Source organism: Tenacibaculum profundicola, assembly GCF_057220795.1.
The window spans coordinates 2836888-2952230 of sequence record NZ_CM170137.1 but is presented as its reverse complement, the minus strand read 5'-3'; the positions used below and the strand labels follow the sequence as shown (position 1 = coordinate 2952230).

94 protein-coding genes, 1 tRNA gene and 2 pseudogenes (2 of these 97 only partly in view) are annotated in these 115343 nt (G+C 33.4%); 34 read left to right on the top strand and 63 right to left on the bottom strand.

The annotated features are described in order from the left end of the window. A protein-coding gene (locus AC2TDS_RS12685; protein ID WP_484735949.1) for a coiled-coil domain-containing protein crosses the window boundary here: on the bottom strand, positions 1-475 show its 5' portion. It extends 191 nt beyond the left edge of the window; only the first 475 of its 666 coding nucleotides appear in the window; it begins with the start codon at positions 473-475; its stop codon lies off the left edge, out of view. Positions 476-544: 69 nt separating this feature from the next. Continuing rightward, positions 545-1048: a hypothetical protein gene (locus AC2TDS_RS12680; protein ID WP_484735948.1), complete on the bottom strand. Its 504-nt coding sequence runs from the start codon at positions 1046-1048 to the stop codon at positions 545-547. 236 nt (positions 1049-1284) lie between these two features. Here AC2TDS_RS12680 and AC2TDS_RS12675 point away from each other — a divergent pair, with 236 nt between their 5' ends. Continuing rightward, positions 1285-3060 carry a chloride channel protein gene (locus AC2TDS_RS12675; RefSeq protein ID WP_484735947.1) on the top strand — a complete coding sequence of 592 codons (1776 nt, stop codon included), beginning with the start codon at positions 1285-1287 and terminating at the stop codon, positions 3058-3060. 112 nt (positions 3061-3172) lie between these two features. Here the strand turns inward: AC2TDS_RS12675 and radA are convergent, their stop codons facing one another. From radA to panC, 4 genes are read right to left on the bottom strand one after another with little or no spacing between them, the layout of a single operon-like run. Further along, a complete protein-coding gene (gene radA / locus AC2TDS_RS12670; protein WP_484735946.1) occupies positions 3173-4534 on the bottom strand; it encodes a DNA repair protein RadA in 1362 nt (453 codons plus the stop codon). 35 nt (positions 4535-4569) lie between these two features. After that, positions 4570-5514, bottom strand: a complete 945-nt coding sequence (locus AC2TDS_RS12665; RefSeq protein ID WP_484735945.1) for a lysylphosphatidylglycerol synthase transmembrane domain-containing protein — start codon at positions 5512-5514, stop codon at positions 4570-4572. 2 nt (positions 5515-5516) lie between these two features. Continuing rightward, the gene (gene panD, locus AC2TDS_RS12660; protein WP_484735944.1) at positions 5517-5867 is read right to left on the bottom strand and encodes an aspartate 1-decarboxylase; all 351 of its coding nucleotides are present in this window, start codon (positions 5865-5867) and stop codon (positions 5517-5519) included. A 27-nt stretch (positions 5868-5894) separates the two neighbouring features. Further along, the gene (gene panC / locus AC2TDS_RS12655) at positions 5895-6764 is read right to left on the bottom strand and encodes a pantoate--beta-alanine ligase (protein ID WP_484735943.1); all 870 of its coding nucleotides are present in this window, start codon (positions 6762-6764) and stop codon (positions 5895-5897) included. A 96-nt stretch (positions 6765-6860) separates the two neighbouring features. On the opposite strand from panC, the gene AC2TDS_RS12650 reads away from it, so the two are divergent. The 8 genes from AC2TDS_RS12650 (at position 6861) to AC2TDS_RS12615 (ending at position 16586) form a co-directional block, all read left to right on the top strand. Further along, a complete protein-coding gene (locus AC2TDS_RS12650; protein WP_484735942.1) occupies positions 6861-7679 on the top strand; it encodes a glycogen/starch synthase in 819 nt (272 codons plus the stop codon). 2 nt (positions 7680-7681) lie between these two features. After that, positions 7682-9349: a DUF4270 family protein gene (locus AC2TDS_RS12645; protein WP_484735941.1), complete on the top strand. Its 1668-nt coding sequence runs from the start codon at positions 7682-7684 to the stop codon at positions 9347-9349. Positions 9350-9358: 9 nt separating this feature from the next. Then, positions 9359-11215 (top strand): glutamine--fructose-6-phosphate transaminase (isomerizing), encoded by a 1857-nt coding sequence (glmS, locus tag AC2TDS_RS12640; RefSeq protein WP_484735940.1) that lies wholly within the window; start codon positions 9359-9361, stop codon positions 11213-11215. A gap of 801 nt (positions 11216-12016) precedes the next feature. Beyond that, entirely contained in the window at positions 12017-12340 is a 324-nt protein-coding gene (locus AC2TDS_RS12635) for a hypothetical protein (RefSeq protein WP_484735939.1), read from the top strand. Positions 12341-12721: 381 nt separating this feature from the next. Further along, positions 12722-13921: a GTPase HflX gene (hflX, locus tag AC2TDS_RS12630; protein WP_484735938.1), complete on the top strand. Its 1200-nt coding sequence runs from the start codon at positions 12722-12724 to the stop codon at positions 13919-13921. 391 nt (positions 13922-14312) lie between these two features. Further along, entirely contained in the window at positions 14313-15050 is a 738-nt protein-coding gene (locus tag AC2TDS_RS12625; RefSeq protein WP_484735937.1) for an energy transducer TonB, read from the top strand. A 695-nt stretch (positions 15051-15745) separates the two neighbouring features. Next, positions 15746-15895 (top strand): energy transducer TonB, encoded by a 150-nt coding sequence (locus tag AC2TDS_RS12620; protein WP_484735936.1) that lies wholly within the window; start codon positions 15746-15748, stop codon positions 15893-15895. Positions 15896-15998: 103 nt separating this feature from the next. Further along, entirely contained in the window at positions 15999-16586 is a 588-nt protein-coding gene (locus AC2TDS_RS12615) for a hypothetical protein (protein WP_484735935.1), read from the top strand. A gap of 310 nt (positions 16587-16896) precedes the next feature. On the opposite strand, the gene AC2TDS_RS12610 is transcribed toward AC2TDS_RS12615, so the two are convergent. Both AC2TDS_RS12610 and aspS read right to left on the bottom strand, forming a co-directional pair. Further along, a complete protein-coding gene (locus AC2TDS_RS12610) occupies positions 16897-17781 on the bottom strand; it encodes an rRNA adenine N-6-methyltransferase family protein (protein WP_484735934.1) in 885 nt (294 codons plus the stop codon). 686 nt (positions 17782-18467) lie between these two features. After that, positions 18468-20222, bottom strand: a complete 1755-nt coding sequence (aspS, locus tag AC2TDS_RS12605) for an aspartate--tRNA ligase (RefSeq protein ID WP_484735933.1) — start codon at positions 20220-20222, stop codon at positions 18468-18470. Positions 20223-20673: 451 nt separating this feature from the next. On the opposite strand from aspS, the gene AC2TDS_RS12600 reads away from it, so the two are divergent. Beyond that, entirely contained in the window at positions 20674-22428 is a 1755-nt protein-coding gene (locus AC2TDS_RS12600; RefSeq protein WP_484735932.1) for a M28 family peptidase, read from the top strand. On the opposite strand, the gene AC2TDS_RS12595 is transcribed toward AC2TDS_RS12600, so the two are convergent. The 5 genes from AC2TDS_RS12595 to AC2TDS_RS12575 all read right to left on the bottom strand — a co-directional run bounded on the left by AC2TDS_RS12595 (position 22388) and on the right by AC2TDS_RS12575 (position 27861). Beyond that, on the bottom strand, positions 22388-23755 hold the full coding sequence (locus AC2TDS_RS12595) for an alanine/glycine:cation symporter family protein (protein ID WP_484735931.1): 1368 nt from the start codon (positions 23753-23755) through the stop codon (positions 22388-22390). The two genes, AC2TDS_RS12600 and AC2TDS_RS12595, sit on opposite strands and share 41 nt — an antisense overlap. Positions 23756-23843: 88 nt before the next feature. Beyond that, positions 23844-25133 carry an aminopeptidase P N-terminal domain-containing protein gene (locus AC2TDS_RS12590; RefSeq protein ID WP_484735930.1) on the bottom strand — a complete coding sequence of 430 codons (1290 nt, stop codon included), beginning with the start codon at positions 25131-25133 and terminating at the stop codon, positions 23844-23846. Between the two features lie 560 nt (positions 25134-25693). Further along, positions 25694-25954 carry a hypothetical protein gene (locus tag AC2TDS_RS12585; RefSeq protein ID WP_484735929.1) on the bottom strand — a complete coding sequence of 87 codons (261 nt, stop codon included), beginning with the start codon at positions 25952-25954 and terminating at the stop codon, positions 25694-25696. Positions 25955-26026: 72 nt separating this feature from the next. Continuing rightward, entirely contained in the window at positions 26027-26992 is a 966-nt protein-coding gene (locus AC2TDS_RS12580) for a succinylglutamate desuccinylase/aspartoacylase family protein (RefSeq protein ID WP_484735928.1), read from the bottom strand. After that, a complete protein-coding gene (locus AC2TDS_RS12575) occupies positions 26959-27861 on the bottom strand; it encodes a RimK family alpha-L-glutamate ligase (protein ID WP_484735927.1) in 903 nt (300 codons plus the stop codon). Before AC2TDS_RS12575 ends, AC2TDS_RS12580 begins: the two co-directional genes overlap by 34 nt. 382 nt (positions 27862-28243) lie before the next feature. On the opposite strand from AC2TDS_RS12575, the gene AC2TDS_RS12570 reads away from it, so the two are divergent. The 4 genes from AC2TDS_RS12570 (at position 28244) to AC2TDS_RS12555 (ending at position 31832) form a co-directional block, all read left to right on the top strand. Further along, positions 28244-31066 (top strand): WD40/YVTN/BNR-like repeat-containing protein, encoded by a 2823-nt coding sequence (locus AC2TDS_RS12570; RefSeq protein ID WP_484735926.1) that lies wholly within the window; start codon positions 28244-28246, stop codon positions 31064-31066. Between the two features lie 46 nt (positions 31067-31112). After that, a complete protein-coding gene (locus tag AC2TDS_RS12565; protein WP_484738950.1) occupies positions 31113-31322 on the top strand; it encodes a zinc ribbon domain-containing protein in 210 nt (69 codons plus the stop codon). Between the two features lie 23 nt (positions 31323-31345). After that, a complete protein-coding gene (gene folB / locus AC2TDS_RS12560; protein WP_484735925.1) occupies positions 31346-31708 on the top strand; it encodes a dihydroneopterin aldolase in 363 nt (120 codons plus the stop codon). Positions 31709-31761: 53 nt separating this feature from the next. Then, a tRNA-Cys gene (locus AC2TDS_RS12555) sits at positions 31762-31832 on the top strand. Positions 31833-31999: 167 nt separating this feature from the next. Here the strand turns inward: AC2TDS_RS12555 and AC2TDS_RS12550 are convergent. The 24 genes from AC2TDS_RS12550 to AC2TDS_RS12435 all read right to left on the bottom strand — a co-directional run bounded on the left by AC2TDS_RS12550 (position 32000) and on the right by AC2TDS_RS12435 (position 57436). Continuing rightward, positions 32000-33232: a S41 family peptidase gene (locus AC2TDS_RS12550; protein WP_484735924.1), complete on the bottom strand. Its 1233-nt coding sequence runs from the start codon at positions 33230-33232 to the stop codon at positions 32000-32002. A gap of 140 nt (positions 33233-33372) precedes the next feature. After that, positions 33373-34290: a reverse transcriptase domain-containing protein gene (locus tag AC2TDS_RS12545; protein WP_484735923.1), complete on the bottom strand. Its 918-nt coding sequence runs from the start codon at positions 34288-34290 to the stop codon at positions 33373-33375. A 1063-nt stretch (positions 34291-35353) separates the two neighbouring features. After that, positions 35354-36715, bottom strand: a complete 1362-nt coding sequence (locus AC2TDS_RS12540; RefSeq protein ID WP_484735922.1) for a serine hydrolase domain-containing protein — start codon at positions 36713-36715, stop codon at positions 35354-35356. 242 nt (positions 36716-36957) lie between these two features. Then, on the bottom strand, positions 36958-38169 hold the full coding sequence (locus AC2TDS_RS12535) for an alpha/beta hydrolase-fold protein (protein WP_484735921.1): 1212 nt from the start codon (positions 38167-38169) through the stop codon (positions 36958-36960). A 123-nt stretch (positions 38170-38292) separates the two neighbouring features. Further along, positions 38293-39027, bottom strand: a complete 735-nt coding sequence (locus AC2TDS_RS12530) for a LytTR family transcriptional regulator DNA-binding domain-containing protein (RefSeq protein WP_484735920.1) — start codon at positions 39025-39027, stop codon at positions 38293-38295. A 477-nt stretch (positions 39028-39504) separates the two neighbouring features. Continuing rightward, on the bottom strand, positions 39505-40002 hold the full coding sequence (locus AC2TDS_RS12525) for a hypothetical protein (protein WP_484735919.1): 498 nt from the start codon (positions 40000-40002) through the stop codon (positions 39505-39507). 183 nt (positions 40003-40185) lie between these two features. After that, positions 40186-40998, bottom strand: coding sequence for a type II secretion system protein GspG (locus tag AC2TDS_RS12520; protein WP_484735918.1), 813 nt, complete (start codon positions 40996-40998; stop codon positions 40186-40188). A gap of 196 nt (positions 40999-41194) precedes the next feature. Beyond that, complete coding sequence (locus AC2TDS_RS12515) at positions 41195-41761, bottom strand: hypothetical protein (protein ID WP_484735917.1); 567 nt, start codon at positions 41759-41761, stop codon at positions 41195-41197. Positions 41762-41938: 177 nt separating this feature from the next. Beyond that, on the bottom strand, positions 41939-42679 hold the full coding sequence (locus AC2TDS_RS12510) for an SH3 domain-containing protein (protein WP_484735916.1): 741 nt from the start codon (positions 42677-42679) through the stop codon (positions 41939-41941). A 177-nt stretch (positions 42680-42856) separates the two neighbouring features. Further along, the gene (locus AC2TDS_RS12505) at positions 42857-43816 is read right to left on the bottom strand and encodes a reverse transcriptase domain-containing protein (protein WP_484735915.1); all 960 of its coding nucleotides are present in this window, start codon (positions 43814-43816) and stop codon (positions 42857-42859) included. Continuing rightward, complete coding sequence (locus AC2TDS_RS12500; RefSeq protein WP_484735909.1) at positions 43788-44228, bottom strand: hypothetical protein; 441 nt, start codon at positions 44226-44228, stop codon at positions 43788-43790. Before AC2TDS_RS12500 ends, AC2TDS_RS12505 begins: the two co-directional genes overlap by 29 nt. A gap of 607 nt (positions 44229-44835) precedes the next feature. Further along, positions 44836-45207, bottom strand: a complete 372-nt coding sequence (locus AC2TDS_RS12495; RefSeq protein ID WP_484735914.1) for a hypothetical protein — start codon at positions 45205-45207, stop codon at positions 44836-44838. Further along, on the bottom strand, positions 45208-45486 hold the full coding sequence (locus tag AC2TDS_RS12490; RefSeq protein WP_484735913.1) for a barstar family protein: 279 nt from the start codon (positions 45484-45486) through the stop codon (positions 45208-45210). It lies immediately after the preceding gene. Between the two features lie 171 nt (positions 45487-45657). After that, positions 45658-46407 (bottom strand): reverse transcriptase domain-containing protein, encoded by a 750-nt coding sequence (locus AC2TDS_RS12485; protein WP_484735912.1) that lies wholly within the window; start codon positions 46405-46407, stop codon positions 45658-45660. Continuing rightward, the gene (locus AC2TDS_RS12480) at positions 46359-47213 is read right to left on the bottom strand and encodes an IS3 family transposase (RefSeq protein ID WP_484738915.1); all 855 of its coding nucleotides are present in this window, start codon (positions 47211-47213) and stop codon (positions 46359-46361) included. Before AC2TDS_RS12480 ends, AC2TDS_RS12485 begins: the two co-directional genes overlap by 49 nt. A 41-nt stretch (positions 47214-47254) precedes the next feature. After that, positions 47255-47566: a transposase gene (locus AC2TDS_RS12475; protein ID WP_484735911.1), complete on the bottom strand. Its 312-nt coding sequence runs from the start codon at positions 47564-47566 to the stop codon at positions 47255-47257. A gap of 24 nt (positions 47567-47590) precedes the next feature. Continuing rightward, positions 47591-47941: a reverse transcriptase domain-containing protein gene (locus AC2TDS_RS12470; RefSeq protein ID WP_484735910.1), complete on the bottom strand. Its 351-nt coding sequence runs from the start codon at positions 47939-47941 to the stop codon at positions 47591-47593. Beyond that, a complete protein-coding gene (locus tag AC2TDS_RS12465; RefSeq protein WP_484735909.1) occupies positions 47913-48353 on the bottom strand; it encodes a hypothetical protein in 441 nt (146 codons plus the stop codon). Before AC2TDS_RS12465 ends, AC2TDS_RS12470 begins: the two co-directional genes overlap by 29 nt. Positions 48354-48934: 581 nt before the next feature. Then, positions 48935-49414 carry a hypothetical protein gene (locus AC2TDS_RS12460; protein ID WP_484735908.1) on the bottom strand — a complete coding sequence of 160 codons (480 nt, stop codon included), beginning with the start codon at positions 49412-49414 and terminating at the stop codon, positions 48935-48937. Continuing rightward, a complete protein-coding gene (locus AC2TDS_RS12455) occupies positions 49411-49851 on the bottom strand; it encodes a hypothetical protein (RefSeq protein ID WP_484735907.1) in 441 nt (146 codons plus the stop codon). Before AC2TDS_RS12455 ends, AC2TDS_RS12460 begins: the two co-directional genes overlap by 4 nt. Before the next feature lie 181 nt (positions 49852-50032). Beyond that, positions 50033-51403: a group II intron reverse transcriptase/maturase gene (gene ltrA, locus AC2TDS_RS12450; protein ID WP_484735906.1), complete on the bottom strand. Its 1371-nt coding sequence runs from the start codon at positions 51401-51403 to the stop codon at positions 50033-50035. A 675-nt stretch (positions 51404-52078) separates the two neighbouring features. Then, the gene (locus AC2TDS_RS12445) at positions 52079-53398 is read right to left on the bottom strand and encodes a 5-methylcytosine restriction system specificity protein McrC (RefSeq protein WP_484735905.1); all 1320 of its coding nucleotides are present in this window, start codon (positions 53396-53398) and stop codon (positions 52079-52081) included. Then, positions 53388-55220 carry an McrB family protein gene (locus AC2TDS_RS12440; protein ID WP_484735904.1) on the bottom strand — a complete coding sequence of 611 codons (1833 nt, stop codon included), beginning with the start codon at positions 55218-55220 and terminating at the stop codon, positions 53388-53390. The genes AC2TDS_RS12445 and AC2TDS_RS12440 overlap by 11 nt, the downstream gene beginning before the upstream one ends. Positions 55221-56401: 1181 nt before the next feature. Then, entirely contained in the window at positions 56402-57436 is a 1035-nt protein-coding gene (locus tag AC2TDS_RS12435) for a TlpA family protein disulfide reductase (RefSeq protein WP_484735903.1), read from the bottom strand. A 711-nt stretch (positions 57437-58147) separates the two neighbouring features. Between AC2TDS_RS12435 and AC2TDS_RS12430 the strand changes: the two genes are divergently transcribed. The 5 genes from AC2TDS_RS12430 (at position 58148) to AC2TDS_RS12410 (ending at position 65686) form a co-directional block, all read left to right on the top strand. Further along, entirely contained in the window at positions 58148-60661 is a 2514-nt protein-coding gene (locus tag AC2TDS_RS12430) for a YHYH protein (protein WP_484735902.1), read from the top strand. A 93-nt stretch (positions 60662-60754) separates the two neighbouring features. Beyond that, positions 60755-61210 carry a DUF6702 family protein gene (locus AC2TDS_RS12425; protein ID WP_484735901.1) on the top strand — a complete coding sequence of 152 codons (456 nt, stop codon included), beginning with the start codon at positions 60755-60757 and terminating at the stop codon, positions 61208-61210. Positions 61211-61273: 63 nt separating this feature from the next. Then, the gene (locus AC2TDS_RS12420) at positions 61274-62119 is read left to right on the top strand and encodes an MBL fold metallo-hydrolase (RefSeq protein WP_484735900.1); all 846 of its coding nucleotides are present in this window, start codon (positions 61274-61276) and stop codon (positions 62117-62119) included. Between the two features lie 11 nt (positions 62120-62130). Next, positions 62131-63768: a S8 family serine peptidase gene (locus AC2TDS_RS12415; protein ID WP_484735899.1), complete on the top strand. Its 1638-nt coding sequence runs from the start codon at positions 62131-62133 to the stop codon at positions 63766-63768. A gap of 70 nt (positions 63769-63838) precedes the next feature. After that, on the top strand, positions 63839-65686 hold the full coding sequence (locus AC2TDS_RS12410) for a M1 family metallopeptidase (protein ID WP_484735898.1): 1848 nt from the start codon (positions 63839-63841) through the stop codon (positions 65684-65686). 185 nt (positions 65687-65871) lie between these two features. Here AC2TDS_RS12410 and AC2TDS_RS12405 read toward each other — a convergent pair whose 3' ends face one another. From AC2TDS_RS12405 to AC2TDS_RS12370, 8 genes and pseudogenes are all read right to left on the bottom strand, one after another. Next, entirely contained in the window at positions 65872-66354 is a 483-nt protein-coding gene (locus AC2TDS_RS12405; RefSeq protein ID WP_484735897.1) for a ferritin, read from the bottom strand. Positions 66355-66459: 105 nt separating this feature from the next. After that, positions 66460-66762, bottom strand: a complete 303-nt coding sequence (locus AC2TDS_RS12400; protein ID WP_484735896.1) for a hypothetical protein — start codon at positions 66760-66762, stop codon at positions 66460-66462. Positions 66763-67049: 287 nt separating this feature from the next. After that, a complete protein-coding gene (locus tag AC2TDS_RS12395) occupies positions 67050-68057 on the bottom strand; it encodes a TlpA family protein disulfide reductase (protein WP_484735895.1) in 1008 nt (335 codons plus the stop codon). Between the two features lie 337 nt (positions 68058-68394). Continuing rightward, positions 68395-69543, bottom strand: coding sequence for a cysteine desulfurase family protein (locus AC2TDS_RS12390; RefSeq protein ID WP_484735894.1), 1149 nt, complete (start codon positions 69541-69543; stop codon positions 68395-68397). Continuing rightward, the gene (locus tag AC2TDS_RS12385; protein WP_484735893.1) at positions 69543-70745 is read right to left on the bottom strand and encodes an MFS transporter; all 1203 of its coding nucleotides are present in this window, start codon (positions 70743-70745) and stop codon (positions 69543-69545) included. The genes AC2TDS_RS12390 and AC2TDS_RS12385 overlap by 1 nt, the downstream gene beginning before the upstream one ends. A 10-nt stretch (positions 70746-70755) precedes the next feature. Then, complete coding sequence (locus tag AC2TDS_RS12380) at positions 70756-71415, bottom strand: ArsR/SmtB family transcription factor (protein WP_484735892.1); 660 nt, start codon at positions 71413-71415, stop codon at positions 70756-70758. Positions 71416-71548: 133 nt separating this feature from the next. After that, positions 71549-71746, bottom strand: a pseudogene (locus AC2TDS_RS12375) (ATP-binding protein); the annotation flags it as partial. Between the two features lie 270 nt (positions 71747-72016). Beyond that, positions 72017-72094, bottom strand: coding sequence for a hypothetical protein (locus AC2TDS_RS12370; protein WP_484738949.1), 78 nt, complete (start codon positions 72092-72094; stop codon positions 72017-72019). Between the two features lie 160 nt (positions 72095-72254). Between AC2TDS_RS12370 and AC2TDS_RS12365 the strand changes: the two genes are divergently transcribed. The 4 genes from AC2TDS_RS12365 to AC2TDS_RS12350 are packed head-to-tail and all read left to right on the top strand — an operon-like array spanning position 72255 to position 78610. Beyond that, positions 72255-72950, top strand: coding sequence for a hypothetical protein (locus AC2TDS_RS12365; protein ID WP_484735891.1), 696 nt, complete (start codon positions 72255-72257; stop codon positions 72948-72950). Between the two features lie 4 nt (positions 72951-72954). After that, positions 72955-75702 carry a TonB-dependent receptor gene (locus tag AC2TDS_RS12360; RefSeq protein ID WP_484735890.1) on the top strand — a complete coding sequence of 916 codons (2748 nt, stop codon included), beginning with the start codon at positions 72955-72957 and terminating at the stop codon, positions 75700-75702. 3 nt (positions 75703-75705) lie between these two features. Continuing rightward, positions 75706-76926: a DUF4249 domain-containing protein gene (locus AC2TDS_RS12355; protein WP_484735889.1), complete on the top strand. Its 1221-nt coding sequence runs from the start codon at positions 75706-75708 to the stop codon at positions 76924-76926. Positions 76927-76939: 13 nt separating this feature from the next. Then, positions 76940-78610, top strand: a complete 1671-nt coding sequence (locus AC2TDS_RS12350; RefSeq protein ID WP_484735888.1) for a hypothetical protein — start codon at positions 76940-76942, stop codon at positions 78608-78610. Positions 78611-78804: 194 nt separating this feature from the next. Here the strand turns inward: AC2TDS_RS12350 and AC2TDS_RS12345 are convergent, their stop codons facing one another. The 4 genes from AC2TDS_RS12345 to relB form a co-directional block, all read right to left on the bottom strand. Further along, positions 78805-80340, bottom strand: coding sequence for a YifB family Mg chelatase-like AAA ATPase (locus AC2TDS_RS12345; protein ID WP_484735887.1), 1536 nt, complete (start codon positions 80338-80340; stop codon positions 78805-78807). A gap of 324 nt (positions 80341-80664) precedes the next feature. After that, the gene (locus AC2TDS_RS12340; RefSeq protein ID WP_484735886.1) at positions 80665-80997 is read right to left on the bottom strand and encodes a hypothetical protein; all 333 of its coding nucleotides are present in this window, start codon (positions 80995-80997) and stop codon (positions 80665-80667) included. Between the two features lie 599 nt (positions 80998-81596). Then, a complete protein-coding gene (locus AC2TDS_RS12335) occupies positions 81597-82877 on the bottom strand; it encodes a type II toxin-antitoxin system HipA family toxin (protein WP_484735885.1) in 1281 nt (426 codons plus the stop codon). A gap of 5 nt (positions 82878-82882) precedes the next feature. Beyond that, positions 82883-83227: a type II toxin-antitoxin system RelB family anti-toxin gene (relB, locus tag AC2TDS_RS12330; RefSeq protein WP_484735884.1), complete on the bottom strand. Its 345-nt coding sequence runs from the start codon at positions 83225-83227 to the stop codon at positions 82883-82885. Between the two features lie 897 nt (positions 83228-84124). Between relB and AC2TDS_RS12325 the strand changes: the two genes are divergently transcribed. Further along, a complete protein-coding gene (locus tag AC2TDS_RS12325) occupies positions 84125-86752 on the top strand; it encodes a GEVED domain-containing protein (RefSeq protein ID WP_484735883.1) in 2628 nt (875 codons plus the stop codon). 440 nt (positions 86753-87192) lie between these two features. Here the strand turns inward: AC2TDS_RS12325 and AC2TDS_RS12320 are convergent, their stop codons facing one another. From AC2TDS_RS12320 to pabB, 4 genes are all read right to left on the bottom strand, one after another. Continuing rightward, positions 87193-89166 carry a protein-disulfide reductase DsbD family protein gene (locus AC2TDS_RS12320; protein ID WP_484735882.1) on the bottom strand — a complete coding sequence of 658 codons (1974 nt, stop codon included), beginning with the start codon at positions 89164-89166 and terminating at the stop codon, positions 87193-87195. A 20-nt stretch (positions 89167-89186) separates the two neighbouring features. Further along, positions 89187-90503: a tRNA lysidine(34) synthetase TilS gene (gene tilS, locus AC2TDS_RS12315; RefSeq protein ID WP_484735881.1), complete on the bottom strand. Its 1317-nt coding sequence runs from the start codon at positions 90501-90503 to the stop codon at positions 89187-89189. Between the two features lie 9 nt (positions 90504-90512). Then, positions 90513-91334 (bottom strand): alpha/beta hydrolase, encoded by an 822-nt coding sequence (locus tag AC2TDS_RS12310; RefSeq protein WP_484735880.1) that lies wholly within the window; start codon positions 91332-91334, stop codon positions 90513-90515. Positions 91335-91468: 134 nt separating this feature from the next. Next, positions 91469-92785 carry an aminodeoxychorismate synthase component I gene (gene pabB / locus AC2TDS_RS12305; RefSeq protein ID WP_484735879.1) on the bottom strand — a complete coding sequence of 439 codons (1317 nt, stop codon included), beginning with the start codon at positions 92783-92785 and terminating at the stop codon, positions 91469-91471. A 116-nt stretch (positions 92786-92901) separates the two neighbouring features. On the opposite strand from pabB, the gene AC2TDS_RS12300 reads away from it, so the two are divergent. The 4 genes from AC2TDS_RS12300 to AC2TDS_RS12285 are packed head-to-tail and all read left to right on the top strand — an operon-like array spanning position 92902 to position 96423. Then, positions 92902-94128 carry an Nramp family divalent metal transporter gene (locus AC2TDS_RS12300; RefSeq protein ID WP_484735878.1) on the top strand — a complete coding sequence of 409 codons (1227 nt, stop codon included), beginning with the start codon at positions 92902-92904 and terminating at the stop codon, positions 94126-94128. A gap of 1 nt (position 94129) precedes the next feature. Next, positions 94130-94861 (top strand): 5-oxoprolinase subunit PxpA, encoded by a 732-nt coding sequence (pxpA, locus tag AC2TDS_RS12295; RefSeq protein WP_484735877.1) that lies wholly within the window; start codon positions 94130-94132, stop codon positions 94859-94861. Further along, positions 94854-95585: a 5-oxoprolinase subunit PxpB gene (pxpB, locus tag AC2TDS_RS12290; RefSeq protein ID WP_484735876.1), complete on the top strand. Its 732-nt coding sequence runs from the start codon at positions 94854-94856 to the stop codon at positions 95583-95585. The genes pxpA and pxpB overlap by 8 nt, the downstream gene beginning before the upstream one ends. Beyond that, positions 95578-96423 carry a 5-oxoprolinase subunit C family protein gene (locus tag AC2TDS_RS12285; protein ID WP_484735875.1) on the top strand — a complete coding sequence of 282 codons (846 nt, stop codon included), beginning with the start codon at positions 95578-95580 and terminating at the stop codon, positions 96421-96423. The genes pxpB and AC2TDS_RS12285 overlap by 8 nt, the downstream gene beginning before the upstream one ends. A gap of 47 nt (positions 96424-96470) precedes the next feature. Here the strand turns inward: AC2TDS_RS12285 and AC2TDS_RS12280 are convergent, their stop codons facing one another. Both AC2TDS_RS12280 and AC2TDS_RS12275 read right to left on the bottom strand, forming a co-directional pair. Next, positions 96471-98825, bottom strand: a complete 2355-nt coding sequence (locus AC2TDS_RS12280) for a sodium-translocating pyrophosphatase (protein ID WP_484735874.1) — start codon at positions 98823-98825, stop codon at positions 96471-96473. Between the two features lie 209 nt (positions 98826-99034). Continuing rightward, complete coding sequence (locus AC2TDS_RS12275) at positions 99035-99880, bottom strand: helix-turn-helix domain-containing protein (RefSeq protein WP_484735873.1); 846 nt, start codon at positions 99878-99880, stop codon at positions 99035-99037. A 758-nt stretch (positions 99881-100638) separates the two neighbouring features. On the opposite strand from AC2TDS_RS12275, the gene AC2TDS_RS12270 reads away from it, so the two are divergent. Beyond that, entirely contained in the window at positions 100639-102327 is a 1689-nt protein-coding gene (locus AC2TDS_RS12270) for a glutamine--tRNA ligase/YqeY domain fusion protein (protein WP_484735872.1), read from the top strand. 478 nt (positions 102328-102805) lie between these two features. On the opposite strand, the gene AC2TDS_RS12265 is transcribed toward AC2TDS_RS12270, so the two are convergent. Together AC2TDS_RS12265 and AC2TDS_RS12260 are read right to left on the bottom strand one after the other, a co-directional pair. Then, positions 102806-104401, bottom strand: coding sequence for an Ig-like domain-containing domain (locus AC2TDS_RS12265; RefSeq protein ID WP_484735871.1), 1596 nt, complete (start codon positions 104399-104401; stop codon positions 102806-102808). A 53-nt stretch (positions 104402-104454) separates the two neighbouring features. Beyond that, a complete protein-coding gene (locus tag AC2TDS_RS12260; RefSeq protein WP_484735870.1) occupies positions 104455-105147 on the bottom strand; it encodes a ComF family protein in 693 nt (230 codons plus the stop codon). A gap of 52 nt (positions 105148-105199) precedes the next feature. On the opposite strand from AC2TDS_RS12260, the gene AC2TDS_RS12255 reads away from it, so the two are divergent. From AC2TDS_RS12255 to AC2TDS_RS12245, 3 genes are read left to right on the top strand one after another with little or no spacing between them, the layout of a single operon-like run. After that, on the top strand, positions 105200-105760 hold the full coding sequence (locus AC2TDS_RS12255; RefSeq protein WP_484735869.1) for a class I SAM-dependent methyltransferase: 561 nt from the start codon (positions 105200-105202) through the stop codon (positions 105758-105760). A gap of 50 nt (positions 105761-105810) precedes the next feature. Next, positions 105811-106692, top strand: a complete 882-nt coding sequence (locus AC2TDS_RS12250) for a DUF8428 domain-containing protein (RefSeq protein ID WP_484735868.1) — start codon at positions 105811-105813, stop codon at positions 106690-106692. Positions 106693-106713: 21 nt separating this feature from the next. Continuing rightward, a complete protein-coding gene (locus tag AC2TDS_RS12245) occupies positions 106714-107592 on the top strand; it encodes a DUF8428 domain-containing protein (RefSeq protein ID WP_484735867.1) in 879 nt (292 codons plus the stop codon). A 26-nt stretch (positions 107593-107618) separates the two neighbouring features. On the opposite strand, the gene AC2TDS_RS12240 is transcribed toward AC2TDS_RS12245, so the two are convergent. Continuing rightward, a complete protein-coding gene (locus AC2TDS_RS12240; RefSeq protein WP_484735866.1) occupies positions 107619-110165 on the bottom strand; it encodes a DUF3857 domain-containing protein in 2547 nt (848 codons plus the stop codon). 74 nt (positions 110166-110239) lie between these two features. Between AC2TDS_RS12240 and AC2TDS_RS12235 the strand changes: the two genes are divergently transcribed. Further along, complete coding sequence (locus AC2TDS_RS12235; RefSeq protein ID WP_484735865.1) at positions 110240-111781, top strand: glycine--tRNA ligase; 1542 nt, start codon at positions 110240-110242, stop codon at positions 111779-111781. Between the two features lie 79 nt (positions 111782-111860). Here AC2TDS_RS12235 and AC2TDS_RS12230 read toward each other — a convergent pair whose 3' ends face one another. Beyond that, positions 111861-112865, bottom strand: a complete 1005-nt coding sequence (locus AC2TDS_RS12230) for an SAM-dependent methyltransferase (RefSeq protein ID WP_484735864.1) — start codon at positions 112863-112865, stop codon at positions 111861-111863. A 350-nt stretch (positions 112866-113215) separates the two neighbouring features. On the opposite strand from AC2TDS_RS12230, the gene AC2TDS_RS12225 reads away from it, so the two are divergent. After that, positions 113216-113806, top strand: coding sequence for a hypothetical protein (locus AC2TDS_RS12225; protein WP_484735863.1), 591 nt, complete (start codon positions 113216-113218; stop codon positions 113804-113806). A 221-nt stretch (positions 113807-114027) separates the two neighbouring features. On the opposite strand, the gene AC2TDS_RS12220 is transcribed toward AC2TDS_RS12225, so the two are convergent. From AC2TDS_RS12220 to AC2TDS_RS12205, 4 genes and pseudogenes are all read right to left on the bottom strand, one after another. Continuing rightward, positions 114028-114447 (bottom strand): hypothetical protein, encoded by a 420-nt coding sequence (locus AC2TDS_RS12220; RefSeq protein WP_484735862.1) that lies wholly within the window; start codon positions 114445-114447, stop codon positions 114028-114030. Between the two features lie 187 nt (positions 114448-114634). After that, positions 114635-114706 (bottom strand): annotated as a pseudogene (locus tag AC2TDS_RS12215) (DUF1508 domain-containing protein); the annotation flags it as partial. 10 nt (positions 114707-114716) lie between these two features. Beyond that, positions 114717-115109: a hypothetical protein gene (locus tag AC2TDS_RS12210; RefSeq protein ID WP_484735861.1), complete on the bottom strand. Its 393-nt coding sequence runs from the start codon at positions 115107-115109 to the stop codon at positions 114717-114719. Positions 115110-115118: 9 nt separating this feature from the next. Further along, positions 115119-115343, bottom strand: partial view of a hypothetical protein gene (locus AC2TDS_RS12205; protein WP_484735860.1) — the 3' portion only. It continues 177 nt past the right edge of the window; only the last 225 of its 402 coding nucleotides appear in the window; its start codon lies beyond the right edge, outside the window — the gene reads right to left on this strand; the stop codon is at positions 115119-115121.

Sequence of the window (115343 nt, the reverse complement as noted above, 5' to 3'; positions counted from 1 at the left end):
TTTCTTTAATGATCGCTTCAAACTGAACAATTTCTTTCTCTTTATTTCCAACCTTTGACGTTAATTGCCCTTCAAAAGCCTTGGTAAATGTGTTGTTCTCTTTGTCTAATACATCTATATAATGTTTGGTCGAGTCAACTAATTTGTCAAGTGTTACACCCATTGTAGATGCGGTAGCAAATGTTGATCGGTACTTAGTAGCCTCGTCCATAGGCATTTTTTCTAAGGCTTTCAAGGCTCTTTTAAACTCCAAATAATCAAAGCCGTCCAAGTTGTTTTTTTCAATAGCCTGTAATAATTTATCAATAATTGCATTATCAATGGCTCCTCCTTTAATAATCGGTTTTTTCAAAGAAACTTTTTGAGGTGCTTCTGTTGCTTTTTTTTCAGTAGATTTTTGCTTTTTCTCTGTAGGCTCTTTCTTTTCATCAGACGAATCATCAACAATAAATAGTGATTTTAGGTTTTTTAACATAATAAATATTCGTGTTTCAACAAATTTAAAAAAAATAACGGATTGTAAGGCTCTTTTAGTTCCTAGTTACTACTTAACAAACTTATTCCATCCAATTTTCAGTAAAAAAAGCAGTACGATAAAAATACCGAGCAAATAAACTACACTTCCAATAAAGAATATGCCTATAAATATTTTCTGAATAAAATAGGTTACGATCAATGCGATTACAACCATCATAAACAAACCCGACAATCGATCAAAACCTGGTATTTGTTTTAATGAAATTGTTTTTTTTATAAGTAGCAACAATACAATCATTGCAAGTATAGGCACGTAATACGTAATTATCTGTAGGCTCATTAAGTTTTGTCTTAAAAAGAAAAAATTATAAACAACTAGTATTACCGCCAATAATCCAGGAATCACAATTCCATAAATCAAAACAGTATATATATACGTAACAGGACTTTTAAAATTTGCGTTATTTACAAGTAACAATCCGGACAAAGTAATTACAAGTAAAACGATATAATAATTAAGAATATGGCTTGAATTATTACTAAGTAGGTTTATAATGTCTTGTACTGTCATTTTAATTAATTTACGGTTGCATCACAAATGTATAAGAATAATACCGTTTACAACTGAAACGTTGCTTCACGACTGTTTTTTGTGCTCGTAAATAAACCACAACAAACATTCAACAAATCATTCGGTATTATATATGTATACATTTGATATAATTTGTTACTTTTAATTTATATAAAAATAGGTGTTTTACTTTCTATTCACTGTAAAAATGCTTCTTTTTTTAACTAAATAGCAGCATGCTCAGCACAAAAAAATTATTTAAAAGATTGCTTATTTGGCGATACAAAACTATATCAGAACGTAAATTTGTATATGTACTCAGTATTTTGGTCGGGTTTTTAGCAGGTATTGGCACCTTAATTTTAAAAAATTTAACCTACTTTTTTCAAAATATATTAGAAGGAAAATTTATCAAAGATATTCATCATTCGTTATACTTTATTTTCCCTCTTATTGGATTGTTTTTGGTGTATTACCTAAAAAAGAAGTTTATAAAAAAAGAGATTGGCCATGGTATCTCTACCACTTTGCACGCTATCTCTAGAAGAAGTGGCATCATTGAACGGTATAAAATGTATGCTTCTCTAATCACTGCTCCTATTACTGTTGGTTTTGGTGGTTCTGCTGGACTACAAGGGCCAGCGGTTAGCACCGGAGCGGCTTTAGGATCGGGGGTTGCACAGCTATTCCACATGAACACAAAGACGAGGATGTTGCTTATTGGTTGTGCTACTGCTGGAGCTATGTCGTCAATGTTTAAAGCCCCCGTAGCTGCGATTATTTTTGCTATAGAAATCTTTAGTTTAGACCTCGCTTTTGCTTCCTTAATCCCATTGCTATTGGCGTCTGTTTCTGCGGTAGTAACTTCGTATTTTTTCTTGGGAAAAGATGTTTTACTAGGGTTTGAACTACAAGATCCTTTTTTAATCAAAGATCTTTTTTTTTATGTTTTATTAGGTATTGGAACAGGCTTTGCTTCCGTATATTTTTCAAAAATGTACTTCAAAATCACTCGTTTTTTCAACCTATTTAAAAACCCATTCCATCGTTTAGTATTAGGAGCAATTGCCATAGGTATCCTGCTGTATCTGATTCCACCTTTGTATGGAGAAGGTTATGTTATTATTAACAACTTATTAGAAGGGAATGCCATTAAAGCACTTGATGATATTCCGTATTCCGTTAATTTCAACAACGTATGGATGATTATCTTTTTTTTATTGTTAATAACACTTTTTAAAGCTATTGCCATGACAACGACTTTTGCTGCTGGTGGAGTAGGTGGTATTTTTATTCCTACCATGGTTATGGGAAGTGCTTTAGGAAATGTATTTGCTAAAGTTATTAATGAATTAGGCGGGCAGGTCTCTGAAAGTAATTTTACCCTAGTTGGAATGAGCGGACTGATGGCTGGAGTACTTCATGCGCCCTTAACAGCCATCTTCTTGATAGCAGAAATTACTGGGGGTTATGACTTGTTTGTTCCCTTAATGTTGGTTGTTGCCATTTCTTTTGCTCTTACAAAATATTTTATTTCCAATTCAATTTATACTATTGAACTGGCTAAAAAAGGAGAATTGATTACCCATGATAAAGACAAAAATGTGATTATGATGATGCGGGTTGATAAGCTTGTCGAAACAAATTTCAAAATTATTCATCCAGAAATGACTTTGGGTGAAATGTTACAAAAGGCAGTTGCAAAATCGTCTAGAAATATATTTCCTGTAGTCGATAACAAAAATCGTTTTTTAGGGATCGTTTTACTGGATGATATCCGACCCTTTATGTTTGATCAAGAAATGTATGATAAACTTACCATTCAGGTTTTGATGAAAAGCGCTCCTGCAATTATATTTCATGATGATACTACAGAAAAAGTAATGCAAAAGTTTAAAGATAGCGGTGCTTGGAATTTACCTGTTATTAAAAACAAAAAATACATGGGTTTCATCTCGAAATCTAAGCTGCTCTCTGCTTACAGAAATAAATTAATAGAACTCACCGTATAATCTGATAATTGATAACTGACAACTGACAACTGATAACTGATAATTGATAACTGATAACTGATAATTGATAACTGATAACTGATAACTGATAACTGATAACTGATAACTGAATTTAAGCAAACAATGTAGCAAATGCTTCTTCTATTTTAGTAACCAAAATCAATTGTATTGTACGGTTTTTTGAAGTGATCTTATTATACTTGGAAGTCACAAAGGTTTTATACCCTAATTTTTCCGCCTCTAGAATACGCTGGTCGATTTTTGATACTGGGCGAATCTCTCCTGCCAAGCCAACCTCAGCCGCAAAACAAACATCTGGACTAATAGCAAGATCTTGATTGGATGATAAAATGGCAGCAACTACCGCTAAATCGATGGCTGTATCATCAACTTGGATACCACCTGTAATATTTAAAAACACATCTTTCGCACCTAGTTTAAATCCGGCTCTTTTCTCCAGTACAGCCAGAATCATATGTAACCGTTTTAAATTATATCCAGTTGTAGTTCTTTGAGGGGTCCCATACACAGCTGTGCTTACCAATGCCTGAATTTCAATCATTAAAGGGCGAATTCCTTCTAAAGTAGAAGCAATGGCTGTTCCACTTAAATCAGCATCTTTTTTAGATATCAGTATCTCTGATGGATTTGAAACCTCTCGCAAGCCATCAGATAACATTTCGTAAATTCCTAATTCTGCAGTAGATCCGAATCTGTTTTTTTGTGAGCGTAAAATCCGATAGGTATGATTTCGATCTCCTTCAAACTGTAACACCACATCAACCATATGCTCTAAAATTTTAGGACCAGCAATATGCCCCTCTTTATTAATATGCCCTATAAGTAATACAGGGGTGGCTGTTTCTTTTGCAAATTTAATAAGTTCAGCAGAAGTTTCGCGAATTTGAGAAATACTACCTGGAGATGCTTCAATAGTATCGGTATGGAGGGTTTGAATAGAATCAATAACTAATACGTCGGGCTGCGTTTCTTCAATGTTTCTAAAAATTTGCTGCGTATTCGTTTCAGTTAAAATCAAACAATTAGATTTTCCTGCATCCAAACGTTCTGCGCGCATTTTTATTTGTGATTGGCTTTCTTCACCAGATACATACAATACTTTTTGAGAAATTTGCAACGCTATTTGTAAAAGTAAGGTTGATTTTCCAATACCTGGTTCGCCTCCTAGCAAAACAACCGCTCCTTTAACAATGCCTCCTCCTAAAACGGTATCAAACTCATGATTTTTAGTAATGATACGTTCTTCAGGATTTAATTGAATTTCTTCTATTCGCAATGGCTTAGAAACCTGTTTTTCTCTATTCACAGGGGTTTTCCAACTCCTTTTTTCTTCTTTTTGAAGAACTTCTTCAACAACGGTATTCCATTGCTTACAAGTAGTACATTGCCCCACCCATTGCGCGTGCTGGGTGCCACAATTTTGACAGAAAAAAGTAGTTTTGATTTTAGCCATTATAAGCGTAAGATTTGCTTACAAAGAAAAGAAAACTATTTGTTTTTATTATATACTGGGAGTAACAAAAAAGCCAATCCGCCAAAAACAATAATCATTACCGTTTGAGCGGTCCACATAATCCATCCAAAAGCATTGGCTGGTTCGTCTGCAATTCCAAACAAGGCAAATGCACTGGCAACCGCAATCGGATAAAGGCCAATACCACCATTGGTAGCCGCAATACTAAAACCACCAGCAATAAAGCCAATTAATACAGCCCCAAAAGGAACGTTTAAATTTTCTATTGCCGGAACCGTAGCCCAAAACATTGCCACATACATAACCCAAATAAAAACTGTATGAAATATGAACGGCCATTTATGTTTCATTTTAAAAATACTCATGGCGCCTTCAATAAGTCCAGAAACAAAATTCTTTATTTTTAACCCAACTCCAGAAGTAGCTTTTTTCACATACCTAGAAAAACCAACAAACCCAACTAATGCAACAGCAATGAATACCATTGTTTTGAAAGGTGAAAAATTTCGAATAAGTAGTTCATATATAAAATCAAATTGTACAAACAACGTGACACAAATAATGAGTAACATCATTAATAAGTCCGCAATTCTTTCTGCTACAATCGTTCCAAAACCTTTTTCAAACGGTATATCTTCATAGTTTGTCATTACCGCAGCTCTAGAAACTTCTCCTGCTCTAGGAATTGCATAATTTACCAAGTATGCAATTAACACTGCCATTACACTATTACCAAAATCAGGTTTATATCCCATTGGCTCAAGCAAGAATTTCCATCTATATGCTCTTGACAAATGACTTAAAATACCAAAAAACAAACCGAGACTAATCCACCAATAGTTTGCATTTTTAAAATATTGTAATAAAACTTCAACCGAAATTTTCGATAATGAGTACCCTACCAAAACAACCCCCAAAGCGAGTGGCAATAGTATTTTTAGTGTCTTTTTTAAATTCAAAACTATGTAAGGGTGTTATTAGCTTCGTTAGGGAAAACTAATTTCGGCTTGAAATTTCTCGCTTCTTCTACATCCATGAATGCATACACAATTAAAATTAACACATCGCCTTTTTGAACTCTACGAGCTGCCGCTCCATTCAATGTAATCTCTCCGCTCCCTCTAGGCCCAGGAATAGCGTAAGTTTCTAAGCGTTCTCCATTATTATTATTTACAATTTGAACACGTTCCCCCTCAATGATACCAGCAGCATCCATTAGATCTTCATCAATGGTTATACTTCCGATATAATTCAAATCAGCACCAGTAACTTTTACACGGTGGATTTTAGACTTTACTACTTGAACTAACATAGTACAAAAATAAATGTTTTTTAATGATTATTGATTCGTTTTCTGAGGAATTTGTTTTAACCCTATATTATCTATCAAACGGATATCACCTGCAAAGACCGCTACAAATGCGCGGTATTTTCTATTTGGCTCAATGGTTTTAGGGGTTTTCAGAGTTTCTTCATCGGCAATAGTAAAATATTCCAGTTCAAGCAAGGCTTGTTTTTTAAATTGCTTTTGAACCCATTGCGTTACCTCTTTTGTGTCTTTTTTACCAAATTTCTTTTTTACCTTCTTTAAAACTTCATAAATAAAGGGAGCTGCTTCTCTATGTTCTTTAGTTAATCGAGTATTCCTCGAGCTCATTGCCAAACCATCCTTTTCTCTATAAATAGGTCTACCTTTTACAATTATAGGGAGATGATACTTTTCTACCATTTTTTTTATGATCTGTAATTGTTGAAAATCTTTCTTACCAAAATAAGCCACTGTAGGCTCTACAATTTCAAAAAGTGTTTTTACAATAGTCCCAACACCATCAAAATGCCCTTCTCTAAATGCACCTTCCATTTGGTATTCCAAACCATCAAAATCGAACTTTTCAGCAACTACAGCATCCTCATAAACATCTTCAACTAAAGGAACAAACAACACATCACAAGCAACTTTCTCGAGTAATTTTCTATCTTGTTCTAAGGTTTTGGGGTACTTTATTAAATCTTCTTTCTTATCAAATTGTGTGGGATTTACAAAAATACTCACCACTGTAACATCATTTTTTTTCTTAGATTTCTTGATTAGAGATAAATGACCTTCATGTAATGCTCCCATGGTAGGAACAAATCCAATCGATTTTTTTTCCTCCTTTAAACGAAATAGAAATGTTTTTAATTCAGATTTTCTATTAAATATATTCATTGGCTATTGATTGAAAAACGTGCAAAATTAGCAATTTAACACCATTTTAGCATAAAAATTCGTATTTTTGCATCCTCATATAAAGAGTTCGATTTAATGAAGGATAAGAGAATACTATATGTTTCGTCTGAGGTAACACCTTATTTACCGGAAACAGAATTATCGTCAACTGCATTCAACGTTGCAAAACAAGCACATTCTAAAGGGGTTCAAACCCGTATTTTCATGCCTCGTTTTGGGGTTATAAATGAACGAAGACATCAGCTTCACGAAGTGATTCGGTTATCGGGTATGAACTTAATAATTAACGACATGGACATGCCGTTAATCATTAAAGTTGCATCTATTCCTAAAGAAAGAATGCAGGTTTATTTCATAGACAATGATGAATACTTCAAGCGTAAAGCCGTGTATTCAGATGAAGATGATAAATTATTTGATGACAATGATGAGCGCATGATTTTCTTTGCCAAGGGAGTTATTGAAACAGTCAAAAAATTAAATTGGGCACCTGATATCATTCATGTTCATGGTTGGATGGCTTCTTTGTTACCGTTATATTTAAGAGAATTTTATAAAGAAGAACCATTATTTACCGAAAGTAAGATTGTAACTTCGCTTTATGATAATGGTTTTGAAGGAGAATTGAATACTGAATTAGCTAACAAGGTTCGCTTTGACAAAGTAAACACCGAGCAAGCTGCTGTTTTTGAAACACCTAACCATATCAATATTCTAAAAAGTGCTGTTAAAAATTCAGACGCTATTGTAAAAGGTAGTGAAGTATTACCAGAAGAGCTTGAAGATTTTATCTCTAAAAGCGATACTAAAGTTTTGGAGTTTCAGTCTGAAGAAAATTTAACAGAAGCTTATTTAGAGTTTTATAAAGAGAATGTTTTAGAATTAAGCGAATAAAAATGATAAAAAATATTGGTATTTTAGGTGCAAGCTTACTTTGTTTAGCTTTCCTAACCTCGTGTGAAGAAGATTTTAGTGATATTGCTACAAACATTGTTAAAAACACCAAATTTGACACGAATGAAGTTGATTTAGAAATAGAAATTACTCCGATTGATATAGACAGTGGTGTTAGAGCGGATAATTTAGGTGCTTCTATTTTTGAATACTGGCTAGGGGTTTACAGTAGTCAAAACTATAAAACAATTGAAGCCTCAATTGTAAGTCAAGTAGGCCTGTTAACCAATCTCAAAACAATTGACCTTGATAGCACAACAGATAAAGGAGATATTGACTCTACGTATATTTTAGACAAAGTAGCTTTAAGGCTCCCTTATACCGTTACTAAATTAGATAATGACAGTGATGGAAAACCGCAATTTAGGTTGGATTCCGTACTTGGTAACCCAGAAATGGCCACCAATTTAGAAATATGGAGAAATGGGACATTCTTGAACACTTTAGACCCTAGTGATCCAACCAAACAAAATTCCTTTTTTTCAGACCAAGTATATTTAGAAGAAGAACTTCTAAATGAGGACCCTAGTTTTAGTTTTATCCCCAGTGCAGTAGATACAATGATTACCATAACTAGACACCATACTAATGGTAGCACTTTTGAAAGTGAGGAAAAACTAAGCACAGTAGGTCCATTTATAAACATCCCTCTGAAAACAGACAGAATGAAAACATTGTTCTGGGATATGTTTGACGGTACTGAATTTTCCTCTCCTGAAGAATTAAACAAACACTTTAGAGGACTCATTATAAAAGCTAAAGGGAGTAACGGAGCCATGGTTCCATTAAGTATTAGCACATCTGCTAGTTTAGACTTTTATTATACCATTACTCGTTCTGAGCGATTAGAAGATAATGCAGCCTTGACACACAAAGATACAATTCCTACAAAATATTCTTTCCCATTAAACGGTGTTAAAAATAGTATCTATAAAATGTCTGCTGCTAGTACTCCCCCACCTACTGGTAATTTTGTAGTACAAGGAACCGCTGGTTCCATGGCCGAGATAAAGATTTTAGGTGTTAACTTAACAAAGATAGAACTAAGTAACCCTGAACACCCTATCTTAAAATATAAAGATAAGGACACTTCACCGCAGGATGGCTATTTAGACTTACAAGAGTTATCTACAATTAAAGATGAGGCCAATGAAGAATATGGTTTACTAATTAACGATGCCATCTTGTCTTTTTATATAAACCAAACAGTTAATACTGACGAAAATCTTTTACCTCAAAAACTATTTATATATACCAATGAAGAAGACAGTGAAGCAAACCTAGTTCCTGTTCAAGTGTCAGATGCTTATAAGGAGACAAATGCTTTTGGTGGTAATTTAGTTGTAACAGATGAGGCCCCAGAAAAATATATATTTCGATTAACTGATCATCTATCAGACTTAATAGATAGAACTACTACTAATTTTTCTCCACTAATCTTGAAAGTATACAACAATCCAACCGATAATCCGTTTAGAACCAGTTTCTTAGAAACCAGTGTGCTTTCTTATAATTGGAATCCAAGAGGAGTTAACTTATTAGATCATAATGAAACGGCTAACGGAACAAAAAAAGCAATTATAAAATTACATTATTCAGAAAAAAAATAAAGAATTGATATGTGTGGAATAACAGGCTACATTGGTTATCGCGATGCCTATCCTATTATTATTAACGGTTTAAAGCGATTAGAGTACAGAGGTTATGACAGTGCAGGTATTATGATGTATGACGGCGAACAAATGCGCTTATCTAAAACGAAAGGTAAGGTAAGTGATTTAGAAGCCATTACTAATGAGGATGCCAACAGACGAGCTGGAAAAATAGGTATTGGACATACCAGATGGGCTACTCACGGGGTTCCTAACAATATAAATTCGCACCCTCACTTTTCACAATCTGGCAACCTTGTAATCGTTCACAACGGAATTATTGAAAATTATGACACCTTAAAGAAAGAGTTAACTTCTCGTGGTTATAGTTTTCAAAGTGATACCGATACTGAGATACTCATCAATTTAATAGAGGAAGTTAAAAAAAATGAAAATTGTAAGTTAGGCAAAGCAGTGCAACTAGCTCTAACAAGTGTTATAGGAGCCTATGCCATCGCTGTTTTTGATAAAACCAAGCCAAACGAATTAGTTATTGCAAAATTAGGTAGTCCAATAGCCATTGGTGTAGGAAAAGATAACGAAGAATTTTTCGTTGCCTCTGATGCTTCTCCCTTCATCGAGTATACTAAAAATGCTATTTATCTTGAAGACGGCGAGCTCGCAATTATTAAAAGAGATAAGGGAATTAAATTACGTAAAATTGTTAACGACAAAGAAGTTGATCCCATTATTCAAGAATTACAATTAAACCTTGAGCAAATAGAAAAAGGAGGTTACGAGCACTTTATGCTGAAGGAAATATATGAACAACCTAAAGCCATTATTGATACCTATAGAGGTAGAATGTTACCTAATGAAGGGATAATTCGTATGGCTGGTATTGACGATAATATGTCAAAATTCTTAAATGCTGAGAGAATTATCATTGTAGCCTGTGGTACATCGTGGCATGCTGGATTGGTCGGAGAATACCTTCTTGAGGATATGGCTAGAATTCCCGTAGAAGTTGAATACGCTTCTGAGTTCAGGTATCGTAATCCGATTATAACTCCAAAAGATATCGTCATTGCCATTTCTCAATCGGGAGAAACCGCAGATACCTTAGCCGCAATTAAATTGGCTAAATCAAAAGGAGCTTTTGTTTTTGGTATTTGTAACGTTGTAGGATCATCTATTGCACGTGAAACTCATGCCGGTGCCTATACACATGCAGGTCCAGAAATTGGAGTTGCCTCAACAAAAGCTTTTACAACTCAGATTACAGTACTTTCTTTAATTACATTGAAGTTGGCTCAAGCTAAAGGAACCTTATCTACCTCCGCTATAAACGCCTATCTTCAAACTTTACAGCAAATTCCATCACAAGTAGAGAAGCTCTTAAAAATAGATGCTCTTGTAAAGGATATAGCAAACGTATATAAGGATGCAACTAATTGCTTGTATCTTGGAAGAGGCTTTAACTTCCCAGTAGCCCTAGAAGGAGCTTTAAAACTTAAAGAAATTTCTTATATCCATGCAGAAGGATATCCAGCGGCAGAAATGAAGCATGGTCCTATTGCGTTAATTGACGAAAACATGCCGGTGTTTGTAATTGCTACCAACAAAGGTCATTATGAAAAAGTAGTCAGTAACATTCAAGAAATAAAATCAAGAAGTGGTAAAATAGTTGCGATTGTTACGGAAGGTGATGTTACCGTTAAAGAAATAGCCGATCACGTTATTGAAATTCCAGAAACTGAAGAAGCTTTTACTCCACTACTTACTACAATTCCTTTACAACTACTGTCTTATCATATAGCTGTGATGTTAGGTAAAAATGTAGATCAACCACGAAATTTAGCTAAGTCAGTTACAGTCGAATAACTTTCTTTTCAAAATAACTCTTTAAAGCTTCTAGAAAATCTAGAAGCTTTACTTTTTACACAAGTTTCTATATCCGAAATACCACTTCAACTCAAACCATATTTTCACGAACATTTAAAACCCATTCTTATGTAAAATTACTCAATCATAGCGCATTATGGTTAAGTTAACCAGCAATCTAGACGTAAATATACGCACTCTATACCCTTTATTATGTTTTTCCTTAGTATGACACTATAATTAAGCAACACCTCTTTTAAACACCCAATACGTTAAATTATACAGCTACTCTATACCTTACAAGTCCTTTAATACCCGACAAAATATAAAAACTCATAAATTTCAAAAATTAAACTATACATCCTACTTATCACAACATTTGTGATTCAAGATCAATTTAATACATGTATGAACTGAAAAAAACATACATTTTCATTTATACACAATGAAAAAAGCTGTTCTATTGTATAAATTTCAACACTACATATTCACGATAGTCAACATAAATTCTTAACACATAAACATATTCCTAACATAAACATTTAAGACTATATCTAGGTATTCTAATATAAAATTATAGCCTTTATAAAAATTACAATCCTGTTTTATGAAAAGCACAACAATTACCACCTAAATATATCAATAGGCCAATATTAAACTTATGTAAACTACTGTTTAAAAAACACTTATATAATACAAAAAAGACATTTATATAACATTTAAACCCACCAATACAACCTCAATCCCTAGTATATTTACAATGTAAAAAAAATTAAAAGATAATCCATAAAACCTAAAAAGATGAGAAAGTTTATTTTATTATTAGTATTTATTGCCGTTAACACTTCAACACATGCACTAAACGAAAACCCAGTAAAACAAGAAATAAGAACCAACATTGTAAAATTATTAGAAAAAGTTAACTTTTCCGTTGGTGAAGACATTAGAACAACAATTGACTTCTTAATCAACAAGAAAGGTGAAATCGTTGTATTAGATATTGAAAGTACCAATCCAGTAGTTTCAAACTATATTAAAACTAAGCTAAACTACAAAAAAGTATATAAAAGCATGAACAAAGTCATTAAGGTATATAAGATGCCTATAAAATTTGTTCAGAAGTAGCCATTATACGATTTACAGATAAATATTTCGTAAAGTAGGTATTGAATTATTTTAAGTTAGTTTAAGGCATAAAACTTTAGCATAGCCAAGCTATGGTTAAGTTTTATAACGCAAAAATAACTACAAAAGAGATAATAGATATGCGAACCATTTATTTCTGAATCGTATTAGTTGTGTGAATGAAAAACCTTGCTAAATGCGAGGTTTTTTTTATACCTGTAATTATTACTGTCCCTAAAAGTAACATTTCTATAATACTATGTAGGGTACTACTTCGATTTTCGACATAAATTTCTGATAGAACCATATTTACCATAAAAAATAACAGAATCCTCTGCGTAAAGATACTGTAGACCTTATAAATTTGTATTTTTGCGTTCTATGATTGAAACACGAAAAGCAATATCTGAGAAAGCTATTTTAATAGGCATTATAACACAACACCAAGATGAAGAGCAATCTAACGAGTATTTAGACGAATTAGAATTTTTAACTTCTACCGCGGGTGGTGTTGCTGTCAAGCGTTTCGTTCAAAAATTAGAAAAACCGCACCCTAAAACCTTTTTAGGTACAGGGAAGTTAGATGACGTAAAAGCCTATATTGACACAAATGATATTGGAACGGCTATTTTTGATGATGAATTATCTCCTGCACAATTGAGAAATATTGAAAAAGTATTGGATTGTAAAATACTGGATCGAACCAATCTCATTCTTGACATTTTTGCCAGTAGAGCTCAAACCAGTTCAGCTAAAGCACAGGTGGAGCTAGCGCAATATCAATACTTGCTTCCTCGATTAACAAAAATGTGGACGCACTTGGATAAGCAAAAGGGAGGAATCGGAATGCGTGGGCCTGGAGAAACTGAAATAGAGACCGATAGACGAATTATTAGAGATAAAATTTCTTTGTTAAAAAAGAAACTTACTACTATCGACAAACAAATGGCTATCCAGCGAAAAAATAGAGGTAAAATGGTACGTGTTGCTTTAGTTGGATATACAAATGTTGGAAAATCAACATTAATGAATGTCATTAGTAAAAGTGACGTTTTTGCAGAAAACAAGCTCTTTGCCACGCTAGACACCACTGTTAGAAAGGTGGTCATAAAGAATTTACCTTTTTTAATGACTGATACCGTAGGTTTTATAAGAAAGCTTCCCACTCAATTAGTCGAATCTTTTAAATCGACCCTTGATGAAGTAAGAGAGGCTGATTTATTATTACATATTGTTGATATTACTCATCCGAATTTCGAGGATCATATTTCTTCTGTCAATAAAATTCTAGACGAAATTGATAGTATCAATAAACCTACTGTATATGTTTTTAATAAAATCGACGCGTATACTCATAAAACTATAGAAGAGGACGATATTATAACTGAAAAAACAAAAGCACATTATACCTTAGACGACTGGAAAAAAACGTGGATGAACGATTTAGAAAAAGATAGTGTTTTTATCTCTGCATTGAATAAAAACAACTTAGAAGAATTTAAAGAGAAAATATATGAAGAGGTAAAAGCAATCCACATTCAGCGCTTTCCATACAACGATTTTCTCTATCATGAACACTAATAATTTCGTCAATAAAAAAATGCTTTTTATAAAATAATACACTCGTGCTTAGTTTATAATGGTTTTTTTTAGTATCTTTAAATTCTTAGTAAGTGATTAACTACGATCTAATTATTAATAACTTAACCCCCCTAAAGATGAAACATACTCCAATCCCATCAACACCAAGAACAGTTAGTAACAGTTCAAGAATAAAGATTAGTTTCTTAAATTTCTCAAGTCTCATTGAATAATTATTAATTTTCCTATCTAATAATTATTATTACAACTTAGTTAAGAAATAAAGTTGCTTTTATACCAATAATACTCTTTTGAACTGGATTCTAAATACTGGTCTTGTTTATTATTGTATAACTTATAATTATTTGTAGGAAATATAACGATCAGAGTTATGAAGAAATTAGTTATACTCTTACAGGTTTTCCTTATATTTAACGTAGCATACTCACAAGAAGTGTGTACGTCAAAAGAACCCTCTAATGACCTCAACCATATTTCCAGCATTTCAAAATGCACGGTAGTTGGAACAGTTTACAAAAAGAAAAACATAAAACAGTCGTCTAAAGTTATTGTGGTTTCTAGCAGAAACCGTCAAAAAAGACGAGCCTTTATCAACAAAAAAGTGCGTGTTGCTAACGAGCTACATTCTGCTAATATTGCAGATATTAACACTAATGATAGTGTTGAACAACTAGCCATTACCCATATAAAAAAGAAGTTAGAAGTTATCAGTGCTTCGATAGACGAAGAACATATTCCAAAACAAATTTCTTTTAATACTGTTGACAAAATCCCTGAATTCTTAAATTGTAATGATAGTGTTATAGATGAAGCCGCTTGTTTCAATCACGAAATGCAAAACCATTTAATTGATAATATTATTTATCCAGAAAAAGCTTTACAAAACAAAATTGAAGGTGATATCTGGGTGCGTTTTATAATCAGCGATACTGGAGAGGTGAAAGACATTGTCGCCTCTGGCCCAGAGAATGGTGATACGCTCAAAGAAGAAGCAATACGAGTGATTTCTTTGCTCCCAAAATTTATACCAGGAAAACAAGCTAACAAGAATGTTAATGTTACATATTCTTTTCCGATAAGTTTCAATCTTCAGAATTCTTTAGATTAAAAAAAACGATTATTTTCTGAATAATCCTATAAACAAAAAAAACATGTATTAAGCACAGAAAAATGAAATTCTTTAAACTATTAACAATCTATTTATTCACTAGATCTAACGGTATTATTAGCTTTTAAAAAATATCCGTTTTACATTCCATATTTATTTATACTTTTTCGCGCCGAAAATAACGACGAACTAATTATACTAGGAGTAGTAAGTCGCCCCTTTTATGAAAAAAACGCTTGTATTATTAGTATTCCTCATGGTTTCATCTCTTAGCTCTATCACTCAAGAAGTTTGTGAAAATCCAGAAGAAAACGTCTTAGATTTAAATAAGTATAACTAAGTGCGCTATTAAGCCTTTACCAAATTCCAAGGATTCAAAATCCAGACAAATTACCGTAAAGGTATCTGCAAAAAAGCGCTTTTTAAAGAAAAGAGCCATTGTAAAAAAGGGGAAAGTTTCAAATATAGGAGAAATAAGTTCTACTGGCATTCGTAATGACAACACTGACCTCCAATCTAAACACGTCAACGGTTGTTCTATTAATCATAAAAACACCATCGAAATCATCAAAGAAAAACTTTCTAAAGAAGAGGTTAGAAAAGCTTATCGATTTAGCCTCGTAGATCAAGTACCTTGTTTTGAAAATTGTTCTAAGACCACAAAAAATAAAACCTTAGATTGCTTTAATCTAGAAATGATTAAGCATATCCAAAAACACTTTAATTACCCAAGTGAGGCGATTAGAAATCATATTGAAGGAGAGGTATGGATTCGTTTTATAATTGACATAAACGGATATGTACCAAATATTAAAACATTAGCCTTAAAAAAGGTATTCTTCTAAATGAAGAAGCCAAGCGAGTCGTAACCAAATTACACCGTTTCAAACCAGCAGTAAGAAACCGAAAAAAAGTGAGTGTAAAATACGGGGCGGTACATCTGATAACTTGAGAATAGCTACTTTAAACGTATTTAACTATGACAAACCATCAATGCCTTATTCGACCATCACTGGTGATGATGTGTTAAACAACTCCTTTGTATACGAAAGAGTATATGGTCAAAACTATAATGGCCCTATAATCAAATCAGATTACAAAGAAATTCAACAAGAAGATGTAAAAACTGTTGAACTTGGCTATAGAGGAATCATCGGATTAACAAAAACAAACAATTTAGATTTAGATATTAACGGTTTTTATAGCAAGCATAACAATTTTGCGTTTTATCAACAAGTCGTAACACCAAATTATGGTACTGTACTATCAGATGGACTGGTTGATAGTGATGCGTTAGAAGCATTCAATTTAGGAAACACCACAGCATTCCATCTGATCACTAACAGTAAGTCGATAGTAAGCTCTTATGGATTTGGGATAGGAATGCATACGGAAATAATGAAGAATTTCAACTTAGGACTAAACTATGACTTCATTGATTATACAATAGATGAGGACAAGGATTTCGGGTTATTTAATCCAGGATTCAATACCCCAAGCACAATATCAAAATTGCTCTTGGAAATAACAGTATAATCGACAATTTAGGATTCAACCTCAATGCTAGGTGGTCTGACAAATTCAAATGGGTTTCTTCTTACGTCACTGGAGAGGTGCCTGCGAGAACAGTGATTGATGCTCAATTAAATTATCGTATTCCTTCGTCGAAATCTAGATTTAAAATTGGAGGTAATAACGTATTTGGTAAAGAATATATAGTGGCGCCTGGTGCTGGAAACGTTGGGCAGCTCTATTATCTTTCTTGAATAATTAATGACTAACACAAGCAATGGTTAAAAAAGCCTGTAAATAGATATTTACAGGCTTTTTTTATTTAGTTCAATGATTAAGAAAGTGTACAGATTATATCATCCAGAGATGCACCATAATTAAATGTAAAGTCAATATGTATAAGATCACCCGCCTTTACCTTCAGGGTATTTGTTGTTTTCAAGACTGTCGGTGGCATTAAACTATCCGTACCTGTAAAATTAGCGCCTTCACTAACCTCAACATACGATTCTAAATATAGTGCATTAATGTTACCAGTAAACAATACTGGAACAGAAAAACTAAGTTTTACTCCCTGTTTCTTTTCTTTTAACAATTCTATTTCATTCACCAAAAATTGTTGTGACAAAAACATAGGTTGATGCCTTGTAAACATTACAGGGTAATGATGTACATTATCATCAATATCAGCTTCACATAATCTAGCAAAATTCACTATTCTTGTCGGAAACAACTTCCCATTAGGTTTCAAATAGTTTCGCATATGCTGAAATATTTGAACCTGAAACTCATTAGCACAATAAATACTCATTAATTCACCTACAATATGATCTACCTTTTCTGGAAGTTCAACAGTTAAGGCATCTGCAAAAATAACTTCCACCTTATTGGCCCATTCATGCTTAGCAACTTGTTCTTTTATCAAAGGAATTAAATCTGGATTATTTTCAATCAAATATGCTTTTTTAACAAAGGGCATATATAATTTTGTCAAGGGTAAAGTTCCTACTCCAATCTCACAAACTACATCGTCTTTAAAGTTATTGTTCAAAGAAAAAGCCTTTTTGAATGCATCAACACGTTGCTTATCGGTTTCCATTATTTTATAATAAATTTCAGGAAACCCATAATGGGATTCATCAAATGTTTGCGCATCTAAAAGACCATATTTTAAATTTTCATAATTATCAATTACTGCTTCAAATAGCTCTTTGTTCATAATTTATTATTGCTTTAATTTTGATTTCAAATTTAGGTTTTTTAAAAAGATTGTTAATTGTAAATTTTATAACTCCACCGAAACATTTAAACTAGTTTCTATTTCTTTAGTTCCTTTAGGATATCATCAACACTATTAAATCTTTGATTCGTCTCAGCCATCTTTCTCTAGCTTAGTATTACCTAAAGCTCCGGCTATATAAAATACACCTTCACTCTAATCAAGACACTTGCGAGCAAAAATTAAATTTCCTCATTACAATACTCTTAATAACAAGAGTAACGTCTTCACGCAATCTTTTAAGCATCCGCATAAAATTATCTCTATAATTATGAGCAAGTGCAATTCATTTTCAATAACACTATAATTCAGTTTCTCCCAAGCAGCAGTATAATTATATCATAAACTAAGTTTTCGTGCTCTAATTCATGCCTAACCATCTCTAGAAATCGAAAGTGGATCCTTATTAGGCTTGCATCGTAAATACTCATGTTGGACTATGTTTTTATATTGAAATAGAATGGGGAAAAAGACGTTTTATTACAGTAAATTCAAATGGTAAATGGCAAATGGTATAACTATAACATGGAATCCTATTATCATATACAGAATAAACGAATATCAATTAAACAAAAAACCCAGTCATAAAAAATGACTGGGTGCAATTATAAAATTATATATTTCTTTTATTCTTCTATGCTTAGTTGAATATTCAATTCTTCCAATTGATCATTATCAATAGTAGCTGGAGCATCAATCATCACATCTCTTCCTGAATTATTCTTTGGAAATGCAATAAAATCTCTAATTGTTTCTTGACCACCTAAAATTGCCACTAAACGATCTAGACCAAAAGCTAAACCACCATGAGGTGGTGCGCCATATTCAAAAGCGTCCATTAAGAATCCAAATTGTTCTTTAGCCTGATCTTCTGTAAAACCTAAGTGTTTAAACATGATTGCTTGAGTTTCTTTATCATGTATTCTGATAGAGCCACCCCCGATTTCATTTCCATTCAGTACCAAATCGTAGGCATTGGCTTTGACAGCCTCAGGATTAGTATCTAATAATTCTAATTGCCCAGGTTTTGGAGAAGTAAATGGATGATGCATAGCGTGGTAATGCCCTGTTTCTTCATCCAATTCCAACAATGGAAAATCAATTACCCATAAAGGAGCGAATTCCTCTGGCTTACGCAAGCCTAGCCTCTCTGCCATTTCCATACGTAGGGCACTTAATTGTGCACGAACCTTACTCGTTTTTCCTGATAAAACACAAATCAAATCTCCAGCCTTTGCACCTGTAACCTCCGCCCATTTGGCTAAATCGTCTTGGTCATAAAATTTATCTACCGACGACTTGTAAGATCCGTCTTCATTGCATTTAACATAAACCATACCCAAAGCTCCCACTTGAGGGCGCTTTACCCAATTAACTAATTTATCTATTTCTTTACGTGTATACGAAGCTCCGCCTGGTACTGCAATTCCTACAACCAATTCTGCCTCATTAAACACTTTAAAATCTTTATGTTGCGCTACCTTATTCAACTCACCAAATTCCATACCGAAACGGATATCTGGTTTATCATTACCGTATCTACGCATCGCTTCATCAAAAGTAATTCTTGGGAATTTATCAACCACTACACCGTTAATTTCATTTAACAGATGACGTGTCATTCCTTCAAATATCTCTAATATATCTTCTTGTTCTACAAACGCCATTTCACAGTCTATCTGTGTAAATTCTGGTTGACGATCAGCACGTAGATCTTCATCTCTAAAACACTTTACTATTTGAAAATATTTATCAATTCCACCAACCATTAACAATTGCTTAAATGTTTGTGGACTCTGAGGCAAAGCATAAAACTGGCCAGCATTCATACGAGAAGGCACTAAGAAATCACGTGCTCCTTCTGGTGTAGACTTAATCAAATACGGCGTTTCAACATCAATAAATCCTTTATCGGAAAGATATTTACGCACTTCCATAGAAACCCTATGACGGAAAATTAAACTGTCTTTTACTGGATTACGTCGAATATCTAAATAACGGTATTTCATACGCACATCTTCCCCTCCATCTGTTTCATTCTCAATCGTGAATGGTGGTAATTTTGATTCATTTAAAACAATCAATTCAGAAACTAAAACCTCAATATTACCTGTTGGCATATTAGGGTTTTTAGACGTACGTTCAATCACAGAACCTTTCACCTGCACTACAAATTCACGACCCAATGTTTTCGCCTTTTCTATTAAGTCCTTTGAGGTACGTTCTTCATCAAAAATTAATTGTGTAATCCCGTAACGATCACGTAAATCAACCCAAATCATAAAGCCTTTATCACGTGATTTTTGTACCCATCCAGAAAGGGTAACCTCAGTATTTATGTGCGATGCTCTTAACTCACCACAAGTATGCGTTCTGTACATTTCTTGAATTTTAGATGCGCAAATTTACTATAAATGTCAGTATGGAAAAAATTACTATTGGATTGTTTTATAAGAACTAAACCTAATCATTTAATAAAATCGATCACTCTTACTAAAAATTGCTCTATACATGATACATTAATGACCAAAATGTCCGTGTTTCACTCTTGACGACTGCCTTGTTGTACCATAACAATATTAGAAAAGTTTAAGATACCATTATCAAAAGTGCATAACTCATATATTTCCTTACTTTTTATAACAAGATAGGGAGGACAAATCATATTGGATTAGGTAATTTAAAGTGATAAATAGTGCTATTTTGTACCAAAAGAAACCATAGTCGCTTCTTTTTAAATCATAAACGTAGGTATTAAACCTCTAAAACTATAAAAGGCAAGTACGACAGCCACAGAAAAAACAGTATTTTTGATACTACAATTGTCAAACCATGTTAAAAAACACCGTTTATACGCTATCTCTTCTACTTGTATTTCTTAGTTGTCGAAAAGAAATTCAAGTAGAAACTTTAGATTCCTCTAATTATTACGATGTTCTCGATAAAGAGTTTAGTGGTAATTTGGCTTTTGAAACCACGTCTTTTGTTGAAAAATATTGGCGAGTTGTTGGTAATAAAGGCTTTAATAAAAGTATTTATAAAATTGCTGAAGAACTTGAAAAGTCGGGCTTTATCATAGAAGATGCTGCAAAACAGGAAGATTTATTAACCTATAGAATAGAAAAAAGACCTCTACAAAGACCTACTTGGGAACCCGTAAATGCAACTATAAAAATCATTGGAGAAAAAGACACATTACTACACTATCATACCAACCGAAATATGATTGCTTTACACTCCTATAGCACTCCCAAAGAAGGCATTACTGCTGAGGTTATTTATGTAAAAGATCTAAATAAACTAAGCACCCTTAATTTAAAGGGTAAAATTGTATTTGCAGAAACTAGTCCTCATAGAATTTTTAACCAGGCTATTGTTAAAGGTAACGCTATAGGTTTAATAACCTACGATAACCCTTCATACCTTCAGCCCCAAAAAAACACTACTTCAATTCAATTTCGTTCTATTCCGTTGAACGAGCAGATCAAACCATGGAGTATAGCTCTATCTTACGCAGCAAAAGAAAAACTAAAAACCAAGTTATTAAAAGGGAAGGTTACGTTAAAAATAGCTATTAAAACGAATATCTATCCTTCAGAGGAGCTTACAATTATTGCTGATATAAAAGGTAAAAAATTCCCGAAAGAACGTCTCGTTTTTAGTGCCCATGTACAAGAGCCCGGGGCAAATGACAATGCATCAGGTGTTGGTCTTGCCTTAGAAATGGCTACTCTTACTGCAAAATTTATACAAGAAAAAAGATTCAATCCTGATAGGACGCTAACATTCTTATGGGGCGATGAAATTATTTCGACCAACAGATATGTTCAACAAGACAGTATAAGGGCTAAAAATATCAAATGGGGAATTTCGCTAGACATGGTGGGAGAAGACACGCAAAAAACAGGCGGTACTTTTTTAATTGAAAAAATGCCTGATCCGAGCGCTATCTGGACGCGGGGCAATGATCAACACACTGAATGGGGAGGTACAAAAATGTCTATAGAAGATATGAAGCCGCATTATTTAAATGATTTCTTAATTGATACATTTAAAGAGCAGGGCAAACGTTCGAATTGGGTTGTAAACACCAACCCTTATGAGGGGGGCAGTGATCACGTTCCTTTTTTAAAAGCCAATATCCCAAGTGTTTTGTTTTGGCATTTTACCGATCAATTTTATCATACAGATAATGATCGAATGGATAAAGTTTCAAAAAACACGTTAAAAAATGTGGGTATTGCTTCATTGGTATCAGCGTATACATTACTAAATGCTGATAAAAACACTGCAAAAAAGGTGCTATCAACTATTGAACAAGCCGCCACTGTGCGACTTCAAGAAGAACACAAGCAAAGTGAAATTTCCTTATACAAAGGCGATTCTTTACAAACACAACTTGCTATCATAACAGCTTGGAAAAACTGGTACTCAAAAACAGCGTCTACCACATTAGACATGGTAAAAGATAGCATCCATTTTAACTCAGCAATTAATAGTACACAGCAATTAATAGACTCTTTATCTGTATCAATCACCAGCAAACTCACTCAAAAGAATTTGTCTTTAACTTCTGAAAATAAATAGTTGCTGCTTTTTTAACTTTTGGAGCCAGTATTAATGTAGAAAGCACTGTTGGAATTGCCATTAACGCATACGCACTGTCGATTAAGTTTATTACAAAATCTAACTTCACTATGGAAGCAATGACAATAGTTACTACATAAATATAGTTATAATATTTGCCAATTTTAATATTGGTTAAATAGCTTAAGCAGCTATAGCCATAAAAGGAATAGGTAAACAAGGTTGAAAACGCAAAAATTAACACGCAGATGGTAAGAATAATACTTCCTAAACTAGCTGGTAATACGGTATCAAAAGCTGCCAAGGTTAAAGAAATACCACTACCTTCAAAACCTTTCCATATTCCAGAGGCTAAAATAGCCAAGGCTGTCAAGGTACACACCAATAGTGTATCTATTGCAGGCCCTAACATAGCTACTAATCCTTCTCGTATGGGTTCATTGGTTTTCGCCGTTCCGTGCATAATTGGAGCTGTTCCTAAACCTGCTTCATTAGAAAAGGCTGCCCTTCTCACCCCCGTTATAATTAAAGCTCCTAAAGCACCTCCTAAAACCGATTTTCCAGAAAATGCATCTGAAAAAATTAAAGAAAATATAGCAGGAACTTCTTCTATTTTTAACAACAAAATAGTCATCACGGTAAACAAATACACCACCACCATAACGGGTACTAACTTCCCCGCCACTTTACCAATTCTTTTTATACCTCCAAAAATCACCAATGCCGTTACCATTGCAATAGAAATTCCCGTTAACAACTTTGCTGTACTCACATTCGCTTCTTTTACTTGAAAAACGTCCATCAGGGTTTGCGTAAGTTGATTTGCCTGAAAAGCTGGTAAGGTTCCGAACAACCCAGCAAAAGCAAAAAATACTGCCAAAGGTTTCCATCGTTTACCCAATCCTTCTGTAATCACATACATAGGCCCTCCTTTCACATTTCCTTCTTCGTCTTTCCCTCGATACATTACCGATAAGCTACAGGTAAAAAACTTAGTTGCCATCCCCACAAAAGCACTTACCCACATCCAAAATATAGCACCAGGACCTCCTGTTGAAATAGCGATGGCTACCCCACTAATATTCCCCATTCCAACGGTAGCTGCAATGGCCGACGATAAGGCTTCGTAATGCGATAGGTCACCCGGTGAATCGTGTTTATCATACTTCCCTCTTAAAACAGCAATCGCGTGTTTCATATACCTAAACGGTACTAAGCCCGAATACAAAAACAGAAACAGCCCTCCTCCAATTAATAAGATTAATAAAGGAATGCCCCATATCCATCCTGAAAATTTAGCTACTAATTCTTGAATAGGCATATACATAGAAAATAATTTAAGTTGACAACGGTTACTTGGGTGTTATAAAAAAAACGACAGTCATTTTCAACAACTATCGTTTCTTTAAAAAAATTTAGTTCATCAAATCCTCTATTTCATCAGCTTCAATAGGGATATTTTTCATTAAGTTAAGCGGTTCACCCGTTTCCTGTATCACAACATCATCTTCTAATCGAATACCAAATCCTTCCTCAGGTATATATATTCCTGGTTCTACAGTAAAAACCATGTTCGGTTGCATTGGTTCCGTTAACAATCCATAATCATGGGTATCTAAGCCCATATGGTGGGATGTTCCATGCATAAAGTATTTTTTATAAGCAGGCCAGTCTTTATCTTCATTCTGTACATCCGCTTTATCTAATAAGCCTAAGCCAATTAATTCAGAAGTCATTATTTTTCCTACCTCTACATGATAATCTGCCCAAATAGTACCGGGAACTAACATTTTTGTTGCTTTATTCTTTACTTCATTTACAGCATTGTATACCGCTTTTTGCCTATCCGTAAAACGACCAGAAACAGGGATGGTTCTTGTCATATCTGATGAATAATTAGCATATTCAGCTCCTACATCCATTAATAACAAATCACCGGCTTTACATTGTTGATTGTTTTCAATATAATGTAATACATTGGCATTATTTCCAGAAGCAATTATCGGTGTATACGCAAATTTCTTCGAGCGGTTTCTAATAAATTCATGAATATATTCAGCTTCAATCTCATACTCCCAAACTCCAGGTTTCACAAAACCTAACACACGTTTAAATCCTTTTTCGGTAATATTACAAGCTTTTTGAATTAGATCAATTTCAATAGCATCTTTAACTGATCGTAATCGTTGTAAAATAGGATTACTCTTAGCTACTGTATGCGCAGGGTATTTTTCACGTAACCACTTGGTAAATCTATCTTCTCTGGTTTCTGTTTCTACATTAGCTCTATAATGTTCATTTGTGTTAATATATACCGTATCGGCATAGCTCATTAACTCAAACATAATTTTTTCTAAATCTTGTAACCATAAAACCGTTCTTACACCGCTAACCTCAAAAGCTCTTTCTTTAGTTAATTTTTCTCCTTCCCAAACAGCAATGTGTTCGTTTGTTTCACGTACAAACAATACTTCTTTATATGCTGATTTAGGGCTATCTGGAAAGATCACTAAAACACTCTCTTCTTGATCAACACCACTGAGGTAGAAAATATCTCTATGTTGCTCAAAAGGCAAGGTGCTGTCTGCACTTACTGGATAGATATCATTTGAATTAAATACTGCCAAACTATTTGGCTTCATCTTCGCTGCAAAGTTCTTTCTGTTTTTTATAAACAGATTACTATCTATTGGTTGATATTTCATGTATTTTGAAGTTTATCGAATAAAGTTGTTGTCAAAAATAAATAAAAAGAAGTTGTTTGGTAGCAAGCAGATATCATTATTTACCTTTTTTAGCATTTCTACGAATTCGTTTCCTTAAATTTTTAAAAAGGTATTAAACAGCAGATCAGTATCTCTCTTCTATAACAAAATAGTATGTTATACCAGTTATTGTTTGAATTTACTGTAAAAAAAATGGATGGTATTAATATCTGAAGTCGACTTTAATTAGTGTATAACGAAACCGGATTGTTTTAGATAGAAATCAAGAAAAGACAAGTTACCCTTTAACAATACAATAAAAATTTAAATTTAAAAGACACTGTAACCGTTCTAAGGTAAGAACGCGCAATCATTTACTTGTGGTCTTTATAGATGGTATTCACTATTTGTATTTATGACCGGCAAATTAATATTAGAGACATAGATATGTGTTCTGTTGATATTTGATTAGGACATGTATGAAAGTTGTTTAGACGATATAGCTGGTTGTTTACAAAACAAAAAAAGGTGCTTTTAAAAAGCACCTTTTTCCCTTCATTCTACTTACTTTTGCTTCCCATGGCGTTTTTAATTAGTCCTATAATGACCATTAAAACACCTCCTCCGACTCCTCCTCCTGCAATGCTTCCTAAAATTCCGCCTAAGTCAATTCCTAGCATTCCTAGTAATTGAGCTCCTAGACCTCCTCCTAGTATTCCAACCACGGAATTCCACAAGGTGCCCATTGAGAATTTTTTTAATAAAGCCCCAGCTACGTTTCCGCCTAGAGCACCTGTAAGTAAGCTAATAATTAATTCCATGAATTATTTGTGTTAGTTAATATATTCTAAATTAACTAAAAATAAAGCAATAAAACAAATAAAATCAACACATTATACCTCACCTACATGAAATACTGGATCGCCCATGTTAATGATTGGAAAGTTGTTTTTTGCGATTACATAACCATCTATAGGCGATACTACCTTGATATTGGTTTCTCCATATGTATCCATAATTGTTCCTAAAACTTCTCCTTTCTTAATTGCTGATCCATTAGCTACCTTAGGGGTAAACAATCCCGCTACTTTTGCACGAACCCATTTTCTTTTTTTTATAAAAACACTTGCTACTTCTTTATCTATTTTCATAGAATTATTGATCATTTTAAAATATTTCAGTACCCGAAGGGTTCCATTAATTCCTTGCTGAATAGCTACTTCGTTTAATCTTAACGACTCCCCTCCTTCGTATACAATTACAGGAACACCATGTTTATAACATTCATTTCTAAATGATTTCGGAATTAATTTTGAAGCAAACATAATAGGAGCCTCAAAAATTTTTGCGAGGCCGAATCCTTTTTCATCTTGTGGGGTAAATCGTATTTGCGGAAAATTACTTCGTTGTGCTCCACCAGTATGGTAATCTATAGCAAAATCGACGTTTTTGATAAGTTCTTTCATCAAATAATACGCCATCCTGCTGGCTAAGGACCCTCTTTTCGACCCCGGAAAACTCCTGTTTACATCTTTTCCATGCATATCACGTGAAAGGTTTAAAAAACCAAAAACGTTTAACAACGGAATAACAATTACGCAGCCTCGTTGAATCTTATACCTCTTATCAATTAACATTCTCCTCACCAGCTCAATACTATTTATTTCGTCTCCATGCAGTCCGCCTTGCAATAAAATGGTTGGCCCCAATTCTTCACCGTTAAACACGTATATTGGTATTTCTATCAATGTGCCTGTGGGTAATCGATCAACGGGAATTTTAATAAGTTTAGACTCTCCTAGTCCTATTCTTTCACCCCGAATTATTACCTCTTCGTTCTTGAACTTTTTGTCAAACATTTTTTCTCTAAATATTTAATTATAGCTTTCGCAACGTTCACCTTAGCAAATGCTTCAATTCCTTGAATTCCGGGTGTTGAATTTACTTCTACCAACAAGGATCCTCTCTTAGAACGTATTAGGTCTACCCCTGCCACAGGAAGGCTTAAATAATGAGCGGCCTTTATGGCTATTTCTTTTTCTTTAGCCGTTAAATCTACTTTAGAGCCACTTCCTCCTCTATGAATATTTGAGCGAAAATCATCATCTAAGCCTTTTCTCTTCATTGAACATATTACTTTGTCTCCTACCACTAACGCTCTTATATCTTCGTTGTTACTTTCTTTTATAAACTCTTGCAATAAAAAACTTGTATTAATGCTGTGTAAAGTGTCAATGATAGAGGTAGCAGATTTCTCTGTCTCTGCTAACATAACGCCCATACCATGTGTTCCTTCCTGTAATTTAATAATTACTGGAACTCCACCTAACAATTGTATTTGTTCTTTAATATTTTCGGTGTTGGCAGAAAAAACGGTATCCGGAATCGGAATGTTTTCTCTATTCATAATTTGCAATGTATGCAATTTATTTTGAGCTCTTAAAATGCCTATTGATCGCGCCGTGCTAAAAACACCATTCATTTCAAATTCTTTAACCACTGCCGCACCATGACCCGTTACTGAAGCCCCTATACGAGGAATAATCACATCCGGTATATTAATAATATCTTCTCCTTCATACATCACCTGACGTTTCCCACGACTTAACTTAATAGAACATTTTGTGTGATTAATTATACTAACATCATGACCCCGATTAATTGCCTCATCATAAATCCGTTTTGTAGAATATATGTGCTCACTAACCGACAGAATAAAAATATTCATAGATTTTTAGGTTAAAAAATTTAAACTCTAAAGAAACTCTTTTTTATTTATTGTAATACAAAAAAAATACTCTTTTTCCATCAAAAAACCGATTTCTAGGTAAAATGGAATCATTTTAACCATAAATCCCTTCTATTACCATGATCGTTTTATCATTTCCTGGACCTCATCTTAGTGATTTACCTATATCCGTCGTCACTATATATCATATGATCGGTACATTAACATCAGAAATAGAAATTGTTTATACCTCTATTTGAAATCTAACATTTTTTCAAGAATCTCTTACTATTTAATAGCTTTAGCATCACAATTCTTGTTAATTCTTTTGAATTGGGTTTAGGTTATGTTAATTTTATGCTTCAAAAATAAATTTCAATTAATGAAAACATTTTTAAAAACGATGTTAGCGTTGTTTTCTCTCAACATACTAGGTCAACAACTTCCTACTTCATCTTCAACGATCCAGCAATCTCTTCTTGAAAAAGAACAATTGAGTAAATTATCTATTGTAAAAAACATTCCTTTCAAAAACATTGGACCAACAGTTATGAGTGGGCGTGTAGTTGATATCGATGTAAATCCTACGAACACCACGGAATTCTATGTAGGATATGCTTCGGGCGGCGTATGGTATACCAACAATAACGGAACCAGTTTTACTCCAATTCTAGACAATTCTCCAACACAAAATGTGGGAGATATTGCTGTAGATTGGAACAATGGAACGATCTGGGTAGGTACTGGTGAAAACAATTCATCTCGCTCATCTTATGCAGGAATCGGTATTTTGAAATCTAAAGATAAAGGTAAAACCTGGACAAATGTTGGCTTGCATGATAGTCATCATATAGGTAGGATATTGATAAACCCTAATAATTCAGACGAAGTAGTAATCGGAGTTATTGGTCATTTATATTCAGCCAATAATCAACGTGGAATATTTAAAACGACTGATGGTGGAAAGACCTGGACAAAAACCCTGTTTATTAACGATCAAACAGGGGTTATTGATATTCAGGCTACCCCAAATAATTTCAATGTTTTATATGCTGCTTCATGGGAACGTGAACGTAAAGCATGGAATTTTGATGGAGATGGTGAAAATTCTGCCATTTATAAAAGTACAGATGCAGGTGCGACTTGGACAAAAATATCTGACGATAATGGATTTCCAAAAGGAGCAGGAGTCGGGCGCATAGGCTTAGCAGTGTTTGATGAAAATACGGTATATGCCTTACACGACAATCAATTTAGAAGAGACAAAGAGAAAAAGGAAAACGAAACTTCGAATGCTTTGACAAAAGACGATTTTAAAACAATGACGGTTGATCAGTTTTTAAATCTTACTGACAAAAAACTGAACACCTATTTAAAAACGAATGGCTTCCAAGAAAAATATCGTGCTGAAAACGTAAAACAAATGGTACGGTCAGGTTCAGTACAACCCATAGATCTTGCCAAATACTTAGAAAATGCCAACTCATTATTGTTTGACACTCCTGTTATTGGCGCTGAAGTATTTAAAACTGAAAACGGAGGGAAGTCATGGAAAAAAACACATACTGGTTATTTAGATGATTTATACTATTCTTATGGGTATTATTTTGGTGAAATCCGTGTTGATGTTCAAGACAAAGATGCTATTTATGTATTAGGAGTTCCTGTTTTAAAATCAAAAGATGGCGGTAAAACATTTACCTCTATTAGTAAAGAAAATGTTCATGCCGATCATCAAACATTATGGGTCAATCCAAGCAAACAGGGGCATTTAATTGATGGCAATGATGGTGGCTTAAATATTTCTTATGACGATGGTGAAAACTGGATTAAACTTAACACCCCTTCAGTGGGGCAATTTTATTCTGTGTATGCTGACAATCAAAAGCAATACAATGTTTATGGAGGGCTTCAAGACAATGGTGTTTGGGTAGCTAATAGCAACGCCAAAGTAGATAAAGGATGGTATCAGTCTGGTAAAAACCCATATGAGCGATTAATGGGAGGTGATGGAATGCAAGTGGCTGTTGATGATCGAAACCCTGATATTGTCTACACAGGATATCAGTTTGGCAATTATTACCGGATCGATAGAAAAACAGGTAAACAGACCTACATTCAGCCTAAACACCCTTTGGGTGAAACCCCTTACCGATTTAATTGGCAAACTCCTATTCATTTATCAAAGCACAATCAAGATATTTTGTATTTAGGTGGTAATAAATTACACCGTTCGCTAGACAAAGGAACTTCTTGGGAAACGATTTCAGATGACTTAACGCAAGGTGGTAAAAAAGGCAATGTAGCCTATGGAACATTGACTACCATTTCGGAAAGCCCTTTTCAATTTGGTCTTATTTATGTCGGATCTGATGACGGGTTCGTTCACGTTACAAAAAACGGTGGTGGTACCTGGGAACAAATCTCTAATTCATTACCAAGTAATTTATGGGTAAGTCGTATAATAGCCTCAAAACATAAAAAAGAACGTGTATATGTAACGGTAAATGGGTATCGTTTTGATGATTTTAACACCTATGTTTACCAATCTGACAACTACGGTAAAACTTGGAAAAAAATAAGTGGGAATATCCCTATATCGCCGGTAAACGTGATTAAAGAAGACCCTAAAAAGGAAAACATTTTATACGTCGGTACAGACAATGGAGTGTATGTTACCTTTGATCATGGTGCACAATGGCATCCTTTTACTGCGGTACCCAATGTAGCAGTGCATGACCTAGTTATTCAACCCACCGCTAAAGAGTTAATAATAGGGACTCATGGACGTAGTTTATACAAAGCCAATATTGCTTCCTTACAAGAATTAAAAGACACTCAAAAAGATTTTGTTTTTTCCATCAAGGATATATCCAAAAATAATTATTGGGGGAATTCTTGGAGCAAATGGCTGGAAGCTTATGTCCCTGAGCAGAAAATACCTTTTTATATAACTTCAAATAAAAAAGTAACACTGCAATTTTTTAGTGATTCAATATTGGTAAATTCTATCAATATATCGGCAGCAAAAGGATTTAATGAATTAACGTTTGATCTTTCTTTCTCTGAAAAAGGGAAGAAAGCGTATGTAAAAAAACATAAAGATGCGATACTAAAAAAAGCGAAAAATGGGATTTACTATTTACCTAAAGGAAAATATACAGTAGAAATGAATGGAAGTAAACAGGCATTTGAAATAAAATAAAGTGTAACGTTTTAGAGTAATATTGTTCTTATTATAAAAAAACATGATGAACTCCATAAACTATACCTGTCCAAAATGCAATAATTCAACCTATGAAACAGGAGAAATGCGCGCTACAGGAGGTACGTTGTCAAAAATTTTCGATGTTCAAAACAAAAAATTCACTAGTGTGACCTGCCAAAGGTGCAGTTATACAGAATTTTACAAAGCAAAAACAAGTGCCCTAAGTAATATTTTTGATTTATTTACAAATTAACAAACAATCATATCTTTGCCCCTATGGGAATAATACGCGTAAATAACATTCGATTGTTTACCAATCATGGATGTTTAGAAGAGGAAGCAAAAATTGGTTCTGAATATAAAGTAGATGTTGAAGTGAAGGCAGATTTACAAAAATCTGCACAAACAGATGTTCTTAGTGATACTGTAGATTACGTTCACTTAAACAATATTGTAAAACAAGAAATGAAAATACGTTCAAAGTTACTAGAACATGTGGCTAAACGTATTTTAAATCGTATCTTTAAAGAAATACCAATGGTTGATGAAGCGACCGTAAGTGTTTCAAAAATAAACCCTCCAATCGGGGGAAATGTACAAGAAGTTGTGATCGTTTTAAAAGATGTACGTAAAAGTTAAAAAACATTTGTATTAAAGAATAAATAATGTAAATTTGCAGTCCTAATTAATTAGGTGTCGTGGCCGAGTGGCTAGGCAGTGGTCTGCAACACCATCTACAGCGGTTCGAATCCGCTCGACACCTCTCTAAAAACCCTGATAACAAATTTGTTATCAGGGTTTTTTATTTAAAAGGGAAAGACTGGGGAAGTAATATCATTTACCCCCCCCTTGCTGTCAACGGAGCAGTCGACAAGGCATATAGCGTTAGCCTATCGGCACTCCATATGCTTAGTTATTCTACACAGTTTTTTATTCAGTCATTTTATTAATCAATTCAATTCCCATTTTAAGTGCTTCGTCCTTTTCGATTGTTGATTGTTTTACATAGTGTGTTGGAACATATAATTCGCGAGGGATTCCATCAATATGATATAATTTCTGTAAAATCAATTTATAACCAAATCCTTGATTTGCAAATCGAAAATCAAAGTCAGAACCAGCCAACCTTTTCATTTCTGTACCTACTATTTCAGCTCTATCCATTGCGTCAAAACCAATAGCCATACCTTCACCCATACTACCAGTCCATCGTCCAACAAGAACAATGACAGGTTTTTTGTATTGATTACCTCTTGGGCTAACAAGTTCAAACCAACTCCTGACTATTTTAGGTTGATTATCGTACGACTCGACATAAAAATGTTTTTGATAAGGAAGTTCTTTGTTGATAAACCTTCCCATAATTCCTTTTGCTACATATGTATTACCTCCATTGTTAGTATTTCGTAAATCTATAATTAATCCTTTTGTGCCAACCAAGCTATCTAAAATCTTATCAAATTCACTTATAAGTTGGTTGTTTCCTAACGAGTTATTAATACGAATTACACCAATTCCATTATCAACTCTATACGTTAAAAGTTCATTCGCTTTCTTGAAATTCAATTTGTCTAAGTCTAATTGAATATTCTGTCCATCCTCCAACTTTAAGCTTAAAAGTCTTGGTTCACTATACTTTCCTGCAACAATTTTGTTGGCTATCCAATTTCTAACTTCTGGCAAATATTTGTCATTACAAATTGAAGGGAATTCATCAATATTTTTACTGAAATCTACTCCGTTAAATTTCAATATTTCAGCGCCAAGAATATTTTCGTTTAAATTATCTATTTGAGTTTGCCATACATTTTTGATGAACGCTTTTCCGTTTTTAAGTTCAATATATATTGGTGCTGATAAGCGATATGATTCTCTAATATTTGTACTGAGAGATATGTGACTGTCATAAAACTCATTTAGTAAGTATTCAAAGAAAAGTATAACATCCGCTTGATTGTTAAGCGCATTAATTTTGGCTAAATATTTCTCTTCAATACAATTCATATCTAACCCCTTATCATCAAAATAGGCATATAAATTCTTGATATTTTGAATGATTTGATTAAAATCTTCTCGAACTTTTATTTTGTCAATATTGTTGCTTTGTGAATAAGCATTAAATGTCATTAATATGATTGTAAAAAAGAATATAAGTTTCTTCATTTAATTATTGTTTTTCAAATTCTGAGTAACGGTTTGGGGGTCGAGTAGGTAAAGGGAGTTTCACCCTAAACCTCTCACAGAACCGTGCTTGAAAGTCTCCCCTCACACGGCTCTTATACTACAAATCTAAGCAATTACATTTATAACAGAATATCTCCAATGATGAAATAAATACGGGAACTGTTTTCGTATTGCTTGTACCTTTTTCTTGCCCAGCGCACTAAGCGATTACTTAGCAGTCTAAAAACTTTTGTAAGTTCTGAGGCTCTAAATTTACCATAGTAATGAACCCATCCTCTTATTAGAGGATTTAAGTACTGAGCAACACCTACAATGCTTTTGAAACTTAAAGATGCTACTTTTAAAGTTCTTAGCTTTTCTGCAATTCGTTTTCTTGAACCAATACTAATAGCACCATCAAATCCTAAAAAAAGACGATTGTTTTTCTTAGCAGTAGTCGTTCGAGGTTGAAAGGCGTATCCTAGAAATTCAAATTTATTTATTGGGTACGTTCCTTTTCTGCGATAATCTCGGCAATAGGCAATTTTTGTCTTTTGTGGATGTAATTCTAATCCTACTGCTTTGATTCGCTCTCGAATTGCATTAAGTAGTTGCTTTGCTTGGGCTTCGCTTTTACAGTGTACTATTACATCATCGGCATATCGAACATAGTATACTGAGCTGTCTGTCTTTTCTAACCATTTATCAAAAGCATAATGTAAAAATAGGTTGACTAATAACGGACTTATTACTCCGCCTTGTGGCGTCCCTTTTTCTTGCCTTTGGATTAGTTTTCCTGACTTTGTTAAAACTGGCATTTCCAACCATCGTTTTACGTAGAGTTGCACCCATTTCTCTGGCACGTGTTTCTCTAAGGCTAACATCAGTTTGCCGTGGTCAATATTATCAAGGAACCCTTCGATATCTAAATCTATTACCCAGTCTAATTTCCAACAGTTCTCTCTAACTTGTTTGAGTGCTTGATGAGCACTTTTGTTAGGCCTATAACCATAAGAATAGGGACTGAATATCTTCTCTAAACGGGGTTCTAAATACATTTTAACTACCATCGTTGGCTCTTCTTACCTTTTTATAAGCCAGCCAAACCATCTGCTGACTTATAGGTATTGATTTTGTTTCATTCCATAAATTCATCCTCTAAAAAAATTAATGAGTTGATAAATAAAATGTAACTGTAGTATCTAACCCCTTCGTTCCTTTTCCATTACAAAAAAGTCATCACTACTACGAATTAGTCCGCCTCTGCATATAACTTTGGTATTCTACCTCTCGATTGTTTCGATTGTATATTTCCCTTTGACTAATAGCGAATCCTAAAAACGGTAGCCTTATATTAGCCTAGCATTTATATACAGCTTCCCAAGTGCCTTAAATAAGCCCAAATAAAGGTCATGCCATCTGAATGACGCCAGCCATACGGAAAGTAAACAGGTAACCTCCGTATTTAGTGCTTGTAAACACTACTTTTCACTCCGTACCATACTTCCTAGCTTTTGACTGGGGATTTGCAACTTCTCGACACCTCTTCAATAGTTCACTTTCGTTCATCTCCTTTATAAATACCTGCTAACCTCGTGGATTAGATTCTCCTAAACGCTCAGTACCATAACTATTAATTACAGCACCTTTAGGTGGTTTAAAGCCATCGCCTGTACAACGACTTTGGTGGGCCCTCTATCTAAAAAAAAAACAGATTCCACCATCTTAAATATAGCATGCAATAGTTATTTGCCGACTATTGCTTCTCGGCACACTAAGAATAGTTGCGTGAAAATACGATTAAATTTTCGAATTTGAGGACGAGCTATTAAAGCTGTTTAAGCTTTATAAAACGGGTTTGAAAAACCTGAAAACTAAAAAACATGTCTAAACTGCTTTAATAGTGGTTTAGCAAAAATGAAAAGACCAAATTGTAAGCTTTTATTAGCTATTAATTACACACGTTGTTGCCATTTCGTTGATTTTTTGAGTTCAAATTATTCTACAATATCTTACACAATTTTGTTTACGCATACTTATCTAGAACTAATGTAGTAAAAAGGTAAGAGTCCTTGTTAAACAATAATGGTACTCAATAGAAAATGTCGAAGGAATAAATCATTAAAAACGCTGTTGTTTAAAGAGGTTATGTGTTTTGTTAAAATAGATTAACAAAAACGTTAAAATCATTAATAAGGCTATTGCTACGATGCTATATCCACTGGTAGGATCAAACTGTATTGCTGTTTTTAATTCGGCTCCATTTAGTTTAGGAAATAAAATTAAAATCGCCATAGCAAAAACTAGCCCTATAATTAATAAAAGATTAGGCATTACCTTTCGGGAAAATGCTACTGGAAAATGTAGTTTATTCCATTTTTTAGCTTGAAAGAAAAACACAACTAAAAGAAATAGCACCACAAAAGGTAACCCTCTATAATAGCGAAATGATGACGAGTTGCTATACTTTTGATCTAATAGAATACTCGCGATACCATCTGTAATTTCTAAGCTTGGGGCTTGATTTGAATTTATTAAAACTACAACCGATTTATTAATAGATGGTAACATATACATGCTAGACTCAAAACTTTTATTGGTTCCACTATGATAAAAAATATCATTAAAAATTCGCCATCCAAGGCCATATCCAGATCTGTTATTTTCATTTGGAGCAAACAATTGTTTTGTAATACTAGCATTTAATACGGTATTAGAATTATTATTGTAACTATTCATTAAATGACGTAAGTAACGGGACATATCATTAGCGGTACTTGAAATTAAACCAGAAGGAATTTCTTGGGTATGAAAATTTTTATTGAATTTTAATATAGGATGGTATAAAAAATACTGGTAACTATCTATTAAGTTTGGGTTCGAGTTAGCAGATGTTGCACTTAACTTCATTGGTTTAGTAATGTATGTATTTAGACATTCTTCAAAGGTTTTACCTGTAGCACTTTCGATGATTAATCCCAATAACCTGTAATTTACATTAGAATATATATAAGGTTGCTCTGGCGCTTCGTTTAGCTCAAGTTTCTTAAGTATTTTGGTATAATACTCAGTATAATCAAAACCAGTATCATGCTCTATGAAAGTTTCACCCATGGCTGTAGTTATACCAGATGTATGTTGAAGTAAGTTTTTTAATGTAATCTTATCAGAAATACCCTTATTTTTATATTCAAACCATTTTAAGTATTTATTTACAGGGTCATTTATATGTAATAGTTCTTTTTCCTGAAGTAAGAGTATTAGTAAAGCTGTGAAGGATTTTGTGTTGGATCCAATTAAATATTTGTCTCCTATATTAGCATCGCCAAAATGTTTTAGATATATCGTGTTATGTTCATCTGTTATAGCCACTGCAATACTTGGGGAATTATAGTAAGCTCTTTTGCTTTCAACAAATTGGGTGATTTCGTTAATTACTTCATTAGAAAGTGCCAAATCGCTTTGAGCAGATATGGACGTCATAATAAAGAGGATTGGGAGTAATAAAATTGTTCTCATAAATTTGTTAATTCGTAGTTTAATTAGGTGTTTAATTTTAAAGTTTTTGGTATTGTTTTAATCATCAAAATACATGCATATTTGTACGCATTGATGCATACTCTATCGTATGTTAATCTGTAATGACAGATTACATCATTTGTTTTTTATTAATAAAATAGGGTATTAATGTCTGATCTACTTTTACTATCCAGCGATCGTAACTTTTATTTAGATAGTTTTTTGAGCTTTTTTTGAGCGTCGCTATTACCATCTATAGCAATAGCTTTTTTGTAGTATTTTATAGCGTCCTTTTTCTCTTTTTCTTTCGCGTAAAAATCGCCCATCGCCACATAACTTCTAGATTGGTCCGGGTAAAAGTGAAGATTTATTTCAAAAAAACCTTTTGCTTTTTCAGGTAAGTCGTGTACATCTAAAATAAAAAATGCTACCTCATTTACAAATTCCCATTCCGGTTTCATCTCACGTTTAAAATGTGTACTCAAAGTTTTAAAATGTGTATAGTAAGGATTTGTAAGTTCTTTTGCGCTATATCCTTTAGGTGTATTAAAAAGCCATCTTGCTTTAAATGTATACCAACTAAATAGGTTTTTTAAGCCAGAATACATTGAGGGAATGATGAGGCTCCTGTGATCATCATCCGGATAATACTCCCAAGTAACGTCAAGATGTTGTTTGTTTTCTACTAAGATGTCATGAAAGTTAAGATTGGCTCTTAAATGTTCGGTATGTCTATCATTCATTCTTCTTACTCTTACGGTATCTACCGCCGTACTGTTTGCGACAGTAACATGAAGTGATTTGTTTTGATAGTTGTTTTTTTGGAGTAGTTTTTCTGAGGTATCTATAAATGTTTGATCATCCCAAGAAACGGCAGGATCAATAGCCAAATATTTATCAAAAACACGTGGATGTGATACATAGGTGTTTACTACAAAAAAACCGGCAAGAGAATGGCCTACAATAGTACTCATTTCATCCACGGGGTAATTATTTTTAAGATAAGGAGCTAATTCGCACTCCATAAAGTATACAAAGTTTTCATACCCTCCTGAATTCTCAAATGGCTCTCCTGGAGATGGTGAAACGACAGTAGGGGTGAAATCTCTAATTCTATCTTTATTTGGAATCCCAACCACAATGGTCTGTGGCATATTCCATTTTTCTAGATGACTTACAATACCGGCAGTTGGATAAAATTGCTCCGGAGTGTCTAATATATATAATACAGGATATTTTTCACCCTCTTTACCTTCAACGGGAAGATGCACCCAGATCTCACGATATTCTTTAAGAGTGTCTGAGTAAATAGAATCTACCTTAGCGATTGTAATTTCTTTGTTTCCGTTTTTGGAAAATTGTGCATTTAATTGAAAATGGATACTTATAATGGCAACTACTAATAGTATATTTTTCATTTAAAAGAGATTTAATAATGATTATTTAACAAGTTTATCATGGTGTAAAAGTACATTCAAAAAGTCTTCAATTGGTTATAAAATATGAGTTTGGTACGAAAAGTTATCTGTTAGGGACGAAAATTATAAGGCTAAAATAACCTCTTTGTAATTTTTAGAGACTGGAACTTCCATTTGTGTTACATAAATGGTGTTTTGATTTTTCCAAGATTTAAAATGAGAAGGATTTATAAAGTGAGAACGATGTACTTGTATTAAAAAAGGAACCGTTTGATGAATTTTTTTTAGAGATGATCGTATAAGTTTCGAACTTAACGTATCATTATCTAAAAAGAAAATCTCAACATAGTTTTGCGAACTCGAAACACATATTAAGTCCGATGGATATACTTTTAGTATATCTAACTTATTATCACCTTTTATAGTGAGTATAATCTCCTTAGGAGGAATAAGTTTTACAACATATATTCTAGCCAGTATTAGGATAGGTATTAAAACAATGGAGGTTTTTGCCATTAAAAACGAGAAGTAAGAAAAATTATAAGAAGAGTTTACAAGATCGCTTTTAGAGTACGTATACAAGACAATCGTAAAAAACAGACAATAAGATATTATAGTAATAATCTCAAACGTTACATTCCATCTTGAAAGTTTTTGATAGACTTTATTTTGTATAATGGCAATTATAGCATAACACACGAAGCTAAATGCACCAAATCCAATACTAATAGGAACCCATTCATAATCTAACATGGGATCGTCAAAGGGTCTAATAAAAAATCCGAAACAAAAAATCCAAAAACCTATAAATAGTCCAACAAATAGGTGGTGTTTTATCGATGGATTAAGTTTATTCATTTAAAATTTGTATTTGGGGTTTCAAATTATTAACAACTGTTGTGTCTGGGGAGAGTGCATTTTCACGTTAATATTTTCCAAATAGGAAAATTTGATGTAGCAAAAGAGCAATTTCCATTGAGTTTGGGCTAATTTAAGCAAATATTATAATTGATTGATATTTCTCCGATATTGTTCGGGTAGGAAGAGTATATTGAGATTTTGTTTTAATTTTAATACTACTAGGAGATTTATTAAACACAAAATAGAGAAATCCTGTGGTGTTATTTTTACTTTTTTAATTCCATTTGAATTTTTCAATGAATGGGTAGAGTAGAGCCTGATAGCTATTTCTATATTTTTGTATTACTTGTTTTACCAAATATACAAAAACAGCATAAACTTATCGTTTTACCCCTTACTGTCAACGGATCAGTCAACAGGACATATAGCGTTAGCCTATCGGCACGCCATATGCTTAGTTATTGTAACCAGTTTTTATTCTTTTTTAAATATCATAACATTTCCTTCGTCTGGGTCTCCAAATCCGAATAGTATATCGTGAGGAGGCATTTTATTCATCAATATAGCATTTTGAGATTCTTCGGGCAATCCATTTAAATTTATTCCCCAAATACTTTTTAATTCTCCCATTCCTTCCGAAGTTGAACCAACAGTGGTTTTATTCCATTTTCCAGAATTCGTAATTAGTCCATTATAAGTGGGATTCCAATTTTCGAAAACAGGAAAGTTTACAACTAAATAAGTTCCGTTTTTTTTGATTTCAATTTTGGGAATTACAATATCATTAGTTTCCGAGTTTCTAAATTCTGTTATTTTATAATCTATTGTTTGGTTTTCAAAAATATAGATTCCAATAAATTCGGATTCATTTGGTTCTGCGGTAACGTATTTATGAGCATAAGGGTCATATTGACAACTTACGATAAGTATCAATATTATTAAACATCCAAAAATTTTGTCCCACTTCTGCATTTTCTTAAATTGGTTAGTAGAGTAGAGCCTGATAGCTATCTCTATATTTTTGTATTACTTGTTTTACCAAATATACAAAAGCAGTACCAACTTATCTTTTTCCCCCTTACTGTCAACGGATCAGTCAACAGGATATATAGCGTTAGCCTATCGGCACGCCATATGCTTAGTTATTGTACCACGTTATTTATATTCATATTTATTCCTCCAAATATCTTCTCCTTTCAAAAAGTCAAGAAGAATTTCAGTCATTTGTTCAACCGTTTCTAATGGTTTTACCAATAAAATATGGTCACTGTCTGTCACAAATCCAGAAGCTAATCCGTCATCGCCTAAACTTCCACTTACGTGCAAAGCTTTGTATTCATTTCCATTTTCATCTTCCAATTGGACAATGTGAAATTCATTCCAATTTGTTGATTTCATTGTGCTTTTTATTATTTCCGCTGTTGCTTTTTCAGATATAGTTTTTGTGGTTTCTCCGTAATCGTATGTGACAACTAGTTTTAATTTCCGATTAGTGGTTTGTTTAGTCATTTTAATATCATCTTTCGTTTGAAATTTTCCATCTGAACCCGATGAAACGATTAAGAATCCATTTCCGCTTTCAGTAACAGAATATTGATAAGGTCGATTCCACGAATCAGTTTTCCAGTCCTGTCTCATAGGATTATTTCCTATCAATTCTTTTAAGTCTGCAGGGTATGTTCCAAACTTTTCATTCCATTTTTCTATTCTTTCAGTCATTTCAGCAATTTCATTTTTAGTTCTTTCAGGGAAAATTGATGTTCTTTGGTAGCTGAAAAACAGAAATGCACTTAAACTTCCGACAACTAAAACCACAATTACCATTATTGAACTTGGTTGCAAAAAATACCTTTGAAAAGGTCTTTTCTTTCCATCAGCTTTTTCCTTTTTCGTAATTTTTCTATGATGTTTAAAATCCTCACGAATAAGTCCAAATTCAGCTAAAGTTGATAATATTAATTCAATCATCTAATGAGTTTTGGTAATGTGCTAGTAGAGTAGAGCCTGATAGCTATCTCTATATTTTTTTTTTGCATTACTTGTTTTACCAAATATACAAAAACAGCACAAGCTTATCTTTTTCCTCTTTACTATCAGCGGATTAACCAACAACCATATAGCGTTAGCCTATCGGCACGCCATATGCTTAGTTATTGTGGTGTCGTTATTTTTCTTTCAATTTAATTTTAGTTCTTTGTGAAATCACATCTCCATTCTCATCAAATTCATTTTCGTGATTTACGTCAACCGTTAAATTACTTTTGTCTAAAATTTTTAAAGTCAATTTTGCCTTTTCTCGAAGAATGTCCCAGTCTTCCTTATGATTCTCCATCTCAAACCAAAAGCCTTCTTCTTTTTCAGAACTCCATTTATCTGTCAAAAAGTCAATGTCATCCAATCGCTTCTTGGATTCTTTGTTAATCAATTTTCGCTCAACAAATCTTACTTTATTTAAAGTATAGTAAGAATAAAAGTCCTCAAGCATTTCATCAGCTGTTGCACCGATTCCATAAAATTCTTTTTGACCCTCGTATGGCATTGACATAGCTATCAGAGTTTTGATTAACTCTTGGAATTGCCACATTAAATTGTCAGATTCAAACAATTCGCTACGAATAAGTTCTTTACTTGCGTTTCGTTCTCCTTTCCAAAATTGATTCTTCATATACTTTCGCAAATGTTTTGCCCATTCTGGAGATGTTGTCAAATGTCCTTTTTTCTTATGAGCCATTTTATTTCTCTAATGCACCAGTAGAGTAGAGCCTGATAGCTATCTCTATATTTTTGCATTACTTGTTTTACCAAATATACAAAAACAGCGCAAACTTATCTTTTTACTCCTTGTTATCAACGGATCAGTCAACAGGGCATATAGCGTTAGCCTATCGGCACGCCATATGCTTAGTTATTATGGGCTGGCTTTTTTTAGTTTTTCTATTAGTTCATTATATTCTTTATCTTCTGAATTCCCTTCTTCATCAACGTTTAACTGATTCATTAGTCCCCATTCTATATGACTAATAATTAATTTTTTCTGCTCATTATCTATGATTTTGTTAAGTCGTTCTATTACCAATTCAGCATTACAAATGAAGCAGCCACCAATTGAGAATGACGGCATTTCATTAGCCGAACCTTTGTCAGACCACATTGTCGCAATGAATTTGTCAATTATTTCATCATCATTGGTCGAACAGAAATACTCTGGAATTACTTGTAGTATCGGGTCGTATTTAGTGTCATTGTAATACTCCAATTCTCTTACGGTTGTTCTGTAGGCAAGACTGTCTTTTGCTCTCCAAGCTGCTCTAAAATTGTCAGCCAAGGTTCTCTGTCTGTCGAGTACTTTAATTATGATTTCCTTAAGGGATTTATTGTCAAGATTGTTGACTTGCTGAATTCTACTTTTATGAATAAAGCCTTCAATTTGCCTTCCCTTCCAAGCAGTCACTTTTACCCAATCTGAACTCTTGACAAGTGTGAAGTAGAAGAAGTCTTCATTGAACAAGGTGTCAATTACTTCATTGTCTGTTCCTGGTCCGCTGCGAACATTTGTAAAACCGTCAGAATCATTAATAATTGCTGGTCCATTCTGTGCCATTAAACTCAAAGAGCAGAATGTCAATATGGTCAGTATGTAATATTTCAAAGTCATCATTTTTGCTTGCCCAGTAGAGTAGAGCCTGATAGCTATCTCTATATATTTATTTATTTATTTTTGCATTACTTGTTTTACCAAATATACAAAAACAAAATAGCTATCAGTGCCCCCTTCATCAAACCGTACATGAAGTTTTCCCTCATACGGCTTACCGAATAGAGTTCTTCATTCCGCTTTCGAGAGTGTCTTTAAGCGAGCATACTTTTCTATGTCTAGAAGATTATACAATCTAACTAATGTCTCATAGGGATGCTGGCGAAGCTTCCGATGTGCTTTTCGACCTTTTCTTTTCATCCATTTAAACAGTTGGTAATCCAATTGTTTCTTTATAACCTTGATCGTTTCCCAAATATGGGTCGTTTTACTTATTGAGTAATAATTTAACCAACCTAGAATTACCTTATTTAGTTTCCATACAATCCAAGGTATAGTCCAATGCCGTCGTTTATATAATGTATCCCGAAGCTTTCGGAATAGTTTACTCCGTGACTTATTACTAGGACGAATATTGGTATACTTCTTTTTGTTCCAACTAAATTTCGAGCGTATACTCCTAATTTCAAATCCTAGAAAGTAAAGACTGCTCTTGCTCGTATGTAATAACTTGGTTTTATTCGGGTTTAATCTTAGTCCCATATTCGATACTATTTTACCTAGATAACTTAGTATATCTTTACTGAAATACCATTTCCCCATTAGAAGAAAATCATCTGCAAAACGTACTATACGAATTTGTGAGTGGGCAAATTTACCTTTTGGATTTGTTACTATTTTGTCTAATTCATGCAAGTAGATGTTTGATAGTAGTGGAGAGATTACCCCTCCTTGTGGGCTTCCTTGTTTACTCTTTAATAACTCCTTTGTTTCTAATTGAATAGGAGCTCTTACCCATTGGTGAATTAATCCAAGTATCGAAGTATCTGAAATCTTTCGCTTTAAGCAAATAAACAGGCGGTCATGAGGGATACTATCAAAGTACTTCGATAAATCGGCATCCAGTACAAATTGATACCCTTCGTAGATATTTGTCTTTACCTGCTTTATTGCGTCTTTGGCACTTCGCTTGGGCCTGAACCCATAAGACGTAGCTATAAATTCAGTTTCCCATAGCGGTTCTATGGCCATTTTTTACTGCCATTTGAACTATCCTATCTTTTATGGTAGGTATTCCTAATGACCGAAAAGATCCTTTCTCTTCTTTTGGTATCAAAACTCGTTTAATTAAATTGCTTCGGTACCGTTTCTCCCTTAATTCATTTTGTAAGTTTGTTAAGTAAGTCTGTAGACCTGATTGCTCGATACTAGCAATACTAACACCATCTACTCCCATTCCTTTTGTGTAGTTTTGTTTAACTCGATAGAATGCAGTGATTAGAAAATAGTCTAAACATATTTTATCATACAAACTATGTGCTACAAAACTGCTATCTCTCTTGGCTGTAATGTATAGCTTCCTTTGAAAAACACGAACTTTCTCATCGCATAACGATGGACTTACTAATAGATTTTCATCAATATAGGTCGTTCTGTTTTTCATATAAGCTTCTCTAAAGTAGAGCCCCTTTCCTAAATAGGGTTATGTTGTCCCTATAATTATCGGTACTATGAGCTCCTCCGACTTCTCTTATAACCATTGCTGGATTTCGTAATACTTATACCAGCATGTTTTGCCTTGCCAATGCTTATTATAAGAGACCTCCCACGTTCCGTATAAATCCATCTATAATCACGCCATCCCTATGACTCCGGCAACTCTTCCATAGTCTCGCGACTGTTTATCCTATGGAAGTGACAGGGTTCGAAGACCGTCAAAACTCTCCCCAAATTGCGAGTACACCTATCGAAGCTACTATGGGTTCACGTTACACATTACGGCTTGATTATTTGTCCTCTAGAGCTTCAGCAAAACCCTCACGAGTCTAACTGTCTAGATTCCTTCAGAGTGAACAGCCAATTACTCTGGTGGGATTTACACCCACTGGATTTACACAACTTCGTGGCACACTAACGTCTAGTATAACCGCAGTTACGGGTTAAATATACGAAATGTCTCTGTCAAGCACTGACCTTGGCAATTACAGAGTGGATTCGGACGTAGTCGAATCCGCCGTAATTGCGGTTATACATTGTTGTGCTTAGTTTTTTTATTTTGTTTCGTACCAATCCTTATAATCTAAATGTTTGTCAAATTCCTCATCATTCATTTTGAACAAGATCTTTGAATATTCTCTTGATTTTGAAATTCCTTTTTCATTCAGAAAATCGGTAATCATAAAATAAACCGAAGGATGTTCAATATCATCCATTTTCAAACTCGAATACCTTTTTCTTGATTTAGGATATTGTTTCCAAAACCTCTTGTAATCACTATAAATTTGGTCTGTTATTTTTGAAATAATTTCATTGAGCAAGTCAGTCGGGATTTGTTTGTCAGCAAGTCCAACATAATACTCTTGAATTTTTGAGTAAAATTCCTTTCTAGGTTCAATCTTATTTTCGGTTTTCCAAAATAGCATTTAAGTCAGTTGTAGTTCGATATTCTCGTGTTCTTTTATGATTTGAATTATTCGGTCATAATATTTTAAATCAGATTTACTTTTTTCACTACGATGCCATTTAAGTATATATTTCTCGTCAACATCATGAACTCCAAAACCACCAGATAAAACATCATCAAATGCGTTAAGATTCCGTCCAATTTTCCAATTCAGTCCGAAAGTCATTTTCGATTCAATCTCTCGATAAAACCCCTTCATATTTGAAAATTTATTCCCGTTTATTTCTATTATTCGCATTTTGATAAATTAAGCAGTAGAGTAGAGCCTAATAGCTATCTCTATATATTTATTTATTTATTTTTGCATTACTTGTTTTACCAAATATACAAAAACAAAATAGCTATCAGTGCCCCCTTCATCAAACCGTACATGAAGTTTTCCCTCATACGGCTTACCGAATAGAGTTCTTCATTCCGCTTTCGAGAGTGTCTTTAAGCGAGCATACTTTTCTATGTCTAGAAGATTATACAATCTAACTAATGTCTCATAGGGACGCTGGCGAAGCTTCCGATGTGCTTTTCGACCTTTTCTTTTCATCCATTTAAACAGTTGGTAATCCAATTGTTTCTTTATAACCTTGATCGTTTCCCAAATATGGGTCGTTTTACTTATTGAGTAATAATTCAACCAACCTAGAATTACCTTATTTAGTTTCCATACAATCCAAGGTATAGTCCAATGCCGTCGTTTATATAATGTATCCCGAAGCTTTCGGAATAGTTTACTCCGTGACTTATTACTAGGACGAATATTGGTATACTTCTTTTTGTTCCAACTAAATTTCGAGCGTATACTCCTAATTTCAAATCCTAGAAAGTAAAGACTGCTCTTGCTCGTATGTAATAACTTGGTTTTATTCGGGTTTAATCTTAGTCCCATATTCGATACTATTTTACCTAGATAACTTAGTATATCTTTACTGAAATACCATTTCCCCATTAGAAGAAAATCATCTGCAAAACGTACTATACGAATTTGTGAGTGGGCAAATTTACCTTTTGGATTTGTTACTATTTTGTCTAATTCATGCAAGTAGATGTTTGATAGTAATGGAGAGATTGTTTTGACCCCTATAAAACAAGAGTAATCTTTTAAATTTCGATTATTAATTAAGCTACTGTTTTTTGCATTAAAATTAAGCGTTTGTCTTGGTTCCATTTTTCCATAGGAGTTATTCTTCCTAATAACCCATGGTGCCTTGTGTTGTTATAGAAAATCACGTACCTTTTTAGTATTTGTTCTATTTCTCCGAAAGTTCTATACTCAAATCGTTGAAAGACTTCTTTTTTCAGTATTCCATGATACGCTTCTACATGTGCATTTTCTTCTGGTGTAGCTACATGAGTAAACTCCTGGCTCACACCTATTAATTCTAAGTACTCACGAACACTTTTAGCTATAAATTGACTTCCATTATCACTTCTAATAACAATATTTTCAGGATATTGGTGTTGCTCAAGCATAAGGGAAAGGAGTGTTATTACTTGTTGTTGTTTTATAGAAAAAGAAAAATAGTCTTTTAAGATTCTACGAGTATGTACATCAATTATCGAGAGTAAATAAGCATTTTTACCTACACTAGGAATCCATACCATCTTTATATCCATTTCTAAACACTCCATTGGACGTGAGGTCATTACTTTTCTATATTTCACAAACTTCCGACCAGAACCACTTCTGTTTATTCTGTGTTCTAATTTTAACATATTAGCTTGTTTCATTATTCGATACAGCTTTTTATGATTTATTATATAGCCTTCTTTCTTTAAATAAGAACACATTAATCGATATCCACAGTCTATAAATTCATGACTTAAAATATTTTTAATTGAAGTTATAACGTCTGCTTGGTCTACCAGCCCTTTAGTGTTATGATAAGTAAGTTTAGAAGGTTTATTTCCTTTCTTACCACCACTAGATGCTCTATAATAACTACTCTCTACCATACCAACCATTTTAATGATTTTAGTTTTACTACACTTATGCTTTTTATAAGTAAGATCTACTAAATCTTTCTTGGATCTGACGTCCCAAACTTTTTTTTTAAAAGTTCTCGTTGCACTTCTAGTTCAATCTCTCTATCGCTAAGTAATTTACGGAGTACTCGATTCTCTTCTTCTGCAGCTCTTAATTCTTTACTCTTAGTCTCATAAGTAACTTTTAAACCTGCTTCTCCTTGGTGGTCAAACTTCTTTCTCCAACTATAAAAAGTACCTGTACTAACTCCATACTTTCGACAAGCTTCTACTATACCTATCTCTTCTGAACTAGATAGTATTTCCAACTTCTGAGCTAAACTCCATTTCTTGTATTTCATATCTCAAATATATTAGTTTGAAATTTAAAAGAACACTCCGAACTTATTGGGGGCTAAATTAGAGATTACCCCTCCTTGTGGGCTTCCTTGTTTACTCTTTAATAACTCCTTTGTTTCTAATTGAATAGGAGCTCTTACCCATTGGTGAATTAATCCAAGTATCGAAGTATCTGAAATCTTTCGCTTTAAGCAAATAAACAGGCGGTCATGAGGGATACTATCAAAGTACTTCGATAAATCGGCATCCAGTACAAATTGATACCCTTCGTAGATATTTGTCTTTACCTGCTTTATTGCGTCTTTGGCACTTCGCTTGGGCCTGAACCCATAAGACGTAGCTATAAATTCAGTTTCCCATAGCGGTTCTATGGCCATTTTTTACTGCCATTTGAACTATCCTATCTTTTATGGTAGGTATTCCTAATGACCGAAAAGATCCTTTCTCTTCTTTTGGTATCAAAACTCGTTTAATTAAATTGCTTCGGTACCGTTTCTCCCTTAATTCATTTTGTAAGTTTGTTAAGTAAGTCTGTAGACCTGATTGCTCGATACTAGCAATACTAACACCATCTACTCCCATTCCTTTTGTGTAGTTTTGTTTAACTCGATAGAATGCAGTGATTAGAAAATAGTCTAAACATATTTTATCATACAAACTATGTGCTACAAAACTGCTATCTCTCTTGGCTGTAATGTATAGCTTCCTTTGAAAAACACGAACTTTCTCATCGCATAACGATGGACTTACTAATAGATTTTCATCAATATAGGTCGTTCTGTTTTTCATATAAGCTTCTCTAAAGTAGAGCCCCTTTCCTAAATAGGGTTATGTTGTCCCTATAATTATCGGTACTATGAGCTCCTCCGACTTCTCTTATAACCATTGCTGGATTTCGTAATACTTATACCAGCATGTTTTGCCTTGCCAATGCTTATTATAAGAGACCTCCCACGTTCCGTATAAATCCATCTATAATCACGCCATCCCTATGACTCCGGCAACTCTTCCATAGTCTCGCGACTGTTTATCCTATGGAAGTGACAGGGTTCGAAGACCGTCAAAACTCTCCCCAAATTGCGAGTACACCTATCGAAGCTACTATGGGTTCACGTTACACATTACGGCTTGATTATTTGTCCTCTAGAGCTTCAGCAAAACCCTCACGAGTCTAACTGTCTAGATTCCTTCAGAGTGAACAGCCAATTACTCTGGTGGGATTTACACCCACTGGATTTACACAACTTCGTGGCACACCAACGTGTTTGTATATGGTTTGTTGCGTGGATTATTAGCACGTAATTTAGCAAATATAAACCGAATAGAAAATCCTCGCGGATTTTCGTAAGTAGGCTAGAACTAGCAATAAATTATATACGGTGTTGTACGCTGGCTTTTTTCGTTCGTTTTATTGTTTTTATTAGACTTGGAATAATCGAAATGATAGCACTTGTTCCTATAATCAGTCCATAATTTATTCCGTTCCAATGTAAACTTCTCATTCCATCATCACAAGCTGTGCACTCTATAACTTTTATGTTCGCATCGATTGCGGAAATTCCGATTAAAGAAATTCCAAAAGTCAATAAGCATATAATTCCGTTTTTGAAAATTCCTGTTAGTCTTTGATTCAGGTTTTCAAGAGTCAAAACCAATAATGAAATACCTATGCTCAAAGAGTAAAAATTACTCCCAAAAAGATAAAAATTCTTTCCTGTAAATCTAATTCGGTTTGAAGTAGACCTAAGGAAAATATTCTGAATTTGCTCTCTAAAAAAAGAATAAGAAAATAGAGATATTCCAATTCCGATAATAAATGCTAAAATCCCAAAGATTATCTTTTTTTTCATTCAGTTATTAATTCCGATTTGTTGTTTTCTTTTCTAATTAAATATAAAACTTTGCCGAAATACATTAAAAATGGTATTCCGCTTCCGAGTGTTATCGCAAAAAGAAGACTGTCATAGTCCCAAGCTCCATAGCAAACATAAAGAAACGAAATCAGCATTAAGGTCAGTCCGATGTATGTCCAGTTCTTTTTGCTCATAATTTTCTTTGAAAACAAAAGTGAGATTGAAATCAGTTTTCCAATTAAGGAAACTATAGCTGTTAAAATTAAACTGCTCTCAAAAGGATATTCTTTTTGAAAGTCAAATCCATTTTTGATTAGACTCGGAATACTTATAAATTCGAACATTATCATTATGCCGTAACCGTGTCCAGCAGGAACTCCAATCAAAATTATTGAGTTAAGAATAAGGGTTATTATTATTGCTCTTTTTATCAATTATAGTTCGGTTTTCAGCTTGCGTAGTAGAGTAGAGCCTGATAGCTATCTCTATATATTTATTTATTTATTTTTGCATTACTTGTTTTACCAAATATACAAAAACAAAATAGCTATCAGTGCCCCCTTCATCAAACCGTACATGAAGTTTTCCCTCATACGGCTTACCGAATAGAGTTCTTCATTCCGCTTTCGAGAGTGTCTTTAAGCGAGCATACTTTTCTATGTCCAGAAGATTATACAATCTTACTAATGTCTCATAGGGACGCTGGCGAAGCTTCCGATGTGCTTTTCGACCTTTTCTTTTCATCCATTTAAACAGTTGGTAATCCAATTGTTTCTTTATAACCTTGATCGTTTCCCAAATATGGGTCGTTTTACTTATTGAGTAATAATTTAACCAACCTAGAATTACCTTATTTAGTTTCCATACAATCCAGGGTATAGTCCAATGCCGTCGTTTATATAATGTATCCCGAAGCTTTCGGAATAGTTTACTCCGTGACTTATTACTAGGACGAATATTGGTATACTTCTTTTTGTTCCAACTAAATTTCGAGCGTATACTCCTAATTTCAAATCCTAGAAAGTAGAGACTGCTCTTGCTCGTATGTAATAACTTGGTTTTATTCGCGTTTAATCTTAGTCCCATATTCGATACTATTTTACCTAGATAACTTAGTATATCTTTACTGAAATACCATTTCCCCATTAGAAGAAAATCATCTGCAAAACGTACTATACGAATTTGTGAGTGGGCAAATTTACCTTTTGGATTTGTTACTATTTTGTCTAATTCATGCAAGTAGATGTTTGATAGTAATGGAGAGATTACCCCTCCTTGTGGGCTTCCTTGTTTACTCTTTAATAACTCCTTTGTTTCTAATTGAATAGGAGCTCTTACCCATTGGTGAATTAATCCAAGTATCGAAGTATCTGAAATCTTTCGCTTTAAGCAAATAAACAGGCGGTCATGAGGGATACTATCAAAGTACTTCGATAAATCTGCATCCAGTACAAATTGATACCCTTCGTAGATATTTGTCTTTACCTGCTTTATTGCGTCTTTGGCACTTCGCTTGGGTCTGAACCCATAAGACGTAGCTATAAATTCAGTTTCCCATAGCGGTTCTATGGCCATTTTTACTGCCATTTGAACTATCCTATCTTTTATGGTAGGTATTCCTAATGACCGAAAAGATCCTTTCTCTTCTTTTGGTATCAAAACTCGTTTAATTAAATTGCTTCGGTACCGTTTCTCCCTTAATTCATTTTGTAAGTTTGTTAAGTAAGTCTGTAGACCTGATTGCTCGATACTAGCAATACTAACACCATCTACTCCCATTCCTTTTGTGTAGTTTTGTTTAACTCGATAGAATGCAGTGATTAGAAAATAGTCTAAACATATTTTATCATACAAACTATGTGCTACAAAACTGCTATCTCTCTTGGCTGTAATGTATAGCTTCCTTTGAAAAACACGAACTTTCTCATCGCATAACGATGGACTTACTAATAGATTTTCATCAATATAGGTCGTTCTGTTTTTCATATAAGCTTCTCTAAAGTAGAGCCCCTTTCCTAAATAGGGTTATGTTGTCCCTATAATTATCGGTACTATGAGCTCCTCCGACTTCTCTTATAACCATTGCTGGATTTCGTAATACTTATACCAGCATGTTTTGCCTTGCCAATGCTTATTATAAGAGACCTCCCACGTTCCGTATAAATCCATCTATAATCACGCCATCCCTATGACTCCGGCAACTCTTCCATAGTCTCGCGACTGTTTATCCTATGGAAGTGACAGGGTTCGAAGACCGTCAAAACTCTCCCCAAATTGCGAGTACACCTATCGAAGCTACTATGGGTTCACGTATTACACATTACGGCTTGATTATTTGTCCTCTAGAGCTTCAGCAAAACCCTCACGAGTCTAACTGTCTAGATTCCTTCAGAGTGAACAGCCAATTACTCTGGTGGGATTTACACAACTTCGTGGCACACTAGCGTTTAGTATATGAAAAGTAGGGCAGTTAAAAAGCACTTTCGTTTCGGTTTATTGCTTAGCTAAATATAAATATTTTGCTTTTATCTTTTCTTCTATAAACGCCAAATTTTATATTTAGCGGACTTAATTAATACTCATAGAACTTTCGGTTTAGCACAAACGCCCTATGTTTTTTTATACATTGTTAGGTGTCTGGCTTTTATTGCCGCAAACTTACTAGTGTTGTATTGTGCTTATTATTTTATCTATCCTGTTTATAAATGCATTTTTATTTAACGATAACTCTTCTTCTGAAGCTGGTAATGTAACACCATCTACTTTAAACCAGGTATTATTATTTCCTTGATTAAATAAGGTATCGGAAAAATTAGCATTTAATTCTTCTTCGCTTACATTATCTTTAAAAGGGTAGAGTAAGCCTAAACCAATAACTTTTTTGTTTAATGATTCCATAAAAGAACCATAGGTATGGATTTGAAAAAAATCTGACCTATCGTAATCGTTCCAATTAAATGCCATGTTTTTATACTTTGCATCCCAAATAATGACATTGTTGTTTTTTTCTAGGATAATGTCGGGTATCAAGCCTCTTTTATATGCTTGGTTTTGATAGGTTTTATATTTTTTGGAATAAACCTTCCAACCTTTTGATTGATAAGATTTTTTAAAGGTACTCATCATGTAATTTTCCCATATTTCTGCCATATCTAAAAACAGTGCATCTGTGGTATTATTTGCGTTTTTTTGTTGTAATGTATTTTTTTTACGTTGTATAATTTCCCATGAAAAATCGACTATCTTTTTGTAATTTAAATACATAGCGCCATAACGTATTTTTTTATAATCGTTGGCTGTAATGTTTGTATTTACACCTTGCCTTGCATGGGTTAAAACATCTTTAACATTAACGGTAAGCATGTTTTGTGTTAAGCCATATTTTTTGCAAAGTATTTGGTATGCTTTTAATAAAATAGATTGAATAACAACATCAGTTGTTTTTTCTATTTTGGAGGATACTATTTTACTTTCGTTATAAAGTGGCATTATACTTTTACGTATGTTTATTTTACCTTTAACAACATTGCTTTTGTATGTTGTATTTACTTTCTTTTTAGGTAAACCATGTACGTTAGCTTTACTCAACTCTTTAACCCATATTAAACTAATAAGCTTATTAATTAATGAATTTTGTTGCGAATTGGTTAAATTATTATTTGCTTTACTAGTGCCTAATTTTATTTTAAAAATATCTTCTAATAAATGTAAAATTGTAGCATCTCCAAAACGTGGTTTTACTTCAAAACAGTAGGCTTTGTTTTTAAATGTAAAATGTAGCTGCCCTATAAACCTACCTGTAATCCATTTTTTATGAGGATAACTGTAGCTAAGTAAAGGAACTTCTTCTTTACTAACGTGATCGCTTATTTTAAAAACGCTGTCATTTGTAAAACAATCATTAATATGCATGGCCAAGTCTGGCGCAATGTCTATAAATGAACAATCTGTTGTTTTAATATGTTTTACCTTACTTGCCAACCCCAAACTTTTTAGCTAATACCTCTGTGTGTTCTTTAATTGTTTCTTTATCGGTATTACCTAAAAAAGCAACTAGCATTGGTTTTATAGATATGTCCCATAATATATTTTTAGCTTCTTTAAACAATGTTTTTTTAGCTCTACTTTTACCAGTTAAATTTTTATGTTCTTCATAAATTTTTGTTATTTCAGCAAAAAAGGCGTGTCCTATTTGATAATCTTCTCCAAGCTCGTCTATATTAAAACTTATGTAGTTGTTTAAATCGGTACAGCAATTAACAAACGGCTCTGTTAATTGCTCAAAATAATTAGGGTTAAAATAGCCGTGTAGCATCTGGATTAAAGCTGCATCATCATAACCCATAAACTGCCATACAAATCGTCTACGTAAGGCAAAATCTATACGTTCTACCGAAAAGTCAATCTCGTTCATAGTACCAATAATGTATAAATTACTTGGTATGCAGAGTGAAATTCCTTTAACTGCTGTTTGTATTGGTTTGTTGCGGTACTCCATTGCCGAAAATAACTCTCCAAATACACGCGATAAATCTACTCTGTTAATTTCGTCTAAAATTAATATATGCGGTAGTTTAACTTTACCTGCTTCATCAGTTGTTTCAGTTTCTGCATTTGCTTTATCAATAATATCAAACAGTTGCCCTTTTACGGCTACTGTTTCAGAGCCATTATTGGTGGCTTTTAATTGGTAACCAGCTATAAAGTCTTCGTAACTTGTGTTGGGGTTAAACTGAAACAGATGTATTCTGTCTTCAATATTTTTTAAACCATTGGTAAAGTAGTTACTTAAATTTTCTTTTTTATGTAGGTAATGATTGGTAATAAAAGCTTTTGACAATTGGTTTGCGTTATAGGTTTTACCAGTACCAGGAGGCCCATATAATACCATTGCTTTTTTGTATTGCAACGACATCATTTCGAGAGTGTTATTACGCAAGCTACTTTGCCAAATGGGTCTTAATTGTTTTGAATAAAAACTTTGGTTGTAACCATGTGCTATTAAGGCTTGTTTTATTTTATAAATAGCATCATCTACCTTAAAATCTTCCGAATTTTCTAAATCTTCAGTAATTAAGGTTTTAAAATTTTGAACAATGGCGTTTTTATCTTGTATAGAAGCAATTGCTTCATAGTAATTAGGTTTTGCCAAATGCATAATTAAACTCTGCATTGCTATAGATTTATCTTTTAAAAACAAATAGGTTTCGTTATCTAAATTGTACCAATTAGTATTAAAAAGGTTAGGTGCAAAGTTTATAATTTCATCATTAACTTGTGCAACACTCTTAATTTTTTTATCATTATATTGTTCTTTTAAATGCACACAAAGCAGCAATAAAAAATCTATTTCGAATGGTTTGTTTGTTTTATGATACTGACCACTAGAACCAATACCTTCTTTAGGATAAAAATTATCTTTTTTGTGCGTGTTAAACCTTTCTTTAAAAGCTTCAGTATCTAATATTATTTTTGGCGTGGTACTTTTTGTATTAACAGTAATATCATCTGCTGGTAAATACCATAACCAGTTTAAATGTGCAAAACATAAGCGAACTTCGTAATTAGCATCTTTAAACTGATTTTTTATTTTAGACCAATAATCACTGCCATTACCTTTTATGCTGCCATCTATAAAACATTTTTTCACCTCTTGTAAATTTGTAAGCGTGAATATATTTTGTTCATTCGTTACAATGCTGTTGTTGTTTAAAATACATTCTGTTATAAATTGCTTGTACAATTCATAAACATATTCTTTTGTATTTACATTTACAGCAAGTTCAATAGTATTTTCGTTCATAGCCATATTATTTTAAACCTCTTCTAATTTTAAATCTTTCACCTTTAATGCACCACTCATTAATTTAGGTGATAAAGTGTCTCGTAGCTTTGTTAGGGTTTGGATCTTATCTTGATTAGTTTTTTTTGTGCTTGCACCTAACTAGTGTATATGCACAATTGCGCATATCTACCTTTCAAATATAAGTAAATAGGACTGAGATTAAAAGTGTTTTTAGGGTTGATTGTGTATCTAGTTTTAAGCACATCATCTAATTACTAAAATTTCATTGATTTCCCCTGTGTTTATACTTCTATATGAAATAAGCATGAATATAATCCCAAAGAATTTATCATGTTAAAAGATAAAAATATGTTTACAAATAACCGTTTTATAAACGTTTATTATAATTTACTTACCACAATTATGTCAAAGAACTTTTCCGCTTTTAAGGTGTCGGAGAACCTACTCTTTTACTTTATTTTGTTTTTGCTATTTTTGATTCATGAATTTCGAAGGTTTACTTTATGGGTTTCTTATTCTTGTTGCCATCGATATATTTATTTATTATTTCGTAGAAGATATATACAGAAAACTGGCTAGCAATATTTCAAGAATCTTATATTTCGTTGGAATACTTATCTATGCTATATTCATTTATTAACTACTCTTTATTTATAATTTGTTTACTAAATCTTGGACATAAAAAAACACCAGGCAAAAGCTACCGTCTGGACACAAATATATTTTTTATCTTTTATGATAAAAAATGCAAAGCTTTCATCACGAAGCTCTATTGTATAATTCGGGTTAAAATGAAAATAACGCTAAGAGCAATATCAGAAAGGAGATTTCAAACGCACGAAAAATATTGAAATGCCCACCTCTCCTAGTAGAGGGGGCGTGTTTAGTTAATATGGTTTTCTTTCAATTGATAACCAAAAACATATGCGAAATAAGGGTATGATTAGTAAATTTCTATAGTATATTCAAACAATAACTAGTATAACAACCAAACACATAATACACATACTAAAAAAAGGGAAAGATAGACCTTACCATTGGTAAGAGCCGGCCTTACCCTTTTATATTAATTGTGTTTTCCTGAGCCTACTCTTACCTGATGTATCTTTAATTTAATAGACTACGGACTTAGGATGATATAACAATCAGTATTCAAAGAAATCTATGTGCTATAGATTTTAAAATTTCGATATAACAGTTTTTAGGTGTTTTAGTACTTCTCTATTAGAAGGCCGTATTTCATCCGCGCTAATAATCTTACCCTGTTTATCCAAAAAAATGAATCTAGGAAGAGCCCCTATATCATAAAACTGAACAAATGCATTATCTGCACCCGAATACAACTGGATACCTTTCATTTCATTCTCCAAAATATAGTTAGACCATTGGCTAAATTCTCTATCGATACTTACTGATATAATTTCAAGATCACCGTTGTTAGAAAAATGTTCCTCTAGTTCCTTTAGGAAAACATATTCTGTTTTACAAGGTTTACACCATGTAGCCCAAACATCTATGTAGATATACTTACCTTTAAAATCAGCAAGGCTAACTTTTTCTTTGTTTTTATCTTTAAACACAAAGTTGTTCCCTACCCCCCCTATTAATTCCCTTTTGTACACATATTTAATGTTTTTCTTAAGAAGAATCCTAGCGAAATTATCAAACTTATCAAGCACATATGACATCAGTGTATCTGCTTGTTTTGACAGGTATCCTTCATTGGAGATCAACTCCCTTTTTTCTTCTATCGCAACCTTAAGATCGTCTTGATCTACCCCTTTCTTTACTTCCTTTGATAACCTACTTTGATGTTTTTTAGCATACGCTAAAAAATTGTTGATGTTTGCATAATCTCCGGTATAATGTAACGATTCATAAGGTGCATCTTTGTCGATTTCTATAGCAGTATTTCCATTCTGAGTTAACATTACCTCTCCCAACTCACTTTGGGCTCCATCTATAAACACATATAACTGATACATCTTATTTTTGGGTATGCTCAGTGTATCTTTAGCAATCTTACTTTCTGCAAACCGAAGACATGACACTATTTCCCAAGCATTTTCTTTATCGTATACGATAATGCTATCCAGCATATTTTCACTCGTGACTGTCACTTCGAGCCTTGAGGTATTATACTTTTTGTTTTTAGTACAACTCGTAGCTAGCATCAAAAACATAACTATCCTTAAAATATATTTTTTAATCATTTTATGTGAACGTAATTTACAACGATTACTTGTCATCTATTTTTACATAAAAAGTCATCGTTTTCTTGAACCTATTATAGTATAAATATACTATGTTTTTTCTAAAAGATACTTCGTTATGAATCAATATTAAACTTGAATTCAACATAAAACAGCATAAAAAGTCAATAAAACGGATCATTACAAAGCCTTTTTCAGGCTGAAGTCATCTATTCGTATGACCCGATTACCACAAAAACTACATTTCATTAAATTTTTCGTTCTGACCCGCATAATTTTAAAAATAGGCACCCTAAAATTACGTAAAACTCATGTTATTAATACCTTTCTAAACAAAGTAAGAGCTATTATTCTCTGCTAACTACCTATTAAATTTGTTCGACTCAAAGTATTCTCTTGCTATAACGAACAGAATTATTTATTTTTAAACGGAATTATGCAGTAGGAAATCTATTACCAAATGAAACCACTGTAAAATCAACCACTTCGTTGTACTTTTAAATTTAACCATAACGGTGTTATGCTAAAATTGAAAAAGCACTTGCTTTTATGGGGCTTACCTCTATCATCACGAAGTTCTATTGCATAATTCGGGTTTAATTTCAAACTACGATTTTTGTTATTTGAAAGTTTTTTTTTAGGTTTCTAGTAATCCTTTTAAACTTTTCTTTAAAAACAAGGTCTAAGCAATATTATATAAAAAAACACCCCATGTTAAAAAAAATTACCCTTATATTCTTGGTCTTGTTTTCATTTAATTGCTTTTCGCAACAAACAGTAGGTATGTTTAAAAACTCTACTGAAGCTTTCGATGGCTATACGTTGTTCGGTCCTCAAGATAGCAAAGACACCTATTTAATTAACAACTGCGGTGAAAAGGTACATAGTTGGACTAGTGCATATCTTCCAGGTCTTTCTTCCTATTTATTAGAAGACGGAACTTTATTAAGAACTGGAAGAGTTACAGGAAATGGACCAGGAGGTGGAAGTGGTATTGTTGAAATGCTAGACTGGAATAGTAATGTTATATGGAGTCATTCTGTTTCATCAACCCATGGAAGACAACATCACGATATTGAACTACTTCCTAACGGAAATATTTTACTCATCGTTTGGGATGCACGAACACAAAACGAAGTTAATCAAGCGGGGAGTTCAACCACCGTTTCTTCTATAAATTCTGAGCAAATTGTAGAAATTAAGCCTGATTTAACCAATGGAGGAGCAACGATAGTATGGGAGTGGAAAGCATGGGATCATTTGATCCAAGACACAGACAATACAAAAGATAACTTTGGTATTGTAGCGGATCATCCTGAGAAAATTGACATTAATTTTTTAACTCACAACAAAGCAGACTGGTTGCACTTTAATGGTGTCGATTACAATGCAGAATTGGATCAAATTATTATCAGTGTACATAATTTCAGTGAATTTTGGATTATAGATCATTCTACAACTACTGAAGAAGCTGCTACTTCCTCTGGCGGCATGTATGAAAAAGGAGGTGATCTTTTATATCGTTGGGGAAATCCAAGAGCCTATGATCAGGGAACAGTTAATGACCAAAAGTTATTCTTACAGCACCATACGCATTGGATTGAAAGTGGTTTACCCGATGAGGGGAAGATTATACTCTTTAACAATCAAGCTGGAACCCCTAGCAATCAGAATTATTCAACGGTCGATATTGTTGACCTTCCATTGAATGCTGACAGTACTTACTCTTACGATGGAGGGGCCTTTGAACCAGCAGATTTTTATTGGACCTATAGGGCTGCAAATCCGACTGACTTTTTTTCAAATATTATTTCTGGAGTACAACGATTACCCAATGGAAACACATTAATCTGCGAAGGAGTGGGCGGACGTTTTTTTGAAATAGATGAAAACAACGATATCGTATGGGAATATATAAACCCAGTTAATGATCAAGGCCCAATGAATCAAGGTGATCCTATTTCAAACAACAATGTTTTTAGAGTTACAAGGTATTCGTTAGATTATGCCGCTTTCAGCGGTAGAGATTTAACTCCCCAAGGGTATATTGAATCGGGCTCTACCTACAACTGTGATACCTCCACTGAAAACGACTGCAACGTAAGCAGTATCTTTTCAAATGAAACCACCAATGCCGTATGTTTTCAAACAGTAGATCATGTTCGAAAATGCTATACCAATAATATCCCTGCTCATGAATACGGTCCATTTGCAGGTGCTAATACGATGGAAGGTCAAGATTTCGAATATTCTATGTGTTTGTATCCTGAATTAACATCAACAGCTACCGCTATTTCAGAAGATCCCAATTCTCAAGGCTGTGGAGGCGGTATTATCTTTGGTGTGTCAAATCAAGGTGTTAATTACTCTCCTTTTGCTCGTTTGTACTGGGTGAATCCAAATACACAAGAAGAAAACATAAACTGGCATGTTGAAGCAGATTTTACGCTGAATATGGATTTAAATGGTGGGCATGTTAATAATGTGAGTAGATACCACTACCACAACGTCCCAACCCAATACTTCAACGATGACTTAAATATAAACGGAAGTGAGCATTCTCCGCTTTTAGGTTACGCGGCTGATGGCTTTCCGATTTATTACAAATATTTATATAGCGACGGAAATGACATAAACAGTGGTATATCAGAATTTAAAAGTGGATACCAGCTTAAATCTGGCACTAGACCTGGTGATGGAATTGTTGCTCCTGATGGGAATTACGACGGGAATTATGTTGAAGATTATGAATACCTAAGTACGTTATCGTCTTTAGATGAATGTGGAGGTCGTTTTGCAAAAACACCGGAGTATCCTGAGGGAACTTATTATTACGTACTAACTGATAACTGGCCATTCATTCCAAGATGTCTTAAAGGAAAAAACATTGATAATTCTTTTAAAATAGGCCCGAGTTGTCCAGAGTCAACCGCAGCAGAAAACTGTAGTACCGTAGCACTATCTATAGAAGACTTGAAAAAAGTGAATCTCGTATTAAATGTGTACCCAAACCCTGCTGTTGAATATATCACTTTTCAGTTTGATAATGATTTCGATTCGCATACCGTTACTGGGATAAAAATTTATAGCGCTTCTGCTAGATTAGTATATGCCTCAAAAAAGTTTCAAAAAACAATCGAAACAAATAAATTAGAAACAGGTGTATACTTTATTCAAATTGATTTAGGCAATCAACAAATCACCAAAAAAATAATAGTCCGCTAAAAAAAAGGGAGTATTACATACAAATATCAACCATTTGTTTAAGGGATCGCTTTTATAAATTTTCCCGATTTATGAATACAAAAAATAAAATACATGAAATACCTAATCATTAGTTTATCAGTTTTTTTGTTTCCTTATTTTCACGCCGCCCATATTGCCGAATATAAGTACACTCTCATAGATGATGAACTACACCTTCAATTTACTATTGATAAAGAAGAGTTATTAAACTTTCAATACAACAACGATTGTAACATACAACAAATGACGGCTTTGTGCACTTCTTTCTATATAAAAAAGAATAATATATTAGAAATTAACGGAAAGGAAATAGCCTTTCAGCTACAGGAATCGTATACACAAAACGATCATTTTGTAATGCTACTAAAAGCAAAAACGCCTATTGGTTCCGTCAAAAAAATAGCTGCGGTTAATACGTGTTTCTATGAGTTCGACAAGAAGTTCAAAAACAGAATTCTATTCGATATCAACGGGCTAAACAAATCTTATTTACTAACAAAAAACAAACATACTATTGAGCTAAATTAATATTCCGCCTCCTTTTTTGTTTTCGTTAACATAAATTTCACGAAAATTCTGCATCTTTGTAATATGCGAATATATCCTATTGAAACAGGTAATTTTAAATTAGATGGTGGTGCTATGTTTGGTGTTGTTCCAAAATCTATTTGGCAAAGAACAAATCCTGCAGACGCTAACAATATGATTGAAATGGGCATGCGATGTATGCTTATTGAAGATGGTAACCGACTGCTATTGATTGATACAGGTCTTGGCAATAAACAATCAGATAAGTTTTTCGGATACTACCATTTGTTTGGTGATTTCTCTTTAGATACTTCTTTGGCTAAATATGGTTTTCACAGAGATGATATTACTGATATTTTCTTGACACATTTGCACTTCGATCATTGTGGTGGTGTTATTCAATGGAATAAAGATCAAACAGGATATGTTCCCGCTTTTAAAAATGCCAAAGTTTGGAGTAATGAACGCCATTGGCATTGGGCGATTAAGCCTAACCCACGAGAGAAAGCATCTTTTCTAAAAGAGAATATTTTACCTATAGAAGAAAATGGTCAACTGAACTTTGTTCATAGAAACGCCATAGACCAGGTTGGTTTTGACGTAATTTTTGTGGATGGTCATACTGAAAAGCAGATGCTTCCGAAAATAGAGTACCAAGGAAAAACAATAATTTTTATGGCAGATTTATTGCCTACTGTTGGGCACATCCCGCTTCCTTACGTTATGGGTTATGACACCAGACCTTTGCTTACCATAAAAGAAAAACAAGTGTTTTTAAACGAAGCGGCAGATAAAGAATTTTATTTGTTCTTAGAACATGATGCATACAACGAATTATGTACGGTGCAGCATACAGAAAAAGGTGTTCGTTTAAAAGAAAGTTATAAATTTACAGATATTTTTAATTAAGATAGATATATATGAGAGTTTTGAAGCCCGTTTTTTATTCGGCAATGGCAATTACAACCCTAGCAGGTTGTTCTTCAATAAGTAACTTACCTGTACCGGTGGGAAGTAATGCAACTATAAATGTAGTAGCAAAAAAAGCGCCACTAACAGATTATGAAAAGGATAATTGGCAGCATTTAGATTTGGCTACTGATTCAATTCCTGGAATGAGTGTTTTAAAGGCATACAAATTTTTAGATGGAAAGAAAAACGTAGAGGTTATAGTTGGTGTTGTTGACAGTGGTACTGACTTAAAACATGAAGACCTTAAAGACGTTGCTTGGGTAAACAAAGATGAAATTCCTAATAATGGAATTGACGATGATAAAAATGGTTATGTTGATGATATCAATGGTTGGAATTTCTTAGGCAAGTCATATGCAGAACATTTAGAGTATGAGCGTATTCTAATGAACCCTTCGATTGCTGATGCGGAAACTCTAGCAGAGGTAAAGGCCTTCCAAGAGAAAAAAGTAAACGAAGCTAAAATGAATAAAGGTCGTTATGGTCAAATGCTTGAAAATTCAAAGAAAGCACATGATGCTCTTACAAAACATTTCAAAAAAGACACCTATACATCGAAAGACGTTAGTGCAATTAACACTGACGATAAAGCCCTAAAGGAATCTGCTTCTATGGCAACGTATATGTTCCAATTTGTTCCTTCTTTACCAGATGCTATTGAAGAATTATCATCAATGGTATCAAAAGCAGAAAAAACTATTAACGGTGATAATTTAAAAACCGATTATAGAACTGTTGTAGGAGATAATCCATATGATATCAATGACAAACCAGGGTATGGAGATGGTAATACGGGGCATTCTGAAAAAGGAGAGGCGCACGGATCACATGTTGCAGGAATCATTGGTGCTAAAAGAGGCAATGGAATAGGAATGGACGGTGTTGCCAATGTAAAAATAATGGCTGTTCGTTCAGTATCTGAGGGTGATGAGTATGATAAAGATGTTGCTTTAGGAATTCGTTATGCTGTTGACAATGGAGCCAAAGTAATTAATACTAGTTTTGGTAAAGGGTTTTCACCAAACAAAGAGTGGGTATTTGATGCTATCAAATATGCTGCTAAAAAAGATGTTTTGATTGTTAATGCCGCTGGTAATGATTCAAAAAACATCGACATAGAAAAGACCTTTCCAAATGATGCACCAGATCTTGTAAATGAAATTTCAGATAATGTGTTAACATTGGGTGCAATGAGCGCTAATTATAATGAAAAATTACCCGCTACATTCTCTAACTTTGGTAAAAAGAACGTAGATGTGTTCGCTCCAGGTGTTAAAATACACGCTACAACTCCTGATAACGAATACAAGAAGTTTAGTGGAACTTCTATGGCTGCTCCGTCTGCCGCAGGGGTTGCTGCATTGATTCGTTCTTACTACCCAAAATTATCTGCGAGTCAAGTAAAACATATATTAATGAATTCAGGTACTAAAATCGATTTGAAAGTGATCAAACCAGGCAGTGGTTCTGGGCCAAATTCTAAGCCAGAATTGGTTCCTTTCTCAGATTTATCTGTTTCTGGACGTGTTGTTAATGCTTATAATGCAGTAAGAATGGCTGATAGAATGGTAAATGGAAAAAAATAATTACAAAATAAATTAGTACATTTGAAAAGAGCATTTTAACCAATGCTCTTTTTTTGATAAATAACGCAAAATGAAAAGATTATTATTAGTAGGAGTTTCATTAATAACAATGATCGCTTGTGTATCTGCTCAGACACAACAAACACCAACTCCAGAAAACAGCAAAACAAGCAGTCATAGCTACTGGCAACAGCATGTGGATTACACAATGGATATTGATGTGAATGTTAAGAAATATCAATACAAAGGGACTCAAAAATTAGTGTATACTAATAACTCACCTGATCAGTTAGATAAGGTATTTTATCATTTGTATTTCAATGCTTTCCAGCCAAACTCTCAAATGGATGTTCGTTCAAGAAATATTAAAGATCCAGATAGAAGAGTAACAGATAGAATTAGTAAATTATCTGCTTCAGAAATAGGGTACATTAAGGTAAAAACGTTAAAGCAAAATGGTAGTGATGTGAAGCATAAAACTGTAGGTACTATCTTAGAAGTAACCTTAAATGAGCCCATACAACCTGGAGAAAGTGTAACTTTTGATATGCTTTTTGACGCTCAGATACCAAAGCAAATTCGTCGTTCAGGTAGAAATAATGCCGAAGGTGTAGCTCTTTCAATGACTCAGTGGTATCCTAAAATGGCTGAATATGATTTTGAAGGGTGGCATACTCCTCCTTATTTAGGTCGCGAGTTTCACGGTGTTTGGGGTAATTTTGATGTTACCTTACACATAGACAAAAACTACACTGTTGGAGGTACCGGAAATTTACAAAATCCTCAACAAGTTGGTCACGGTTACCACGATAAAAACACCGACTTAGAGCTTCCAAAAGGGAACAAACTCACTTGGCATTTTAAAGCCTCTAACATTCACGATTTTACTTGGGGTGCAGACCCTGATTATATTCATGATACATATACCATGGATAATGGTATTGTACTTCATTTCTTCTATAAAGACAACTTAGAGAAGGAGTTTATAGCCAATTGGAAACGATTACCAAAAAAGACAGCCGAATTAATGACATTTTTTAGCGAGCATGTTGGTCCCTATCCTTACAAGCAGTATTCTGTTATTCAAGGAGGTGATGGTGGTATGGAATACGCTATGTGTACTTTAATTACTGGAAAACGCAAGTGGGGAAGTTTATTCGGTGTTACCGCACATGAATTAGCACATACGTGGTTTCAGTTTTTATTGGCCACTAACGAAACAAAACATCCTTGGTTGGATGAAGGGTTTACCACCTATATATCAAATAAAGCTGAAAATGAAATTTCAGGAAAAAACAAAGAGAATCCCCATACAGGATCCTATAGACATTATAATTATGTAGTAAAAAATAATTTTGAAGAACCCTTATCAACACATGCCGATCGATATCATACGAATATGGCATATGGTATGGCAAGTTACTCTAAGGGAAATATCTTTTTAAGTCAGTTAGAATATATTATTGGTAAAGAAAATGTTGCCATAACTCTCAAGAAATATTTTACCGATTTTTCTTTTAAGCATCCTACCCCAAATGACATCAAAAGAACCGCCGAGAAAGTATCCGGTATTCAGTTAGATTGGTATTTAAATGAATGGACACAAACAACACATACCATAGACTACGGTATTAAATCTGTGAGTGGAAAAGAAATTACCATAGAGCGTATTGGAAAAATGCCAATGCCTATTGATATTGAAATCACTTATGAGGATGGATCAAAAGAACTCTTCAACATTCCTTTACGAATGATGAGAGGTGAAAAGCCAACCAATGCTACTCTTATTGAAGACTGGACCTTTGCACATCCAACTTATAGTTTTTCTGTTGCTAAAAAAATTAAAGCTGTTGAAATAGACCCTTCTAAATTAATGGCGGATATTAATATGGATAATAACACTTTCGAAGTGAAATAATACCATTTTCAACAAATATAAAAAAGGGGTGAAAGCAAGGCTTCACCCCTTTTTTATGTAAAAATTCATTACAAAAAAATCTAGAGAATTGATAACTCTCTAGATTTTTTATTTTGTTTCCTTTTGTGTTTTAACGCTCGCTATATATTTATCCCTTTATATATAACTATGGTTTGATGTTCGATTTATTCTGTAGGAATTCTTTCATCAATCATTTTTAGCGGCATATCTCCCATTAAGTCAATTAAATCTAAAATATCCCTGACTTTTTCCTCTTCCTCAGCTTGTTCAGTCACAAACCATTGTAAGAAGATTTCTGAAGTAAAATCATTTACTTGACGCGCTTTCTTAAATATATGATGAATTGCATTCGTCACTTCTATTTCAGCATCTAATGACGCTTCAAATATTGCTCTTACGCTTTCATATTCATGCGGGACTTCCATTACAACAGGTGATAACGCATTTCCCCCATTATCATTAATGAATTTGAAAATTTTCATCATATGCGTACGTTCTTCTTCCGCTTGATTATAAAAATACTTCTTACAATTAACTAGTTCTCTTTGATCACACCAAGAAGCCATAGCTAAATACTTTGATGATGCCTTCTGTTCTAACATAATTTGTTGATTTAACAAATCAACAATTTCGACATTTAAGATCATGTCTCTTCTTATTACTGTTTCCATTTTACGCAGGTTTTAGATACTATTGTAAAGGTACGGATAAAAAGAGTCCAGAATTTGTATTTAGCTAATTTAGAGGTAGTCTTAGTAAAGCATTGGAGCAGTTTTTCTTCCGAAAACAACACGCATTAAGTCTCTTAATTCAATAATTTGAGGGACTTCTAAAAAAAGTAGGTGTTTGTTGTCGGCTACAAAAAGTAAAATGAAGTTATCATTGTTAAGAATGTATTCTAGGTTTTCAAATGAAGAACATTCTAGTATTCTTTTTCTAAAGGATAATAGCTGACAAAAAGTAAGCTCAATAACTTTAAACCCTAAGTCTAACTGATAACAATTTCTTTTAGTATATACTATATTATACTGAAATTTTTTTACACACAATTCCATGTGGCAAAAGTAGTTATTTTTAATTAATCTAAAAAAGAACGAGCGTCTTAATGCACTTTTACCCCCATACTTATATCGTAATCGTATGTCAAACCGTTAATCGGCTGTTACATGTTATACGATTTACAGATACATATTTCTATATAGGTATCTGTAAATCGTATTAGTAGGTCAAGTCTTAATTTAAATAACTCAACAAGCATATTAAGATCTATAAACGTAAAACATCTTATAAAAAAAACTCGCGAATAGCGAGTTTTTAACATATATCATGTATAAAGATTTTATTACATCAATAAAGACGTTAATAATTCGGTTAATTTTGCATTAGAAGGTCTTGGCGCATTTGCATCAATAATTTTTCCTTCAGGATCTAATAATATAAACCTAGGGATACCTTGCACTCTATAGGCATTAGCAAATGATTTATCTTCTTTAGCATACAATTGCATTCCTGTCAATTGCTTTTCAACCACCATCTCTTTCCATATTGCATAGTCTTTTTTACGGTCAACTGAAATACTCACAAATTCTATATTTTTATCATGGAATTGGTTTTCTACTTTTTTTAAGTAAGGTATCTCGTTTTTACATGGTTGACACCAAGTAGCCCATAAATCAATGTATACATATTTCCCTTTTAAATCATCTAATGAAGTTTCACCTCCTTTATGATTCTCGTAATTGACGAATTTAGGTGAAACAGCACCTTTCCCTAAAGCTTTAGAAATATATTTATTTTGCTCATATACTTTATTCAAATATTGTTGAAGCATCTTAATTCTCTCTTTTTGATTAGCTGAAAAAACAGAGTCTAATTTTCGATTTTCAATTCTATTTTCAAAATCACTAACGAAAGCAGTTAATTTTATCTCAAATTCTTCTTCAGACAACTCAAAGTTATTCTTGTTATTAAAAAACTCTTCTTGTCTTAAAGCAGCCTTCGCTAAAAAATTACTTTCATCAGCTCCCTCACCTTTATAAACAATGGTTTCATCAAACTCATCGGTGTTAAGCGTTAGGTTAATATCGTCACCGTTTCTCAAGAAAAGCAACGTGTTTTCTTGACCGTCAAAAAGATAGAAAAATCCCTTTGTTACTTTCAACGTATCTTTAAAGACACCATTCTCATCAACTTTTATAAGTTTTCTAAACCCTAATTTAGAATTTGAAATAACTATTGAATCTGAATTTTTATTGGTTATTTTACCTGATAAAGAGACATAATCTTTAGGCTCATTTTTACAGGCGATTATAGCAATTGACATCAATGCCAAGTATAGTATTTTTTTCATTTTTTTGATATATTAATGAAGTGATTTAATTTTCAAATATATAAAATAGGGATGGGTATTTGAGTTTTGCGTGTACTATTTCTTCAAACAAAACCATTGACTCCATCAAATATACCCCTTTGAGCTTTGCTATATAACGTTATACACACTGAAAAACAAAGACCCACGGCAACCAGCAGATAATACGTTGTCAATGGCTTGTACTAAATATTGTATTTATACAAGACACCCTTATCTAACTTTCATGGTTAAAACTTACCTAGGGCTTAGTAAGCTATTCTGCAACTGTTCACACCTACTTCCTGTTTTTAGTGTAACTAAACTACAATGATGTGTTTTACAAATGGTAGCTACCTGATTCTATCGCCTTCACAAACAAGGTGATAGCGTTATCTATGTCAATTTTACGGGTGTTTTTCCCAACCGAAAACCTAAAAGTACCATTAACATATTCCAAGGGTAATTGAATTGCTTTGAAAATAGCAGACAAATTTTCAGTCCCTGAGTGACAGGCAGCACCTGCTGATATAGCCAATTTATTTCGTAGCTTATAGATAACTTTATTTGCATCAACGTTTTTAATACTTATGTTTAAGGTATTCGGTAGACATTTTGTTAAATCTCCGTTGATAAGAAAATCGAAACCCTTGCTTTTCAATAGTTCAACTAAATAATCTCTTATGGTTTTCATTTGAACACTATTCATTGCCAAATCTCTATGCGCAATTTCAGCCGCTTTTCCCAAACCTACAAGCTGTATTACATTTTCAGTTCCAGAACGTCTGTTACTTTCGTGGCTAGCTCCATGAATCAACTTACGTAACGTTACCCCTTTTTTTACATACAAAGCACCTATGCCTTTTGGCGCATACATTTTATGCCCTGCTACAGTTAATAAATCAACATGCAACGCGTTTACATCTGTCATTATTTTACCAACAGACTGAGACGCATCGGTATGAAAAACAATATTATGACGGTTCGCAATCTTTCCAATTTCTGCTATGGGTTGAATACTTCCTATTTCATTATGAGCATGCATAACAGAGATTAAAATTGTACTCGGAGTAATTGCCTTTTCAAGTGCTTCAACATTGATAATACCATTTTTATCTACATCTATATACGATATTTCAAAACCTTCGTTTTCTAGAAATTTACAAACCTCTAAAACGGCAGGATGTTCTATGGAAGAAGTGATGATATGATTGCCTTCTTTTTTCTTATTCATGGCTGTACCGATAATAGCATAATTATTAGCCTCCGTACCTCCACTCGTAAATACAATCTCGTTAGGCAAAGCACCTAATAAGTTCGCTACTTGTAGCCGTGCTTTTTCAACTGCCTCTTTGGCTACTCTTCCTTGACAATGCACACTTGAAGGGTTTCCATAACAATCTGTTAAAAAAGGCAACATTGTTTCAATTACTTCTGGATCATTAGGGGTCGAAGCGTTATGGTCTAGATAAATAAATGGTGTACTCATTATGACATTCTTATTTGTATGATACCTGCTGATATAACAGTCAGTATTCCGATGAATAGTATGGTGCTGTCTACTGTAAAAAACTGTGCTATAAAAATTGTTACTAAGGCTCCAAAGGCATAGCCTAAATCTCTCCAAAGTCTAAAAACACCAATACTTTTGGCTCTCTGATCAGGATTGGTAAATCCAGCTAAGGCTGCCAAAAATGTTGGATATACGATCGCCGTTCCTACGCCTAAAAAAAACGATAATACTACAAAATGCGTATACGTATTTGAAAAAAACATAAACGTCAAAGCAACCCCTTGTACTAACATCCCTATAAAAAGCATTCGTTTATTATTATATAGGTCTGACAGCTTTCCTGTTACCAATTGTCCGATTCCCCAAATAGCAGGATAAATAGCTACAATAATCGCGATGTTCTTTAAATCGAAGCCTTTGCTTGCCAATACAATGGGGAATATACCCCAAATCATACCATCATTTAAGTTATTGACAAACCCTGCTTGAGTAATGGATCCTAAGTTATTGTTTTTCCAAGTAGTCTCCCAAAAGATATTTTTAAGTGGTACCACCGTATTCGTTTTAGCTTCTTCTGAAACATGATGTACGGTATCTTTTATAAAGAAAATGCTAATTACCAATCCCAATACTACGAAAAATATACCTTGATAAAATGGATAAGGGCGCAGTCCGTATTCTGAGGCGATCCATCCGGTTGAAAACGCGACTAAGGCTATTGAAAAGTAGCCAAATGATTCGTTAAGTCCCATAGCCAACCCTCGTTGCTTTTTTCCCACTAAATCAATTTTCATTACAACGGTGCTTGACCATGTTAACCCTTGATTTATCCCAAGTAGTATGTTAGCAAAAATCACCCAATTCCAGTTTTTAGTATAGATTAAAATAAACGGGATTGGGACCGCAAAAACCCATCCAATAATCAATAATTTTTTTCTACCTAGTGTATTTGCAAGTACGCCCGTAAAATAATTCGTTATTGCCTTTACAGTACCAAAAACAATTATAAACGACAATACAACAGAAGTGGTTACAATTAAAAATTCTTTCTCCGCTAATTCTGGAAGTATTGTTCGCTCTAAGCCTACCATACCCCCCACGAAAGCATTAACCAATAGCAATAATGCAAACTGTTTCCAATTTTCTTTCAGTCCAAGCTGTACTTTTGTTGATTTCATTTTCTTGTTATTAATTTACCGGTAACCCTTGTTGTTTCCATTCTAATACTTCTTCTTTTAACCTCACCGCATCATATCCATGCTCCTGAAGATACTGAACGGCTTCAGCAGCAAAAACACAAAAAGGCCCTCTACAATACACCACTATTTGCTGGTTTTTAGGAAGCTGCGATACTTGGTCTTTTAACTGATTAATAGGAATAGATGTGGCGTTGGCAATGGCTAATTTGTTAAATTCTTTTGCTGGACGAACATCTAAAAAGTAAAGCTGATCAAGGGTGTATCTTGCCTTAATTGCTGCAGCACTTATATCGGTTACCGTTGAAAATTTCTCTTGTTCGAAACTCGTAAGTGTTGTTTGTATTTCTGAATTGTTGTACAATCCAAAATTTTGTAATGAATTCCAAAGTGTATACACATCTTCATTCATTAAGGAGTACATTACAAAATGCCCTTTTTTCACTGTTTTTAAAAGTTTTGCTTTTTTAAGCACTTGTAAATGCTGCGAGGTATTCGCAATAGAAATACCAAGATTATTCGCGATCTCTTCTACTGAATAACTGTCTTGCGATATTAAGTTAAGAATTCTTAGTCGATGCGGACTAGCCAAGGCCTTTGCTATAGAAGCTATTTCTTGATAAATACTGTTTTTAAACTCTTGTTTATCCATTAAAAATATTATTCAATAAATATATTGAATAATTGAATATGAAAAATAAAAACAATGCCTTTTTTAAATTTACACCAACATTAAAACCACATAAACCCAATAAAACTTTGATTATTTCACCCCAACCACCCATCTCTTTAACCCTTTCTGATTGTATATCTCTAGCAATCGTGACTCGTTTTCTGATTTCAATACCACTTTCTTATTTTCGTTCGTCAGAGAGCTTATCAAAAGGAACAGGGCTAACCCCTTTGTGAATATCTATTCTATCCAATATGGGCCCTGAGACTTTACTTAAATACCGCTGCATTTCTGCTGGTGATGATATTATACGATTTACAAATAAATATTTCGCATATCTATTGTTTCTTTTGTAGCTATTTTTGCGTTATAAAACTTAACCATAGCTTGGCTATGCTAAAGTTTTATGCCTTAAACTAACTTAAAATAATTCAATACCTATATACGAAATATGTATCTGTAAATCGTATTACAGGCGCATTCGGATCGTTAAAATAATCTGACGGACTCGGATTCATACTTGCCACTAACATAAAACTACTGGTATAGTTTACCGTAAAACCCGCCGTGAAATAGCAACCTATCTATCTTCTAAAGCCTGATGCATTACTTCTAACGCAGTGTGTTTAAACTCAAGTAGTTCACCTAAAAACAACACGTGATTATGACCCAATGAGATTTCTCCAGACTACGGATAATAAAAAACAATAAAGTCTAATAAAAAACCATTATATTTAACATCACCTAACTACTACTTCCTGTTATTCAGTGTATTGCAATAGCTTTTTAAGGTGTTGCGTTAATTTAAATCATTTCTAATGAAAAAACTAGTAGTAGTCTATTTTTTCTTGTTTACCATTTCTATGGTTGAATCACAAAATAGAACCATAGACCCAAAATTTTACACTTCTTTTGATAGAACTGTAGGTGTTAATAACACCAATTTAAGTTACGGCATAATTTTCAAAGAAAACTATCGAAGAAAACTAAAAAATAACCACAACTTTTTTTTAACCGATCAATTCAAAAAAGGTAGTATCCACTATCGAGGTGAAAGCTTCTACGATATAGAAATGAAATATGACATCGTAGATGACATACTAGTTATAAAGCTAACTAACGAACAGCAACAAATTTCAATTACCCCTGAGAAAACCCTAACAAAAAGCTTTCAATTAGAGGGCCATAAATTCATTAACACCTTCAATAAAGCTTATGGGTTTATGGAAGAAATAGTTATATCTGATCACTATTCAATTCTAAAAAAACATGAAAAAACAAGTAAGGAAAAGAAAGACCAGGATTTTAAATATTACACTTTTAGGAAAAAGAAAGATCGATACTATTTATTCTATGAAAACGATTATTACCCTATAAAATCAATAAGAGATTTCACTAAAATTTTTCCAAACCAAAAAAAGGTTATTACAAAATACTTTAAAGACCATTCATACTTATTGCGGAATGATTTTAGAACCTTTATTTCAAAATTAATATATAAACTCCACGTTTAAAAAAATGATATTATCTAACATAAAAAAGACGCTACTTATATTCCTAATAATTCTTGCGCTGCCCGTGCTTTCGCAAGAGAACAATAAAAGTCTTTCCTTTGAAATTAATAATTTAAATAAAAAACAAATTATTGAGCTAATAGAAAAAAATAGTAATTATCAATTTTTCTTCCTTGATCAGTGGCTTGACAATACTACCTTAACAGTTTCTTTCAAAAACACTACCATTGAAAAGATCCTAGGCACCGTTTTTAGAGGAAGTAAAATTAACTATTTAGTACTAAATAGTAATAAAGTTGTACTTACAAATGGCAGTCTAGTAAAGAAAAGTATTTATGAAAATAATACTGTTGAAAAAAAGCAAGAGGGCATTAATACTCCAGTACTATTAGACTTAAAAACTACTACCAAACAACTTATAAAAATAGGAAAGGAAGAGAAACTTAAGCAAACAAAATATACCCTATTTGGTTTTGTTAAGAATGACAAAACTGGAGAGCCAATCGAAGGGGTAACCATTGTTGAAAAAAGAAAAAACATTTACACAACTTCAACCAAAAACGGGTACTATTCATTGAAACTACCTTATGGAAAAAATAAATTAGAAGCTTCTTTTATTGGCTTTAAAAATGAATACAAAGATATTATCATTTATAACAGTGGAAAGTTGAATTTTTCCATTAGCCCAAAATCAGAACAATTAGATGAAGTTGTTATCAACGCAAATACAACTCGAAACATTAGACAAACAATCTCAGGGATACGTCAAATCAAAGTACAAGAAATCAAAAGAATTCCTCTCGTATTGGGAGAACGTGATATCTTGAAAGTTGCAGCTATGTTACCCGCAATTAGAACTGCCGGAGAAGGTTCCGAAGGAGTTAATGTAAGAGGAGGTAAAGTAGATCAAAATTTATTTCTTTTGGATAATGGGATACTTTACAACCCTACTCATTTCTTGGGGTTATTCTCTGCAATCAACCCTTTTACCACTGACAATTTAAAAGTATATACTGGTAATATTCCTGCTGAACATGGAGGACGATTGTCTTCCGTTTTTGATATCAGAACAAAAGATCCCAACTCTAAAAAATTTAAAGGAGAAGCCTCTATTGGTCCAGTAACTGGGAATGTTAGTGTAGAGATTCCTATTGTAAAAAATAAATCTGGATTAAATTTAGGTATGAGAAGTACCTATTCAGATTGGATTCTGAACCTTATAGATACTGAAGATTTTGATAATAGTAGCGCCTCTTTTTATGATGTTATTGGAAAATACACGCATAGATTTAATGATAAAAATTCTTTAAAATTATCAGGCTATCACAGCCAAGATGAATACCAAATAGCGTCAGATACAATTAATAAATACAGAAACACCATGTTTTCTTTTAACTTGCAGCATACTTTTAACAACAAGAGCAGAGGTAACTTCATTCTTTCTAATAGCAGCTATGCTTTCGATATTGACTATGAAAACGACAACACCAATAGAGGCTTTTATCTTACTTATAAAATTAGTGAAACAAATGTAAAACTTAAAATGAAATACGATTATTCCGATACCCATAAATTGGACTATGGATTAGCGTCAAAACTTTACAACATAAACCCAGGGAATATATCACCTAACGGTGAGAACTCTACAGTTAGTCCGCTTGCAATTGAAAAAGAAAAAGCTATAGAAAGTGGCTTATTTATTTCCGATGAAATAAATGTGAACTCAAAACTAAATTTTAATGTAGGACTTCGTTTTAATCAATTCTTAGCATTGGGTAAAGCTACTGAAAGAGAATATCAAATTGGAGCCCCAAAAAATGAAACCACATTAGTAAATACAGCTGAGCACGGAAACAATAAAATATATAAAGCATATCATGGTTTAAGCTATAGAATGGCAAGTAGATATGCACTAAACAACACCTTGTCTTTAAAAGCAGGGTACAATAAATCTTTTCAATACATTCATAGACTAAATAATAACACTACCGCTACTCCAGTCGACACTTGGAGACTTTCAGACTCAAACATCAAACCTCAAGAGGGGACACAAATTTCACTTGGTCTTTTTAAAAATATTAGTGGAAGCGACTTTGAGCTGAGCTTAGAAGGTTATTATAAACGATATAAAAATCTAATTGACTACAAAATAGGAGCCACTTTACTATTAAATGAAAATATTGAAACTCAAGTAACACAAGGAAAAGGAAAATCTTACGGAATAGAATTACTAGTAAGAAAAAATAAAGGCAAGTTAAACGGATGGATTGGTTACAGCTATTCTCGATCCCTTATTCAACTGAACAGTATGTTTAGCGAGGAACGAGTAAATGACGGGAACTTTTTCTCCACTAATTACGACAAACCTCATGATATAAATACTGTGTTAAACTATAAGTTCACAGAAAGATATAGCTTCTCTGCTAATTTCACGTACCAATCGGGAAAGCCAATTACCTATCCGACAGGAAAATTTATATTCCAAGGAGAAACCTTTTTAACCTATAGTAATAGAAATCAATTCAGGATTCCAGATTATTACAGACTCGACATAGGTGTTAATATAGAAGGTAATCATAAAATAAAAAAGTTTGCTCACAGTTTTTGGAATATTTCTATTTATAATGTTTTGGGCAGGAATAATCCATATTCTGTTTTCTTTCAAACCTCCAGTACTGGTAATGTAGAAGCTTACCAAAGCTCTATTTTCTCTCGATCAATTCCTACAATAACCTATAATTTTAAATTCTAACGTATGATAAAGCAATACACAAAATGGTTTTCTTATATACTACTACTATTAATAGTTGTAAATAGTTGTATCCAGCCTTTTGATTTTAATAATCTCACTTTTGAAAGGAACCTGGTAGTAAAATCAGTATTTACAAATGAATTCAAAAAGCATTCTGTTGAATTATCTAGAACAATTCCAATAGATTCAACAATGCTGGACCCAGAAAGGAATGCATCGATTACAATTTCAGATAATTCAGGAGTTATTTACGACTTTCAAGAAGGCGAAAACGGTATTTATACTTCCCTTTCAGAATTTGCAGCCGAACATGGAAAAGTGTATACACTTAAAATACAAACCCAAGACGGAAAAACCTATATTTCTTCGGCTGAAAAGATGCCGTTAACTTCAACAATTGAAAATATTAATTTAACTATTGAAGAAAATGATGATAAGAACGTTCATGAGCTTGTTTTTAGAATAAATAGCACCTTATCAGGTGATGAAGGAAAATATTACCGCTATGAATACGATGAAGCTTATAAAATAAAAACATTTGTATGGAGTAATAAAACGCTTGAAATAATTTCAGACATACCACCATATCAATTCAATTTAGCGGATAAAGATCCCGAAATATACGGAACTGGCATTTGTTATGGAGGTGCAACTTCAAAAAATATCATGATTACTGAAACAAAAACTTTAGCAGAAGATAGAGTGATTGGATTTCCTGTTCGAAAAATCCCATTAGAGAGTTATCTAATTGGTATAAGATACTCCATCTTAGTAAAGCAGTTTGTAATGAACCAAAACACCTATGACTTTTATAACCTTCTAAGTAAGTTCTCTGATACAGGTGATATCTTCTCTCAAACTCAAGTGGGAAATATTCAGAGTAATATTGTCTCAGAAACTAATTCAACCCTAGATAAGGTCATCGGTTTCTTCGAGGTTTCTTCAATAGATACAAAAAGAATTTTCTTTAATCGAGAAGAGATTACAGACACTCCTTTTCTTAATTATTCGGGTGCTATTCTGTGCGGTAAACGTGGTAATCCTAAAATCGTAAATAACTATGGTACATCTCCCCTTTTGGATAGTTTGAACTCTGGATGGATTTATCAAAATGAACCTGAGCTTCCAATTCCTCCAAACCAACCTTATAATCTAGTAAAAAAGCAATGCGGAGATTGTACTCATTTAGGTCCGATAAGCCCTCCAAACTTTTGGATTCATTAAAAAAACCAAGCAAATGATTAAAATGTATATAGTAATAATAGGACTACTTTTATCAAAAGCAGCTATGAGTCAGTCAAAACAGTTTCTTTCTTATAACCTAGAGGCCCCTCCTACAGAAAAAATTTACGCACACTGCAACAATAACCTCTTACTTACAGGAGAAACCTTATACTATACAATTTTTTGTTTAGATAAAAAAAACACATTTAGCCCCTATAGCAAAATAGCCTATATTGAACTAATAAATAGTAATAATAAAAGTATTTTAAAGCAACGAGTTTCTCTAAGAAAAGGTGCTGGTTACGGAGATTTTTTTATTAATACTGGAATTAACACTGGCACCTATAAATTAATTGCATACACTCAATGGATGATGAATAAAAAGTCTATTTTTAAAAAAAACATCTACATTGTAAACCCTTTTTCAAACAAACTTAGAACAAATATCACAAAAACAACAGCCAACGAACAATCAATCAATTCTTTAAACGATACCAATAAAGAAAACAGTACGCTATTTAAAAAAAATACAGTGTCTTATGGTAAAAGAGAAAAAGTCGTGCTAAAATTGGCTGATCATATTTCAAAACATCAGGGTGTTTTCTCGATTTCTATTAGAAAGAAAGACAACTTTACTTTACCTCAAGAAACAAACTCTAAATTGTTAGATAAAAAAGATACAGCCTTTTATTTACCAGAACTTAGAGGAGCTATTATTCATGGAAAAATAACATCAAAAGTAATTAGACCCCTTTCTAAAATAAAATTATCACTTGCTACAAATAACAACACCAAACTACCTATAACAGCAATAACAAATAAAAATGGAGAGTTTTTCTTTAACATTTCAAATTTAAACACCGACAGGGTATCTATTCAAATACTGGATAAAAATAAAGCTGATTATAAAATTACATTGTTGAAAACACCAAGTATTCAACAAAAATTCAAAAACTTTCCTGAATTATTTTTAAATAAAGAATTAACAAAAACCATTAAAAACCGAAGTGTTTACGCACAAATTGAAAACGCCTATTATACAGTAAATAAGGATAGCGTTATCAATACTAAGGAACAAATCTCGTTATTTAACAGTATTGATATTACTTATGAATTAGACACCTATAAAAGGTTTAAAACGGTAAAAGAAACTTTTATAGAAGTCATTCAATACGCTGGTTTTATTAATAAGAATGGATCCTATGAAATTAACGTTACTGATTCTGACACCTCTCAAACCCTCAGGTATTTACCTTCTTTACTTATTATAGATGGTCGTATAGTCTATAATCATGATGATTTTATTCACTTTGATTCCAGAAAAATTAATTCAATCTCTGTTGTAAGAGATAAATATTTCTATGGAAATTCTATCTATCAGGGGGTTATCATAGTAAAAACTTTTGAAAATGATTTCTTCTCAAAATCTGATGATTTTCAAGAGTTTGAAGTAACACCAGTGCAACCACAAAAAAAATATTTTTTTCAAGACTCTGAACGTGCTAACAACAAGAGAATCCCTGATTTTAGAACCCAATTATATTGGAATCCTAATGTCGATTTTACTAAAAACACAATCACTTTCTTCACTTCAGATATCACTGGGGCCTTTCAAGTTAATTTGCAAGGCTACACGAAACAAGGAGAATTTATTAATCTAAAACAAATCTTCACTGTGCAATAAAAAATTAAAACACCCTAGTTTTTGTTTACATGTATACTATGGTCTTTTAACAAACACTAACTATATCCATATAGTGTAGAAATAATAATACCATTTACCATTTGAATTTACCTTAGATACGGTACATTTTATGGTTTTCTTACAGATCTCATTTACATGGAAGCAACCGTTTTCAGAAAAATCACTGAAAAACATCACCCCAACCACCCATCTCTATCCAAACTTCTATATTGAATTGCTTCTGCAATATGATTTTGATTGATATTATTTTCATTAGCCAAATCAGCAATTGTTCTAGAAACCTTTAAAATTCGATCATAAGCTCTAGCGGAAAGATTGAGTTTTTCCATAGCTGTTTTTAGTAGTTGTTTGCTTTCTTCAGACAACCTACAAAACTTTCTAATTTGCTTTACATTCATCTGTGCATTATAATGCACACTATCCATCTCTTTAAACCTTTCTGATTGTATATCTCTAGCGATCGTGACTCGTTTTCTGATTTCAATACTACTTTCGGATTTTCGTTCGTCAGAGAGCTTATCAAAAGGAACGGGGGTAACCTCTATATGAATATCTATTCTATCCAATAAGGGCCCTGAGACTTTACTTAAGTAGCGCTGCATTTCTGCTGGTGATGATGTTACAGGGGCATTCGGGTCGTTAAAATAACCTGACGGACTCGGATTCATACTTGCTACCAACATAAAACTACTGGGATAGTTTACCGTAAAACGCGCCCGTGAAATAGTAACCTCCCTATCTTCTAACGGTTGCCGCATTACTTCTAAAACCGTACGTTTAAATTCAGGCAGTTCATCTAAAAATAACACGCCATTATGCGCCAGCGAGATTTCTCCGGGTTGCGGATACTGCCCTCCTCCCACCAAGGCAACGTCTGATATGGTATGATGAGGAGACCTAAACGGTCGTTGGTACATAAGTCCTCCATTTTTAATTTTCCCTACCACCGAATGTATTTTGGTGGTTTCAAGTGCTTCTTGCATGGTCATAGGTGGTAAAATAGAAGGAAGTCTTTTTGCCAACATGGTTTTTCCTGCTCCAGGCGGCCCAATCAAAATAATATTATGTCCACCAGCGGCTGCGATTTCCATACAACGTTTAATACTCTCTTGTCCTTTAACGTCGCTAAAGTCAAATTCAGGAAAATCAATGTGTTTATAAAACTCAGCCCGAGTGTCAATGATAGTCGGTTCAATTGTACTATCGCCATTTAAATGATCAATAACCTCCATAATATTTTCCACCCCTAACACCTCTAAACCATCTACTATTGCCGCTTCTTTAGCGTTTTGTTTTGGCAAGATAAAATACTTAAACCCTTCTTCGTGCGCTTTTATAGCAATGGGCAAAGCGCCTTTTATGGGTTGTAAACTTCCATCTAACGAAAGCTCTCCCATGATTAGGTATTGGTCAATGACATCCGATTTAATTTGATTGGAGGCCGCTAAAATACCAATCGCCAAGGTTACATCATAAGCAGCACCTTCTTTACGGATATCAGCAGGCGCCATATTAATTATGATTTTCTTTCCGGGGAGTTTATAGCCAATATTATTCAGGGCGGCTGAGATTCGGTAAGAGCTTTCACTGACCGCCTTATCTGGTAGTCCTACCAAATGATAGCCAATGCCTTTGTCTATATTTACTTCAACAGTAATGGTGGTGGCTTCAATGCCAAAAACGGATGATCCATAGATTTTTACGAGCATAGCATTCTCTTTTGGTTAAATATAGAGAAAATTATTTAATCCGAATTATGCAATTTTAACGTTGAATCAGTTTATGAAATTGATAAAAGAAATGTTGAATTAGACGTAAATCTTCTGTAATTATTTCAGCTGATTGTATGCTTCCGCTAATTGAAACCACTTTTTATCATAACGGACTACCCTGTCGATATCATTTATTTCCCCTCAAATCTTTTACAATCACTCCTTTCTCTTTTAACCCCATTGACACCCCTTTTCTTCCGTTTAAATGCCACATAATCATTGCACTTTCTATAGCAGGCAAACGCCCTAGATTGGTTTTTTTTAGAACAATTTTTTTACTTCTTCCTTGTGTTTTTCAGGGGTATGCTGAAATATAAGCCAAGCAGGCTCTGGACTTTCCAAAAACTTAGTATTGGGAAATCCATATTTCTTTGTAATTGCTGTGAGTTCTTCCATGTTATGTTCATCAATAGCTAACTGAACTTTCCAAATGGAATCTCGTTTTCTTGTATAAACTTCCTTGGGTAAATTACTTTTCCTTAGTTTATCGAGTAATAATCTCTCTTTTTTATCGGAATCAACCATTTCTCGAACTCTTATAGATAATTCTTTCTTATCCACAATTTCTTTTTGACCGACACAAGAACTTATCATTATAAAAAACAGCATAACTGTATAAATAACTATATTTTTTATTTGTTTACAATTCTATTCTGACTAATTTAAAAACAATCAATTTGAAAATATGCAACGTTACTCTGGTACGTTTTATAATTAATCAAATACCCCACAAATAGTAGCTTCATTTCGTCTACCCAGTCAATTTGGTAGTATTATCTAAGCCATATTTCTGTAGTTATTTAATTCCTACTTCTTTTTCAGTTGGTGTTTTGCAACCTCAAGCAGCCTGTTATCTATGATAATTATAGCAATATCGCTTCACAATCATATTCGTTTGAAACTTAAAAGAACACTTCGAACTTATTGGGGCTGTCTTTTAATTTAGCAAAAAAGCACGTATAACAAAATGACTTTAGTGTGATTTTGTTTAGTTCTTGGTTTCATATCTATTAAAACAACAAATACATAAATACAAGAAAAGCTTTCAATTAAAACTAGGCTACCTTGTAATTCCAATTCTTAGATAACGTTACACAACAATTTACTTACAGTAACACTTTTGTGTTACTATAGATCGGCATTATACCTTAAAATAATCAAGGTGTAAATTAACATCAGAAATCCTATAAATATTATATTTTGTTTATGAAATAATGAAAATCTTCTTTAATTTGATATGATACTTCCTCAGGAATTCCAACTTCAGTAGCTATCGTTAGCCAGTCTTTAGAGGCTTCTTCTACTTCCCTTATAATTGCTTCTGGCGAGCTTACGCTATATTCTTTCGCTATAGATAATACATCGTCTAAATCTATACCTTTTCTTTTTTTATTTAAAGAAAGGGAATGAACAACTCCGACCCATTTATTAATTGGATCTAAAGGATAATTTATATCGTATGCAGGTGTAATATTCCAACTATCTAAACCTGGATTATACATAAATGAATGGTTTTTTAAGTGATCATCTGTATTGTGAAAGACATAATTAAAAATCATTCTTCTATAAATTGAATCTACCCCTGAAGGTGGTACATTAAGGTAGTTAGCAATTTCAAAAAGGGTTTCATAAGAAGATGGTTCAGCTTCTCTAAAATCCAAACCACTTATACCTGTTGCAGTTAAAACATGTACTTTTTCTCCATTTACTCTATCAAACCTCTCCGTAGCAAAATGTCTTCCTTCTATTAATTTAGTAGGCATCATTTCAATGCCAGATTTAATGGCCATTTTATAATAAGCGTACTCCACTAAAGCTCTGTTATAAGTCTCTTTTTCTTTTCTTATATCTAACTTAATTAAATAATGATTATAGTCTTCTGAACACACTAAATCTCCTGAAATCAACCCACCCGTTTCTTTGTTTTCCGAAACAATAACTTTCGGTCTGGCTCCCCCTGCTGAACTTCCTAACTTAAAAATATTTAACAAAGCAACATCATTTAACTGTAACTCGTCTGTCCCTGTTTTTTTATTCATAACTTCCTTCAATATTTCAGAAATAACATCTAAGTTAATTTCTGAAATATTCTCAATAATTTTTCCTGGAGCATATTCCAATGCCCCCATACCTCTATTAGCCATATAAGCTAATTGATGAATAGGTGTTAGTTCATTTGCACTTAGTTCATGAGATTTTATCCATTCTTGATAAATCTTATTTCCAAAATCATCAGGAAGGGAATCTGCAAATACGGAAGGAAGTCCTTTAAATGTTTTATTGTTTGAATTTTTAAAGGTTTGAATTTGAGAGCTTCTTTTTATTCCAAAAGGGAATATGTTTTTATACATCTCTTTTTCTAAAAAACTCTTGTTATACTGGAAGTAACTAATGCCTGTAACGGGTTGATATGCCAACAAACCTATCTCTTCTCCAAATAACTGCACGCTTATTTGCTCGACTTCTTTATTCATCTCTATTATTTAATACTCTTTTGTGAATGTAGCCTTTTCTTTTTTTTACCGTTTTCTTCTGACCCATAAAGAGTTTTTAATTCTAATGGGTTTTCCTTCTTTATAAAAACCTCACTGATTTCCTCAAGACTACCAAAATATTTAACAATTTTGAATAAGGTTAGCGCATTATAATTATCACTGCCGCTTTCCAGTTTCGATATAGTGTCTCTAGAAACGCCTATAAGATCTGCTAATTCGGTTTGATTTAACCCTCTTTTTTTACGCTCTCTTTTTATATAAGAGCTTATTTCATTCATTAAGTCAGATACCTTTTTATTATCTCCGGATATTGCTTGTAAAAAATCCATAACACTATAAGTTTAAAAATAATATATAATCAAATATACTGATTTTAATCTGCAATTAAACTTAAAGTTGTTTTTTTGCAGGTTTTTAGCCATATATTATTGGTAAGTGTTTTTATGGTGTAAATTCTCTTTAGATAAGAATTTAGTTCATTTAATACATCAGCGACATTTTATTATTTGCAGCTGTTTCTTGCAATAAACTCAATACCTTATAATTAATGATGTAGATTTTAACCTACATACCTAGCTCAAAATAGCTATTTGAAGGTTTTAATTTGTATTTTATAAATTAGCTTTAAATTTTATATATTTGGCGTGAATACTATCTACCTAGTAAATTTGGTTGTATTTTCTCTACTATATATACATAGTTATTTAATTTCTACTTCTTCTTCAGTTGGTGTTTTGCAACCTCAAGCAGCACACCATCTATGATAATTACAGTAATATTACTCATAATTATATTCGCTTAAAAAAATGTTTTTGAAATGACAGCAATTTCAAAGAGGTTTCAGCCATGGCAATATCAAGGTTATTCCCTCCTATTCGAACTGGAGTCTTACCTAATATATCGGTATTAACAATATAATAGCGTCGCTAAATTGACCATAAAACCTCTATTAAACCAAGGGTCTTAATATGTCCTTGACTTTTCATTTTATTCATACTTGTTAGCGTTACCTATAAATGTGTTTTTCTTCATTAAAAACCTAGTAAAAAACCATAAAAATACATAAAGTCCCGCATTTAAATGCCTCTATAACAAGATGTTGTAGTATAATTACACTGTATCTGTCGTGCTTTTGTAGTGCTTTTGTAGTATGAAAAAAAAATAGATATTCAGTGTTAATATCTAGCTTTACTTGAACATTTAAAATTAATGAATCAATGAGAAAAATGAGAAAAACAATTTACATTTTACAAATTCTTTTACTCCTATCTGGAGTTCTAAATTCGCAAACAACAAGTCCGGACAAAATTTATCTGAAGAACAGAACCATCATCCCATCTAAAGATATTCTAAACAGACAAGCTAGAACAGACTCTTATCTTTTAATACAATTCAAAAGAACCCCTTCTGCAGCAGTTTTAAAAAAACAATCTATAACACCCTTAAATTATGTTAATCATACTACTATTTTTGCTTATGTTCCTTTAGATAAAGATTTATCTAAAATAAAAAACATAACATGGTATGAAGCATTGAAGCCAGAGGATAAGATTTCAAAAAATATTGATTTAAATAGATCAGGGAAATTTCAAGTTCTTATCTATTTACCTAAAAATATTTCCAAGGGAGAAACAAAAAGCTTTTATGACACTATGAATATTAGCTCTAAAAGCATGAAAGGCCTCCCAAAAAACATACTATTAGCAACGGTTTCAAAAGAAAAAATAGTACAACTAGCAAATAATCGTTTTGTTTCTTGGATAAATTATATTGGTGAAAACCCTATAACTGAAAAAAACCATCTATTTTGCCCTGGCCAATTAACACCTTATGGATCAGTAGCAGAATTCTCTAGTGGTAATAATGGTCGTTATGCGATACAGGGAAGCCAATGGCCTGAAATAGATGGCTGCTATCCGCTCACGTACTATTTTGAAAACTTTAGTCAAAATTCTACTTTGACTCAATCACAACAAAAAGAGATAATGGTACAGCAAATACAAAAGTGGTCCGATATCTCTAACCTATATTTTAATGAAGCAGCTGAGGCTGGTTTATCTAACTCTATTGACTTTTCTTTTCACGGTCAGCCGGCAGGGGTGAGTCATGGTGATGACACTCCTTTTGATGGGCAGAGTGGTACACTTGCTCATGCTTACTTTCCAGAATATGGAGGGGATATCCATTTTGATGATAACGAAAGATGGACAGGATCTAATGAGACTGATGGTATAAAACTTGAAATAACAACTCTACATGAGCTTGGACATAGTTTAGGCTTACTCCATTCTGATGTAAATTCTGCAGTTATGTATTCTTATTACAATGCATATTTATATGACTTACAACCAGATGATATAACTGCTATACAGTCACTCTATGGTCAACCTTCCAATTCTTGCTCAACTCAACAAACCACTGTCTATTGTGCTTCCAGCGGTCAAAACACAGCCTATGAATACATAAACAGAGTAAAACTTAAAGACATAGACAATGTCACAGGAGCATCTCCTGGTGGATATGGAAACTATACAGCAATAGCTACTGATTTAGAGAAAGGTAAAGCAGCAACAATTTCAATAAGCCCTGGTTGGTCAGGAGGTGCTTACAATGAAGGCTATGCTGTGTGGATAGATTACAACCAAGATGGTGATTTCGACGATTCAAATGAACAGGTATTTACTAAATCGCCTTCTAAATTATCATCTGTTAGCGGGACCTTTACAGTACCTTTAAATGCTACGACAGGATCTACAAGGATGCGTGTGTCTATGCAATATAACAGAACACCACAACCCTGCGGTGATTTTAATTATGGTGAGGTGGAAGATTACACAGTACACATTAAATCAACGATAGACACTACCCCTCCTGTAATTACATTAACTGGTAATTCAACCATTAATCTTAATGTTGGAGACACCTATTTCGAGCAAGGAGCAACAGCTTCCGATAATGTTGATGGTAATTTAACGTCAAGCATTGTAGTTAGTGGCTCTGTCGATACAAACTCAGCAGGCACCTATATTATAAAATACAACGTAAGTGACGCCAGTGGAAATACAGCCGTGGAGGTAACGAGAACTGTTATTGTAAACTCAGCTATATTGACATATTGCCATTCTAACGGTAACAGCACTAATGATGAATATATAAGTAAATTTGTATTGCTAGGATCAGGAAATAATTTTGATTTTATTTCTAATTCATCAGGAGAAGGAGTCACCAGTATTGGATATTCAGACTATACAGAAAGTCTACCACCTGTAACTATTAAAAAGGAAACCTCCAATACCATAACAATAACACCTACTTGGACTGGAAGCTTTTATAAAGAAGGTTATGCTGTTTGGATAGACTATAACCAAGATGGTGATTTTAATGATTCCGGAGAACGAGTATTTGCCAAAACACCTTCTATATCTTCTCCAGTAAGCGGAAGATTCACAGTGCCATCAGGGGCAAAAACAGGAACAACAAGAATGCGCGTATCTATGAAATACAATGGAATCCCTAGCCCTTGTGAAACTTTTAAATATGGAGAAGTTGAAGACTATGCTGTTACAATTATTGACAATGGAGGTGGTGTTTCTTTTCCATCAAGTTTAACAATAAATAACAATGTATTTGAACCCGTTCGTATTTATCCTAACCCCGTAACCGGTGATACATTATATATAAAAATGGGCACCAATACGCAAGGCAGCTATAGTATCGTAAATATCTCAGGGCAAACTATTATTAAAGGCAATGTAACAAGAGAAATAAACGTAAGAAATCTTGAAACAGGCTTATATTTTATAACCGTTAATAATGGTAAAACCGTTACAACTAAAAAGTTTATAAAACAATAAACACTATCATCTCAAAAGTATGATTAAAAAATAAATTTGATTTTTTAGCCTCGATTTCATCGAGGCTTTTTTCATAGAACGCTTTTTTATGCCAACGACTCATTGGACTACCTAGTAAGTTTTGATAGAATTTTTATAGTTAATCGTTTTATACCGACTGGAATGGAAGTTACCTCTAAATTTTATTTCACTCATTAAAAGACTTGAAATAATCATCGGTATGATGCCATGAAAAGTCAGTGTTAAAATACGAGCACCCTTAGATTATACCATTTGCCATTTTCTTTTATAGTAAGTTCAAACAACAACTGGTATTAGCATTAATCATAAACAATCTCCATTGTCAAATTAACTTAACACCCCATGAAATACTAGGGTTGAACCCAAAAAGAAAGCCTCTTTAAATTAAAGAGGCTTTTATATATAATAACTAGTATGTATTACTTGTTTTTAAAACGATTTAATCCGGTTTTTAACCATTTAAAATACGTTTCTTTATCAGTGTACTGTTCAGGTGTATTTAAGACCTCTAAATCTGGGCTTAAAGACACATAGAATGGTTGTGATGCTGTTTTAAAGTTTGCAATCTGTAATGTTGCCCACTTATCTCCATAAGTTCTAATTCTTTTTACTTTACCATTTGGTTTGATATAATCGAATTGCTCAGATTCTGGGAGCATTCTTTGATGATCATCCACATATAAAGAAATTAACACATAGTCTTTATTAAGAATTTTGTATACATCAGGCTGACTCCAAATATTCTCTTCCATTTTTCTACAGTTCACACAAGCCCACCCAGTAAAATCTAATAAAATAGGTTTGTTAACAGACTTCGCATAAGCTACACCTTCATCAAAATCTTTAAAACAATTTAGGTTTAATGGACATTGATTGTCTTGTTGATAAATACTATGAAATTGTGGAGGAGCAAAACCACTTAGTAGTCTTCCTTGATCCCATGCTGGTTTTTGCATTACACCAGGGATTAAATAAATAGCAGCTCCTATTGAAACTAATCCCATCAACACTCTTAACAACGATATTTTTCCGTATTTTTTTCCGATAAACCCGAATAAATATAAAGCCATTAAAAATGCTAAAAGAGCCCATATACCAATAAATACTTCACGTTTTAGTAAATTCCAGTGCCCTACTAAATCAGCATTCGACAAGAATTTGAATGCAAAAGCAAGTTCTAGGAATCCTAATACTACTTTCACTGTATTTAACCAACTACCTGATTTTGGTAATGAATTTAACCAACCAGGAAACATTGCAAACAATGCAAAAGGTAAAGCCAATGCTACACCAAAGCCTGTCATTCCGGCTGATAATTGCATAGCACCTCCATCAGAAGTTAACGACCCTGCTAATAATGATCCTAAGATTGGTCCTGTACATGAGAAAGAAACAATAGCCAATGTTAAAGCCATAAAAAAGATACCTACAATTCCTCCAATACTACTAGAAGCTTTATCCGTTTTACTACTCCAAGAGCTTGGTAAAGTCATTTCATATAACCCGAAAAATGATCCAGCAAAGAAAATCAATACTACAAAGAAGAACACATTTAACCATATATTGGTAGATATATTATTTAAAATCTCAGGGTCTAATGTATCTAAATAATGAAATGGCACACTTAATAAGGCATATATAAGTATGATAAAGAAACCATACAATATAGCGCTACCAGTACCTCTTCCTTTAGTTTTCTTCTCTGTTCTCTTGGTGAAAAAAGAAACGGTTAACGGTACCATTGGGAACACACAAGGAGTTAGGAAAGCCAATAAACCTCCTACAAACCCTAACAAAAATATATTAAATAAACTACTGTTTTTCTTGCTTGTTTCTTCTTTAGCAGAAGTCTCTAGCATTATCGTATTCTTTAAATCTAGCTTTAACGATTCAGATAAGGATTTACTTTTATCGTCTAATTCAGCAACTGTTTGATCAACAGGAGCCCCTGTTAGAGAAAATGTAAAATCTTCATCAAAAGGCAAACAATATTCCTTACACACCTGAGCATCAAGATTTAAAACCACTTGAGTGATAGCTGGATCCGTTATATTAATACGTTGCACTACAATCGCTTCTTCGACAAAGAAAATTTCATCCTTTGCCCAAATCTCACTAAATTCACTTTCCGTTTCACTTTCTGTAGCTTTACCACTTAAAGTGTACCCTGCCTCACCTTCTGCAGGTGTTATGGTCATAGGTAAAGAAGCATCTTCTGGATTGTATTGAGAGTATAAGTGCCAATCTTCAGCAATTACTATGTTGAAGATTAAATCATACTCAGTATCTGAAACTTTTTCAACTGCTGGTGTTACCAATAAAGGATTATCATCAGTTTGGGAGAAAGTAACGAAACCTATAAAAAACAAAATTAGAGTAAAGAGTTTTTTCATTCTATAATAGTTTACAGGGGTTATAATATACTTATTTGTAATATTTTGATTGTTTTATGTGATGGCAAAAAACGCCTGTCTTGACGCTTTCCTAAGATCCAAATTATTTCATTTTTACTGGAACAAAGGATCCATATATTTTTCTTTTCAATTAATGATATTTTTTCATCTTTAAAATATTTACTTATCTTTTTTTTACCTAACATTCCATTCGGGTAAAAAAGATCTCCTTCTTTCCACTTCCGCAAAGTAAGGGGGTAATTTAGTAAATTTTTATCAACATAAATAGATTTTTCATCTAAACATGTTGTTTTCTGAACGTTTTTAAACACTAAATTTATAGGCTTGGTAATTTGAGAAATTTCACTATTTATGATAAAGACCTGATTATCAGTATTTATAAATTTATTAGACGGTAAAAGTAATAAAAAATCTCTGTCTTTCAGCAAAGCGTGTGATTTTGTCAGCAATACTTTACCTGCTTGAGCATTCAGCAAATTATAAACATCGTTCCATTCTGTAAAGCCATATTCTTTTAAAAAATGGTAAATATAAGCTTTTGGATCAGACAGTTTCTTAATTTTTAGAATATCTAATTTCGTGATTTCACCATCATACGACACCACATCTAATAACTTTTCCTCAATACAGTCACTAATGATTTGCTGACTTTGATTTAAGAAATTAATAGTATTATTAAAAGAACTTATTAGACTAGGGTTTATCTCTTTAAGTACAGGAATTATAGCATGACGTATTTTATTTCTTATATACTTTGTTTCCGCATTACTAGCATCTTCTCGCCAAGCAAGACCTTGTTCTTGTGCATAGCTCACAATTTCTTCGCGAGAGAAAATCAATAAAGGACGTATACTATTACCATTAACTGCTGGAATACCAGTTAAGCCTTCCAGTCCAGTTCCTCGCGTTAAGTTAATTATAAATGTTTCGAGATTATCGTTGGCGTGATGAGCGGTAACAAGGTAATCAAAGTTTTTACTGACCCGTAATTCATCAAACCATGTATAGCGTAATTTTCTCGCGGCTAACTGTATCGACATCTTAGTTCTTTCAGCGTATTCTTTGGTATCAAATTTTACAGTGAACGTATTCAAACCTAGCTGTTTGCCTAAGTTTTTTACAAATTCTTCATCCAAATCGCTTTCGTTCTCTCGAAGTTGAAAATTACAATGAGCAAGTGCTACATCATAGTTTAGCCTTGTTAACAAATGGGTTACAACAACACTATCAACTCCACCTGATATGGCAACAACTATCTTTTTTCCTTTGACAAAGGAAAAATTGGCAATCAAGTGTTTTTCTAGTTTTTCTACCATTTTCAGCTATCACAGATGGTCGTTCAACCAGTTAATGATATCTTGTAACATTTCGTCTTTGCATAAATCGTTGTGCAATTCATGGTAGCCTCCATCATAAAGTTTTACATCAGCATTCTTTGAATTACTTGCAAAAGCCTCTGATCCTTTATAGTCTGTTATTTTATCTCCTGTTCCATGTAGCAAAAACATTGGATATTTTAGCAACGAAGCATTGTTAATGGCCCAGTCTCCGGCATCAATAAATGATAAGGAGAAATTAGGACTTATTTTATTATGTACCATTGGGTCATTACAATATTTGTGCACCTCAACCAGATCACGTGAAATATAATCAGCATCTAATTCATTACCCAAAGTAATAGAGGGCGCAATTTTTTGCATTATTTTACCTAGCGCTAACTTCCAAGCTGGTGGTTCAAAAGCTAATCGAAGCATGGGACTCGTAGCAATAGCTCCTTTAATCGACTGATTCTTGCGTAAAACAAAATTAACTACGGCATTTCCTCCCATAGAATGCCCGTATAAAAATAAAGGCTTATCTCCAAAAACATCTTTCGCTTTGCCAATAAGCTTAGAAATACTTTCCAAAACTTCATCATACCCCGGGTTATGGCCTCTTTTCCCTTTCGTTTTTCCATGTCCAAAATGGTCAAAAGCAATTACGCCAAAGTTATTTTCGGTAAGTTGCTTTGCTACATACTCGTATCGGCCAGAATGCTCACCCATTCCATGAATGATTACCACTATAGCTTTTACCGTTTTCGGTTGCCAAAACTGACCAAAAAAAAGGGTTTTATGGAAGTTAAAATTGAATTCTTGGTGCGTCATAATAAGTACTTTTAAAGAGTAGTAGCTTTTCGTTTTTTAATATTCTTTGCATTCTTTTCTCAAAAAGCTATTCATACATTAAAAAACATATCCCTTTTCTTACAAGAATGATCGAGTAAATATACTTAAAACTATTATGAATGTAACAAAACATATTTCATTGCCTTCGCTTTGAGCAAGCATTCTTCATATTCTTTTTCTGGAGTTGACTTGGCAGTTATTGCTCCCCCTACGGAAAAAGACACGTATTTTTTATCTTCGTTATATAAAATACTTCGAATAACCACGTTAAAGTCAAAATCACCTTCAGGGGTAAAATACCCTACAGCTCCTGAATACAACCCTCGTTTTGTTTCCTCCAAATTTTCAATAATTTCCATGGCCGAAATTTTTGGGGCTCCTGTCATACTTCCCATCGGAAAAGTATCTTTAATAACATCTACCGGATGAATATCTGCATCTATTTCAGAAACTACTGTCGATATCATTTGGTGCACTTGATTAAAAGAATATACTTTACACAATTCTTCCACTTGTACGGTGCCTTTTCTGGCGGTTCGAGACAAGTCATTTCTGACCAGATCTACGATCATGATATTTTCTGAGCGTTCTTTTTCATCACGCGACAAATCAAAGGCGATCTTTGCGTCTTCTATCTCATTAATTAAACGTTTCGCCGTTCCTTTTATCGGTTGTGATATCATTTTATGCCCTTCTTTCCGTAAGTATCTTTCTGGTGAGGCTGAAAGTAAATACAGGTTTTCATGTTTAAAAAAAGTAGCGAAGGGTGGCTCAGACACCTCATTTAAGTGAGTGTATATTTCACAAGGGTTAATTGTGGTGTTTTCTGCATAGAACTCTTGGCAAAAATTAGCTTCATAGATATCTCCCCTATGAATATGTTCTAGTACTTTAGATACTTTTTTATGGTATTCGTCTTTGTGAATTCTTAGTTTAATTTTTAGGGTACTTTCTTCAGGACTCTTTTCTTTTATTTTATTTTTGTAGGTGCTATTTGTTTCAATTATACTTTCAAAATCTTCTTCCATTTCATCATCAATCATCTGTAAATATCGAAACTCAACAGTATCTCCTTTTATAAAAATTAGCTTCTGAGGTTGAAAAAAGAACAAATCAGGAAAATCAAGCCCATCAAAATTATGAGAGGTCAATTTTTCCACATCATTTTTAACATCGTAACCCACATACCCAAAAATATAATCCTTAGTGTATGATTGATATTCCTTTAATTTGTCAAAGGCATTGTGATAATCTGTTTTAATAGATGTAAATTCATCAATGGCTAAGGCACAGTCAAAAGAACTATATTTTTGTTCATAACTGTTAGAATCTAACCAGATGGCGGTATCAAATTGTTTTGCCCACACAAAAAGTTTTTGCTTAAACTCTTTCGGACGGTCTATTGAAAAATTACGGATCACTCTTGACATCAGGCAAAAATAAGAAACCCAATATAAAATAAGATCGATTCTACATTTTTCTTAAACTCACTGTAAATCTTCCGTCAATTCTTTTTGTTACATTTATAGCTATTAAACAACAATTTATGATACGAAACTGGTTTAAAAATATTGGCCCTGGAACCTTAATTGCCGCAGCGTTTATAGGTCCTGGAACGGTAACTCTATGTACATTGGCAGGCGTTCATTTTGGAATGAATTTATTATGGGCCATGTTATTGTCAATTCTAGCCACCATTATATTACAAGAAATGACCGCTAGATTAGGGATTACTTCTCAAAAAGGACTCTCTGAAGTTATCAGAGATGAAATTCGACATCCCGTGATAAAACAATGCATCACCCTGTTAATTTTGACTGCCATTGTTGTCGGAAATGCGTCTTATGAAGCAGGAAATATTAGTGGAGGGATATTAGGATTGGAAGCCATTTTTGGAAAATCAAGTATACAACTGGGTAATCTTTCTGTTAATATGATGAGTTTCTGTGTTGGTATCATCGCTTTTATACTATTGTATATCGGTAATTATAAGTTTTTAGAAAAAGTACTGGTAAGTCTAGTTATATTTATGAGTCTTTCTTTTTTGATTACCGCGATCGTTACCAAACCCGACCTTTTAGCTATCATAAAAGGACTCTTTATACCCACCTTTCCGGAAGAAAGCTTGTTAACTATTATTGGGTTAATTGGAACCACCGTAGTTCCGTACAACCTCTTTTTACACGCTTCTTTGGTTAAAGAAAAATGGAAGAGCACAGCGGATTTGCCTTTGGCTAAAAAAGATACCATTATTTCTATCTTTGTAGGAGGCTTGGTTTCTATAGCCATCATTATTTCTGCGGCTGCAATCAACGTAAATGACATTAACAACGCTGCCGATTTGGCAAAAAGTTTAGCACCACTATATGGTGATTTTGCTAAATATTTTCTGGCACTTGGTTTGTTTGCTGCAGGCATAACATCTGCTATCACAGCTCCGCTCGCCGCTGCCTATGTGGCAAAGGGTTGTTTTGGTTGGAAAGGAGGACTAAAATCTACTAAATTTAGAATCGTCTGGGGAAGCATTTTATTTTTAGGGGTTGCGTTTTCTTCTTTCGGTATTAAACCTATTGAAATTATAAAATTTGCGCAAGTAGCAAATGGTATGCTTTTACCCATAGTTGCCGGAATTTTATTGTGGATCATGAATAAAAAGTCTATTTTAGGAAAGTACCGAAATACAAGAATTCAAAATTTTTTAGGACTCTTTATTTTAGTTATCAGTATTTTCCTAGGACTTAAAAGTATCTTAAAGGTATTTAACATTTTTTAATATGATCGTTGATATAAATTGTGACGTTGGTGAAGGTATCGGTAATGAAAACTTACTAATGCCTTATATATCATCGTGCAATATTGCTTGCGGAGCCCATGCAGGTTCCATAGAAACAATTGATAAAGTTATTTTACTTGCAAAAGAACATTCTGTAAAAATAGGCGCGCACCCTTCCTTTCCTGATAAAGAAAATTTCGGGAGAAAAGTCATAAATATCGATCCCAAAAGCCTCCAGCAGAGTATCGAAAATCAAATTCGCATTTTAATGGATAGAACCACCTTTCATCAAGAAAAATTACACCATATAAAACCCCACGGTGCTTTATATAACCTAGCCGCAACTCATAAAGAAACAGCAAAAATAATGGTGCAATCAGTAGTAGCAACCTGTCCTAATGTTTATTTATACGTTCCTTTTAATTCTGTCATAGCCAAGGAAGCACAAAAGCAACAACTCAAGATAAAATATGAAGCTTTTGCTGATAGAAATTACAATAATGACTTAACATTGGTTTCTAGAAAGCTATCGAATGCTATCATACATGATAAAGAACTTGTTTTAGAACATATATTACGAATGGTTTTTGACAAGCATGTGAAAACAATTGAGAACCAAATAATATCCGTTAAAGCAGATACTTTTTGTGTTCATGGTGACACCGAAAACGCCATAGAATTGGTAAAATACCTCTATACTTCTTTCATTAAAAAAGGAATTACCATTGCTTAAACAAATTCAATACAAACCATTTGGAGAAAGGGCTATTCTAATTGAATGGGAAAAAAGAATAGCCCTTGATATTTTACAAGATATTAATGAGTTCAAAACAAAGATACTCAACAACAAAAAACATTTAATTGAAGATTGTATACCGGGTTATAACTCACTCACCCTGATCTATACTGAAACTAGTTTAGATTTCAACTCAGAAAAAAACGATTTAAAAAAAATCTACACTGATGAATCCATTAAGGCTCTAAACAATAATTATCTTTGGGAAATACCTGTATGTTACGATCCTAAATTTGGCATTGATTTAACCGAAATGTCTGAAAACACCAACATACCAATAAATCAGATAGTTGAACTCCATACACAACAAATCTATACTGTTCATTTTATTGGATTTTTACCTGGATTTTTATATTTAGGCGGATTAGATCCTTTACTTTATACCCATAGAAAATCAAACCCTAGATTAACGATCTCTAAAGGTTCGGTTGCTATAGGCGGACGTCAAACAGGAATATACCCTTCTGATAGTCCGGGAGGGTGGAATGTTATCGGTAAAACACCTATCTCTTTTTTCAATCCAGCGGATAACAATCCCTGTTTTGCTAAATCAGGCGACAAAATTCGCTTCATTGCTATCCATAAGGCAACGTTTATGAAAATTGAAAAAGAAATAGCTATTGGAAAATATATATTCTCAAAACGGATGCTAGATGATTAAAGTTATAGCAGCGGGATTTTATTCTACCATTCAAGACTTAGGACGAAAAGGATATAGAGACTTAGGTATTCCTGTTTCTGGCGCTATGGATAGCTACTCAGCAAAGCTTGCTAATTATATTGTAAATAACAACAATGATGCTGCTGTTCTAGAGATTACATTTGGTGGCTGTAAACTACTATTTGAAAAGAATACTTGGATCAGTATTACTGGTGCTGATTTTTCAGCGCAAATAAATGGAAATACTGTAGCTTTAAATACGGTTATTTCTGTTAAAAAAGGTAGTGTTCTCTCATTTGGAAAAAGAGTTTATGGTGTTCGAACTTATATGGCCGTTTTTGGAGGGTTTCAAACTAAAAAAGTATACCAAAGTAGTAGTTTTTATCAAGGTATTACAACAGAAAATTGTTTGCAAAAAGGGATGTATTTACCTATTTCAAAGCATTCAGAGCGCATACCAAAACAATTTTCACGTATAAAAGTTAATGAACACCACTTTCAATCGAGTGCTATAGACTGTTTTAAAGGTCCAGAGTTTGAATTGTTGACTGTGAAACAACAAGAAACGCTTAAAAACACCCTCTTCACCGTTTCATCTGATAATAATAGAATGGGGTATAAATTAGAGGGCCAACTTCAACACCATTTGGCTTCCATGCTAACCTCTGCTGTATTACCGGGCTCCGTTCAATTAACACCTTCTGGAAAACTAATTGTATTAATGCGCGATTGTCAAGTTACTGGTGGCTACCCAAGGGTTTTGCAATTAACTGCTAATGCTATTGACCGATTAGGGCAAAAAACAACTCATGATACTATTCGTTTTACTATAAAATAAAACCCCACTTAACAGTGAGGTTTTATAATTATACCATGTAAAGGATGCTACTCTTCCTTTTTTATTTGCTCCGATTCATTTGTAGTTTTAGTCGTTGTTTCCTCTACTTTAGAAGAAATTTCTTTGGTTTCTGTTTCAACATCAACTTTGGTTTCATCTACCTTAGAAACAGTCATCGTTTCTGTAGCATTAACACCTTCTGTAGCGATTACCTCAACAACAACCTCTTTCTCTGCGTGCTCAGTACTAGCACCATGACCACCTAAAACAGGAGCCATTACCAATCCAACTAAACAAGTTAGTTTAATCAAAATATTCATTGAAGGCCCAGAAGTATCTTTAAAAGGATCTCCAACAGTATCACCTGTTACAGCAGCTTTATGAGCGTCCGACCCTTTATAGGTCATTTCACCATTAATTTCAACACCTGCTTCAAACGATTTTTTGGCATTATCCCAAGCACCACCAGCGTTATTTTGGAAAATTGCCCACATAACACCTGAAACACAAACACCGGCCATGTATCCTCCTAACGGTTCGGCTCCGAAAATGGTCCCAATTATAATAGGAGAGATAATAGTTATTAATCCCGGTAAAATCATTTCACGAAGAGCTGCTTTTGTAGAAATATCCACACATTTCGCATACTCTGGTGTACCAGTTCCTTCCATAATACCAGGGATTTCTCTAAACTGACGACGTACCTCCTGCACCATTTCCATAGCTGCTTTACCTACAGATTCCATTGCTAAAGCAGAAAATATTACAGGAATCATTCCTCCCACAAACAAGGCTGCAAGCACATCTGCTTTAAAAATATTGATTCCATCAATACCTGTAAACGTAACATACGCTGCAAATAAAGCCAGCGCGGTTAAGGCAGCAGAAGCGATCGCAAAACCTTTACCCACCGCTGCAGTTGTATTTCCAACAGAATCTAAAATATCTGTACGTTCACGAACGTGGTCTTCCAATTCACTCATCTCTGCAACACCACCAGCGTTATCAGCAATAGGGCCAAAGGCATCAATAGCCAATTGCATCGCTGTTGTAGCCATCATCGCAGATGCTGCAAGTGCTACTCCATAAAAGCCTGCAAAATAATACGATCCATAAATTGCCGCAGCAAATAAAAGCACCGACAAAAAGGTAGATTTCATTCCAACTGCTAAACCTGCAATTATATTTGTTCCAGCACCTGTTGCACTGTTCTTTACAATATCTAATACTGGTTTTTTTCCTAAACTAGTGTAGTAGGCGGTTACAACAGAAATTAACGCTCCTACCGCTAAACCAATACAAGCTGCCCAAAAAACATTGATAGAAGGCACATCTTTTATTCCTTCTCCAAAAAAGTTCATTTTTAAGGTTTCAGGTAACATCAATTTAATTAAAAAGAAACTTGCTATTAATGTTAATACAATAGATGCCCAGTTTCCTGTGTCTAGCGCCTTTTGAACTTCTGCTTCTCTGGCGGTATTGTCTTTAATTCCAACTAAAAATGTTCCGATAATTGAAGATATAATACCAACACCAGCAATTACTAGCGGCAATAATATCGGACCCATACCATTAAAATCATCTGAAAATTGAGATGTTAGAGACATGTCTCTGATCACATAATTCCCTAAAACCATTGCTGCTAAAACAGTGGCTACATAAGAGCCAAATAAATCTGCTCCCATACCTGCTACATCACCTACATTATCACCTACATTATCAGCAATTGTAGCTGGGTTTCTAGGATCATCTTCTGGGATTCCTGCTTCTATCTTACCTACTAGATCTGCTCCTACATCAGCAGCCTTTGTATAAATACCTCCTCCTACACGAGCGAACAACGCAATTGATTCTGCACCTAAAGAGAAACCTGCCAATGCTTCTAACACTACCGTCATTTCACTATAAAAATTACCTCCTTCAGAAATAAATTGATTCACAAATAAAAGGAAAAACAACGTCAATCCTAACACTGCTAATCCTGCTACTCCCAATCCCATAACGGTTCCGCCTCCGAAAGACACCTTTAAGGCCTGAGGTAAGCTTGTTTTTGCGGCTTCCGCCGTTCTAGCATTTGCATCGGTTGCAATACGCATTCCTATATTACCTGCCAAAGCAGAAAAAACTGCCCCTATAATAAAAGCAGGAACAATCATGATACTAGTCGTTTCAACCATTTGAGATATTCCGAATAATGCCAGTGAAGCAATCCCAACAAAAATTAATAAAAGACGATATTCGGCAGCTAAAAACGCAAGTGCTCCTTCTTTGATACTTTTAGAAATAGACTGCATTTTTTCACTCCCTGCATCTTGTTTTTTAACCCAAACCATTTTTACATACATAAAAATTAGGCCTAATAATGCCAATACAATTGGCACATACATCATGTTTTGTTTCATGTTTTTCTATTTTGATTAGTTATAGTGTCCGTAAATATAACCAAATCAATGGGTAATAAAAAAATCTCTGATTTTTTTTGTGTTTTCAGTGTGTTTTCCTACCTATTTCGTTGGTAAACGGTTACTACCTCTTAAGCTATTTGAACGAACACAACCTCAAGCAAAATCAATTACGTGCTTTCTATCATCTTACAGTAACTATAATTGGTTTATTGAAAATCGATGGCTAATTTCTTTTGAAGTTGCGACGGTGTTAACCCAGTATTCTTTTTAACGAACGAGCTGAAATTAGAAGTACTATCAAAATTATATTTATACGAAACTTCTTTAATATTTACATCTCTAAACAATAGCTCTCTTTTTATTTCAAGGAGCAATGCTTTATGAATAAACTTCAAAGGGGTAATTCCAAATTTAGCCTTTATTAATTGAGTAAGTTTCTTAGTTGAAGTATTTAAAAAAGCTGCATACTCACGTACTGTTAATGCATTCAATTTTTCACTAACAAGCTTTGTAAAGCCGGTTAATAAATGATCTTTGGTAGTATTCAATGTGCTACTTTCTATCACATACTCTTCCAAATCATACAGTAAGGTAGATAGTAAATGTATTGCTTTTTGCTTGTAAAAAAAACCTTGTTCCTTTTTTGTTTGTCTTATTAAATCTAACAATGAAATCGATTTTTCTATAAACTCTTTCCTGCTTTCAAATATACTTTTTATTTTAGAGTAATACTGAAGAAACGTTAATGAGCCGATCAATGTAGATAACGTTGGTGTATTGACAAACTGTATTAATAAACCATCCGTTTTTGCGTCTCTTCTTACTAAATGAACTTGTCTTGGTTTAATAACGTAGCAACTATTACTGACAATCGGAACCTTATCAAAATCAATGAGTTGATACCCCCCTCCGTTGAAAAAAAAGAGAATTTCAAAATAGTTATGTCGATGAATGCTATCGTAGTCATACGGGTTATTATACGATATAGGCTCTATATTAATACCAAAGCCACCACTGATATTATGAGTAGGTATTTGTTGTTCAATTTTCATTCACATGAGGATTAAATTCATAAGAAACACACCTTTTTTCATAAGTCTGACCAATAAAAACCTCATTACCTTTGTTAACATTACAAAACTTTAAAACAGTGAAAAAAGTAGTTTTTGTTTTTATAATAACTCTTTTTATTTAATTAAATTATACGACAAGTTAACAAAAAAAATTATTTCATTACTTTTTAATGATCGTATGTAATGATTTTTTAAGTTTTCAATTATTAAAAAAATTGATAGTATAACCACTGTAAATAACACATTTAAAAATTAAAATTTTAGCCATTAATTAATACTAGAAATCAAACAACCAATCCCCCTTTAGAGCCCCTTTTTACTCTAAATTAATTCTAAATAAAAACCCTTCTATAACACTAATTTGATGAGAAAAGGTAAAAACGAAATTTGTTTTTACCTTTTTGTTTTCGACGGTATGTTTATCGAACATACGTGAAGTATCAATGACTTTCTTTACTGGTTTACACTATTCCACTTACGACCGAATTATACGATTTACAGATAAATACATGAATGGGTTTATTAGGTGTTGGATGCTGTTAGGAACAAACAAACTAATACCAATTTACCAATTATAATTGCACGGATATACAATTCATTATCAAATACATTTTAAAGAAACACAAGTAGGAACTCTAATTCATTAATCACTGTTCTATTTTAAGGGAACACGCATTTTTATAAACTCGAATTAGCTCAACTATTTTCCGTAATTTTGCACTTCAATTTTAGAGAAAATGTCAGAAGAAAAGAAGTCGTTAAACTTTATTGAACAAATAATCGAAGAAGATATAGCTAATGGGATGCCTACAGAAAATTTACGTTTTCGTTTTCCTCCTGAGCCTAATGGTTATCTTCATATTGGGCATACAAAAGCAATCGGAATTAGTTTCGGTTTAGGGGAACAATATAATGCTCCGGTGAATCTTCGTTTTGATGACACCAATCCGGCCAAAGAAGAACAAAAATATGTTGATACCATTAAGCAAGATATTTCTTGGTTAGGTTACAACTGGTCAAATGAATGTTATTCATCTGATTATTTTCAGCAGTTATATGATTGGGCCGTTCAACTAATCAAAGATGGAAAAGCCTATGTAGACTCTCAGTCTTCTGAGGAAATGGCAAAACAAAAAGGTACGCCTACAACACTTGGTATTGCCGGACCATATCGCAATAGGCCTGTTGATGAGAACCTCAATTTATTCACACAAATGAAAAATGGTGAGTTTGATGAAGGAACTCATGTTTTACGTGCTAAAATTGATATGGAATCACCAAATATGCTCATGCGTGACCCTATTATGTACCGTATTTTAAAGAAAGCACATCACCGCACTGGAAACGATTGGGTTATTTACCCTATGTACGATTGGACGCATGGAGAAAGTGATTATATCGAACAAGTATCGCACTCATTATGTTCATTAGAGTTTAAACCTCATCGCGAATTATACAATTGGTTTAGAGACAATGTACATACGTACAGCAAATCTGAATATCCATTAACCCCAAAACAACGCGAATTTTCACGACTAAACTTAAGCTACACTATTATGAGCAAGCGTAAGTTATTACAATTGGTTGAGAAAGGTATTGTTTCAGGATGGGATGACCCGCGCATGCCAACTATTTCTGGGCTACGCAGAAGGGGCTATACGCCATCAGCAATTCGAAGTTTCATTGAAACCGTTGGTGTATCAAAACGTGAAAATGTTATTGATGTAGCTTTATTGGAATTTAAAATTCGTGAAGATTTAAATAAAACCGCCAATCGAGTTATGGGAGTGCTTAACCCTGTTAAATTGGTGGTTACAAATTACACAGAAGGTAAAGAGGAAATCTTAATTGCCGAAAATAACCCTGAAGATGAAAACTCGGGTACAAGAGAAGTGCCTTTTTCAAGAGAATTATATATAGAAAGGGACGATTTTAAAGAAGAAGCCAATCGCAAGTACTTCCGTTTAACCATTGGCAAAGAAGTTCGTTTAAAGAATGCCTATATTATAAAAGGAGAACATTGTGTAAAAGACAGTGATGGAAATATTATTGAAATCCACTGTACTTACGATCCTTTAAGTAAATCAGGCAGCGGAACTGAAGAAAGTAAACGTAAAGTAAAGGGTACGCTGCATTGGGTGTCTATAAAGCATGCAGTTAACGCAGAGGTAAGGGTGTATGATCGTTTATTTTCTGACGAAGCTCCTGATAGTCATAAAGACAAAGATTTTATGGAGTTTTTAAATCCTAGCTCACTAGACGTTATTCATGCTTTTGTTGAGCCAAGTCTACAGAGTGCCAACATTGGTGATCGATTCCAATTCCAACGTTTAGGATATTTTAATGTAGATGATGACTCTTCTTCAGAGAAGTTAGTATTTAATAAAACTGTTGGATTACGTGATAATTGGGCAAAAAAGAAATAAGTAAACACAATCATTTTAATAAAAAACTCACTTTTCAGTGGGTTTTTTGTTTGTATTTACGTCAGTTCGCTCATAAAAAATCTTCCTTAGTGCTATATGGCTTTTTGATATCGCATGCTATTTTGTTAGCCCCTAATTACTGTGGCTCAATAGCATACCATTTACCAACCATAATGGTTATGGTAAATACCGAGCTATAGGTAATAGTATTTTACTACTGAATCTCTATGACTTTCATCATATCATGGAGATGTAGGTATTTGAAAACCTTTAATGAATGAAACAAAATTAACAGGTAACTTCAAATTCCAATCAGTATAATACGATTTACAATGGCTGTGTAACTATGCCTAAGATTATAGTATTAATAAATACCCCAAACAATGAATTGGAACATTGAAACGATGCATTCGGATCAAAAATTCGTTCATAATAGTTTCTCTTTTAACAATAGAAATACATGAACTATGTTTTAAGTTTACTCTATTACAAAACTCTCATTTTGTATCCAGTTTGCTCTTAATTCAAACTCTTTTGAAAAATAAATAACTCTTTCCGGTTGTGTTCTTTTTAGAAAAATACCTGTATCCCATTTTTTATTATTGTTCGCATCTACGATTGCTCTTACCACGTATTCTTTTGGCTCCAACAGGTTAAATTCTATCTTTTTTGACCCCGTAACATATTCTTTTTTAAGCACTTTATCCTTTTGTAAAAGCTCTATGATTAACGGTTTATTCACCCTGTTTTGTACATCCAAAACAATACTTCCGTAATCTTCAATTTCTTTAGTACTAAACCTGTATTTTAACGTATCATTTTTAGTATCATACACGTCTGATAGCGCATCGGGAAAAACGGTTAACCTATATTCCGTTTTTGGCTTTTTTTCAAATATTAATCCCAGTTTATTAAGTGCAATTTTTTTTAAGTCATACGCTACTTTTAACGTGTCTTTATCAACAAACAACACCTTAGACGTATCCACCTTAATAATTGGGTTATTCGTTTCTAAAAAAAGCGTATCATTAAAATGCAGTATTCTGCTTACACTTGACTTCACTGATAAAGAGTCTAACTTCTTTTTGCGTAACCGAACCGTAATGGTATCTCTAAACTCGTTTCGGGTAACTACGAAATTTAAAGAATCTCGCTTAATAGGGGTGTGCCAATACAAAAGCGTGTCCTTTTCTTTTTCATATGCGTAGTACGATTTAAAGTCATCGGGAACCTTGGATAATAAGGATACTTTTAAGTCTTTTTTTTCTCCTTCAAATCCGAATTGAATCTTCCCTCTAGACAATTCTTTCCCTCTTTTAAACGTAAATTTTTTCCTTTCATTAAATAGTTTAATGTCCTCTGCAACCAGGGTGTCTCTAGGTAAAACAATGGTATCGGTTATAAAACCTATTTGATCGGTTTTTGCATTAAACATATAATCATTGGCCGGCTCTTTTAATGCTAATAATAAATACTTTCCTTCCTTTACATTGGTAAAATTAAAGTTAGTGGAATCAAGTGTACTGGTAACATAATCGGGCTTTTTCTTATATACAATAGAATCGTTAAAAACACTGTCTAATTTATACAATAAAACACTGATGCTCTTTTCCGTTTTTTTGTTAAAGGCATGCGACACATTCCCTGCTAGTTTTAAGGAATCAATATAATTGCCTGTAGAAAAAACATATTTAAAATTCTCGAGTGTATTACCCTCATTATTATCTCGAACAGCACTACCAAAATTAAACGTATAAGTTGTATTGGCTTTTAAGGTATCTATAATTTTAATGTTTATGTATTTACTCGGTGTTCCCTGTGGAGAAATTATTAATGGGTTCTTTAAGGGGGGTGACACTACTAACTGTTTCCTTAACTCTTTTAAAACAACATATTCATCAAAATAAATTCGTATTGTGTTTTCATTGAAATTTAGGGTTTCATAAGGCGGATTTGCAGTAATCATAATTGGCGCGTCTTCATCTTTGGGACCCCCTTCAGGACGACCTCTACGTGCGCAACTTACGATCAGAACAACTAAAGAAAAAATACAAATTTTGGTTATTTTTTTCACAAAATTAAATTTTAATTCAACATCAAAAGTAGTAAAATAACACGAACGAATGTTTATACTTTTTCAGTATATGCCATTGTACAAATACTAATGGTAATATTCGTTGTTTTCAACAACTCATTACAACAGGCCTCTAGTGTAGCTCCTGTGGTAATCACATCATCGATTAGTACTACATGTTTATTTCGTAAAAAGGTCGTATCGGTTAATTCAAATTTAGTATTATTATTTGAAAATCGTTCAAATCGTTCCTTTAAGCTTTGCGTTTTTGATTTAGACCTACGAATCAACAACGTAGACTTATAGGGTATCCCTAACGTTTCGCTCAAGGTTTCTGTAAATTTTGTAAGTTGATTGTATCCTCTTTGCTTTTCCTTTATCGGATGCAACGGAACTGTCACCAAATAATCTACATTCCTAAACATTTGAGATTGCTGTAGTTCATAAGCCACGCAATGTCCTAAAAAAACACCAATACCTTCTTGATTTTTATATTTTAGTTCATGAATCATCTTTTGTGTAATTCCATGCTTTTTGTAGTATAAAAATGAATATATTGCATTTACGGGGAAACGACCATAAAAAACAGCTTGTAACATTCGTTGTGTTGCGTCGTTATTATTTATAATTGGAAGGCTGTGCTGGCAACTAACACATAAAAACAATTCGTTTTTTAATAGTTGCGTTGAGCAGTTGACACATAAATTTGGAAAAAAAACATAAAATATATCTTTTAGAATCTGCATCTTTTCTAGTAATTTTTTAATGGTTAAGGTACAAAAATCAACCTATGTTATTTTGAGTAAAAAGTTAAATTTTTTTAAAGAAGCAGTAAAAAACTACAAAACGGCAGGCACATTGGTTCCAAGTTCGCGTTATTTAGCGAGTAGAATGCTCGCATCTATAAATTTTTCTAAAGCAAAAGTCATTGTTGAATTAGGCCCGGGTAATGGGGTTATTACCAAAAGGATTTTACATAAAATCCAGCCTCAAACTACCCTAATCTGTTTTGAAATAAACAGTACTTTTTACAATGAGCTTCAAAATATTGATCATCCTCAATTAATTTTACTGAAAGAATCGGCTGAGAACATAGATGAACGACTGAACGCGCTAGGTTTCGAAGAAGCGTGCTATATTGTTTCTAGTTTGCCTTTAACCATTATTCCTAAGAAAACATCAAGTACTATTTTACAGAAAAGCCATGCTCTTTTAAACGAAAAAGGCGTGTTTATTCAATATCAATATAGCCTTTCTTATTACAAAAAGCTTAAAACTGTATTCGGTAAACACATCACTTTAGATTTTGAGACTTTAAATTTTCCTCCGGCATTTGTATACAAATGCATTAAAAAATAGTATTTTAGCCTGTGCCGTATTTATAAGTTACACCTAAGCTCCCCTAAGTAATGGTTGTCAAACGTTTTCAAAATAAAGGATTAATAGCCTTTTTACTTTTCTTAGTAATTGTAATTGGGTGGTTGGCGTATCAAAATGCTAGGGATTTTTCAGTTTTAAAAAATGCTTTTGAAGCAGAAAAAAAAGAACTGGAAAAAGAACTAGATAATGTAATCGTTGATTATCGTAAAACCGCTCAAGATAACCGTAGCTATACTGCTAAAATAGAAAAACAATTACGAAATATAGTTTTATTAAAAGACACTATTCATAAATTAGAAGCAACAAACTACAACTTATTACGTGTTTATAAAAAAAGAATTTCTAACTTAGAGAAAGAAAACCAAACATTGTTAAATAAACTGGACTCGTTAAGCACGGTTAACAACCATTTGTCACATGAAAACAGTAGTGTAAAAACGATTCTATCTGAGACAAAAGATTTGAACTCTAAGCTCAACAGAAATAATAGAATGTTGGAAGAGAAAGTTGTTCGTAACGATATTTTAGAAATTGCTAAAATAGAATTTCGTGCTTTAAAATCGAAAAGTACCGGGATGTTAACAGCAACCAACGAGGCGCATAAAACGAGTGCTTTTAAAATACAATTTGATTTGTTAGAAAACAAAATTATTGGCAAAGGCACAAAACAAATACATGTACAATTAATTAACCCTAGAAACCAAACTATCAACGCAAAAGGGAAAATTGAATTAAAAAATGGAACAAAGGTTCGGTACAGCGATGTCATAGAAGCAAACTACTACAATAAAAAACTGGCGGTAACATCACTGATAAATGTGAGTAAGGATGTTATAAAAAGAGGACATTATAAAGTACGAATATATGTGAATCGATTATTAACAAAACAATCAATTATAAAATTAGAATAACCCCTTAATCCTCCTAAAAAAATGAATTCAAAAGCTTCTAAAAATGCAGCATTAGTTTTTCTACTAATCATTATTCTGTTATTAACCCTGCATGCTTTTAAAAAAGAAAGCGAAATCGATGGTCTTCAAAGTGTTTTCCAACAAGAAAAAACAGACTTAAAAAACTCTTTAGATGAAATGATTAAAGATTACACAGACGTTGTAATTCGTAAAAAAAGTCTTTCGAAACGATTGCGTGTAGAGATTCAAAAAATGAAAGATTTACGCGATTCCGTAGTAAACCTAAAAGGGCATAACTACAATTTAATACGTACCTATCGAAGTAAAATTGCCAGTTTAGAGAGAGAGAATAGAAGGCTCTTTATTAAAATAGATTCGCTTAATACTGCCAATGAAAGCTTGGTTCAAGAAAATGTTATTACCACTGAAATTCTGAACCAAAAAGAAAATATCAATAACGAATTAAACGAAAAATATAAAAAGCTTGAAGCTAAGGTAGCTGTCGCTTCAAAAATAGATATCAGTCCGGTAACGGCCATTGCCATGAAAGAAAGAAGCAGTGGGAAATTAACCTCAACGTCTAGATCAAGTAGAACTGATGCTTTCAGAGTAAATTTTGATTTGCTTAAAAATGACATTACAAAGTCGGGTAAAAAAATGGTATATGTCCAAATTATTGATGAAAACAAAAACGTTCTTACCCCTAAGGGGAAAACCTTTTTAAATAATGGTGCTAGTATTTTATACAGTGATTCAATTGCCGTGAATTACCTTAATGACAGAATGAGCTTAGTATCATTAGTATTGGTGAATAGAGATGAAATTAACAAAGGAAAATACACCATCAGTGCTTTTGTTGAAGGCGAATATTCAGGTAATTCTGTAGTTAGCTTGCGCTAACTCACCTGTTTCGAAAATCACATAGTTTACTCTTGCTTATTTTTAAGGGTAGTTACAAATGTTTCCTTTACGCTATCAGCGCTCAATAAATACGGTACAATTAAGGCAGATGATATAAACAAGCCTAATAAACTATTGATCTGCCTTTCATGTTGAAACGTATTTTCTATAAAACTACTAGCTAGCCAATAATCAAGTATCATAAACACAAAATAGGTACCTAAAAAAACTGCATGTATTTTTGGAAAACTACTTCTTTTTTTAAGAAACAAGATCATTGCCAAAGGATAGTACACTAACAACAGAGCTTTAACCATGGTTTCTAAGAGCACTAAAAGAGCAATTAACAGATGAAAATTAACGTTAGTGCCGCTAAAGTATAACAACCAATTTCCTGATAGATACATATTACTCTCGAATAGATCAACAATAGTAAGTAGATACGCTAAACCCATCGCAATACCAATTGGAATTAACCAACCACCTATTGGTTTATTTTCTTCATAATAACACTCTATTTTAGGAATAGGGTTGTACTGATACAGTTTAACAGCTAACCAAACAAACCCGCCTAGTATCATGAAAAACAAGAGTGTCCCAGTAATTTTCAACCAATTAACAGTAATCTCTGATGTTCTGAATAATCCTCTATTAGAGGTTATTATCGAATACCCCATCTGCTGATCAAGCTTTGTTAAATCGGCAAAGAAACGTGGAAACTCAGCAACCGAAACAGCATCTTTTTGAGTTTTAAAAACATGCTCTATGGTTAAAACACTCTCTGAATTCTTGAATTCCACCTCTTTACGATAATAGATGTTCGGAGATCGAATATCGAAAAAATCGCGTTTAAAAGTCCAATTTTTAGGCACGGTTATGTTGATCGTCTGGGTTCTCTCTAGAGGATATAGTAAATCATACGGTGTTTTTCTGTTTAACTTCGTAGGCATTGATAAGATATCAGAAATGGTATATGGATAAAATGCCGCTATTATTTGATCTTTTTCGGTACTCGGCTTCCATAAACTATCAATTCTATAATCTTCAAATACGGTAAATCTATTATTCTCCATATCATCAACATACTCGGGATTCTTTATGCTTTTTATCGTACCAAAGTACCGAGCATAATATTGCTCATATACTTCTTTAATAGACGAAATACTGTTGTTTTTAAACAATGAACGAATATAATCTGCCTCTGCCTTGTGAAACACAGAAGTAGTTCTAAGCGTGGCTCCTTTGCCCTCCTCATCAATGATATAGTCATTGGTAACCTCAATTAAGTTCGTGTCAAAAGGAAAAATCTCCTCCAAATAATTATTCTCTTTTTTTAATACCAATCCATATCGATAGTCAGGAAAAGCAATAGCATCGAACTTTCCTCCTTGATTCGAGATAGTTGGGTCGTACCATAACTCCCTTCCGTTTTTATCAATTGTCTTCACTACACAATGATTAAAAATAGTCGCCGCTGGTAGCATCGATTTAATCGTTCCCTTAAAGTAGGTATTTACCAATACGGGGTAAGCTTCAATTCCCATAGAGTTAAGCATAGTAACCATTAAAAGGCTTTTGTCTTTGCAATCTCCAAAACGTTGTTTAAAAACTTTATTCGGTGAAAATGGTTTATAGGCACTAATACCTCCTTCTAAACCTAAATAGCGGATATCATCTTGCACAAAATCGAGGGTAGCGCTAATTTTCTCCCCTTCTGCTGTATAGGCCTCATCGATCTCTTGAATTTTTTCTCGTAATTCGGTTGATAGTTGATGTTGAACTTTAAATAATTTAACGCCCCAATCTACAATCTCCTTCCATGATTTGTAATTGCTGATTTGCGCTATACCTGATGATATATGCCATACAGGCGTATTTTCTTCATACCTATGACTAGGAATATTTTCGTCTGAAATAACATAGATGTAATCCTGATTTTTCCTTTTTTGTTCAAGCTCAATATCTGTTGCAAAAAGTGTTACTTCCATAGGTTTTTTTGAAATAACCTTAACAAATAATTTCCCTAACGGTTCGGAGGTTTCTATATTAAAAAAGTCAGCGTACTTACTTCCATGAATAGGATTAAATCCCTTTATTGTAAAACTATAGTCAATAATATCACCTGTTCGTACATCACTTATATTCGTAAAGGCCGACAAACTTCCGTCATATATGTAGCTCTCTGAATTTAACTCCCTTCTCAAAGTTTGAAAAACACTCGAGTTTAGTTTGTCAATTACTTTTCCGTCTCTGATAACCTTTAACGAATGAATATATAAATTTTGGTAAGTAGGATCAAAAGCTATAGTTATAGACGACGCGGTTTGTACCCCCACATTCTCTGTTATTTTTGTAGCACGGTGAAAAAACACTTCTTGTTTGTTCATGTGAACCTGCTCGTCGTATAGTAATACTAAGTTTCCTTGAACAAGTTCTTCTGAACTAATATCAGGAGCTACATTGTACGTAACTGTTTCCACCCAATGTGGAACCACAGGTTTTTTCTTCATCTGTGCAATAGCCGTCAAAAAGATAAAGAAGCATAGCAATAGGCAAATACCATTTTTTTTCATAACACACGCATACTTTTTCTACAAAAGTATATTTTTATTCTCAAATAGTTAGTTTAAAAATATATTTTTGCACCATGGCAAAACAAGAAGATCAATTTAAAAAGGTAATTTCACACGCAAAAGAATACGGTTATATATTTCAATCATCTGAAATCTATGACGGATTAAGCGCTGTGTATGACTATGCACAGAATGGTGTAGAGCTAAAGAAAAACATTCGTGACTATTGGTGGAAAGCCATGGTACAAATGCACGAGAATATTGTAGGAATAGATGCGTCTATTTTAATGCATCCTACCACTTGGAAAGCTTCAGGCCACGTAGATGCTTTTAATGATCCTTTAATTGACAATAAAGACAGTAAAAAACGATACAGAGCGGATGTTTTAGTAGAAGATTATTGTGCTAAAATTGAGGCTAAGATTGACAAGGAAGTGAAAAAAGCTGAAAAGCGTTTTGGAGATACCTTTAACAAAGAAGAATTCCTTTCAACAAACGGTCGTGTTTTAGGATACCAAGAGAAAATTAATACCATTTTGGGGCGATTAGGCAAATCGCTAGAAAATGAAGATTTGGTTGATGTAAAAGCATTAATTGAAGAGTTAGAGATTGCCGACCCGTTAACTGGTAGCAAAAACTGGACAGATGTTAAGCAGTTTAACTTAATGTTTGGCACGCAATTAGGAGCGTCTGCTGATAGCTCAATGCAAGTGTATTTGCGACCTGAAACTGCACAAGGTATTTTTGTAAACTTTTTAAATGTTCAAAAAACAGGGCGTATGAAAATTCCTTTCGGAATTGCCCAAACTGGTAAGGCTTTTCGAAATGAAATAGTTGCCCGCCAGTTTATTTTTAGAATGCGTGAATTTGAACAAATGGAAATGCAATTTTTTGTAAAACCAGGTACGCAAAAGAAATGGTATGAACAATGGAAAGAAACACGTCTAAATTGGCACTTATCATTAGGTATAGGTGCTGAGAACTACCGTTTTCACGATCATGAGAAGTTAGCGCATTATGCGGATGCTGCCACAGATATCGAATTTAAGTTTCCTTTTGGTTTTAAAGAATTAGAAGGAATTCACTCTCGTACCGACTTTGATTTAAAAGCGCACGAAGAGCATTCTGGTAAGAAATTACAGTATTTTGATCATGAAGAAAATAAAAGCTATGTGCCGTATGTAGTTGAAACGTCTATCGGTTTAGACAGAATGTTTTTAGCGGTTTTCTCTAAGGCTTTACAAGAAGAAGCATTAGACAATGGAACTTCAAGAACGGTGTTAAAACTTCCTGCTGTGCTGGCTCCGACCAAAGCGGCTATTTTACCTTTAGTGAAAAAAGACGGATTACCAGATGTTGCTCGTAAAATTGTAGATGATTTAAAATGGGAATTCAACGTGTCATACGATGAAAAAGATGCTGTAGGGCGTCGCTATCGTCGTCAAGATGCCGCGGGTACTCCTTTTTGTATTACGGTAGATCACGATACTTTGGAAGATAATACGGTTACCGTACGTTATAGAGATACCATGGAACAGAAACGTGTTAAAATAGACGAATTAAGTGCGCTTATTAAAGAAGCTACAGATGTTCGTTCTTGGTTGTTGAAAATGTAACATACCTTTTATAAAATATATTTAAACCTACCTGTATTGGGTAGGTTTTTTCTTTTCGCTTGGTTTTAAACACATACCTCTAAACGTTTTCAAACGTACACGACAACTCTATTTGAGGATGCATTAAATAGGTGAAAACAATAGTGCTATTATGTATATTGGGCTCTAACACCAATCGTAAAGGAAGTGTTAGTGATGATTCCTCTCTATACAGCCAAATATCTTTATATACCTGTACTAAAGTATCTATAATGGCATGGTTGAAAGTGTCCGTATCTTGCGGCTGAAGGTCAATTTTTATATCTGGTAATTGCTTCGGTATTGTTCTCAGTTCTTTATTGGCTTCTACTTGACGGCGAACATCCAAAATCGTAGCAATTTTCTTTTCTTGAATATCGAGGTTTCCATCAGAACCACTTACCAAAGAAAGGTCTAATTTTACATTTTCAGGAATTAAAGTAACTCCCTTTTCAAATTGGGGAAGCATATTAAATAAGATAGGAACATAACATTCTCTGTATAAAACGGCGTCTAATGTTTCACTAACTACTATATGATACTTCTGAGCATCCGGAACTGTAAAGGTCACAGCATCTGCTTGGTAATATTCGCTTACATAATTTGTTAACTCTAAAGCCTCAATGAGTTTTTTAGCGGCTTGAATGGAGTGTTGATTTACTTCTAGTAAGGTAAATTGTACTTCGTTTAATTCAAATAAAGGGGCAATTAAAGTAACAAAAGGAGCATACGGTCCACATCCGGCATAAAATATTCTAATTGGCTCATCTGGGTGTTCTTGTTGTTTGTCTTTAATAGCAGCACGTATGCCTTTTAAAAATTTAACCGTGCGTTTATAATCTAATAAACATTGTGCTGCATGATTTAAACCAAGTGCCTTCCCATTGGCAACAGGAATTGCGGCTAGGTATTCAATTTTGGTGTCATAACCAGTGATTTCTGTTGCTTTCTGAAAATAACGGTGGATAGCTTGTAAACAATGTTCGGTTTCAATTTGACTTGTCGTGTTTTCTGTAAGAAACAACACTTCTTTTTTCAAATCTAATTTGATTTCTCTTTCATCCATCTTATAAAATAAATATTAGTAGTTAGTAGATCAGGCTTTCATTCTTGACTTAGCATAAAAATACAAAAATTATACTACCATGCATTAGATAAAATTACACGATCATTTCCTTGTGTTTTAACAATACCTGCTCCATTAAATCAGAAGTGTATGGTGTTTAAAATCATCTCTAAAGCATTTTGAGAGTGTTTTTTATAATTAAGAACTCTACCACTATATTTTATGCTTCTTGTCAGTTATTTTTGCAAATAGCCAATTAGTAACAAACGATATAAACACTTTGAAAAAATTGAGAAGCGTTTTTATTACTAAACATAGAATATTAGCTATTCTATAAACACTATATGAGAATGAAAAAGTTTATAAAACCGGATAATCTCTCAACTAAAGAGAAGAAAAAAGCCATCGTTAAAATCATTTTGGGGCTGGCTATATTTGTTGTTTTTTTCTACTTTAAAAACTCTTTCGAAAAAGAAAAAGAAGAGCTTTTGAAATCTAACTTTGGGGTAACTGTTTGTAAAGTTATAGGTTTTAACAATAGTAAGATACATGGAAATGAATTTGAATATTATATAAAAAATAAACGATACTCATATCCTGATATCAATAGTGTAGAGTTTTCTAAAGGAGAATACTTTAAACTTAAATACTCCAAAGTAAAACCAGAAATATGTGAAGTTATTCTTACTGAACCAATTATAAAAGACATTAACGATTATACGATAAGTATGGCAGTAACCACTGAAACAGCAACTTACACCCCTAATACTATTGAATTCAACTATAATTATTTAGGAAAAAAATACAACAGATGCATTTATATTGAAGATTTCTCTCAATATAGCATTGGTAAAATATATGAGATACTCGTTAACAAAGAAAATCCTAAAATAGCTTATTTAAAAGATATGTTCAGTAAATTAACATCAGAATTGAATTAACCATAGCGGTGCTATGTTGACATTGATAAAGCACTTTCTTTTATAGCCCTTCAGCTCTCATTTCGAAGCTCTAATGCATAATTTGGATTAAAATTAACAATTGTACAACTGTTAATTGCTTACACTTTACTATCATACACGAAAAGGTTAGCCGTTAAACGAAATAAGCTTTGTGGGAACAGTGGGAATAGATATTAAGCACCAATAAAAACATCAGCAATTTAAACATGAGGCAAACGAATGGATTTAATAGAGCTATAAATTGCAAATAATGCAACTAAAAGTATAAAAAAACCATTACCGTATTGGCTCGAGCTATACTCTCCTATGAATATAACCCTACTCTTATCTTTATTTGTTAATACTTCTACTTTTTCTTTACCCGATACTAAAGAGCAAAACTTTTTACCCGCTCTTATAACAAAACTTTTGTCCTCAAACTCTAATTTACAATAACCATCCCAATTTGAGTTTATGCTTGAACAACTTTCTGGAGCTTCTTTAACTTCAACAATAATAGCTTCCCCTGTTTCATGAATCTTCATTTTATCATACGTATCATATAAAATAATAAATGAAATCGTCAATAAGCCTAAACTAAATAATAATAATAATTTATCTGCAGGTATCTTTTTATTCATTATTCTAATATGTCTCTAACCTTTGTTATTACAACTTCTTTGTACTATTTACAACTGTTCATTGTAACCGCTTACTCTTACCCGGCACTCGTGAGGACACGAGCGGTAGCCTTACTTTGTCATTCGCGCGCCAGCTGGGTGAACCTAAGTCCATCTTCTTGCTTGTTTTAATTATGTTACTTTACTACTAAGAATTATCTTCTACAGTAGCATTTGGTGCATTCTTTTTTACTGAAGCTATACCATTTTCCATGGCATCTTTACTTGAATCATTTCCTTCTTCTGTAAAGTTTAGTTAACTCTTCTAAACCTTCATTTTTCATAATTAAACTATCTTTAGTTAATTTATTTATGATTGAATAAGTTTTGAATGTATTGTAATCTAAATAAAGTGTATCTTTTATTAAAGTATAAGCGATAGGTGAGTCTGTATGTTCTATAAAATAAATAGAATCATTTTCAATATAAAATTGAGCATTATCATCTTCATTTTCAGCCCAAACTCCATTTAGTAAAGTTCTATCAATTGTCTTTTCTTTAGTTATTTGAACATCAAACTCTTCTTTTAATTCTTTAACATCAGATTTTTCTTTCTCTTCTTTATTCTTACTTATCTGACATGAATAAATAATAAGAGCTATAATAAAAAGTGTTTTTTTCATTTCTTTTCTTTATTGAGGTATTTCTATATGGAAGGCTCTATCTCTATTTTTGGTATATGGGGTAAAAGCCCTTTTTACTCTTGAATCGTTTAAAATATTTTTATTAAAAAGTTTAGGGTTTGAAATAGAACTAGGAGCAATATCAAATACATTATACGACTTAGGGTCTGAAACAATATGCTTAGAAACTTTACCTGGACCTACTTCATTTATTGTACTCAGCATTGCCTCTTG

What these genes read in the sequence shown, in the direction of transcription:
- pabB (WP_484735879.1), bottom strand. Translation starts at nt 92,785, where the DNA reads ATGTCAAGAGTGATCCGTAATTTTTCAATAGACCGTCCGAAAGAGTTT.
- AC2TDS_RS12460 (WP_484735908.1), bottom strand. Translation starts at nt 49,414, where the DNA reads ATGAAAAAAAAGATAATCTTTGGGATTTTAGCATTTATTATCGGAATT.
- AC2TDS_RS12545 (WP_484735923.1), bottom strand. Translation starts at nt 34,290, where the DNA reads ATGTATTTAGAACCCCGTTTAGAGAAGATATTCAGTCCCTATTCTTAT.
- AC2TDS_RS12495 (WP_484735914.1), bottom strand. Translation starts at nt 45,207, where the DNA reads ATGCTATTTTGGAAAACCGAAAATAAGATTGAACCTAGAAAGGAATTT.
- AC2TDS_RS12380 (WP_484735892.1), bottom strand. Translation starts at nt 71,415, where the DNA reads ATGGATAAACAAGAGTTTAAAAACAGTATTTATCAAGAAATAGCTTCT.
- AC2TDS_RS12220 (WP_484735862.1), bottom strand. Translation starts at nt 114,447, where the DNA reads ATGAATAAAAAGATACCTGCAGATAAATTATTATTATTATTTAGTTTA.
- AC2TDS_RS12410 (WP_484735898.1), top strand. Translation starts at nt 63,839, where the DNA reads ATGAAAAGATTATTATTAGTAGGAGTTTCATTAATAACAATGATCGCT.
- AC2TDS_RS12230 (WP_484735864.1), bottom strand. Translation starts at nt 112,865, where the DNA reads ATGGATGAAAGAGAAATCAAATTAGATTTGAAAAAAGAAGTGTTGTTT.
- AC2TDS_RS12335 (WP_484735885.1), bottom strand. Translation starts at nt 82,877, where the DNA reads ATGAATAAAGAAGTCGAGCAAATAAGCGTGCAGTTATTTGGAGAAGAG.
- AC2TDS_RS12530 (WP_484735920.1), bottom strand. Translation starts at nt 39,027, where the DNA reads ATGAATAAACTTAATCCATCGATAAAACACCACCTATTTGTTGGACTA.
- AC2TDS_RS12355 (WP_484735889.1), top strand. Translation starts at nt 75,706, where the DNA reads ATGATAAAGCAATACACAAAATGGTTTTCTTATATACTACTACTATTA.
- AC2TDS_RS12550 (WP_484735924.1), bottom strand. Translation starts at nt 33,232, where the DNA reads ATGAAGAAACTTATATTCTTTTTTACAATCATATTAATGACATTTAAT.
- AC2TDS_RS12360 (WP_484735890.1), top strand. Translation starts at nt 72,955, where the DNA reads ATGATATTATCTAACATAAAAAAGACGCTACTTATATTCCTAATAATT.
- AC2TDS_RS12430 (WP_484735902.1), top strand. Translation starts at nt 58,148, where the DNA reads ATGTTAAAAAAAATTACCCTTATATTCTTGGTCTTGTTTTCATTTAAT.
- AC2TDS_RS12435 (WP_484735903.1), bottom strand. Translation starts at nt 57,436, where the DNA reads ATGATTAAAAAATATATTTTAAGGATAGTTATGTTTTTGATGCTAGCT.
- AC2TDS_RS12565 (WP_484738950.1), top strand. Translation starts at nt 31,113, where the DNA reads ATGAACTCCATAAACTATACCTGTCCAAAATGCAATAATTCAACCTAT.
- folB (WP_484735925.1), top strand. Translation starts at nt 31,346, where the DNA reads ATGGGAATAATACGCGTAAATAACATTCGATTGTTTACCAATCATGGA.
- AC2TDS_RS12310 (WP_484735880.1), bottom strand. Translation starts at nt 91,334, where the DNA reads ATGACGCACCAAGAATTCAATTTTAACTTCCATAAAACCCTTTTTTTT.
- tilS (WP_484735881.1), bottom strand. Translation starts at nt 90,503, where the DNA reads ATGGTAGAAAAACTAGAAAAACACTTGATTGCCAATTTTTCCTTTGTC.
- AC2TDS_RS12235 (WP_484735865.1), top strand. Translation starts at nt 110,240, where the DNA reads ATGGCAAAACAAGAAGATCAATTTAAAAAGGTAATTTCACACGCAAAA.
- AC2TDS_RS12340 (WP_484735886.1), bottom strand. Translation starts at nt 80,997, where the DNA reads ATGATAAGTTCTTGTGTCGGTCAAAAAGAAATTGTGGATAAGAAAGAA.
- AC2TDS_RS12420 (WP_484735900.1), top strand. Translation starts at nt 61,274, where the DNA reads ATGCGAATATATCCTATTGAAACAGGTAATTTTAAATTAGATGGTGGT.
- pxpA (WP_484735877.1), top strand. Translation starts at nt 94,130, where the DNA reads ATGATCGTTGATATAAATTGTGACGTTGGTGAAGGTATCGGTAATGAA.
- hflX (WP_484735938.1), top strand. Translation starts at nt 12,722, where the DNA reads ATGATTGAAACACGAAAAGCAATATCTGAGAAAGCTATTTTAATAGGC.
- AC2TDS_RS12505 (WP_484735915.1), bottom strand. Translation starts at nt 43,816, where the DNA reads ATGGCCATAGAACCGCTATGGGAAACTGAATTTATAGCTACGTCTTAT.
- AC2TDS_RS12680 (WP_484735948.1), bottom strand. Translation starts at nt 1,048, where the DNA reads ATGACAGTACAAGACATTATAAACCTACTTAGTAATAATTCAAGCCAT.
- AC2TDS_RS12500 (WP_484735909.1), bottom strand. Translation starts at nt 44,228, where the DNA reads ATGAAAAACAGAACGACCTATATTGATGAAAATCTATTAGTAAGTCCA.
- AC2TDS_RS12485 (WP_484735912.1), bottom strand. Translation starts at nt 46,407, where the DNA reads ATGGAACCAAGACAAACGCTTAATTTTAATGCAAAAAACAGTAGCTTA.
- AC2TDS_RS12320 (WP_484735882.1), bottom strand. Translation starts at nt 89,166, where the DNA reads ATGAAAAAACTCTTTACTCTAATTTTGTTTTTTATAGGTTTCGTTACT.
- AC2TDS_RS12395 (WP_484735895.1), bottom strand. Translation starts at nt 68,057, where the DNA reads ATGAAAAAAATACTATACTTGGCATTGATGTCAATTGCTATAATCGCC.
- AC2TDS_RS12610 (WP_484735934.1), bottom strand. Translation starts at nt 17,781, where the DNA reads ATGAACAAAGAGCTATTTGAAGCAGTAATTGATAATTATGAAAATTTA.
- AC2TDS_RS12325 (WP_484735883.1), top strand. Translation starts at nt 84,125, where the DNA reads ATGAGAAAAACAATTTACATTTTACAAATTCTTTTACTCCTATCTGGA.
- AC2TDS_RS12575 (WP_484735927.1), bottom strand. Translation starts at nt 27,861, where the DNA reads ATGAATATTTTTATTCTGTCGGTTAGTGAGCACATATATTCTACAAAA.
- AC2TDS_RS12285 (WP_484735875.1), top strand. Translation starts at nt 95,578, where the DNA reads ATGATTAAAGTTATAGCAGCGGGATTTTATTCTACCATTCAAGACTTA.
- AC2TDS_RS12475 (WP_484735911.1), bottom strand. Translation starts at nt 47,566, where the DNA reads ATGAAATACAAGAAATGGAGTTTAGCTCAGAAGTTGGAAATACTATCT.
- AC2TDS_RS12525 (WP_484735919.1), bottom strand. Translation starts at nt 40,002, where the DNA reads ATGCAGAAGTGGGACAAAATTTTTGGATGTTTAATAATATTGATACTT.
- panC (WP_484735943.1), bottom strand. Translation starts at nt 6,764, where the DNA reads ATGAATATATTTAATAGAAAATCTGAATTAAAAACATTTCTATTTCGT.
- AC2TDS_RS12280 (WP_484735874.1), bottom strand. Translation starts at nt 98,825, where the DNA reads ATGAAACAAAACATGATGTATGTGCCAATTGTATTGGCATTATTAGGC.
- AC2TDS_RS12535 (WP_484735921.1), bottom strand. Translation starts at nt 38,169, where the DNA reads ATGAAAAATATACTATTAGTAGTTGCCATTATAAGTATCCATTTTCAA.
- AC2TDS_RS12515 (WP_484735917.1), bottom strand. Translation starts at nt 41,761, where the DNA reads ATGGCTCATAAGAAAAAAGGACATTTGACAACATCTCCAGAATGGGCA.
- AC2TDS_RS12465 (WP_484735909.1), bottom strand. Translation starts at nt 48,353, where the DNA reads ATGAAAAACAGAACGACCTATATTGATGAAAATCTATTAGTAAGTCCA.
- panD (WP_484735944.1), bottom strand. Translation starts at nt 5,867, where the DNA reads ATGTTAGTTCAAGTAGTAAAGTCTAAAATCCACCGTGTAAAAGTTACT.
- AC2TDS_RS12650 (WP_484735942.1), top strand. Translation starts at nt 6,861, where the DNA reads ATGAAGGATAAGAGAATACTATATGTTTCGTCTGAGGTAACACCTTAT.
- AC2TDS_RS12580 (WP_484735928.1), bottom strand. Translation starts at nt 26,992, where the DNA reads ATGTTTGACAAAAAGTTCAAGAACGAAGAGGTAATAATTCGGGGTGAA.
- AC2TDS_RS12595 (WP_484735931.1), bottom strand. Translation starts at nt 23,755, where the DNA reads ATGTATATGCCTATTCAAGAATTAGTAGCTAAATTTTCAGGATGGATA.
- aspS (WP_484735933.1), bottom strand. Translation starts at nt 20,222, where the DNA reads ATGTACAGAACGCATACTTGTGGTGAGTTAAGAGCATCGCACATAAAT.
- AC2TDS_RS12300 (WP_484735878.1), top strand. Translation starts at nt 92,902, where the DNA reads ATGATACGAAACTGGTTTAAAAATATTGGCCCTGGAACCTTAATTGCC.
- radA (WP_484735946.1), bottom strand. Translation starts at nt 4,534, where the DNA reads ATGGCTAAAATCAAAACTACTTTTTTCTGTCAAAATTGTGGCACCCAG.
- AC2TDS_RS12590 (WP_484735930.1), bottom strand. Translation starts at nt 25,133, where the DNA reads ATGAAATATCAACCAATAGATAGTAATCTGTTTATAAAAAACAGAAAG.
- AC2TDS_RS12225 (WP_484735863.1), top strand. Translation starts at nt 113,216, where the DNA reads ATGAAAAAGTTTATAAAACCGGATAATCTCTCAACTAAAGAGAAGAAA.
- AC2TDS_RS12635 (WP_484735939.1), top strand. Translation starts at nt 12,017, where the DNA reads ATGAGAAAGTTTATTTTATTATTAGTATTTATTGCCGTTAACACTTCA.
- AC2TDS_RS12345 (WP_484735887.1), bottom strand. Translation starts at nt 80,340, where the DNA reads ATGCTCGTAAAAATCTATGGATCATCCGTTTTTGGCATTGAAGCCACC.
- AC2TDS_RS12210 (WP_484735861.1), bottom strand. Translation starts at nt 115,109, where the DNA reads ATGAAAAAAACACTTTTTATTATAGCTCTTATTATTTATTCATGTCAG.
- ltrA (WP_484735906.1), bottom strand. Translation starts at nt 51,403, where the DNA reads ATGAAAAACAGAACGACCTATATTGATGAAAATCTATTAGTAAGTCCA.
- AC2TDS_RS12400 (WP_484735896.1), bottom strand. Translation starts at nt 66,762, where the DNA reads ATGGAATTGTGTGTAAAAAAATTTCAGTATAATATAGTATATACTAAA.
- AC2TDS_RS12365 (WP_484735891.1), top strand. Translation starts at nt 72,255, where the DNA reads ATGAAAAAACTAGTAGTAGTCTATTTTTTCTTGTTTACCATTTCTATG.
- AC2TDS_RS12540 (WP_484735922.1), bottom strand. Translation starts at nt 36,715, where the DNA reads ATGACGTCCATATCTGCTCAAAGCGATTTGGCACTTTCTAATGAAGTA.
- AC2TDS_RS12275 (WP_484735873.1), bottom strand. Translation starts at nt 99,880, where the DNA reads ATGAAAATTGAACAACAAATACCTACTCATAATATCAGTGGTGGCTTT.
- AC2TDS_RS12270 (WP_484735872.1), top strand. Translation starts at nt 100,639, where the DNA reads ATGTCAGAAGAAAAGAAGTCGTTAAACTTTATTGAACAAATAATCGAA.
- AC2TDS_RS12600 (WP_484735932.1), top strand. Translation starts at nt 20,674, where the DNA reads ATGTTAAAAAACACCGTTTATACGCTATCTCTTCTACTTGTATTTCTT.
- AC2TDS_RS12415 (WP_484735899.1), top strand. Translation starts at nt 62,131, where the DNA reads ATGAGAGTTTTGAAGCCCGTTTTTTATTCGGCAATGGCAATTACAACC.
- AC2TDS_RS12620 (WP_484735936.1), top strand. Translation starts at nt 15,746, where the DNA reads ATGATTAAGCATATCCAAAAACACTTTAATTACCCAAGTGAGGCGATT.
- relB (WP_484735884.1), bottom strand. Translation starts at nt 83,227, where the DNA reads ATGGATTTTTTACAAGCAATATCCGGAGATAATAAAAAGGTATCTGAC.
- AC2TDS_RS12425 (WP_484735901.1), top strand. Translation starts at nt 60,755, where the DNA reads ATGAAATACCTAATCATTAGTTTATCAGTTTTTTTGTTTCCTTATTTT.
- AC2TDS_RS12675 (WP_484735947.1), top strand. Translation starts at nt 1,285, where the DNA reads ATGCTCAGCACAAAAAAATTATTTAAAAGATTGCTTATTTGGCGATAC.
- AC2TDS_RS12245 (WP_484735867.1), top strand. Translation starts at nt 106,714, where the DNA reads ATGAATTCAAAAGCTTCTAAAAATGCAGCATTAGTTTTTCTACTAATC.
- AC2TDS_RS12585 (WP_484735929.1), bottom strand. Translation starts at nt 25,954, where the DNA reads ATGGAATTAATTATTAGCTTACTTACAGGTGCTCTAGGCGGAAACGTA.
- AC2TDS_RS12625 (WP_484735937.1), top strand. Translation starts at nt 14,313, where the DNA reads ATGAAGAAATTAGTTATACTCTTACAGGTTTTCCTTATATTTAACGTA.
- AC2TDS_RS12490 (WP_484735913.1), bottom strand. Translation starts at nt 45,486, where the DNA reads ATGCGAATAATAGAAATAAACGGGAATAAATTTTCAAATATGAAGGGG.
- AC2TDS_RS12350 (WP_484735888.1), top strand. Translation starts at nt 76,940, where the DNA reads ATGATTAAAATGTATATAGTAATAATAGGACTACTTTTATCAAAAGCA.
- AC2TDS_RS12250 (WP_484735868.1), top strand. Translation starts at nt 105,811, where the DNA reads ATGGTTGTCAAACGTTTTCAAAATAAAGGATTAATAGCCTTTTTACTT.
- AC2TDS_RS12570 (WP_484735926.1), top strand. Translation starts at nt 28,244, where the DNA reads ATGAAAACATTTTTAAAAACGATGTTAGCGTTGTTTTCTCTCAACATA.
- AC2TDS_RS12520 (WP_484735918.1), bottom strand. Translation starts at nt 40,998, where the DNA reads ATGATTGAATTAATATTATCAACTTTAGCTGAATTTGGACTTATTCGT.
- AC2TDS_RS12260 (WP_484735870.1), bottom strand. Translation starts at nt 105,147, where the DNA reads ATGCAGATTCTAAAAGATATATTTTATGTTTTTTTTCCAAATTTATGT.
- glmS (WP_484735940.1), top strand. Translation starts at nt 9,359, where the DNA reads ATGTGTGGAATAACAGGCTACATTGGTTATCGCGATGCCTATCCTATT.
- AC2TDS_RS12385 (WP_484735893.1), bottom strand. Translation starts at nt 70,745, where the DNA reads ATGAAATCAACAAAAGTACAGCTTGGACTGAAAGAAAATTGGAAACAG.
- AC2TDS_RS12405 (WP_484735897.1), bottom strand. Translation starts at nt 66,354, where the DNA reads ATGATCTTAAATGTCGAAATTGTTGATTTGTTAAATCAACAAATTATG.
- AC2TDS_RS12440 (WP_484735904.1), bottom strand. Translation starts at nt 55,220, where the DNA reads ATGAACGAAAATACTATTGAACTTGCTGTAAATGTAAATACAAAAGAA.
- AC2TDS_RS12470 (WP_484735910.1), bottom strand. Translation starts at nt 47,941, where the DNA reads ATGGCCATAGAACCGCTATGGGAAACTGAATTTATAGCTACGTCTTAT.
- AC2TDS_RS12240 (WP_484735866.1), bottom strand. Translation starts at nt 110,165, where the DNA reads ATGAAAAAAAATGGTATTTGCCTATTGCTATGCTTCTTTATCTTTTTG.
- AC2TDS_RS12390 (WP_484735894.1), bottom strand. Translation starts at nt 69,543, where the DNA reads ATGAGTACACCATTTATTTATCTAGACCATAACGCTTCGACCCCTAAT.
- AC2TDS_RS12645 (WP_484735941.1), top strand. Translation starts at nt 7,682, where the DNA reads ATGATAAAAAATATTGGTATTTTAGGTGCAAGCTTACTTTGTTTAGCT.